This is a genomic window from Vineibacter terrae, from assembly GCF_008039615.1.
GTDB classification, from domain to species: Bacteria; Pseudomonadota; Alphaproteobacteria; order Reyranellales; family Reyranellaceae; genus Vineibacter; species Vineibacter terrae.
The window spans coordinates 1-109190 of the sequence record NZ_VDUZ01000022.1; the positions used below are offsets into that span (position 1 = coordinate 1).

112 protein-coding genes and 1 pseudogene (1 of these 113 running past the window's edge) are annotated in these 109190 nt (G+C 68.9%); 44 read left to right on the forward strand and 69 right to left on the reverse strand.

Annotated elements, in window-relative coordinates; translation table 11 throughout:
* Window positions 1-146 precede the first annotated feature (146 nt).
* Window positions 147-449 (reverse strand): DUF1127 domain-containing protein, encoded by a 303-nt coding sequence (locus tag FHP25_RS19140; protein ID WP_218578452.1) that lies wholly within the window; start codon window positions 447-449, stop codon window positions 147-149.
* A 171-nt stretch (window positions 450-620) separates the two neighbouring features.
* Here FHP25_RS19140 and FHP25_RS19145 point away from each other — a divergent pair, with 171 nt between their 5' ends.
* Entirely contained in the window at window positions 621-1385 is a 765-nt protein-coding gene (locus FHP25_RS19145) for an SDR family NAD(P)-dependent oxidoreductase (RefSeq protein WP_147848562.1), read from the forward strand.
* 62 nt (window positions 1386-1447) lie between these two features.
* On the opposite strand, the gene gloA is transcribed toward FHP25_RS19145, so the two are convergent.
* From gloA to FHP25_RS19165, 4 genes are all read right to left on the reverse strand, one after another.
* Complete coding sequence (gene gloA, locus FHP25_RS19150) at window positions 1448-1837, reverse strand: lactoylglutathione lyase (RefSeq protein WP_147848563.1); 390 nt, start codon at window positions 1835-1837, stop codon at window positions 1448-1450.
* A gap of 125 nt (window positions 1838-1962) precedes the next feature.
* Window positions 1963-2355: a ComEA family DNA-binding protein gene (locus FHP25_RS19155; protein ID WP_147848564.1), complete on the reverse strand. Its 393-nt coding sequence runs from the start codon at window positions 2353-2355 to the stop codon at window positions 1963-1965.
* A gap of 135 nt (window positions 2356-2490) precedes the next feature.
* Window positions 2491-2757, reverse strand: a complete 267-nt coding sequence (locus FHP25_RS19160) for a hypothetical protein (protein WP_147848565.1) — start codon at window positions 2755-2757, stop codon at window positions 2491-2493.
* A 140-nt stretch (window positions 2758-2897) separates the two neighbouring features.
* Window positions 2898-3269 carry a hypothetical protein gene (locus FHP25_RS19165; protein ID WP_147848566.1) on the reverse strand — a complete coding sequence of 124 codons (372 nt, stop codon included), beginning with the start codon at window positions 3267-3269 and terminating at the stop codon, window positions 2898-2900.
* 139 nt (window positions 3270-3408) lie between these two features.
* On the opposite strand from FHP25_RS19165, the gene FHP25_RS19170 reads away from it, so the two are divergent.
* Window positions 3409-4509 carry a TIGR03617 family F420-dependent LLM class oxidoreductase gene (locus tag FHP25_RS19170; protein ID WP_147848567.1) on the forward strand — a complete coding sequence of 367 codons (1101 nt, stop codon included), beginning with the start codon at window positions 3409-3411 and terminating at the stop codon, window positions 4507-4509.
* Here FHP25_RS19170 and FHP25_RS19175 read toward each other — a convergent pair whose 3' ends face one another.
* Window positions 4510-5283 carry a 5'-methylthioadenosine/adenosylhomocysteine nucleosidase gene (locus tag FHP25_RS19175; protein WP_147848568.1) on the reverse strand — a complete coding sequence of 258 codons (774 nt, stop codon included), beginning with the start codon at window positions 5281-5283 and terminating at the stop codon, window positions 4510-4512.
* 139 nt (window positions 5284-5422) lie between these two features.
* On the opposite strand from FHP25_RS19175, the gene cysQ reads away from it, so the two are divergent.
* Entirely contained in the window at window positions 5423-6184 is a 762-nt protein-coding gene (gene cysQ / locus FHP25_RS19180) for a 3'(2'),5'-bisphosphate nucleotidase CysQ (RefSeq protein ID WP_408068535.1), read from the forward strand.
* A gap of 124 nt (window positions 6185-6308) precedes the next feature.
* Window positions 6309-7295 (forward strand): L-threonylcarbamoyladenylate synthase, encoded by a 987-nt coding sequence (locus tag FHP25_RS19185; RefSeq protein ID WP_231712400.1) that lies wholly within the window; start codon window positions 6309-6311, stop codon window positions 7293-7295.
* Here the strand turns inward: FHP25_RS19185 and vapC are convergent.
* The 3 genes from vapC to FHP25_RS19200 form a co-directional block, all read right to left on the reverse strand.
* Entirely contained in the window at window positions 7282-7743 is a 462-nt protein-coding gene (gene vapC / locus FHP25_RS19190) for a type II toxin-antitoxin system VapC family toxin (protein WP_178133636.1), read from the reverse strand. The two genes, FHP25_RS19185 and vapC, sit on opposite strands and share 14 nt — an antisense overlap.
* On the reverse strand, window positions 7740-7940 hold the full coding sequence (locus FHP25_RS19195; RefSeq protein ID WP_147848571.1) for a type II toxin-antitoxin system VapB family antitoxin: 201 nt from the start codon (window positions 7938-7940) through the stop codon (window positions 7740-7742). The genes vapC and FHP25_RS19195 overlap by 4 nt, the downstream gene beginning before the upstream one ends.
* A 78-nt stretch (window positions 7941-8018) precedes the next feature.
* Window positions 8019-8618 (reverse strand): 2-hydroxychromene-2-carboxylate isomerase, encoded by a 600-nt coding sequence (locus FHP25_RS19200; protein ID WP_147848572.1) that lies wholly within the window; start codon window positions 8616-8618, stop codon window positions 8019-8021.
* A 134-nt stretch (window positions 8619-8752) separates the two neighbouring features.
* Between FHP25_RS19200 and FHP25_RS19205 the strand changes: the two genes are divergently transcribed.
* On the forward strand, window positions 8753-10249 hold the full coding sequence (locus tag FHP25_RS19205; protein ID WP_147848573.1) for an FAD-binding oxidoreductase: 1497 nt from the start codon (window positions 8753-8755) through the stop codon (window positions 10247-10249).
* Window positions 10250-10510: 261 nt separating this feature from the next.
* Window positions 10511-10690 (forward strand): hypothetical protein, encoded by a 180-nt coding sequence (locus FHP25_RS19210; RefSeq protein WP_147848574.1) that lies wholly within the window; start codon window positions 10511-10513, stop codon window positions 10688-10690.
* A 67-nt stretch (window positions 10691-10757) separates the two neighbouring features.
* Here FHP25_RS19210 and FHP25_RS19215 read toward each other — a convergent pair whose 3' ends face one another.
* Window positions 10758-11750 carry a TIGR01620 family protein gene (locus FHP25_RS19215; RefSeq protein ID WP_147848575.1) on the reverse strand — a complete coding sequence of 331 codons (993 nt, stop codon included), beginning with the start codon at window positions 11748-11750 and terminating at the stop codon, window positions 10758-10760.
* Window positions 11747-13162, reverse strand: a complete 1416-nt coding sequence (locus FHP25_RS19220) for a YcjX family protein (RefSeq protein ID WP_178133637.1) — start codon at window positions 13160-13162, stop codon at window positions 11747-11749. The genes FHP25_RS19215 and FHP25_RS19220 overlap by 4 nt, the downstream gene beginning before the upstream one ends.
* Window positions 13163-13447: 285 nt before the next feature.
* Here FHP25_RS19220 and FHP25_RS19225 point away from each other — a divergent pair, with 285 nt between their 5' ends.
* Window positions 13448-14908 carry an FAD-binding oxidoreductase gene (locus FHP25_RS19225; protein WP_147848577.1) on the forward strand — a complete coding sequence of 487 codons (1461 nt, stop codon included), beginning with the start codon at window positions 13448-13450 and terminating at the stop codon, window positions 14906-14908.
* A 206-nt stretch (window positions 14909-15114) separates the two neighbouring features.
* Here FHP25_RS19225 and FHP25_RS19230 read toward each other — a convergent pair whose 3' ends face one another.
* Together FHP25_RS19230 and FHP25_RS19235 are read right to left on the reverse strand one after the other, a co-directional pair.
* Window positions 15115-16443, reverse strand: coding sequence for an FAD-dependent oxidoreductase (locus FHP25_RS19230; protein ID WP_231712396.1), 1329 nt, complete (start codon window positions 16441-16443; stop codon window positions 15115-15117).
* A gap of 1 nt (window position 16444) precedes the next feature.
* Entirely contained in the window at window positions 16445-17470 is a 1026-nt protein-coding gene (locus tag FHP25_RS19235; protein ID WP_218578453.1) for a Bug family tripartite tricarboxylate transporter substrate binding protein, read from the reverse strand.
* A 177-nt stretch (window positions 17471-17647) separates the two neighbouring features.
* Between FHP25_RS19235 and FHP25_RS19240 the strand changes: the two genes are divergently transcribed.
* The 3 genes from FHP25_RS19240 to FHP25_RS19250 all read left to right on the forward strand — a co-directional run bounded on the left by FHP25_RS19240 (window position 17648) and on the right by FHP25_RS19250 (window position 19930).
* Window positions 17648-18577, forward strand: coding sequence for a LysR family transcriptional regulator (locus FHP25_RS19240; protein WP_147848578.1), 930 nt, complete (start codon window positions 17648-17650; stop codon window positions 18575-18577).
* 283 nt (window positions 18578-18860) lie between these two features.
* Entirely contained in the window at window positions 18861-19163 is a 303-nt protein-coding gene (gene rpmB, locus FHP25_RS19245) for a 50S ribosomal protein L28 (protein ID WP_147848579.1), read from the forward strand.
* Window positions 19164-19285: 122 nt separating this feature from the next.
* Window positions 19286-19930, forward strand: a complete 645-nt coding sequence (locus FHP25_RS19250) for an NUDIX hydrolase (RefSeq protein ID WP_147848580.1) — start codon at window positions 19286-19288, stop codon at window positions 19928-19930.
* A 94-nt stretch (window positions 19931-20024) separates the two neighbouring features.
* On the opposite strand, the gene FHP25_RS19255 is transcribed toward FHP25_RS19250, so the two are convergent.
* Together FHP25_RS19255 and FHP25_RS19260 are read right to left on the reverse strand one after the other, a co-directional pair.
* Window positions 20025-22049, reverse strand: a complete 2025-nt coding sequence (locus FHP25_RS19255) for a spermidine synthase (protein WP_147848581.1) — start codon at window positions 22047-22049, stop codon at window positions 20025-20027.
* A 123-nt stretch (window positions 22050-22172) separates the two neighbouring features.
* Window positions 22173-23210, reverse strand: coding sequence for an esterase-like activity of phytase family protein (locus FHP25_RS19260; RefSeq protein ID WP_178133638.1), 1038 nt, complete (start codon window positions 23208-23210; stop codon window positions 22173-22175).
* Between the two features lie 79 nt (window positions 23211-23289).
* On the opposite strand from FHP25_RS19260, the gene FHP25_RS19265 reads away from it, so the two are divergent.
* Entirely contained in the window at window positions 23290-24057 is a 768-nt protein-coding gene (locus FHP25_RS19265; RefSeq protein WP_178133639.1) for a dienelactone hydrolase family protein, read from the forward strand.
* Here FHP25_RS19265 and FHP25_RS19270 read toward each other — a convergent pair.
* On the reverse strand, window positions 24029-25294 hold the full coding sequence (locus FHP25_RS19270) for an MFS transporter (RefSeq protein WP_218578454.1): 1266 nt from the start codon (window positions 25292-25294) through the stop codon (window positions 24029-24031). The two genes, FHP25_RS19265 and FHP25_RS19270, sit on opposite strands and share 29 nt — an antisense overlap.
* A gap of 21 nt (window positions 25295-25315) precedes the next feature.
* Between FHP25_RS19270 and FHP25_RS19275 the strand changes: the two genes are divergently transcribed.
* A complete protein-coding gene (locus FHP25_RS19275) occupies window positions 25316-25759 on the forward strand; it encodes a hypothetical protein (RefSeq protein WP_147848584.1) in 444 nt (147 codons plus the stop codon).
* Window positions 25760-25798: 39 nt separating this feature from the next.
* Here FHP25_RS19275 and FHP25_RS19280 read toward each other — a convergent pair whose 3' ends face one another.
* The 4 genes from FHP25_RS19280 to FHP25_RS19295 all read right to left on the reverse strand — a co-directional run bounded on the left by FHP25_RS19280 (window position 25799) and on the right by FHP25_RS19295 (window position 28611).
* Complete coding sequence (locus FHP25_RS19280) at window positions 25799-26053, reverse strand: hypothetical protein (protein WP_147848585.1); 255 nt, start codon at window positions 26051-26053, stop codon at window positions 25799-25801.
* A gap of 68 nt (window positions 26054-26121) precedes the next feature.
* Entirely contained in the window at window positions 26122-26985 is an 864-nt protein-coding gene (locus FHP25_RS19285; RefSeq protein WP_147848586.1) for a carbon-nitrogen hydrolase family protein, read from the reverse strand.
* A 190-nt stretch (window positions 26986-27175) separates the two neighbouring features.
* Window positions 27176-27433 (reverse strand): glutaredoxin 3, encoded by a 258-nt coding sequence (grxC, locus tag FHP25_RS19290; RefSeq protein WP_147848587.1) that lies wholly within the window; start codon window positions 27431-27433, stop codon window positions 27176-27178.
* Between the two features lie 68 nt (window positions 27434-27501).
* Window positions 27502-28611, reverse strand: a complete 1110-nt coding sequence (locus FHP25_RS19295; protein ID WP_218578455.1) for an NAD(P)/FAD-dependent oxidoreductase — start codon at window positions 28609-28611, stop codon at window positions 27502-27504.
* 218 nt (window positions 28612-28829) lie between these two features.
* On the opposite strand from FHP25_RS19295, the gene FHP25_RS19300 reads away from it, so the two are divergent.
* The 7 genes from FHP25_RS19300 (at window position 28830) to FHP25_RS19330 (ending at window position 36398) form a co-directional block, all read left to right on the forward strand.
* Entirely contained in the window at window positions 28830-29567 is a 738-nt protein-coding gene (locus tag FHP25_RS19300) for a phosphoadenylyl-sulfate reductase (protein WP_178133640.1), read from the forward strand.
* A complete protein-coding gene (cysD, locus tag FHP25_RS19305; protein WP_231712397.1) occupies window positions 29519-30361 on the forward strand; it encodes a sulfate adenylyltransferase subunit CysD in 843 nt (280 codons plus the stop codon). Before FHP25_RS19300 ends, cysD begins: the two co-directional genes overlap by 49 nt.
* The gene (cysC, locus tag FHP25_RS19310) at window positions 30361-32265 is read left to right on the forward strand and encodes an adenylyl-sulfate kinase (RefSeq protein ID WP_147848590.1); all 1905 of its coding nucleotides are present in this window, start codon (window positions 30361-30363) and stop codon (window positions 32263-32265) included. The genes cysD and cysC overlap by 1 nt, the downstream gene beginning before the upstream one ends.
* A 128-nt stretch (window positions 32266-32393) precedes the next feature.
* A complete protein-coding gene (locus FHP25_RS19315; RefSeq protein ID WP_218578465.1) occupies window positions 32394-33398 on the forward strand; it encodes a sulfate ABC transporter substrate-binding protein in 1005 nt (334 codons plus the stop codon).
* Window positions 33399-33614: 216 nt separating this feature from the next.
* On the forward strand, window positions 33615-34421 hold the full coding sequence (gene cysT / locus FHP25_RS19320; protein WP_231712401.1) for a sulfate ABC transporter permease subunit CysT: 807 nt from the start codon (window positions 33615-33617) through the stop codon (window positions 34419-34421).
* Window positions 34422-34423: 2 nt separating this feature from the next.
* Window positions 34424-35281, forward strand: coding sequence for a sulfate ABC transporter permease subunit CysW (gene cysW / locus FHP25_RS19325; protein WP_147848593.1), 858 nt, complete (start codon window positions 34424-34426; stop codon window positions 35279-35281).
* Between the two features lies 1 nt (window position 35282).
* The gene (locus FHP25_RS19330) at window positions 35283-36398 is read left to right on the forward strand and encodes a sulfate/molybdate ABC transporter ATP-binding protein (protein ID WP_147848594.1); all 1116 of its coding nucleotides are present in this window, start codon (window positions 35283-35285) and stop codon (window positions 36396-36398) included.
* A gap of 114 nt (window positions 36399-36512) precedes the next feature.
* On the opposite strand, the gene FHP25_RS19335 is transcribed toward FHP25_RS19330, so the two are convergent.
* Window positions 36513-37283 (reverse strand): ComF family protein, encoded by a 771-nt coding sequence (locus FHP25_RS19335; protein ID WP_231712398.1) that lies wholly within the window; start codon window positions 37281-37283, stop codon window positions 36513-36515.
* A 209-nt stretch (window positions 37284-37492) separates the two neighbouring features.
* Window positions 37493-38134 (reverse strand): 3-oxo-tetronate 4-phosphate decarboxylase, encoded by a 642-nt coding sequence (otnC, locus tag FHP25_RS19340; RefSeq protein ID WP_147848595.1) that lies wholly within the window; start codon window positions 38132-38134, stop codon window positions 37493-37495.
* A gap of 78 nt (window positions 38135-38212) precedes the next feature.
* Here otnC and FHP25_RS19345 point away from each other — a divergent pair, with 78 nt between their 5' ends.
* Both FHP25_RS19345 and FHP25_RS19350 read left to right on the forward strand, forming a co-directional pair.
* Window positions 38213-39145 carry a methyltransferase domain-containing protein gene (locus FHP25_RS19345; RefSeq protein WP_147848596.1) on the forward strand — a complete coding sequence of 311 codons (933 nt, stop codon included), beginning with the start codon at window positions 38213-38215 and terminating at the stop codon, window positions 39143-39145.
* Window positions 39146-39212: 67 nt separating this feature from the next.
* Window positions 39213-40025, forward strand: a complete 813-nt coding sequence (locus tag FHP25_RS19350; protein ID WP_147848597.1) for a hypothetical protein — start codon at window positions 39213-39215, stop codon at window positions 40023-40025.
* Window positions 40026-40050: 25 nt separating this feature from the next.
* Here FHP25_RS19350 and mutT read toward each other — a convergent pair whose 3' ends face one another.
* From mutT to FHP25_RS19385, 7 genes are all read right to left on the reverse strand, one after another.
* Window positions 40051-40509 carry an 8-oxo-dGTP diphosphatase MutT gene (gene mutT, locus FHP25_RS19355; RefSeq protein ID WP_147848598.1) on the reverse strand — a complete coding sequence of 153 codons (459 nt, stop codon included), beginning with the start codon at window positions 40507-40509 and terminating at the stop codon, window positions 40051-40053.
* Window positions 40509-41747, reverse strand: a complete 1239-nt coding sequence (gene argJ, locus FHP25_RS19360) for a bifunctional glutamate N-acetyltransferase/amino-acid acetyltransferase ArgJ (protein ID WP_147848599.1) — start codon at window positions 41745-41747, stop codon at window positions 40509-40511. The genes mutT and argJ overlap by 1 nt, the downstream gene beginning before the upstream one ends.
* 399 nt (window positions 41748-42146) lie before the next feature.
* The gene (locus FHP25_RS19365; protein WP_147848600.1) at window positions 42147-43070 is read right to left on the reverse strand and encodes a peptidylprolyl isomerase; all 924 of its coding nucleotides are present in this window, start codon (window positions 43068-43070) and stop codon (window positions 42147-42149) included.
* Window positions 43071-43264: 194 nt separating this feature from the next.
* The gene (locus FHP25_RS19370) at window positions 43265-44245 is read right to left on the reverse strand and encodes a DUF1839 family protein (RefSeq protein ID WP_147848601.1); all 981 of its coding nucleotides are present in this window, start codon (window positions 44243-44245) and stop codon (window positions 43265-43267) included.
* 5 nt (window positions 44246-44250) lie between these two features.
* A complete protein-coding gene (locus FHP25_RS19375) occupies window positions 44251-45177 on the reverse strand; it encodes an amino acid--[acyl-carrier-protein] ligase (protein ID WP_147848602.1) in 927 nt (308 codons plus the stop codon).
* Window positions 45174-46334 (reverse strand): acyl-CoA dehydrogenase family protein, encoded by a 1161-nt coding sequence (locus FHP25_RS19380; RefSeq protein ID WP_147848603.1) that lies wholly within the window; start codon window positions 46332-46334, stop codon window positions 45174-45176. The genes FHP25_RS19375 and FHP25_RS19380 overlap by 4 nt, the downstream gene beginning before the upstream one ends.
* Window positions 46331-46573 (reverse strand): acyl carrier protein, encoded by a 243-nt coding sequence (locus FHP25_RS19385; RefSeq protein ID WP_147848604.1) that lies wholly within the window; start codon window positions 46571-46573, stop codon window positions 46331-46333. Before FHP25_RS19385 ends, FHP25_RS19380 begins: the two co-directional genes overlap by 4 nt.
* Window positions 46574-46866: 293 nt before the next feature.
* On the opposite strand from FHP25_RS19385, the gene FHP25_RS19390 reads away from it, so the two are divergent.
* Complete coding sequence (locus tag FHP25_RS19390) at window positions 46867-47946, forward strand: zinc-binding dehydrogenase (protein WP_147848605.1); 1080 nt, start codon at window positions 46867-46869, stop codon at window positions 47944-47946.
* 63 nt (window positions 47947-48009) lie between these two features.
* On the opposite strand, the gene FHP25_RS19395 is transcribed toward FHP25_RS19390, so the two are convergent.
* The gene (locus FHP25_RS19395) at window positions 48010-48525 is read right to left on the reverse strand and encodes a Dps family protein (protein ID WP_147848606.1); all 516 of its coding nucleotides are present in this window, start codon (window positions 48523-48525) and stop codon (window positions 48010-48012) included.
* 28 nt (window positions 48526-48553) lie between these two features.
* Window positions 48554-49087 (reverse strand): cupin domain-containing protein, encoded by a 534-nt coding sequence (locus FHP25_RS19400; protein WP_147848607.1) that lies wholly within the window; start codon window positions 49085-49087, stop codon window positions 48554-48556.
* 94 nt (window positions 49088-49181) lie between these two features.
* On the opposite strand from FHP25_RS19400, the gene FHP25_RS19405 reads away from it, so the two are divergent.
* Complete coding sequence (locus tag FHP25_RS19405) at window positions 49182-49856, forward strand: HAD family hydrolase (protein WP_147848608.1); 675 nt, start codon at window positions 49182-49184, stop codon at window positions 49854-49856.
* Window positions 49857-49860: 4 nt separating this feature from the next.
* Here FHP25_RS19405 and FHP25_RS19410 read toward each other — a convergent pair whose 3' ends face one another.
* The 3 genes from FHP25_RS19410 to FHP25_RS19420 all read right to left on the reverse strand — a co-directional run bounded on the left by FHP25_RS19410 (window position 49861) and on the right by FHP25_RS19420 (window position 52756).
* Entirely contained in the window at window positions 49861-51285 is a 1425-nt protein-coding gene (locus FHP25_RS19410) for an amidase (protein WP_147848609.1), read from the reverse strand.
* Between the two features lie 270 nt (window positions 51286-51555).
* A complete protein-coding gene (greB, locus tag FHP25_RS19415) occupies window positions 51556-52113 on the reverse strand; it encodes a transcription elongation factor GreB (protein ID WP_147848610.1) in 558 nt (185 codons plus the stop codon).
* Window positions 52114-52123: 10 nt separating this feature from the next.
* Window positions 52124-52756, reverse strand: a complete 633-nt coding sequence (locus FHP25_RS19420; protein ID WP_147848611.1) for a 2-hydroxychromene-2-carboxylate isomerase — start codon at window positions 52754-52756, stop codon at window positions 52124-52126.
* 49 nt (window positions 52757-52805) lie between these two features.
* Between FHP25_RS19420 and FHP25_RS19425 the strand changes: the two genes are divergently transcribed.
* A complete protein-coding gene (locus tag FHP25_RS19425; protein ID WP_147848612.1) occupies window positions 52806-54311 on the forward strand; it encodes an NAD(P)-binding domain-containing protein in 1506 nt (501 codons plus the stop codon).
* 78 nt (window positions 54312-54389) lie between these two features.
* Window positions 54390-55295 carry a phytanoyl-CoA dioxygenase family protein gene (locus FHP25_RS19430; RefSeq protein WP_147848613.1) on the forward strand — a complete coding sequence of 302 codons (906 nt, stop codon included), beginning with the start codon at window positions 54390-54392 and terminating at the stop codon, window positions 55293-55295.
* Window positions 55296-55345: 50 nt separating this feature from the next.
* Here FHP25_RS19430 and FHP25_RS19435 read toward each other — a convergent pair whose 3' ends face one another.
* From FHP25_RS19435 to FHP25_RS19465, 7 genes are all read right to left on the reverse strand, one after another.
* On the reverse strand, window positions 55346-56326 hold the full coding sequence (locus tag FHP25_RS19435) for a Bug family tripartite tricarboxylate transporter substrate binding protein (protein ID WP_147848614.1): 981 nt from the start codon (window positions 56324-56326) through the stop codon (window positions 55346-55348).
* Window positions 56327-56426: 100 nt separating this feature from the next.
* Window positions 56427-57608: a patatin-like phospholipase family protein gene (locus FHP25_RS19440; RefSeq protein ID WP_218578457.1), complete on the reverse strand. Its 1182-nt coding sequence runs from the start codon at window positions 57606-57608 to the stop codon at window positions 56427-56429.
* 237 nt (window positions 57609-57845) lie between these two features.
* The gene (locus FHP25_RS19445) at window positions 57846-58646 is read right to left on the reverse strand and encodes an SDR family NAD(P)-dependent oxidoreductase (RefSeq protein ID WP_147848616.1); all 801 of its coding nucleotides are present in this window, start codon (window positions 58644-58646) and stop codon (window positions 57846-57848) included.
* A gap of 16 nt (window positions 58647-58662) precedes the next feature.
* Complete coding sequence (locus tag FHP25_RS19450) at window positions 58663-59214, reverse strand: carboxymuconolactone decarboxylase family protein (RefSeq protein WP_147848617.1); 552 nt, start codon at window positions 59212-59214, stop codon at window positions 58663-58665.
* 9 nt (window positions 59215-59223) lie between these two features.
* Entirely contained in the window at window positions 59224-60048 is an 825-nt protein-coding gene (locus FHP25_RS19455; protein ID WP_218578458.1) for an SDR family NAD(P)-dependent oxidoreductase, read from the reverse strand.
* A gap of 10 nt (window positions 60049-60058) precedes the next feature.
* Entirely contained in the window at window positions 60059-60904 is an 846-nt protein-coding gene (locus FHP25_RS19460) for an SMP-30/gluconolactonase/LRE family protein (protein ID WP_147848618.1), read from the reverse strand.
* A gap of 144 nt (window positions 60905-61048) precedes the next feature.
* Window positions 61049-61930, reverse strand: coding sequence for an MBL fold metallo-hydrolase (locus FHP25_RS19465; RefSeq protein WP_147848619.1), 882 nt, complete (start codon window positions 61928-61930; stop codon window positions 61049-61051).
* Window positions 61931-62301: 371 nt separating this feature from the next.
* Between FHP25_RS19465 and FHP25_RS19470 the strand changes: the two genes are divergently transcribed.
* On the forward strand, window positions 62302-62601 hold the full coding sequence (locus tag FHP25_RS19470; RefSeq protein ID WP_147848620.1) for an HU family DNA-binding protein: 300 nt from the start codon (window positions 62302-62304) through the stop codon (window positions 62599-62601).
* A 194-nt stretch (window positions 62602-62795) separates the two neighbouring features.
* Here FHP25_RS19470 and FHP25_RS19475 read toward each other — a convergent pair whose 3' ends face one another.
* The 3 genes from FHP25_RS19475 to FHP25_RS19485 form a co-directional block, all read right to left on the reverse strand.
* A complete protein-coding gene (locus FHP25_RS19475; protein ID WP_147848621.1) occupies window positions 62796-63662 on the reverse strand; it encodes a TauD/TfdA dioxygenase family protein in 867 nt (288 codons plus the stop codon).
* Between the two features lie 73 nt (window positions 63663-63735).
* Window positions 63736-64647 (reverse strand): LLM class flavin-dependent oxidoreductase, encoded by a 912-nt coding sequence (locus FHP25_RS19480; protein ID WP_147848622.1) that lies wholly within the window; start codon window positions 64645-64647, stop codon window positions 63736-63738.
* Between the two features lie 44 nt (window positions 64648-64691).
* Complete coding sequence (locus tag FHP25_RS19485) at window positions 64692-65801, reverse strand: enolase C-terminal domain-like protein (RefSeq protein WP_147848623.1); 1110 nt, start codon at window positions 65799-65801, stop codon at window positions 64692-64694.
* 164 nt (window positions 65802-65965) lie between these two features.
* Between FHP25_RS19485 and FHP25_RS19490 the strand changes: the two genes are divergently transcribed.
* Genes FHP25_RS19490 through FHP25_RS19505 form a run of 4 tightly spaced genes read left to right on the forward strand, consistent with a single transcriptional unit; the run spans window position 65966 to window position 69342 of the window.
* Window positions 65966-67132, forward strand: a complete 1167-nt coding sequence (locus FHP25_RS19490) for a mandelate racemase/muconate lactonizing enzyme family protein (protein WP_147848624.1) — start codon at window positions 65966-65968, stop codon at window positions 67130-67132.
* A 21-nt stretch (window positions 67133-67153) separates the two neighbouring features.
* Window positions 67154-67561, forward strand: a complete 408-nt coding sequence (locus tag FHP25_RS19495; protein WP_147848625.1) for a bleomycin resistance protein — start codon at window positions 67154-67156, stop codon at window positions 67559-67561.
* Between the two features lies 1 nt (window position 67562).
* Window positions 67563-68528 carry a Bug family tripartite tricarboxylate transporter substrate binding protein gene (locus FHP25_RS19500; RefSeq protein WP_147848626.1) on the forward strand — a complete coding sequence of 322 codons (966 nt, stop codon included), beginning with the start codon at window positions 67563-67565 and terminating at the stop codon, window positions 68526-68528.
* Window positions 68529-68544: 16 nt separating this feature from the next.
* Entirely contained in the window at window positions 68545-69342 is a 798-nt protein-coding gene (locus FHP25_RS19505; protein WP_147848627.1) for an enoyl-CoA hydratase, read from the forward strand.
* 192 nt (window positions 69343-69534) lie between these two features.
* Here FHP25_RS19505 and FHP25_RS19510 read toward each other — a convergent pair whose 3' ends face one another.
* A complete protein-coding gene (locus FHP25_RS19510; RefSeq protein WP_218578459.1) occupies window positions 69535-69801 on the reverse strand; it encodes a PIN domain-containing protein in 267 nt (88 codons plus the stop codon).
* 221 nt (window positions 69802-70022) lie between these two features.
* Here FHP25_RS19510 and FHP25_RS19515 point away from each other — a divergent pair, with 221 nt between their 5' ends.
* The gene (locus tag FHP25_RS19515; protein WP_178133641.1) at window positions 70023-70403 is read left to right on the forward strand and encodes a response regulator; all 381 of its coding nucleotides are present in this window, start codon (window positions 70023-70025) and stop codon (window positions 70401-70403) included.
* A 62-nt stretch (window positions 70404-70465) separates the two neighbouring features.
* On the opposite strand, the gene FHP25_RS19520 is transcribed toward FHP25_RS19515, so the two are convergent.
* A complete protein-coding gene (locus FHP25_RS19520) occupies window positions 70466-71662 on the reverse strand; it encodes an acyl-CoA dehydrogenase family protein (RefSeq protein ID WP_147848629.1) in 1197 nt (398 codons plus the stop codon).
* A gap of 161 nt (window positions 71663-71823) precedes the next feature.
* On the reverse strand, window positions 71824-72099 hold the full coding sequence (locus FHP25_RS19525; protein WP_147848630.1) for a hypothetical protein: 276 nt from the start codon (window positions 72097-72099) through the stop codon (window positions 71824-71826).
* A 339-nt stretch (window positions 72100-72438) separates the two neighbouring features.
* Between FHP25_RS19525 and FHP25_RS19530 the strand changes: the two genes are divergently transcribed.
* A complete protein-coding gene (locus FHP25_RS19530; RefSeq protein ID WP_147848631.1) occupies window positions 72439-73611 on the forward strand; it encodes a thiolase domain-containing protein in 1173 nt (390 codons plus the stop codon).
* A 3-nt stretch (window positions 73612-73614) separates the two neighbouring features.
* Entirely contained in the window at window positions 73615-74019 is a 405-nt protein-coding gene (locus FHP25_RS19535) for a Zn-ribbon domain-containing OB-fold protein (protein WP_147848632.1), read from the forward strand.
* Between the two features lie 66 nt (window positions 74020-74085).
* Here the strand turns inward: FHP25_RS19535 and FHP25_RS19540 are convergent, their stop codons facing one another.
* From FHP25_RS19540 to FHP25_RS19560, 5 genes and pseudogenes are all read right to left on the reverse strand, one after another.
* Window positions 74086-74463: a rhodanese-like domain-containing protein gene (locus tag FHP25_RS19540; protein WP_147848633.1), complete on the reverse strand. Its 378-nt coding sequence runs from the start codon at window positions 74461-74463 to the stop codon at window positions 74086-74088.
* A gap of 114 nt (window positions 74464-74577) precedes the next feature.
* A complete protein-coding gene (locus FHP25_RS19545) occupies window positions 74578-75360 on the reverse strand; it encodes a 3-hydroxybutyrate dehydrogenase (protein WP_147848634.1) in 783 nt (260 codons plus the stop codon).
* Window positions 75361-75406: 46 nt separating this feature from the next.
* Window positions 75407-75535 (reverse strand): annotated as a pseudogene (locus FHP25_RS19550) (acetoacetate decarboxylase family protein); the annotation flags it as partial.
* Window positions 75536-75708: 173 nt separating this feature from the next.
* Window positions 75709-76620: an alpha/beta fold hydrolase gene (locus FHP25_RS19555; RefSeq protein ID WP_147848635.1), complete on the reverse strand. Its 912-nt coding sequence runs from the start codon at window positions 76618-76620 to the stop codon at window positions 75709-75711.
* Between the two features lie 111 nt (window positions 76621-76731).
* Window positions 76732-77862, reverse strand: a complete 1131-nt coding sequence (locus tag FHP25_RS19560; RefSeq protein ID WP_178133642.1) for an LLM class flavin-dependent oxidoreductase — start codon at window positions 77860-77862, stop codon at window positions 76732-76734.
* A gap of 227 nt (window positions 77863-78089) precedes the next feature.
* Here FHP25_RS19560 and FHP25_RS19565 point away from each other — a divergent pair, with 227 nt between their 5' ends.
* Window positions 78090-79076, forward strand: a complete 987-nt coding sequence (locus FHP25_RS19565) for a ketopantoate reductase family protein (RefSeq protein ID WP_147848637.1) — start codon at window positions 78090-78092, stop codon at window positions 79074-79076.
* A 116-nt stretch (window positions 79077-79192) separates the two neighbouring features.
* On the opposite strand, the gene FHP25_RS19570 is transcribed toward FHP25_RS19565, so the two are convergent.
* The 3 genes from FHP25_RS19570 to FHP25_RS19580 all read right to left on the reverse strand — a co-directional run bounded on the left by FHP25_RS19570 (window position 79193) and on the right by FHP25_RS19580 (window position 82762).
* Window positions 79193-80140 (reverse strand): ABC transporter substrate-binding protein, encoded by a 948-nt coding sequence (locus FHP25_RS19570; RefSeq protein ID WP_147848638.1) that lies wholly within the window; start codon window positions 80138-80140, stop codon window positions 79193-79195.
* Between the two features lie 73 nt (window positions 80141-80213).
* Window positions 80214-81212, reverse strand: coding sequence for an ABC transporter permease (locus FHP25_RS19575; RefSeq protein WP_147848639.1), 999 nt, complete (start codon window positions 81210-81212; stop codon window positions 80214-80216).
* On the reverse strand, window positions 81209-82762 hold the full coding sequence (locus FHP25_RS19580) for a sugar ABC transporter ATP-binding protein (protein ID WP_147848640.1): 1554 nt from the start codon (window positions 82760-82762) through the stop codon (window positions 81209-81211). The genes FHP25_RS19575 and FHP25_RS19580 overlap by 4 nt, the downstream gene beginning before the upstream one ends.
* Window positions 82763-82981: 219 nt before the next feature.
* Here FHP25_RS19580 and FHP25_RS19585 point away from each other — a divergent pair, with 219 nt between their 5' ends.
* The 3 genes from FHP25_RS19585 to FHP25_RS19595 all read left to right on the forward strand — a co-directional run bounded on the left by FHP25_RS19585 (window position 82982) and on the right by FHP25_RS19595 (window position 86043).
* A complete protein-coding gene (locus FHP25_RS19585) occupies window positions 82982-83950 on the forward strand; it encodes a Bug family tripartite tricarboxylate transporter substrate binding protein (RefSeq protein ID WP_147848641.1) in 969 nt (322 codons plus the stop codon).
* Between the two features lie 123 nt (window positions 83951-84073).
* Window positions 84074-85501 (forward strand): NADP-dependent phosphogluconate dehydrogenase, encoded by a 1428-nt coding sequence (gene gndA / locus FHP25_RS19590; protein ID WP_147848642.1) that lies wholly within the window; start codon window positions 84074-84076, stop codon window positions 85499-85501.
* A gap of 2 nt (window positions 85502-85503) precedes the next feature.
* A complete protein-coding gene (locus tag FHP25_RS19595; RefSeq protein WP_147848643.1) occupies window positions 85504-86043 on the forward strand; it encodes a gluconokinase in 540 nt (179 codons plus the stop codon).
* Window positions 86044-86294: 251 nt separating this feature from the next.
* Here FHP25_RS19595 and FHP25_RS19600 read toward each other — a convergent pair whose 3' ends face one another.
* On the reverse strand, window positions 86295-87038 hold the full coding sequence (locus FHP25_RS19600) for an enoyl-CoA hydratase/isomerase family protein (RefSeq protein WP_147848644.1): 744 nt from the start codon (window positions 87036-87038) through the stop codon (window positions 86295-86297).
* A 29-nt stretch (window positions 87039-87067) separates the two neighbouring features.
* Window positions 87068-88033: a Bug family tripartite tricarboxylate transporter substrate binding protein gene (locus tag FHP25_RS19605; RefSeq protein ID WP_147848645.1), complete on the reverse strand. Its 966-nt coding sequence runs from the start codon at window positions 88031-88033 to the stop codon at window positions 87068-87070.
* Window positions 88034-88117: 84 nt separating this feature from the next.
* Here FHP25_RS19605 and FHP25_RS19610 point away from each other — a divergent pair, with 84 nt between their 5' ends.
* From FHP25_RS19610 to FHP25_RS19620, 3 genes are all read left to right on the forward strand, one after another.
* On the forward strand, window positions 88118-88804 hold the full coding sequence (locus tag FHP25_RS19610) for an RraA family protein (protein ID WP_147848646.1): 687 nt from the start codon (window positions 88118-88120) through the stop codon (window positions 88802-88804).
* Between the two features lie 263 nt (window positions 88805-89067).
* Window positions 89068-89379, forward strand: a complete 312-nt coding sequence (locus FHP25_RS19615) for a hypothetical protein (RefSeq protein ID WP_147848647.1) — start codon at window positions 89068-89070, stop codon at window positions 89377-89379.
* A gap of 221 nt (window positions 89380-89600) precedes the next feature.
* On the forward strand, window positions 89601-91409 hold the full coding sequence (locus tag FHP25_RS19620) for a DUF3987 domain-containing protein (RefSeq protein ID WP_147848648.1): 1809 nt from the start codon (window positions 89601-89603) through the stop codon (window positions 91407-91409).
* A gap of 245 nt (window positions 91410-91654) precedes the next feature.
* Here the strand turns inward: FHP25_RS19620 and FHP25_RS19625 are convergent, their stop codons facing one another.
* The 3 genes from FHP25_RS19625 to FHP25_RS19635 all read right to left on the reverse strand — a co-directional run bounded on the left by FHP25_RS19625 (window position 91655) and on the right by FHP25_RS19635 (window position 95983).
* A complete protein-coding gene (locus tag FHP25_RS19625; protein WP_147848649.1) occupies window positions 91655-93277 on the reverse strand; it encodes an acyl-CoA synthetase in 1623 nt (540 codons plus the stop codon).
* A gap of 11 nt (window positions 93278-93288) precedes the next feature.
* A complete protein-coding gene (locus tag FHP25_RS19630; RefSeq protein WP_178133643.1) occupies window positions 93289-94464 on the reverse strand; it encodes an acyl-CoA dehydrogenase family protein in 1176 nt (391 codons plus the stop codon).
* 103 nt (window positions 94465-94567) lie between these two features.
* Window positions 94568-95983: a DUF6880 family protein gene (locus FHP25_RS19635; RefSeq protein ID WP_147848650.1), complete on the reverse strand. Its 1416-nt coding sequence runs from the start codon at window positions 95981-95983 to the stop codon at window positions 94568-94570.
* Between the two features lie 153 nt (window positions 95984-96136).
* On the opposite strand from FHP25_RS19635, the gene xdhA reads away from it, so the two are divergent.
* Complete coding sequence (gene xdhA / locus FHP25_RS19640) at window positions 96137-97582, forward strand: xanthine dehydrogenase small subunit (protein ID WP_147848651.1); 1446 nt, start codon at window positions 96137-96139, stop codon at window positions 97580-97582.
* A complete protein-coding gene (xdhB, locus tag FHP25_RS19645; RefSeq protein WP_147848652.1) occupies window positions 97579-99930 on the forward strand; it encodes a xanthine dehydrogenase molybdopterin binding subunit in 2352 nt (783 codons plus the stop codon). The genes xdhA and xdhB overlap by 4 nt, the downstream gene beginning before the upstream one ends.
* A 6-nt stretch (window positions 99931-99936) precedes the next feature.
* On the opposite strand, the gene FHP25_RS19650 is transcribed toward xdhB, so the two are convergent.
* Window positions 99937-100545, reverse strand: coding sequence for a TetR/AcrR family transcriptional regulator (locus tag FHP25_RS19650; protein ID WP_147848653.1), 609 nt, complete (start codon window positions 100543-100545; stop codon window positions 99937-99939).
* A 76-nt stretch (window positions 100546-100621) separates the two neighbouring features.
* Here FHP25_RS19650 and FHP25_RS19655 point away from each other — a divergent pair, with 76 nt between their 5' ends.
* A complete protein-coding gene (locus FHP25_RS19655) occupies window positions 100622-101032 on the forward strand; it encodes a GFA family protein (RefSeq protein ID WP_147848654.1) in 411 nt (136 codons plus the stop codon).
* Window positions 101033-101042: 10 nt separating this feature from the next.
* Here FHP25_RS19655 and FHP25_RS19660 read toward each other — a convergent pair whose 3' ends face one another.
* Both FHP25_RS19660 and FHP25_RS19665 read right to left on the reverse strand, forming a co-directional pair.
* On the reverse strand, window positions 101043-101249 hold the full coding sequence (locus tag FHP25_RS19660) for a hypothetical protein (protein ID WP_147848655.1): 207 nt from the start codon (window positions 101247-101249) through the stop codon (window positions 101043-101045).
* Between the two features lie 170 nt (window positions 101250-101419).
* Window positions 101420-102205, reverse strand: a complete 786-nt coding sequence (locus FHP25_RS19665; protein ID WP_178133644.1) for a helix-turn-helix domain-containing protein — start codon at window positions 102203-102205, stop codon at window positions 101420-101422.
* Between the two features lie 85 nt (window positions 102206-102290).
* Here FHP25_RS19665 and FHP25_RS19670 point away from each other — a divergent pair, with 85 nt between their 5' ends.
* Window positions 102291-103121, forward strand: coding sequence for a TauD/TfdA dioxygenase family protein (locus tag FHP25_RS19670; protein ID WP_147848657.1), 831 nt, complete (start codon window positions 102291-102293; stop codon window positions 103119-103121).
* A gap of 42 nt (window positions 103122-103163) precedes the next feature.
* On the opposite strand, the gene FHP25_RS19675 is transcribed toward FHP25_RS19670, so the two are convergent.
* The 6 genes from FHP25_RS19675 to FHP25_RS19700 form a co-directional block, all read right to left on the reverse strand.
* Window positions 103164-104330, reverse strand: a complete 1167-nt coding sequence (locus tag FHP25_RS19675) for an acetyl-CoA acetyltransferase (protein WP_147848658.1) — start codon at window positions 104328-104330, stop codon at window positions 103164-103166.
* Window positions 104331-104445: 115 nt separating this feature from the next.
* A complete protein-coding gene (locus FHP25_RS19680; RefSeq protein WP_218578466.1) occupies window positions 104446-105309 on the reverse strand; it encodes an ABC transporter permease in 864 nt (287 codons plus the stop codon).
* Window positions 105310-105335: 26 nt separating this feature from the next.
* Window positions 105336-106277 (reverse strand): ABC transporter permease, encoded by a 942-nt coding sequence (locus FHP25_RS19685; protein WP_147848659.1) that lies wholly within the window; start codon window positions 106275-106277, stop codon window positions 105336-105338.
* Between the two features lie 11 nt (window positions 106278-106288).
* Window positions 106289-107809 carry an ABC transporter substrate-binding protein gene (locus tag FHP25_RS19690; protein ID WP_147848660.1) on the reverse strand — a complete coding sequence of 507 codons (1521 nt, stop codon included), beginning with the start codon at window positions 107807-107809 and terminating at the stop codon, window positions 106289-106291.
* A gap of 25 nt (window positions 107810-107834) precedes the next feature.
* Complete coding sequence (locus FHP25_RS19695) at window positions 107835-108893, reverse strand: ABC transporter ATP-binding protein (protein WP_147848661.1); 1059 nt, start codon at window positions 108891-108893, stop codon at window positions 107835-107837.
* A protein-coding gene (locus tag FHP25_RS19700) for an ABC transporter ATP-binding protein (protein WP_147848662.1) crosses the window boundary here: on the reverse strand, window positions 108890-109190 show its 3' portion. Its footprint extends 686 nt past the window's final position; the window shows 301 of its 987 coding nt (coding positions 687-987); its start codon lies beyond the right edge, outside the window; it ends in the stop codon at window positions 108890-108892. The genes FHP25_RS19695 and FHP25_RS19700 overlap by 4 nt, the downstream gene beginning before the upstream one ends.

Genomic DNA, 109190 nt, shown 5'->3' on the forward strand with positions numbered 1-109190 from the left:
AAGCGGATGTTCACCCTCGCACACGCCTGACGGGGAAAGTACCACCAAAAATCGCGACCCATGACCTCGGTGCTTTCAAAATCACTCAATCAACTACCCAATAACCTCAGTCCGACAGGCTGCTAGCGCAGGCGGCGCGCCGATTCCTATCGCCCGGATCGCCAGTCGCGCGTCGGGCGCCAGAAGGGGCGACGCAGCTCGTAGTCGACGAGCGTCGGCGACAGGCCGAGCTCACGCAGCGTGCGCTCGTCGACCTGCGCCAGCTCCAGCCGCTCCCGGCGGCGCGCCTGCCAGGTGCGCAGCACGGCAGCGATGCGCTGCAGCGCCGAGGCCGGCGTGCCGGCCTCGGCCGCCGCATCCGGCGCCGGCATCGAAGGCGCCGCCGGTGCCTGGGCGATGCTCTGGAACAGATGATCGCCGGCGTGGTGCGGGGAGCGGATGTATGACATGGCTTCGTCCTCCTGTGGTCTTGAGCCTGTCGCCCTTCACGTAGGCCGTGGCGGTGACGTCAGCAATTACGCGACGCGTAATGCTCGAGGCGCACGCGCGGCTTGCGTCGGCGGCGCCGCTCCGCTCTGCTGCCGTCATCGGTCATCACACAACCATCCGGAGCTTCGGCGATGTCTCAGTTGTTCTCGCTGCAAGGGCGCGTCGCCGTCGTCACCGGCGCCTCGCGCGGCCTGGGCCTGGATTTCGCGCGCACGCTGGCCGAGGCCGGCGCCACGGTGGTGTGCGTGGCGCGCACCACGGCGGCCCTGGAGGCGGCGGTCGAAGGCCTGCGCGCCGCCGGCGGCGCCGCGGCGGCCGTCACGCTCGACATCACCGACGAGGCGGCGATCGCAGCGGCGGTGCCGGACATCATCGCGCGGCATGGCCGCATCGACGTGCTGGTCAACAATGCCGGCGTCATCTACCGCGCGCCGGTTCTCGACACGGCCAGCGACGACTGGCGCCGCGTGCTCGACACCGACCTCACCGCGCCGTTCCTGCTGGCGCGCGCCGTCGGACGCCACATGCTGTCGCGCCGCTACGGGCGCATCGTCAACATCGCCTCGGTGATGGGCGTGGTGGGGCGCGCCACCGTCGGCGGCTATGTCGCTGCCAAGCACGGCCTGATCGGGCTCACCCGCACGCTGGCCGCCGAGCTCGGCCCCGACGTGACGGTGAACTGCCTGTCGCCGGGCTACATCCGCACCGAGCTCAACGTCGCGCTGCAGCAGGACCGCGCCTTCAACACGATGCTCGAGACACGCACGGCGTCGGGGCGCTGGGGCACGCCGGCCGACCTGCGCGGCGCGCTGCTGCTGCTGGCGTCCGATGCCGGCGCCTATATCACCGGCCAGTCGCTGGTGGTCGACGGCGGCCTGACCAGCATCCTGGCCTGAGGTGGCCTACGGCTTGAAGCCCGGCGCCCGGCGCGCCGCATGCGCGGTGGCGATCGTCGCCGCTAGGCTGCCTTGCGCTCGATCAGCTCGATCTTGTAGCCGTCGGGATCCTCGACGAAGGCGATCACGGTGGCGCCGCCTTTCACCGGGCCGGCCTCGCGCGTGACCTTGCCGCCGGACGTGCGGATGCGTTCGCAGGCGGCGGCGGCATCGGGCACCTCGATGGCGATGTGGCCATAGCCGCCGCCCAAATCGTACTTGTCGACGCCGTAATTGTAGGTGAGCTCGATCACGGCGTGCTCGCTCTCGGCGCCGTAGCCGACGAAGGCGAGCGAATATTTCTGCTCCGGCCGGTCGGTCGTGCGCAGCAGCCGCATGTCCATGACCTTGGTGTAGAAATCGACCGAGCGCTGCATGTCGCCGACGCGCAGCATGGTGTGAAGCAGGCGCATGAATCCCCTCCGCCGGATTGTCCGAATGGCGTCGGGCACCGTAGGCCGCCCACGGCCGGCGTCAAGCGGCGCCGGCCGTGGTGGCCGGAAGGGCGGCCGGGCGGAGCGTGGCCCGGCGGACGCCGCTACTTCTTGGTTGCCGGCGGCGTGGCCGGTGTCGCGGGCGCCGCCACCTGGTGGGCGATGATGTGGTCCTTGATGTCGTTGTAGACGGCTTGCGGGACGATCTTCTTGTCGACCAGCTCGTTCTTGGCGCGGTAGGGCCGGCCCTTGATGATGGCGTCGCTGCGGGCCTCGCCGATGCCCTTGAGCGTCATCAGCTGCTCCTTGGTCGCGGCGTTGATGTCGATCAGCTCGGCGGCCGGCTTGGGTGCGGGCGTCGTCGTCGAGGGCTTGGGGGCTGGGGCGGGAGCCGGGGCCGTGGTCGACGGCTTCGGCGTCTGCGCGAAGAGGGATCCCGGCGTGGCGGCGAGCGCACCCATCAGGATGGCCGCGAGCAGTCGAGAGCGTGCAGACATGCGCTTACCTCTTTCGTAGGCGCCGCCGGCGATGGCGACGCCGGCGCAGTCGAGCATGCAACCTGGGCGCCGGCAAGGCGCCGCGCGATGCCGATTCTGTCAGGATTTGATCAGCTTCAATGGATTGTATTGGCGCTAGTAGTACAACCGGCGCCGGCGCTTGCGGCGCATGGCGAGCATCACCAGCATCCGGCCGATGACCACGGCGGCGACGCCCATCAGCAGCAGCAGGGCGGCGCCGGGCTGGACGCTGCGCGCGAAGTTCGCCTTCATCAGCACCCAGGCGGCGATCGCCAGGCAGGACACGCCGACCGCCTGGCCCAGCCACCACGCCGCCAGGGCGGCGCGCTGGTACCAGCGCAAATGCTCGCTCCACAGGATATGGGGTCGAAAGAACTCCATACCGCCACTCCCGGCACAACGGCGTAAGCTGCGATCAATGGCGCGTCCCACGGCGGACCGTGCAACCAACAGGCCATCGGAAAACGGCGGGAGGATGACCAAAGCAGGGCGATCCGCCGGCCGGCCGGCGGTCGCGCCGGTCAGATCTTCTTCAGCTTGGCGTCGAACTTGCAATAGCCGTCGAGCACGACGCCGGCGGTCGAGGCGTTGATCGTGCCCTTGACGTCCATGACGCCGCCGTCGCCGACCTGGGCCTTTGTCCTGAAGGCGCCGTTGGCGTCGGCGGTGGCCTCGAAATGGCGCTGCGGCCGGCCCTGCTGCTGGAACAGTCCCTTGACGGCGGTGCCGCTCACCGTGACGTCGATCTTCATCTTGTAGCTGCTGCAATTGGTGCTGCCGCCGACGCCACCGCCGCTGCCATATCCCGTCCAGGTGTAGCTGCCGGTGGTTTGGGCCAGGGCCGGCAGGCTCAGGGCTGCGGCAGTCGCGACCAACGCCAGGGCAAAGCGCATGCAAGCCTCCCATTGTCGGAGGCGCGATCATGAACCGGACGATGCCGCGATGCCAGTCACCGGCGCGCGATCACGGCGCGACGCGCTGTCCCGGCCGCAGTAAGCTCGTGCAAGGCGATCACGGCGATGGAGCGCGACGGTGCGGCTCGAGACACTGCTTCCCTTGGGCAAGGTGGACCCTGGCCTGCGCGCGCCGGAGACACCGCTGGACCTCCACGCCGTCGGCGCCGACGCCCGGCTGCTCGAGGATATCGGCTACGACGGGCTGGTGGTCGAGGAGACCAAGGACGATCCGTTCGTGATCATGGCCCTGGCGGCGCAGGCCACGCGCCGGCTGCGGCTGGGCACGTCGGTGGCGATCGCCTTCCCGCGCAGCCCGACCGTCACCGCGCTCAGCGCCTGGACGATCCAGAAGCTGTCCGGCGGCCGCTTCACGCTGGGCCTGGGCACGCAGGTGAAGGCCCATATCGAGCGCCGCTACGGCATGGCCTGGTCGCCGGCGGGGCCGTGGATGCGCGAATACGTGCGCGCCGTGCGCGCGGTGTGGGATTGCTGGCAGAACGGCACGCCGCTCGACATCGCAGGGCCGCACTACACCATCAACCTGATGGTGCCGCTGTTCAATCCCGGGCCGATCGCGCATCCGGCGATCCCGATCCACATCGCCGCCGTCAACGCGCTGATGTGCCAGGTGGCGGGCGAGGTGGGCGACGGGATCCGGCCGCACCCCGTCTGCACGCCGTCCTACATCGAGACCGTGATGCTGCCGGCGGTGCGCGCCGGCGCCGCCAAGGGCGGCCGTACGCTGGACGATTTCAGGGTCTGCATGAAGCCGCTGGTGGCCGCCGCCGCCACCGAGGCCGAGCTGGTGCCCAAGGTGCGCGATGCGCGGGCGCGCATCGCCTTCTACGCCTCGACGCCGCAATACCGCGCTGCGTTCGACCATCTCGGACTGGGTGACCTCGCCGACCGGCTGAAGCTGCTGTCGCGCGCTCAGCGCTGGGAGGAGATGCCGCAGCACATCAGTGACGACATCCTCGAGCAGTTCGTCACGATCGCGACCTACGACGACATCGCCGCCAGGCTGTGCGCGCGCTACGGCCATGTCGTCACCGACTGCGAGTTCTCGATCGCCGTCAGGAGCGAGGCCGATCGCGAGATCCTGCGCGGCCTGGCCCGGACGATCCAGGCCGAGGGCGAGGCGCGCGCGCGGCGCACGATCCTGGGCGCGGCGGCGTAGCTACAGCGCTGCCGCGGCGTGGCGTGTCACGGTCGCGGCCAAGTGTGCCGCCGCCGGCAGGAACGTCCTGAAGTCGAGATGGCTGGAAGCGCCGGCCAGGTCGCTGAGGCAGCGTACGTTCACGAACGGCACGTCGCCGAAGCGGCGGCAGACCTGCGCCACGGCCCCGCCTTCCATCTCGACCGCGGCGGCATCGAACGTAGCGTGCAGGCGCTGGCGCGTGGCATCGCAGTTCAGGAACGTGTCGCCCGACAGGATCGTGCCCAGCACGACGCGCGGCACGCGCCCGGCGGCGCCGGTCACGGCGGCCGGCAGCGGCGGCAGCGCCAGCGCCTCGGCGGCGGTGCCCAGGCGCGCCAGCAGGTCCGGCGGCAGGTCGTAGCCGGGTGTGCGGTCACGGCCCGACAGCCACGGCACGCCGGGCTGGTAGGTGCGGATCTCGCCGGCGACCAGGGTGCCGTAGTCGTGCTGCAGATTGCGCGCGCCGATCACGACGTCGCCGACGCCATAGGCGGGATCGAGCCCGCCGGCGACGCCGCAGAACAGCAGCGCGCGGCAGTCGAAGCGGGTCAGCAGCAGGGTGGCGGCGATGGCGGCGTTGACCTTGCCGATGCCGCATTCGACGAACACGGCGCTGCGGCCGGCGATGGCGCCGCGCGTGAAGGCCAGCTCGCCGATCCGGTGCGTGTCGCCGGCGGCCTCGTCGAGCTGCGCCAGCTCCTCGGGGATGGCGGAGAGGACGCCCAGCGGGGCGGTGGTCGACGGCGGGGTCATGGCATCGATGCGGGCGATGGGGTGGTGTCACGGACCGCCTAGGCTATAACGGGCGCGCCTTGCGACCCTAGTGAAAGTCCCGCGTGTGACTCAGTCCGTGTCCGAGCCGTCGTCCCGCGTCCTTGAGGCGCCGGCCGTCCTGCTGCCGCCGCTCAGCGATCTGGCGCGCGACGCCGGTGCCGCCATCATGGAGATCTACGCCCGGGCCGATCTCGGCGAGCGCGCCAAGCCCGACCAGTCGCCGGTGACCGACGCCGATCACGCCGCCGAGGCCGTGATCCTGGCCGGCCTGCAGCGCCTGACGCCCGACGTGCCTGTCGTGGCCGAGGAGGAGGTGGCGGCGGGCCGCGTGCCGGTGGTCGCCGGGCGGCCGTTCTGGCTGGTCGATCCGCTCGACGGCACCAAGGAATTCCTGCGGCGCAACGGCGAGTTCACCGTGAACATCGCCCTGGTCGAGCACGGCCGGCTGCTGGCCGGCGTGGTGCTGGCGCCGGCCAGCGGCCGCCTGTGGCGCGGCGGCGGCGGCATCGCCGAGGAGGTCGCGGCCGACGGTGCGGCGCGGCGCATCCAGGTGCGGCCGGTGCCGGCGGCGGGGGCCACGGTCTACACCAGCCGCACCCACGGCAAGTACAGCGACCTCGACATCTGGCTGCAGCGCCAGCAGGTCAAGGTGGGCGAGCGCAAGATCGCCGGCTCGTCGCTGAAGTTCTGCCTGATCGCGGCCGGCGAGGCCGATCTCTATCCCCGCTTCGGACCCACCAGCGAGTGGGACACCGCGGCCGGCCAGGCCGTGCTCGAGGCGGCCGGCGGCAGCGTGCGGCGCGAGGACGGCACGGTGCTGGACTACGGCAAGCCCGGCTTCAAGAACCCGTGGTTCATCGCCCGCGGCGGCATGTCATGAGAGCCGCCCGCGATGCTCTCGGCCGGGCCGCGCCGCTCCAGCGGCGCTCGTCGCTGTGGTGTCCCCGATGGCGATGGGGAACACGATCGCAAGAGCGCCGCTGGAGCGGCGCGGCCCGACCGGCATGACGCCGGAGATCGTCCTGCCGACGGCCGACAACATCGCGCGGGCGGCGGCGCTGATCCAGGCCGGGGCGCTGGTCGCGTTTCCTACCGAGACGGTCTACGGCCTGGGCGGCGACGCCACCAGTGACCGGGCCGTCGCCGGCATCTTCGCGGCCAAGGGCCGGCCGCAGTTCAATCCCCTGATCGCGCATGTGCCCGACGCCGCGGCGGCGCGCGCGCACGTGGCCTGGAGCGAGACAGCCGAGCTTCTGGCGCAGCGCTTCTGGCCCGGGCCCTTGACGCTGGTGCTGCCGCGCCGGGCCGGCTGCGCCGTGTCGCTGCTGTGCAGCGCCGGCCTCGATACGCTGGCGGTGCGCGCGCCGTCGCATCCGGTGGCGCAGGCGCTGCTGCGCGCCACCGGCCGGCCGGTGGCGGCGCCCAGCGCCAACCGCTCCGGCGCGGTGAGCCCGACCACGGCGGCGCATGTCGCGGCCACGCTCGGGCCTGACGTGGCGCTGGTGCTCGACGGCGGGCCATGCGCGGTCGGAGTCGAATCCACGGTGGTCGACCTCACGGCCGGGCGACCCACCCTGCTGCGTCCCGGCGGCGCCACGCGCGAGGCGATCGAGGCGGTGATCGGCGCGCTGGCGCTGGGGCCTGCGATCGGCGCGCCCGGCGCCCTGCATGCCCCCGGCCAGCTCGAGAGCCACTACGCGCCGTCGCGGCCGGTGCGCCTGGATGCCGAACGGGCCGGCAGCGACGAAGGCCTGCTGGCCTTCGGCCCGGCCGTGCCCGGCGGCGCGGCGGTGACCTTGAACCTCAGCCCGCAGGGCGACCTCGCCGAAGCCGCCGCCAACCTGTTCGCGATGCTGCGCGCGCTCGACCGCCCGGACATCGCGCGCATCGCCGTGATGGCGATCCCCGACCACGGGCTGGGCCTGGCGATCAACGACCGCCTGCGCCGCGCCGCCGCGCCGCGCCCGCCCGGCATGCTTAAGTTGGGTTAGGCCACGCGCGAACGGCGATTCTCTCCGTTGAGGCTACGCTGGCAGTCGCATGCCACAGCTTCAACGGAGCCACCTTCGCTACGCCCGCAAAGTCCCGGTCCGTTGTCAGAAGTGTCAACGAATGGCGCACGCAAAGCTGTGCGATCAACGCGTCGATCGTCCCAACTTGCAGTCCGCTGCGCCGGCACTGGTTGCGCAACTCGGCGGCGGTGATGTGGTCGTCCCGGTCTGGAACAAGAAAGGGCAGGGACGAGAAATGCTCCAGGATTGCCTGACGCGACTTGGGCCCTGAAAACCCTTGCAGCAGTTCCTGTAGCACCAAGCCCGTCGTGATGATGGGATCGCCGCTTTCAAGGGCGCGTATGAGGGCAGCAACCTCGGCGCCGTCTTGCGGCGAATCTCGCCGCAGCGCCAGCGACCAGACGCTGGTGTCGACGAACAGGCTCACTGCCGGGATCGCTCGGCCTTGTAGTCAAAGGACGTATCCCATTCGAGTTTTCCCATCAGCTCAAGCAGCCGCTTCTGGCGGCGACGGGCAATGAATTCTTCGAGTGCTTTCGTCACAGCGGCCTTCTTCGTGCGCTCACCGCTGACTTCCAGGGCGCGCTCGATGAGCTTGGGATCGATCGAAAGATTGGTGGCCATGTGTAAGTCTCCACACAGAAGTTTACACAACGACCAAGGTGTCGGCAATATCGGCGACGGCACCTTGCATGGCCGCGGTCAGAGCCACGGCTGTTGCGCCCAGGCGATCGCAAGCTCCAGGCGGTCGTTGCCCCAGAACAGTTCCGGGCCGATCAGGAAGCTCGGGGCGCCGAAGATGCCGTGCGCGATCGCCGCGTCGACATCGGCGACCAGCCCGCGTTTGTTCGCATCGGTCAGTGCCGCGGCAAGCAGCGCGTCGGCGTCCAGACCCTGGGCCGCCACGACGTCGCGGATCACCGTTGCGTCGGAGATCTCGCGGTCGTCGACGAAGTTGGCGCGGTAGATCGCGCGCGACAATGCCGGGCGAATGTCGGGCGATGCGGCCCGCGCCAGGCGGGCGCCCAGCAGGCCGTTGCGCGGATAGCTCGTCGGCCAGCGCAGGGGCAGGCCGTATCTCGCGCATAGCCTCTCGACATCGCGGCGGCGATAGGCGCGCTGGGCCGGCGGTGCGTTCTGCAGCGGCGAGGGATTGTCGGGCCGCAGGCGCAGGATCGGCCCGATGATGAACGGACGCCAGCGCACGGCAAGCCCGGCCGCGGCGGCGAGGCCGTCGATCCTTTCCGCCGCCATCCACGAGTAGGGACTAGCGAAATCGTACCAGAATTCCAACGTTGGCATGGGTGGCTCTCGGCCAGAGGATGCTTGCATGCTGCGCGAAGCGTCGGTCCGACGCTACATGCATCCCACCTATTTCGCAGGGCCGTTTCGCGCCGGCACGTCTGCCGCTAGACTTCAGGCCACGGAGGAACCCGATGCCCGACACGCTGATCACGACGCCTTCATCCGCCTTTCTCGGCAAGCTGCGCACCATCGTCGGCGACAAGGGCATGGTCGAGGACGCGCAGGCGCGCGCCTTCCACGAGACCGACTGGCGCGGCTTCACGATGGGCCGGGCGGCGGCGGTGGTGAAGCCGGCTTCGGTCGAGGAGGTGTCGGCGGTCGTGGCGCTGTGCAGCGAGCACGGCGTCAAGATCGTGCCGCAGGGCGGCGTCACCGGCCTGGTGGGCGCCGGCGTGCCGGTGCGCGACGGCGACGAGATCGTGCTGTCGTTGGCGCGCCTGAACCGCATCCTGGACGTCAACCCGACCGCCTACACGATGACGGTCGAGGCCGGCGTGGTGCTGCAGACCATCCAGGAGACGGCGGCGGCGCATGACCGCTATTTCCCGATCAGCCTGGGCGCGCAGGGCTCGTGCATGATCGGCGGCAACCTCTCGACCAATGCCGGCGGCGCCACGGTGCTGCACTACGGCAACACCCGCGCCATGGTGCTGGGGCTGGAAGTCGTGCTGCCCGACGGCCGCGTCTGGGACGGCCTGCGAGCGCTGAAGAAGGACAACACCGGCTACGACCTGAAGGACCTGTTCGTGGGCGCCGAGGGCACGCTGGGCGTCATCACCAAGGCGGTGCTGAAGATCTTCCCCAGGCCCAAGGACGTGGCCACCGCCTGGCTGGCGGTGCCCGCTCCCAAGGCGGCGCTGGAGCTGCTGGCCGGGGCCCGCATCGCCGCCGACGACAACGTCACCTCCTGCGAGCTGGTCCATGAGCTGGGGCTGGAGGGCATCATCAAGCACATCCCCGGCACGCAGCGGCCGCTGCAGGGGCGCCACACCTGGCAGATCCTGATGGAATGGTCCTCGACCCGGCCGATCCCGGAGGACGGCGAAAGCGGCATGCGGGCGCGCATGGAAGCCTATCTCGCCGGGTGCATGGAGAAGGGCCTGGTGGACGACGCGGTGATCGCCCAGAACGAGGCTCAGGCCAGGGCGTTCTGGCATATCCGCGAAAGCCATGCCGAGGCCGGCCGGCACAGCGATCCCGCCTGCTCGTTCGACATCTCGGTGGCGGTCGAGAAGATCCCGGCCTTCATCGAGGCCTGCAACGCGGCGGCCGAGACGGCCGTGCCCGGCATCCGGCCGCGGCCCATGGGCCACATGGGTGACGGCAACCTGCACTACAATTTCTCGGCGCCGGTCGGGGTCAAGGCGCGGGCCGAGTTCGCGCCCACCGTGAAGGTCCTGGACCGCATCGTGCACGACATGGTGGCCAGGTTCGACGGCTCGATCTCGGCCGAGCACGGCATCGGCTCGATCAAGCTGCTCGAGCTGGAGCACTATCGCTCGCAGACCGAGCTCGACGTGATGCGCGCCATCAAGAAGGCGCTCGACCCCAAGGGCACCATGAATCCCGGCAAGGTGATCCGCGTCGACCCCAGCGAGGCGGTGCGCGAAGGGACGCTGATGCGGTAGAGCAATTCTCTACTTGATCGAAGCGATCTTGTCGTCCCGAGCGAAGCGAAGGACCTTGCGGTGGGTCATTCAGGCAATAGCGGTGCTGATGCTCACCAGCACCTGCAGTGCCTATGATCAACACCGCAAGATCCTTCGCTTCGCTCAGGATGACAGCCGGGAGAACCTCGCTTCTACCTAAACGTGATAAGCTCTGGCGCGGTAGCGCCGCCTGAGACACCGCGCCTGGCCCGGCGCCAGCGGCCAAATGGAGCTGTTGTCATGCGGCGCGTGACGATGCTGTGCACACTCGCGATCCTGGCGGCGGGCTGCTCGAACGATACCGGCGTGCAGCAGCTGGCGCCCGAGCCGCAGCCGCAACCGACCGCGCCGGCACCGATCGACTACGGCAAGTATTGGCAAGACCAAATGCTGTACAACATCGGTTCTTACGGGCCGTGAGCCTGGGTCGAGCCTTCGGGCACGAGGTCTGCCGGACCTCGGCTGCCGACGGGCGGAAGCTTGCGGCTCAGCCCTCCAGCAGCGTGCGCAGCAGGCCCTTGCGCTCCTCGGGCGCGAAGGGCAGCGGGCGGCAGATCTCGATGGCGCGCAGGCCCAGGCGCGCCAGGCGCAGGCCGCTCACGGAGCCTTCCGCGGCCTTGCCGGCCACCTTGTCGATCAGCCCGCCGCCCAGGGCGTCGGCCAGCATCTCGCCGGCCGGATCCGCGACCATCGCCGTGGCGGCGCTGACCACGGCCATGCGCGCCAGCCGCAATGACGCCAGCCCGCTGGGCCGCAGGCCGTAGATCTCGGCGATGCGCCGCACCATCGCGACGCTGCGCCAGACGACGATCGCGACATCGAGCGTGGGGTGCGGGCTGACCGCGACCGCGCCCAGGGTGGCCAGGGCCTCGCGCCGCACGGCGCGGCGCGCCTCCTGGTCCAGCGGCGCCAGCACGGCGGCGTTGAACTGGCGCACCATGGCGGCGACATCGCTCTGGCCGTCAATGCGGTGGTGCAGGGCGCGCGCCAGCTCGGGACGGCGTTCCGCCACCATGGCCAGCACCGGCGCCATCGCGGCCGCCAGGGCTGACGGCGAGTCCTGCCGTTGCGCCGCCTCGATGGCGGCGCGGAAGCGAGCGGCGTCGCGCAGCCGGCGCAGCGCGCGCAGCTCGCCTGCTGTGGCCACCGCCAGCGCCGCGAGGAAGGCCAGCGACAGCAGGCTCAGCACGGCGCCGCCGATGCTGTCGCGCTGCCACAGCCCGATCAGCGAGTCGGCCAGGCCGTAGATGCCGAAGGCGGCGACCACGAGCGCCAGCAGGCCGAACACCCAGCCCCAGCGCGAGGACGGCGGGCGCATGGGCGGCCCCGAAGCGGCGTCGCCGTCGATCGGCTCGATCGCGGCCGTGACCTCGCCCGGCGCGATCGCAACCGGCGGCGGCGCGGCAGCCGGCTCGGCGGGGACGACCACGGCGGGATCGACCTGGCCGGGCTCGGCCACGATGCGTGTCGGGCTGCTCATGTCAGGTGATCGCCCAGCAGGTAGTTCAGCGCCTCGGGCACGCCGATATTGGGGAAGCCACTGTAGCGCCACGCGGAGTCGGCGCGCGGCTGGAAATCCCAGAAGCGGTACTTGAACGAGTCCCAGGGCGGCGGGAAGTCGAGCGGGATGGCGCCCGGATCCAGCGGCGTGTCGGCGGCGTCGCCCTGCCGCCGGCCGAGCAGGATCTCGCGCCCGGTGTCGCTGCGCCGCATGTCGTCGGTGCAACGCACCGAAGCGATCGCCTCGACCTTCACGCCGGCAGCGGCCTTGATGCGGTTGCTTTCGTCGAGCACGTGCAGCATGCGCTGCGTCAGGTGCTCGAGATGGATGCGATCACCACGCACGACATGGTCGGCCTTGGTGGCCGCGAACAGCACGCGGTCGATGCCGCGGCCGGTCAGCCATTGCAGCAGGCCGTTGCGGCCATGATCGAAGCTTTGCAGGATCGCAGCCAGGGCCGCGCTCATGTCGTCGAAAACCTCGGCGCCTGCGTTGAGCGCCGTCAGCACGTCGACCAGCACGATCTGCCGGCTGATGCCGGCGAAATGGCGCTGGTAGAAGGCGCGGATCACGCTCTCCTGGTAGTCGCGGTACTTGGCGGCGAAGGCGGCATGGAGGCTGTCGCGCTTCGCGGCGCCATCGGGCGCCGGCAGCGGGCAGAAGCGCAGCACCGGCGCCCCTTTCAGCTCGGCCGGTGTCAGCAGCCGGCCGGGCTGCAGGTACCGCAGCCCGGCGGCAGCGCAGCGGCGCAGGTACTCGGTGTAGAGCGCGGCGGCCCGCGCCGCCCATTCCTCATCGTGCGGCTGGCCGCTGCCGCGCTCGCCGATGCAGGCTAGCCAATCGCGCGCCAGCGCGGCGCGAGCGCCCTGCCGGGCCTGACGCAGCATTGCGGCGGACCATGCTTCGAAGTCCTGGCCCAGCATCGGCAGGTCGACCAGCCATTCGCCGGGATAGTCGACGATGTCGAGCTGCAGCACCGCCTCGTCCAGGCCGAGCCAGCGCGCCGCGGTGCCGATCAGGCTGTCGCCGCGGCGATACCGGATGTCCAGGCGGATGCGCGAGATGCCTTCGGTGCGCGCCGGCCAGTGCGGCTGCTGGCCGGTCAATGCCGCGACGGCCTGGGTGTAGGGGAATTGCGGGACGGTGGCGTTGGTGTCGTGGCGCAAGGTCGCAGCCACCAGCCGGCCCTGGTCGAAGACATCGAAGTTGCGCAGCGGGCTGCGCTGGGCCGCCTGGTCGGCGCGCAGCAGGTTGTGCACCAGCGAGGTGATGAAGACGGTCTTGCCCGCCTGTTGCAGGCCGGTCACGCCCAGGTTGATGCGCTGCGCGAAGAGGTCTTCCAGGCGATCGATCATCGCCGCCAATGTGGCCACCCATTGTGGCGGTGACAAGATGTGCCCTCGCCCGCGTGCGGGCTACGGGAGTCACACATCCAGTCTCAGAGAGTTCGCGCCCTGAAAATAGGACTGTCATCCCGAGCGCCAGCGAGGGATCTCCTGCGAATGGCGCACCCTGCGTCCTTCGCGGGAGATCCCTCGCTGGCGCTCGGGATGACAGTGCAGATGTGTGAATACCGTGGCCCGCTCGCGGGAGAGGTTATCAAACAATCGGGACAAGACCGTGCTCCCGCGGCACCGCGGGCGCCGCTACTGTGCGGGGCAACCGAGACCAGGCCGATGCCCGATACCTATACGTCCGTCCCCAACGCCGTCCCCACCGCCGTGCTGGATGCGATTCACCGTGCCGTGGGCGACAAGGGCTTCGTCGTCGATGAGCGCGAGATGGAGCCGCATGTCGTGGAGTGGCGCGACAACTATCGCGGCCGCGCCGCGGCGGTCGTGCGGCCGGCCTCGACGGAGGAGGTCGCGGCGGTTGTCAGGATCTGCGCCGAGGCAGGCGTGCCGATCGTGCCGCAAGGCGGCATGACCGGGCTGGTGGGCGCCGGCATCCCGCATGAGCATGGCGGCGAGATCGTGCTGTCGCTGCGGCGCATGAACCGCATCCTGGAGGTCAACCCCACCGCCTACACCATGACCGTGGAAGCCGGCGCGGTGCTGAAGACGATCCAGGACGAGGCTGCCGCGCATGACCGCCTGTTCCCGCTGAGCCTGGCAGCCGAGGGCTCGTGCACCATCGGCGGCAACCTCTCGACCAACGCCGGCGGCGTGCAGGTGCTGCACTACGGCAACGCCCGCAGCCTGGTGCTGGGGCTGGAGGCGGTGCTGCCCGACGGGCGGGTGTGGAACGGCTTGCGGGCGCTGAAGAAGGACAACACCGGCTACGACCTGAAGCACCTGTTCATGGGCGCCGAGGGCACCCTGGGCGTGATCACCAAGGCCGTGCTCAAGCTGTTCCCGCGGCCCAAGGACGTGGCGACCGCGTGGCTGGCGGTGCGCAATCCTGCTGCCGCCGTCGAGCTGCTGTCGCGCGCCCATGCCGCCAGCGAGGACAACGTCACTTCCTGCGAGCTGATGGGGCGGCTGGGAATCGACCTGGTGCTCAGCCACATCCCCGGCAGCGTCGATCCCCTGGCCGAGCGCCATGATTGGTATGTGCTGCTCGAATGGTCCTCGACACGGCCGGCGCCGGCGCATGGCGGCGGCATGCTGGCCAAGATGGAGGCATTCCTGGGCGACGCCATGGAAGCGGGCCTGGTGTTCGATGCCGTGCTGGCCCAGTCGTCGGCCCAGGCGCAGGCGTTCTGGAAGATCCGCGAGAGCCACTCCGAGGCGCAGAAGCTGGAAGGCCCCTCGATCAAGCACGACATCTCCGTGCCGGTGCACCGCATTCCCGAGTTCGTCGACCAGGGCATCGCCGCCATGAAGGCCGTCATGCCCGACCTGCGGCCGGTGCCGTTCGGCCATGTCGGCGACGGCAACCTGCACTTCAACGCCCAGTCGCCGACCGGCATGGACAAGGCCGCCTTCTATGCCCGCCGCGACGACATCAACCACGCCGTGCACGACCTGGTGCGCAGCTTCGGCGGCTCGATCTCGGCCGAGCATGGCATCGGCCGCTTCAAGCTCGAGGAGCTGGAGCGCTATCGCGGCCCGGTCGAGCTCGACGCCATGCGTGCCATCAAGCGGGCGCTCGACCCCAGGAACATCATGAACCCCGGCAAGGTCGTGCGGGTGTGATGCCTGCGCGGCCTCGTTCCATAAGGGTTTAACCGACATCCCAAGCACCTGACCGTCATTCCGGGCGCCAACCGTCATCCCGAGCGAAGCGAGGGATCTCCTGCGAAAGACGCACAGCGTGCAATTCGCAGGAGATCCCTCGCTCCGCTCGGGATGACGGTCAGATGCTCGGGACGGCGGTGCGCTGCGTTCGCGATGACAAAGCGTCAGCGCAGGCAGGCGCCATCGCTCTCGAGCTGGCGGCGCAGCGCGGCGATCGGCACGGCACGGACATCGGCCGGACCGTCGTCGTTGCTGCCCGGGCGCCGTCGCGTTGCCAGCGCCGCCGCCGTGCCCGCCGCCTGGCCGACCGCCATTGAAATGGTCATGACACGAATGGCCGCCAGCGCCGCATGCGTGGCCGAGACGCCGCGGCCGACGGCGAGGGCGTTGTCGAAGGCGGTGGGGATCAGGCTGCGGTAGGGGATCTGGTAGGCGTGGTCGTCGCCCAGCGACTGGTAGTGCAGCCCGCCGCCGCGCGCGGCGTGGATGTCGATGGGGTAGGCGCCGGCGGCGATGGCGTCCTCGAACTGCGCCGGCGCCAGCAGCTCCTGCGCCGTCAGCACGTGGTCGCCTTCGATGCGCCGGGTTTCGCGCACGCCCACCTGCGTGCCGAAGGCGCGCAGCTGGCCCTGCGCGCATCCCGGCACGCTTGCCTTCAGGTAGGACGCGGCACGCCAAGCCTGGCGGCGGCCTTCGATCTCGGCGCGGCCCAGCGCCATCGGGTCGGTGGCGTCGACAGCCAGCCGGCTGATGTTGAACCAGGCATCCGCCGAGAAGGGATCGCGGGCGCAATGCAGCGCAGCGCGCGCCAGCTGACCCTGCTCGAAGCCTTGCCGGGCGAGCGCCGCCATCTCGTCGGGCGGCACGGCGTCGAAACGGCCGAAGTCGATCGGACCGAAGCGGAACATCATCGTGGCGGGCTGCAGCTCCTCGCCGTCCTCCAGCTCCAGGAAGCGCGCGCCGGCCCGCTTCAGCGCGTCGATGTCGCCCGTGGCGTCGATCAGCACGCGCGGCCGGACCGACACGATGCCGCCCTTGGTGAGCACGCGCACGGCCTCGATCTGTCGGCCGGCGCACGACACGTCCAGCAGCGTGGCGTGCAGCAGCGGCTGCACGCCGGCGTCGATGACCATGTCGTCGAGCACCAGCTTGAGCGTCTCGGGCGCGTACTCGACGCGGTCCATCTTGTGGCCCGTGGACATCACGAATGTCTGGTGCGCGCCCGCCGCGCCGAGCTGCGTCAGCCGTGCCACCACCTCGTCGGCGAGGCCGGCGACGACACGCCGGCCGCCGGCAGTCTGCCAGCTGTTGAACTGCGCCACCGCGCCAGCCGTGGCATTGCCGCCAAGAAACCCGTAGCGCTCGACCAGCAGGACGGCGGCGCCATAGCGTGCCGCGGCGATCGCGGCCATCGTGCCGGCGACACCGCCGCCGCACACCAGCACGTCGGCTTGCAGCGGCGCGGCAGGCGGGGGCAGCGGCCGGGGCGACACGTCAGTCGACCTTGATGTTGCGCGCCTTGATCACCGCGGCGTAGCGCGCCGCCTCGTCCTTGAGGAACTGCCCGGTGGCCTGGCGACCCAGCGGCGTCGGCATGACGCCCAGGGCGGCGAAGCGCTTCTGCACCGGCTCGGAGGCCAGCGCCGCGGCCAGCAGGCGCTCAAGCCGGCCCAGCCCTTCCGCGGCGATCGTGTCCTTGGGCGCCAGCATCGCCGCCCAGCCCTGCACCTCCAGGCCAGGATAGTTGAGCGCGCGGAAGGTCGGCACGCCCGGCAGGTCGGGCACGGGCTGCGGCGAGGACACCGCCAGCGCCCGCAAACGCCCCGACCGGACATGCGCGATGACGCTGGGGAGGTTGAGAAAGCCGGCCGACACGAGGCCGCCGATCAGGTCTGGCATCAGCGCGCTCTCGCCCTTGTAGGGCACGGGGGTGAGCGTGGTGCCCGTCTGCGCGGCGAAGAGCTCCGATGTCAGGTGCGCCAGCGTGCCATAGCCGCTGTTGCCGGTGCTGAGCTGTCCGGGCTTGGCCTTGGCCTCCGCCAGCAGGCCGTCCAGCGACTGGATGGAAGAGGAGGCCGGCACCACCAGCACCAGCGGCTGAGCCGAGACCATGCCCACGGCATCGAAGTCGCGCTCGACGTCGTAGCCGATCGCCGGCTGCAGCGCCGGATTGATGACCATGCTGTTGCTGCCCATCAGCAGCGTGTGGCCATCCCGGCTCTGTGCCGCCGCGGTCACGCCGATGGCGCTCCCGGCGCCGGGGCGATTCTCGACGATCACGTTCTGCCCGAGCTGTGGCCCCATCACCTCGGCCAGCACGCGGGCCGAGCCGTCGGCACCGCCGCCGGGCGGGAAAGGGACAATGATCCGCAGCGGCCGGCTGGGCCAGGTGTCGGCGGCAGCCGCGCCCGCAGTCGCCATGCCTGCAGCGCACAGCGCGCCGCCCCATATGGCCCGGCGCCGCGATATCACAAGGGCTGCGGTGCGCGCGGGCGCGCTGGCCATGCTGGACCGGGTCACGCCGATATCCTCCCTGAAAGCGCCGCGCGGTGGCGCGCTGTCGCTGCGCGGATCGTAGGGCGCGCGCGGCACGCCTCGGAAATACCAAGGCTGCGAACGGGCATAACCTGATGTTATTGAAAGGCAGGACTGCCACAGGAGCGGCAGCAGGCGCGCCATGGACGAGGGACGAGACCGTTGAACCTGCGCCAGATCGAGGTCTTCCGCGCCGTCATGCTGGCGGGCTCGGTGACGGGCGCGGCACGATTGCTGCGCGTATCGCAGCCGGGCATCAGCCGCATGCTCTCGCATGTCGAGCTGCAGCTGGGTGTGCGCTTGTTCGAGCGCGGCAAGGGGCGGCTCAGGCCGACGCCCGAGGCCCGCGCCCTGCACCGCGAGGTCGAGCAGGTGTATCGCGGCGTCCAGCGGATCGACGCGTGCGCCGGGGCGCTGAGGGACGGCGCACACCTGTCGCTGCGGGTGCTGGCGAGCCCGAGCACGGCGCTGGAGGTTGTCCCGCGCGCGGTATCACAGCTGGCGCTGCAGTTTCCTCAAGCACGCATCTACATGGAAACGGCCCTGGTGCGTGACATGGTCAGCCAGCTCGTCAACAACGAAGCCGATATCGCGGTATCCACCCTGGCGATCGAGCATGCCATGCTGGTGTCACAGCCGGTCGGCAGGTGGTCGCTGACCTGCGTCTTTCCTGCCGGCCATGCCCTGGCGGCGCGGCGCAGCGTGAGCCCACGTGACATCGCAGGCGAGCGGCTGATCTCCTTCAGCAGCGACACGCCGCAGGGCCGGCTGATCAGCGACTGGCGACGCCAGCACGCCGCGTTGCCGTCGTCCCAGATCGAGGTGCGGGCGGGCCAGGTGGCATGCTCGCTGGCGGCATGCGGCGCGGGCGTCGCCATCGTCGACGACCTGACCGCGCGCGCCTGGCCCACGGACAGGCTCGGTTTCCGGCCGATTGCCGGCAGCCCCACGTTCGAGATCTTCGCCGTGCGCAACGAGGGCGCCCCGTCGTCGTTCCTGGCGGCCGCTTTCGTCGAAAAGGTCGCGGCAGGCTTCAGGGAGCTGGCGCGCCCCGCCGGCGGACGCGCTCGCCGGCCGGCGGCGCGGCCATGACAGGCTGCCTGGCATCGCCTCGGAGATTGGCGGGCTGGGGCATTTCGTCGTGGCGCGGCCTGTCGCCGGCCTCTTCAGTCGTCTTAAGATATTGAATCTAAATGAAATTAAGGGGATCTTTGCGATCCGGCGCCAGCCTTCTGCGAACCATTCGCGGGGGACTTCAGCAACTTGACTGTGGGCGGCGCTGCCCTTACAAGAACGCCGCTTTCCGGTCCAATCGGGCCGGATACTGTTTTTATGGGCGCGGCGCTGGCCGCGCCACCCGATCGAGGACTGGACCATGACGCGTCGTTGCGAGCTCTCCGGCAAGACGGTGCAGGTTGGCAACAACGTCAGCCACGCCAACAACAAGACCAAGCGCCGTTTCCTGCCCAACCTGCAGGTCACGTCGGTGCTCTCGGATGCGCTGGGCCTGCCGGTGCGCCTGCGGCTGACGCCGCGCGCCATCCGCACGATCGAGCACAATGGCGGCATCGATTCCTATCTGCTCGAAACCAACGACAGCCAGCTGTCGCCCGAGATGAAGACGCTGAAGAAGCGGGTGCGGATCGCCAAGGCCAAGCGCGAGAAGCAGGCCGCCTGAGCCTCGCCGCTTCACGTCCTTGCACAAGGGCCCGCGCTTGCGCGGGCCCTTCGCTTTTCCGGCGTCATCCCTCGCTGCGCTCGGGATGACAGTGAAGATGTGTGAATGAAAAGGGCGAGCCCATGACGAGGGATGATGCGCCGCTGCGCTGGCTGACATGGGCGCGGCAGCTCCAGGCCATAGCGCAGACCGGCCTGGCGTTCTCGCGGGATGTCTATGACCGCGAGCGCTACGAGGCGATCCGCGCGCTTGCCGCGCAGATCATGACCGAGCACTCCGACGCCGATCTGCGCCACGTCGAAGGGTTGTTCGCCGGCCAGGTCGGCTACGCGACGCCGAAGGTCGACGTGCGCGCCGCGGTATTCCGGGACGACGGCCGGATCCTGCTGGTGCGCGAGACCGCCGACGGCGGCCGCTGGACGCTGCCGGGCGGCTGGGCCGACGTCAATCAGTCGCCGCGCGAATCGGTCGTGCGCGAGGTGCGGGAAGAGGCCGGCGTCGAGGTCAGCGTGCGCAAGCTGGCGGCAGTCTACGATCGCGAGCGCCACCCCCACAGGCCGCCCTATCCGTTCCATATCTACAAGCTCTTCTTCGTCTGCGACCTGATCGGCGGCGATCCGCGGCCCGGCGTCGAGACCAGCGAGGCGGCCTTCTTCGCCGACCGCGACGTGCCGGCCGACCTGTCGCTCTCGCGCGTGCTGCCGCAGCAGATCAGCCGCATGTTCGAGCACGCCGCCGCCCCCGACCTGCCGACCGATTTCGACTGAGCTTGCGGGTCGGGCCGCGCCGCTCCAGCGGCGCTCTTCGCGCACGGGTGAAAGAGCGCCGCTGGAGCGGCGTGGCCCGACCAGGCAGATCGCCTCACTTCTTCAGCACGCGCAGCAGGTCGACGTGGTCGTCGGTCCAGGGCCGCCAGTCGGGCCGGGTGACGATGGGCACGATGATCGGCTTGATCAGCGGCCGGTCGAGCAGCGCCGGGTGGCGGGCCAGCAGCACCCAGTCGCTCTGGATGGTGCCTTCGTCGTCGAGATCGCGTGCCATGACGATCGCCAGGCCGCGCGCCTGCGCCGCCCGCTCGATCACCGGCGGCAGGTTCAGGAACTTGTTGCTGACATGCACGGCCAGCACGCCGCTGGGCGCCAGGTGCTCGAGGTAGAGGTCGATGGCTTCCAGCGTGATCAGGTGCAGCGGGATCGCGTCGCCTGAAAAAGCATCGACGGCCAGCACGTCGTAGCCCTGCCGCTTCTCGCGCTCCAGGCTCAGGCGCGCGTCGCCCAGCACCACGTCGATGGTGGCCGGCGAGTCGGACAGGAACGTGAAGTACTTGCCGGCCACGGCGACGACCGCGGGATCGATGTCGTAGAAGCGGTAGGTGTCGCCGGCGCGGCTATGGGCCGCCAGCCCGCCGGTGCCCAGGCCGATGACGCCCACCTTGCGCGGCCCCTCGGGCAGCGAGCGGATGAGGCGTCCGATCCCCGATTCGTTGCGGTAGTAGCCCACGGCCCAGCGGCGCTTGTCCGGCGCCATCATCTGGGTGCCGTGGATGATGGTGCCGTGGGTGAGCTGGCGGTAGTAGTCGGGCGTGTCCTCCTTGTCGTCCATCACCCGCAGCGTGCCGTAGAAGTTGCGCAGGATGGCGACGTCGTAGCGGGTGTTGTCATAGCGCTTCCAGCCGGCCCACCCGGCGAAGGCCATGGCGACGCTCGCCACGGCGCAGGCGCCGATCACCAGCGCCGTGTGGCCCAGGGCGACGGCGCGCAGCGCCAGCACGGCGGCGGCCACGCCCAGCACGATCTCGAGGTCGAAGGCATTGGGCAGCACGGAAGGGAACAGCAGGCCGATCACACCGCCGCCGATCGCGCCGCCGACGGCGATGCAGAGATAGTAGCCGCCCAGCCGCGACGGCGGCGGCCGCAGCGCCACTAGCTCGCCGTGGCAGAACAGCGTCACCAGAAACAGGCCGCTGCAATACACCATCAGGCTCGGCACCAGCCGGTAGGTCAGCGACGACGTCATCATGGCCATCGCCATCGCCATGATCGCCAGCGCCGCCGTCGCCAGCCACATGGGACGGTAGTAGGGCAGGTTGCCGTCGAACCAGATCACGAAGGTCGCGAGATAGAGGACGAGCGGCGGAATCCACAGCAGCGGCATCGGCGCCACGTCGCGCGTCAGGTACTCCGTCACGGCGATCAGCAGCGCCGACGGCACCGCTGCCAGCACGATCCACAGCCATGGCCGGCCTTCGGCCTCGCCGGCAGGCGCAGCGGCTTGCATCGCCGGCGCTGTCGCCGGAAGCGAAGCGGCCGCGCCGTCGCGCCACTGCCGCCATGCCAGCAGTCCGACCAGGGCGGCATAGGCCACATAGGCGACCGACCAGACCCAGCGCTGGCTGGTGAGGCCGAGCCAGGGCTCGACCAGGAAGGGGTAGGCCAGCAATGCCGCCAGCGATGCCAGGTTGGAGAGTGCAAACAGGCGCCACGGCACCTTCCCGCGCCGTGCCAGCCAGGCCTGCAGCAGGGGCCCGCCGGCCGCCAGCAGCACATAGGTCGGGCCGATGGTGGTGGCGAGCAGGGCCAGGATGCGTGGTGCTGGCATCGCGCTTCCGGTCGGCTTCCAGGACGGATCGGGCGATAGCGGTATCGTGATCAGGCTGGCAGCCAGCAGCGCCAGGTGCAGGCCGGCCTGGGCGCGCGGCGAGAGGCGGCGGGTGACGAAAGCGGCGTAGCCATAGCCGGCCAGCAGCGCCGTCTGGAAGAACACCAGCGACGCCGTCCAGACCGGCGCGCCGCCGCCGAACCAGGGCACGATGATGCGGCCGATCAGCGGCTGCACGAGGAACAGCAGGAAGGCGCCCAGGAACACCGCGATCGCGACCACAACCATGTTCGCTGCCGCTCCTCTCACTTTATCCGTCATCACGGGCACAGCGTGGAATCCTTGGCGGCACGCATTGTGCGTCGCCTCTGAAAGATCCCTTGCTTCGCTCGGGATGACGGGCTGCGACCATCAATCTGCCAGCGCGAAGTGCAATAGCATCGTCTGCTGCAGAAAACTGAAATTGTCGTCCGCGATCAGCCACAGCAAGGTTTCCCCGTTGCGGCCGCGGCGGGCGGCGATGCCTTCGAGGTTTTCCGTCACCCAGGGGGTTGCCAGCCGGGCCAGCTCCTCGGCCTGCACCACGGCATCGGGGGCCAGCGCCGCCGCCCTGAGGCGCATCACGCGCACGCGCCAGCCGCCGGGCAGCCCGGCCGTCCGCTCCAGCAGGACGATGTCGCCGTCCGGCAGGGATGCCGCTGCCGTCGGCCGGAAGCCTTCGACCAGGGTGTAGTGGAACGGACTCCAGCTCGGCACGCCGTCACGCAGCGTGCCGATCCAGCCGGTCGTCGTGCCCGGCTTCAGCTGAAGCGCCTCGGCGAGCAGAAGCAGGCGACCGTCCGGCAGCACGGCCATTGCTTCCAGGCCGGTGTTGGCCGGGGTTCCGGCCAGCGCCGCCGGGGTCGGAAACGGCCTTGGCGTGCCGGCCAGGCCACCGCCTTGCGCCTCGTCGCCGGCAGGATAGCGCAGCACGCGATGCCGACGCTCGAAGCCGACCAGCAGCGAGCCGTCCGGCAGCGTGGCCAGGCTCTCGGCATCAGCCCAGGCCTTGCTGACGAGCCAGGTGCCGTCGGGCGCCTTCAGGCGGCCCAGCTGCGCGTTGTCAAATCCCACCAGCCGTCCGGCCGGATCATAGCGCAGCTGTCCCACCAGCCACGCGCCGGCGTCGGAGACGGCCCGCACGCGGCTGCCATCGGCGCCGACTTCCAGGTCGGACCAGCCGCCGAACGCGGCATGATCGGCGCTCAGCGTTATGCCGCCGCGCCAGATCAGCCTGCCGACCCGCGTCGCGGCCGGATCCTCGAGGTTGAAGGTCGCCGGCTTGACGCGCAGCGCCAGCGCGCTGGCCTGGGTATCGGGCTGCACGCTGCGGAACGGCGCGCAGGCGATCAGCGCCACGAGAAAGACGGCGAGCGCCACGCCGCGCGCCGAACGGGCCGGGGTGCTCATCAGGCTGTGGTCGGACAGCGACGCGTCACAGTCATTGTGGCATGGTAGGTCAAAGCTTCCATGCGCTGAAAGGCCTTCCATGACCCGGATGATCAGGCGTCGTGACGCACTGGCCGGCCTGCTCGCCGTGCCGGCGGTACGCACCGCATCGGCCCAGGCCACGGGTGCGCCGGGGCAGCGTGTCTCGATCACGCTGCCGGGCAGCCGTGTCCTTGCCGGGCGCATCTTCCTGCCGGAGAAGAAGCCGGCGCCCGGTGCCGTGGTGGTGCATGACGGCTTCGGGGCCATCGCGGCTTTCGACCAGATTGCCGAGCTGCTGGCCTTCGATGGCTTCGCCGCCCTGGTCGTCGACCTGCTCGACGGCAGGACGGCGCGTGACGACGCCGAGGCCGCCGCCCTGGCGGGCGGGCTGGACCTCGCCATGGCGCGCGATGCGCTGGGCCAGTGGTTCGACTGGCTGCGTTCGCGGGACTTCTGCAATCAGAGGCTGGCCAGCGTCGGCTTCGGCATCGGTGCCGCCCTTTCCGTCACCGTCAGCTCGGGCGCGCGCGTATCGGCAACCGGCATCTATTACGGCCGCATCGAGGATCCGGTCGACCGTCTGCATGACATCGACGGCAAGATCATCGGCCATTTCGCCGAGCGCGACACCTGGGCGACGCCGATATCGCGGATCGACCTGGAGCTGCGGCTGAAGCGCACGCAGCGTGATTTCCAGTTCCACGTCTATCCCGGCGCCGGCGGCTTCGCCAATCCGCTGTCGCGCAACTATGACCGCGGCGATGCGGCGCTGGCCTGGAACCGGACCGTGGCGATGTTCAAGCCTGCCTGCGGGCTGGCCCCCTGACCCCGGCGAGCAGGGCCGCCGCGATCAGCCCCAGCGCCCCGGCGCACAGCATGGCAACGTGGAAGCCGCCGGCCAGGGCGTGGGCGAGCAGGGCTTCGAGCCCGTCCGCGCCCATGCCGGCGCCGATACCGGCCGTCATGTCGTGCCGTGTCACAGCCGCTGCCGCAGCTTCCGGCGCCGCGTCGATGCCCGCCCGGGCAAGGGCGTTACCGAGCAGTGTCGTCGCACGGCTACTCATCAGCGTTCCCAGCAACGCGATCCCGAGCGTCATGCCGGCCTGGCGCAGGGCGTTCATGGTCGCTGACGCCATGCCCGACCGTTCCCGCGGCGCCAAGGTCAAGATGGCCGCGCTGGTCGCGGGCACAGCCTGCCCCATGCCGACCCCGAGCACGGCGAACACCGCCGCGATGGCAAGGTAGGAGGTGTCGGGGTCGACCAGGCTCATCGCCAGCAGCGCCGCGCCCGTGGCGCCGTAGCCGGCGACCATCAGCGTCCTGGTGTCATGGCGGGCGGCGAGGCGGCCGAAGGCGGCGGCCGTCACCGTCATGGCCGCGAATTGCGGCGCCATGCACCAGCCGGTCGCGCTCGCCGACCAGTCCTGCGCGCGCTGCAGGAAAAGCGAGAAGAAGAACAGGCTGCTGTAGCCCGAGAAGCCGAGCACAAAGGACGCCAGGTTGGTGACCGCGAAGCCGGCGTGGCCGAACAAGGCCAGCGGCAGCAATGGCCGCGGGGCGCGGCTTTCGACGATGACGAAGAGCGCCAGCGCCGCGGCCGCAACGGCGAGCGCCGCCATCGTGACGTACGCATCCCAGCCCTGCTGCCCGGCCGCGATCAGGCCATAGGTCAGCGCGCCCAGCCACAGCACGCTCAGCGCCTGGCCGGCGGGATCGAGCGCCGCCTGATCCGGGTTCGCCGTCTCGTCGATGCCCCACGACCCGAGGCCGATCGTGAGCAGGCAGATCGGGATGTTGATCAGGAAGATGCTGGGCCATCCCGCCGAATCGACCAGCACGCCGCCCAGCACGGGACCGACGATCAACGACAGGGCCGTGAACGAGGACCAGCCGCCGATCACATGGGCGCGCTGCGCCGGATCGGGGAAGGCCTGCGTCAGGATCGACAATGCGCCCGGGATCAGGAACGCGCCGGCAATGCCCTGGACGGCGCAGCCGGCGATCAGCACCGCCAGCGTCGGCGCCGCCGCAGCGCCGACGTCGCCAAGGGGACTTTCTATCACTACTTCGCGGCCAAGACGGACGTGATCGCGGCGTTGCGGGACCGCTTCGCGCAGGGCTTCGTCGCGCGGGTGCAGGCGGCGGTCGACGCCTGTCCGGCGGGGGACGCCGTCGGCCGGCTATGCGCCTGGACGGCTGCCGCGGTCGGCGCGTATCTCGACCAGTTCCAGCTGCACGACATCGTCTTCCACGATTTCGGGCACGACCGGCGCCAGTCGGCCGAGCACGATGCGGTCATCGACCAGCTCATGACGATCCTGGCGGCAGGCATCCAGAAGGGCACGTGGTTGATCGAGTCGCCGCGATCCACCGCCATCGTGATCTTCCATGGCATGCACGGTGTCGTGGACGACGCCATCGCGGCGGGAAGTCCCGACCGGGCACAGATCATCGACACGCTGTCGGCCCTGTTCCGGCGCATGCTCGGCGACGGCACCTCGCGTCGCGCCGAGAGGGACTCGGCTTGATACTGCGGTTGAGGCTGACCGTCCTACGCTGCCCAGCCGTCAGGCTGACGGCTCATCCAGCAATCCCAGACGCCGTTCGATGCGCTCGATGCGTTCGCCGAAGCGGTCCAATCGGGCCTCGACATGTGCAACGCTTTCAGCATCGCCAACCTGGTCGCGCCGCAGGCCGACGATCTGCCGAGCCATCTCGTTCTGCCGGTGCTTGATCTCCCTGACGTCATCGCGCACGACAGCCAAATCCGCGCGGATGACACGCAGATGTTCGAGCATCAGGTTGATCGGCTCGTCAGTCATTTGACTATCATAGCACAAGTCATGAGGGTCAGCACGAGGCCGGACCGTGCATGACGTTCACGCTGCGGCTATTCCGCTGCTTTCGCCGTGGCTGTGCCCACCGTAACCGGCGGCTCGTAGCGGCGATCGTGGGTCAACGACGGCACGGCAGCGCGTGCTTCGGCGACCTTGGCCATGTCGATCTCGGCCGTCACGAAGCCGGGCTGCGCGTCGCCGGCGTCGGCCAGCACCTCGCCCCACGGCGCCACGACCAGCGAATGGCCGTAGGTCTTGCGGTTGGCGGCGTGGGTGCCGACCTGCGCCGGCGCGAATACGAAGCAGCTGGTCTCGATGGCCCGCGCCCGCATCAGCACGTGCCAGTGGGCGCGGCCGGTAGGCACCGTGAACGACGAGGGGATCGAGAGCATCTCGGCGCCGGCATGCGCCAGGTCGCGATAGAGGTAGGGGAAGCGCAAATCGTAGCAGATCGTCATGCCCAGCTTGCCCCATGGCGTCTGCGCGATGACGGTCTTGTCGCCGGGCCTGAACGTCGACGATTCGCGATAGGTCTCGCCCGACGCGAGCTGCACGTCGAACATGTGGATCTTGTCGTAGCTGGCCACGATCTCTCCCGTGGGAGCGATCAGGTAGGAGCGGTTGGCGTTGCGCTCCGGCTCGACCTTGACGTGGATCGAGCCCAGCAGGAACCAGATGCCGCATTGGCGCGCCAGCGCCTGCATCGCCTGCAGCGATTCGTGGCTCTTCTCGGGCTGCGCCTTGGCCAGGGTGTCGGCGCGGTTGGCGCCGATCAGGGTCGAGTTCTCCGGTGTCATCACGAACTGCGCGCCGGCATCGCGCGCCAGGCGCGTCTGCTCCTCGATGAAGCGGATGTTGGGCGCCATCTCGTTGGTGGCCGTCACCTGGATCAGGCCGACGGTGAACTTCGCAGCCATGCGTCGCTCCATTGGTTCCTTCCCCCGGAGGGGGAAGGTGCCCCGAATTGACGTTTCGACGCTTCGCGTCGAAACGTCAGAGGCGGAAGGGGGATGTTCGAACGGAGTCAGCACATCGAATTGACACCGAATGCGTTGAAACATCCCCCTTCCGGCGCTTCGCGCCACCCTTTCGGGGGAAGGAAAATGGCTATCCCGTCGCCAGCAGCGGGTCGAGCTTGCCGGCGGCGTCGAGCGCGGCAAGCTCGTCGCTGCCGCCGATATGCCGGCCGTCGATGAAGATCTGCGGCACTGTCGTGCGGTTGCTGCGGGCGCGCATCTCGGCGCGTGCATCGGCGTCCATCATCACGTCGCGTTCGTCATAGGCGGCACCCTTGCTGTCGAGCAGCGCCTTGGCGCGCGCGCAGTAGCCACAGAAGGGTGTCGTATAGATCTCGATCCTGGCCACAATGCCTCTCCGGCGCGTTTGTCGCGACTATAGGTGCGACGCCATTCCTTGGCCAGGGTTGCGCCCCCTCAATCGCGCGCCTCCAGCCATGCGGCCAATGCCTTGTCGTCACCGCTTTCGACCGCGTCGGCGACGCGCCGGCCGATGGCGGCGCCGAACTTGTAGCCATGGCCCGAGCAGGCCGACACCACCCAGGCGGCGCCGCGCCGCGTGCTGAAGAAACGATCGTCATGGGTGAAGGTGTAGACGCATTTGCGCACGCGCTTGACCTGGTAGTCCGCCAGGCGCCGGAACAGCGGCCCGAACATGTCGCGCAGCTGCACGCCGGCGTCGGGCGGCAGCTCGAACGGCGTATCGGCGATCCATTCGGTGCGCGTGGCGCCGGCGCCGAATTTCAGGTCGGTGCCGGCGACCGGCGGCAGGATGTAGCCACCGATATCGCCGCCGATGCCCGGGATCGCCGGGGTGCCGGCCCAGGCGGCGCGGAACTCGGCCGGCGGGTCGAGGTAGACGACATAGGTACGCCGGCTGGCGAGCCGGTCGGCCAGGTCGGGCAACAGGCCCGTGACCCAGGCGCCGGCGGTCACTACCACCGCGTCGGCCGATAGCCGCTCGCCGCCGGCCAGGGTCACCGATGGCGCGGCGGCGTCGATGCCGGTCACGACCGCCTGCTCGCGGATCGTGACGCCCCGGGCGCGCAGCCAGGCCACCATGTCGGCGGCGATGCGCAGGCACAGCAGCACGCCACCTTCGGGCGACAGGAAGATGTCGGTGAAGCCCTGCGGGTCGAGATAGGGGAAGCGCGCCAGCGCGGCGTCCTTCGCCAGGGTCTCGAACGGATAGCCGCCGCGCGCCAGGCCATCGCGGTATTGGTCGGCATTGTCGCCCGGCGCGCGCACGATGCCCATGAAGCCGGCGCGCACGATGTGCTCGGCGCCGAGATCGGCCCAGAGTTCGTCCCAGGCCGCGAAAGCCTCGGTCATGCGATCGGTGTAGCCTTGGAGATCAGCGCTGTAGGCACGCCGGATGATGCGATGGTGGTCGCCCGAGGCCCCCAACGGGTTGGGGATCACGTCGCGCTCGATCAGGCTGACACGGTGCCCGCGCTTGGCCAGCGCCCAGGCGGTGCCCAAACCGGAAATGCCGGCACCGACGACAATGACATGCATGGCGGCCATGGCGCTCCCTGCTGGAAAGACAGCCCACCTAAGCAGGATTCTGCAGGCCCAACAGCATCGTGTTTCATTTCTAATTATGCGTATTTATAATGTAAAATAGATTAATTTCACAATGATATAAGATAAAATTTATTGATTAGACACTTTTGGATTGTTTATCTGATCGCAGCGCCATTGCCAGCCGCGATGGCCGTTGAACCCGGGAAATGGGGGCGAGCATGGCTTTCGACATCGCGTCGACCCAGGCATGGCCGGCAGCCGTCGCCGAGCCGGCGCGGCGGGCGCGGCACGCCTCGACCCGCGAGTTCCTGCAGGCGGCCATCACCGACACCTATCGCGGGCGCATCGCGCTGGTGTCGTCGTTCGGCACCGAGGCGGCGGTGCTGCTGCACCTCGTGGCGTCGATCGACCGCGCGACGCCGGTGCTGTTCATCGATACGCTGAAGCTGTTCCCCGAGACGCTGCGCTATCGCGACCTGCTGACGGCGCGGCTGGGGCTCAGCGATGTGCGGACCATACATCCCGATGCCGCGCGCCTGGCGCAGGACGACCCCGACGGCGACCTCTGGCGCCGCGATCCCGACCATTGCTGCGCCATCCGCAAGGTCGAGCCGCTGACGCGGGCGCTGGCCGGCTTCGATGCCTGGATCAACGGCCGCAAGCGCTTCCAGGGCGGCGCACGCGCGGCGCTGTCGCCGGTCGAGCGCGCCGACGGCCGCATCAAGCTCAACCCGCTGGCCGACTGGAGCGTCGAGGATATCGACGGCTACTTCGCCGTCCACAACCTGCCGCGCCACCTGCTGGAAGCCGACGGCTTCACCTCGATCGGCTGCATGACCTGCTCCGCCCCCACCCTGCCGGGCGAGGACCGCCGCGCCGGGCGCTGGCGCGGCCAGGGCAAGACCGAATGCGGCATTCATCTGGCGCTGACGCCGCCGCCGCGTGGAGAAGAGTGATGGACGACCTGGACTGGCTCGAGGCGGAGAGCATCTACATCCTGCGCGAGGCCTACGGCCGCATCGACCACATCGCCATGCTGTGGTCGCTGGGCAAGGACTCCAACGTCATGATCTGGCTGGCCAAGAAGGCGTTCCTCGGGCGCGTGCCGTTCCCCGTGATGCATCTCGACACCGGCCTGGAGTTCCCCGAGACCTACGCCTTCCGCGACCGCTATGTGCGCGAATGGGGGCTCGAGCTGATCAACGACGCCTGCCCGCCGATCGAGGAGATCGATCCGTCGCTGCCGCCCAACTCGCGGCTGGCGGCGCGCAAGACGGCGGGCCTGAAGCAGGCGCTGGCGAAGTACGGCTTCAACGGCATCATCGCCGGCATCCGCCGCGACGAGCAGGCCACCCGCGCCAAGGAGCGCGTCTTCAGCCCGCGCCGCAACCAGGGCGAATGGGATTTCCGCGACCAGCCGCCGGAGTTCTGGGACCTGTACAACGCCGAGTTCCCGCCCGGCACGCATGTGCGCGTCCATCCGCTGCTGCATTGGACCGAGGTCGACATCTGGCGCTACATCAGGCGCGAGGGCATCCCGGTGGTGCCGCTCTATTTCGCGCAGGGCGGCAAGCGCTACCGCTCGCTGGGCGAGATCGGCATCACCTTCCCGATCGACAGCGACGCCGGCGACATCGACGCCATCGTCGCCGAGCTCGAGACCATCCGCACGCCCGAGCGCGCCGGCCGTGCCATGGATCACGATTCGGAGGATGCCTTCGAACGCCTGCGCGTCGCGGGGTACATGTGATGGGCGCCTATTCCACACGCGATGCGCGGTCCGCGAACGCGCGGGCCTTCCCGATCGTGATCGTCGGCCATGTCGACCACGGCAAGTCGACGCTGGTCGGCCGCCTGCTGCACGACACCGACTCGCTGCCCGACGGCAAGCTCGACCAGCTGCGCTCGGTGTCGGAGAAGCGCGGCCTGGAGTTCGAATGGTCGTTCCTGCTCGATGCGCTGCAGGTCGAGCGCGACCAGGGCATCACCGTCGACGTCACCCAGATCTGGTTCCACACGGCGCAGCGCCGCTACGTGATCATCGACGCGCCCGGCCACAAGGAATTCCTCAAGAACATGGTGACCGGCGCCTCGCGCGCCCATGGCGCGGTGCTGGTGGTCGACGCCAAGCTCGGCGTTTCCGAGCAGACGCGCCGCCACGCCTACCTGCTGCACCTGCTGGGTGTGGCGCAGGTCGCGGTGGCGGTCAACAAGATGGACCTGGTTGACCACGACCAGGGGCGCTTCGTCGACGTCGAGCGCGAGATCACCGCCTATCTCGGCGAGATCGGCATCCGGCCGCGCGCCGTCGTGCCCGTGTCGGCGCGTCACGGCGACAACATCGACCGGCGCAGCGGGGTCATGGACTGGTATCGCGGGCCGACCATCACCCAGGCGCTCGACGGCTTCGCGCGGCGGCCCTCGCCGATCGATGCGGCGCTGCGCCTGCCGGTGCAGGACGTCTATCGCCTCGACGACCGGCGCGTGATCGTGGGCCGTATCGAGAGCGGCCGCGTGTCGGTGGGTGACACGGTGCGGCTCAGCCCGACCGGCCGCCGCGCCCAGGTGGCCGGCATCGAGGACTGGAACCGCAACCAGCCGCGCCAGACCGCGGGCGCCGGCGAGAGCGTGGCGTTGACGCTCGACGAGGACGTCTTCGCGGTGCGCGGGCACCTGCTGACGGCGCCCGAGGCGGCGCCGGCCGAAAGCCGCGCGGTCGCGGTGCGGGTGTTCTGGTTCGACGAGGAGCCGCTGCGCGCCGGCCGGCGCATGCGGGCGCGCTACGGCACGGCCGATGTCGATGTCACCGTGGCCGCGATCGAGCGCGTGATCGATGTCGAGACCCTGGCCTCGGGTCCGGCCACGCAGGTCGACCGTAACGCCGTGGCGGAGATCGTGTTGCGCTCGACCCAGCCGCTCTATCTCGACAAGTTCGCCGACAATCCGCGCGCCGGCCGCGGCGTGCTGACGAGCGACTACCGCGTGGTGGGCGGCTTCATCGTCGAGCGGCCGCTGCACGGTGCCGGCCGCAACCTCACGGCCGTGCGCACCAGCGTCGTGCGGGCCGAGCGCGAGGCGCGCAACGGCCATCGCGGCGCCGTCTTCTGGCTCACGGGCCTGTCGGGATCGGGCAAGTCGACCATCGCCAACGGCACCCTGCGCCGCTTGTTCGACAATGGCTGGCAGGTCCAGATGCTGGACGGCGACAATTTGCGCGACGGGCTCAACGCCGATCTCGGCTTCGCGCGCGAGGACAGGGCCGAGAATCTGCGGCGCACGGCGCATGTCGCGCGCCTGCTGGCGGAAAGCGGCGTGATCGTCCTGGCGGCGCTGATCTCGCCCTATGCCCGCGACCGCGCCGAGGCGCGCCGCATCGTCGGCGACGGCTTCTACGAAGTGCATGTGCACGCCGATGTCGAGGTCTGCCGCGAGCGCGATCCCAAGGGCCTCTACAGCCTGGCCGCCAGCGGCCAGGTGGCCTCGTTCACCGGAGTGTCGGCGCCCTACGAGATCCCGGTGCAGGCCGACCTGGTGCTCGACACGACCGGTGCGGCGCCGGAGCGCTCGATCGAGGCGCTGGTGGGCTATGTCGGCGCCAAGTGCGGCAAGGTCACGGCCGACTGCCACGGCGGCTGGGGCGCGGTGCTGACCTGAACATCCCATCATCCCGAGCGCAGCGCTGGATCCGAACGGTTTCCCGCGACGGCCCCGTGCCCGGATGACAGGGCGGGGGTTGCGATGCGCGGCGGCGTCACGATATCGATTCGCGGAGGTGAGGCATGATGCAGCGCAGGACGATCTTGCTATCGGGTGCCGCCGCTGTGGCGCTGCCGCGCGCCGCCGCCGCGCAGCAGGTGCGGTTGCTCAACGTATCGTATGACCCCACGCGCGAGCTCTACCAGGACGTGAACGCGGCCTTCGCCAAGAGCTGGAGCGCGCAGAGCAAGGGCAGCATCACCATCCAGCAGTCGCATGGCGGATCGGGCCGCCAGGCGCGGTCGGTCATCGACGGGCTGGAGGCCGATGTCGTGACCCTGGCGCTGGCCTACGACATCGACGCCATCGCCGAGCGCGGGCTGATCGCCACGGACTGGCAGAAGCGCCTGCCTTCCAACAGCGCGCCCTACACCTCCACCATCGTGTTCCTGGTGCGCCGCGGCAATCCCAAGAAGATCAAGGACTGGAGTGACCTGGCGCGGTCCGACATCAAGGTGATTACGCCCAACCCCAAGACCTCGGGCGGCGCGCGCTGGAACTATCTTGCGGCCTGGGGCTACGCGTTGCGGACCGAGGGCGGCGATGCCGCCAAGGCCGAGAAGTTCGTCGGCGAGATCTTCGCCAACGCGCCGGTGCTCGACACCGGCGCGCGCGGTTCGACTGTCACCTTCGTGCAACGCGGCATCGGCGACGTGCTGCTGGCGTGGGAGAACGAGGCGTTCCTCGCCATCAACGAGCTGGGCAAGGACAAGCTCGAGATCGTGGTGCCCAGCGTCAGCATCCTGGCCGAGCCGCCGGTCGCGGTCGTCGACAAGGTCGTGGATCGCCGGGGCACGCGCGCGGCGGCGCAGGCCTATCTCGAGTTCCTGTACACGCCCGCCGGGCAGGAGATCGCCGCCAAGCACTACTACCGGCCGCGCGATTCGCAGGCAGGTGCAAAATACACCGCCGCTTTCCCGAAGATCGACCTCTTCACCATCGACCAGGTCTTCAGCGGCTGGCAGACCGCCCAGAAGACGCACTTCGCCGACGGCGGCATCTTCGACCGCCTCTACAAGCGCAAGCGCTGAGCGGGCGCGCAAGTCCTTGCCACCAACACCGGCGTCATGAGCTCATCGGCCCTTCTGGACCGCCCGGCCGGGCGCGGTCATGATCAGCAGCGGCGCGCCGCCGCGCGCGTGGAGACGCTCGACCTGACCCAGGCCTCGCCCCCGACGAGCGCTGACGCCTCGCCGCCATGTCTGGCGGACGCGCGGCCGAAAGCGGCGTGGCGGCCCCGCAGCATCATCCCCGGATTCGGATTGACGCTGGGGCTGACGCTGGCGTGGCTGGGGCTGATCGTGATGCTGCCGCTGGTGGCGCTGTTCGCGCGCGCCGCCAGCGTTGATCCCGGCCGCTTCATCGAGACCGTGACGTCGGAACGCGTGCTGGCGGCCCTGCAGCTGAGCTTCGGCGCGGCGCTGGCGGCCGCCCTGGCCAACGCCGTGTTCGGCACGCTGCTGGCCTGGGTGCTGGTGCGCTACCGGTTCCCCGGCAGGCGGCTGGTCGATTCCCTGGTCGATGTGCCGTTCGCGCTGCCGACCGCGGTGGCCGGCATCTCGCTGACGGCGCTCTATGCCGAGAACGGCTGGCTGGGCGCGCCGCTGGCCGAGCTGGGCATCAAGGTCGCGTTCACGCCGCTGGGCGTGTTCGTGGCGCTGGTGTTCGTCAGCCTGCCGTTCGTGGTGCGCTCGATCGAGCCCGTGCTGCAGGATCTCAGCCCGGAGATCGAGGAGGCGGCGGCCTGCCTTGGCGCCAGCCGGTGGCAGACGATCTGGCGTGTGATCGTGCCGACCCTGTTCCCGGCCCTGGCGACCGGCTTCGCCCTGGCCTTCGCGCGCGCCGTGGGCGAATACGGCTCGGTGATCTTCATCGCCGGCAACCTGCCCGGCATATCGGAGATCGCGCCGCTGCTGATCGTCATCAAGCTGGAGGAGTATGCTTACGGCGAGGCCACGGCGGTGGCAGCGGTGATGCTGCTGCTCTCCTTCGTGCTGCTGCTGGCCATCAACCTGCTGCAGCGCTGGTCGCGCAGCCACCTGGAGCGGCGCTAGCCATGGCCACCCGGCCGCGATCGGCAGTCGACGCCCGCACCGAGCCGAGCCCGGTGCGCTGGCTGCTGATCACCGTGGCGCTGCTGTTCGTCGCGATCTTCATCGTGCTGCCGCTGGTGAGCGTGTTCACGGAGGCGCTGCGCCAGGGCTTCGGGGCCTATTTCGGCGCGCTGGCCGACGCCGACGCGCGCGCCGCGATCGGCCTGACATTGACCGTGGCGGCGATCGCCGTGCCGCTGAACCTGGTGTTCGGCGTGGTCGCGGCCTGGGCCATCGCCAAGTTCGACTTCCGCGGCAAGAGCCTGCTGATCACGTTCATCGATCTGCCGTTCTCGGTCTCGCCCGTGATCTCGGGCCTGATCTACGTCCTGCTGTTCGGCCTGCAGGGATGGCTGGGGCCGTTCCTGTCGGAGCAGGGCTTCAAGATCATCTTCGCGGTGCCGGGCATCGTGCTGGCCACCATCTTCGTCACCTTCCCGTTCGTGGCGCGCGAGCTGATCCCGCTGATGCAGGAGCAGGGCACCGATGAGGAGGAGGCGGCGCTGGTGCTGGGCGCGTCGGGCTGGCAGACCTTCCGGCGCGTGACCCTGCCCAACATCCGCTGGGGCCTGCTCTACGGCGTGCTGCTGTGCAACGCGCGCGCCATGGGCGAGTTCGGCGCCGTGTCGGTGGTGTCCGGCCATATCCGCGGCCTGACCAACACCATGCCGCTGCATGTCGAGATCCTCTACAACGAGTATAATTTCGTGGCCTCGTTCGCCGTCGCCTCGCTGCTGGCCCTGCTGGCCCTGGTCACGCTGGCGGCCAAGAGCGGCATCGAGTGGAAGATCGGGCGCGGCCTGACCGGGCGGGGGCATTGACATGGCGCAGTCGTCCGCAATCCACGTGAAGGGCATCGGCAAGCGCTTCGGCAGCTTCGTCGCGCTCAGCCAGGTCGACCTCGACATCCGCGCCGGCGAGCTGGTGGCGCTGCTGGGGCCGTCGGGCTCGGGCAAGACGACGCTGCTGCGCATCATCGCCGGGCTGGAATGGCCGGACCAGGGCGAGCTGCTGCTCAACAGCGACAACGCGCTGCGCCGCGGCGTGCGCGAGCGCCAGATCGGCTTCGTGTTCCAGCACTACGCGCTGTTCCGCCACATGTCGGTGCTGGAGAACGTCGCCTTCGGCCTGCGCGTCATGCCGCGCCGCCGCCGGCCCGGCGATGCCGAGATCCGCAGCCGCGTGCAGCGGCTGCTGGAGCTGGTGCAGATCGGCCATCTCGGCGACCGCTATCCCAGCCAGCTTTCCGGCGGCGAGCGCCAGCGCGTGGCGCTGGCACGGGCGCTGGCGATCGAGCCGGCGGTGCTGCTGCTCGACGAGCCGTTCGGCGCGCTCGACGCCAAGGTGCGCAAGGACCTGCGGCGCTGGCTGCGGCAGCTGCACGACCGCCTGTGCATGACGACGGTGTTCGTCACCCACGACCAGGAGGAGGCGCTCGAGCTGGCCGACCGCGTCGTGGTGCTGGGCCATGGCCGGATCGAGCAGGTGGGCACGCCCGAGGAGGTCTACGGCGCGCCGCGCAACCCGTTCGTCTTCGATTTCCTGGGCCAGGTGAACCGCGTGCGCTGCCAGGTGCGCGGCGGCCGGCCGCTGGTGCCCTACGCCCATATCGAGCAGATGAACGGCGATGGCGCGCAGGACGGGCCCGGCACGCTCTACGTGCGCCCGCACGACGTGGTGCTGCAGCGCGACCCGGCGGGGCCGGCCACCGTGCGCTTCGTCGGCGTGGTCGGTCCGGTGGTGCGCCTGGAGGTCGAGGTCATCATGGGCGCGCCGGTGCTGGAAGCGGAGATGCCGCATCACGTCTATGCCGGTTACCGCTTCACCGCCGGCGATAGGGTGTCGGTGCGCTTCCGCGCGGCGACGCTGTTCTCCGACGTCGCCGGCGAGCAGCTCCTGTCGCCGGCCGACCTGTCCCTGACATCGGCGGCGCTGTAGCTTCGGCTTTGGACCGCGGGCGTCCACGCCCGCGATCGGCGCACAGCGCCGACAGTCTTTCGCTCTTCGCTTTGCTGCGAGCGAATGCGGGCGTGGACGCCCGCGGTCCGAATTCTACAACCGTAATTGCGGACGCACGACGCGGGCCAATGTCAGCACGTCGACGGCGGCGGCGCCGGCGAGCAGCAGGGCGCGGGCGCAGGCCTCGACGGTGGCGCCTGTCGTGAGCACGTCGTCGATCAGCAGCACGGTCTTGTCGCGCACCGCGTCCCGGTGGTGGGAATGGACACGGAAGGCGCCGGCGACATTGCGGCGCCGCTCGCGGGCATTCAGCGCCACCTGCGAGGGGGTGCGCCGATGCCGCACCAGCAGGTCCGGCACCACGCGCGCAGGGCCGTGTCCCGCCAGTGCGCGTGCCAGCTCGGCCGACTGGTTGTAGCGCCGCCACAGCAGGCGCCAGCGATGCAGCGGCACCGGCGCGATCAGGTCGGCGTCGGCCAGCAGCACTGCGCCGGCCTGCGCCAGCCAGCGTCCGAAGGTCGGCGCCGGATCGAGCCGGTCGGCATGCTTGAACATCAGCACCAGCCGGCGCGATTCGTCGGTGTAGGCGAAGGCGGCGCGGGCGCGGCGGTAGCGCGGCCTCTTGGCCATGCAGGCGGCGCACAGCGTGTCCGGGCCGGCGTCGACCTCGAACGGGATGCCGCAGCAGGCGCATAGCGGCGGCGTGATGAACGCGATCCTGGACCAGCAGGCCGCGCACAGCATGCCCGGCATGTCGACCGCGGCGCTGCACGACAGGCATTGCGGCGGCAGCAGCACGTCGAGCGCCGCGCGCCCGTAGCGCTGCATCGCCGCCCGCACCGGGTTGAGATCCATATGGGCCATGCCACCGGCCGATTCGGGCGAATTCGTGGCGGTAGGGCTCTCGCACATGGCACAAGGCCGCGCTGAGACACCTGCTGTCATCCCGAGCGCAGCGAGGGATCTCCCGCGAATTGCGCACGGTGCGTCTTTCCGCAGGAGATCCCTCGCTGCGCTCGGGATGACAGAAAGGCCATATGCGATTGCCTTAGCCTTCGCGGGGAGAAGGGATATCAGTAGTCGACCTTGAACGTGCGGCGGATGTCGTCGATCTGGGCCTCGCTCAGCGGTGGCGGCGGCGCGTCGCGCAGCATCAGCCACAGCTTGGCCGTCTCCTCCAGCTCCTCCAGCGCGAAGCAGGCGGCGGACACGGTGTCGTGCCAGACCAGCGGCCCCAGCCGCTCCAGCAGCACGGCGCGCACGCGCGCCGCCTGCGCCAGCACCAGGTCGGCGACCTCGGGGTCGCCGGGACGCCGGTAGGGGATCAGCGGCACATGGCCGACCTTCATCACGAAATAGGGCGTGATCGGTGGCAGCACGTCGTTGCGGTTCACGTCGGGCCGCAGGCTGAGCGCTACCAGGCTGGTCGAATGCGTGTGCACGATGCCGCCGGTGCCGGGCCGCGCATCGTAGACGGCGCGGTGCAGCAGGATGGTCTTGGAGGCGCGCGCGCCCGACACCTGGCGGCCCTGGGCATCGAGCTTGGCCAGGGCGGCTGGGTCGAGGAAGCCCAGACAGGCATCGGTCGGCGTGATCAGGAAGCCGTCGTCGAGCCGGGCGCTGATGTTGCCGGCCGAGCCGACCGTGTAGCCGCGGCGGTACAGGCTCTCGCCGATGCGGCAGATTTCTTCACGGGCGCGGCTTTCAGGCGACATGGGCTTGTCCTCGACGGCGGGGCGGCCAGATGTAGCATGCGGCTTGGCCAGGCGCGCGCATGCGCCTAGAACAGCGGCATGGCCGCCCCGGATCCGATGCTGGTGTTCGACCGCGACGTCGTGCGGCGGCGACGCGAGCGCGCCGCCGCGTCGTGGGACGGCGCTGCCTTCCTCAAGCGCGAGGTGGCGCAGCGCCTGGTCGAGCGCCTCGACGATGTGCGCCGCCGCTTCCCGCTGACGCTCGATATCGGCTGTCATGGCGGCGAGGTCGCAGCAGCCCTGCGCCTTGCCGACGGCACGATGCGCGGCGGCGTCGAGACGCTGGTGTCGAGCGATCTGGCGCTCGGCTTCGCGCGCCGGGCCGCCGCGCACGGGCCGGCCCTGGTGGCGGACGAGGAGGCCTTGCCGCTGCGGCCGGCCAGTGTCGATCTCGTGCTCAGCGCGCTGGCGCTGCACTGGGTCAACGACCTGCCCGGCGCGCTGGTCCAGGTCGGCCGGACGCTCAAGCCCGACGGGCTGTTCCTGGCAGCGCTGCTGGGCGGCGAGACCCTGTGGCAGCTGCGCCGGGCGCTGGCCCAGGCCGAGAGCGACGTGGAGGGCGGGCTCAGCCCGCGCGTGTCGCCGTTCGCCGATCTGCGCGATGCCGCCGGCCTGCTGCAGCGCGCCGGCTTCGCCATGCCGGTCGCCGATGCCGAGACCATCGACGTGCGCTATCCCGACGCCCTGGCCCTGATGCGCGACCTGCGGGCCATGGCCGAGAGCAACGCCGTGCGCGGCCGCCGCTCCAGCCTCGCCCGGCGCGAGACCCTGGCACGCGCGGCGGCGATCTACGCCCAGCAGCACGGCGGCGGCGATGGCCGTGTCGCCGCCACATTCGAGGTGCTCTACCTGCATGGCTGGGCGCCGCATGCAGGGCAGCCGCAGCCGCTGCGGCCGGGCACGGCGGCGGCGCGGCTCGCCGATGCCCTGGGCACGACCGAGCGGCCGGCGGGCGAGAAGGCCGGGCGCTGAGCGTCGCCGCCGGGTGCGACCCAGTCAGGGCTGGCGCGAGCCCCGGTCGCATCCCTATGTTGTCGCCATGCAACCGCCACGCCTCATCTTCGCCGACCTGATTGCCGATGCCTTCCGTCACGTCACCAGCAACGGGCGTCTGCTGCTCGATATCGCCCTGGTGCCGACGATCATCAGCGTGGGGCTGCAGCTCGCCGGCCGGCTGCTGAGCGGCGAGCGGATGGAGCCGCTCGAGGCGATGGCGGTCAAGCTGTTCGACTTCGTCCCGACGGCGATGTTCGCGGTGGCCTGGCATCGGCTGGTGCTGCTGGGACCGGGCGCGCTTGGCGGCACGCCGGGCTTCGGCTGGACGGCGCGCGAGCGCGGCTACCTGCGGCAGCTCCTGCTGATCGCGGCCGTGCCCATCATCCTGCATGCGCTGTTCTGGATGGTGATGCCGTGGCCGATGGAGATGCCGAGCGCCGGGCCGCTGCCGCCCGACGTCGAGACGGCGATGCCGCTGGGCCTGGCGTTCACCGTGACCGCGATCATCGCGTTGCGGCTGAGCTTCGGCCTGGTGGCGCCGTCGCTGGACCTGGCGTGGACGCCGCATCTGTCGTGGCGCTACGGCAAGGGCAACGGGCCCATCGTGCTCTTCGCGCTGCTGCTGATGATGGTGATCGGCCTGATCGTGAAGGCTGTGGCCACGGCGATCCTGCTGACGATCGCGCTGGGCCTGTTCGGCGGCCCGCTGAGCCTGGGGCCGTGGCTTCTGGTGCAGGTCATCGCCGAGACCATCGCCTATGTCTCGATCGCGCCGCTGGTCACCGTGCAGGCGCTGATCTTCCGTGCCCTCACCGGCTGGTCGCCCGGCAACCCGCTGCGCCAGCCGCCGGCGTGATGCGCGCGCGCCGGCGCGCCCGGCATCACAGCAGATCGCGCAGCTGGGCGATCAGCGGCAGGTCGGCCGGCGGCATGGGATAGTCGCGCAGGGCATGCACGGCCACCCATTTCAAGGTCTGGCCTTCACGCGGCTGCGGCAGGCCGCGCCACTGGCGGCAGGCATAGAGCGGCATCAGCAGGTGGAACGCCTCGTAGCCGTGCGAGGCAAAGGCGATCGGCGCCAGGCAGCTGCCGCGCGTCTCGATGCCGAGCTCCTCGTGCAGCTCGCGCACCAGCGCTTCCTCCGGCGTCTCGCCGGCATCGACCTTGCCGCCGGGGAACTCCCACAGGCCGGCCATCGACTTGCCGGCCGGGCGCTGCGCGATCAGCACGCGGCCGTCGGCGTCGATCAGCGCCACGGCGGCGACCAGCACCAAGCGCCGATCGCCCAGCGGCGGCGGGCCGCCAGGGCACGACTCGAAGGGATCCGATGGCGCGGCCATCAGCTCCGGTAGCTGCCGTTGATGTCGATGTAGCGGTGCGTCAGATCGCAGGTCCACACCGTGCACTTGCCGCGACCCAGGCCCAGCTCGATATCGATCACCACGTCCTGGCCCTTGATGTGCCTGACCACGGGCGTCTCGTCGTATTTCGGCACGACCTGGCCGCCATCGGTGATGCGCACGCCGCCGATGGAGATGCGCAGCTTGTCGCGGTCGGCCTTCTCGCCGGCCTTGCCGACCGCCATCACGATGCGGCCCCAGTTGGCGTCCTCGCCGGCGATCGCGGTCTTGACCAGCGGCGAGTTGGCGACCGCCAGGCCGATCTTGCGCGCCGCACCATTGCTGGTGGCGCCGGTCACGTTGATGGTGATGAACTTCGAGGCGCCTTCGCCGTCGCGCGCCACCAGCTGCGCCAGCTCGATCATCAGGTCGTCGAGCGCACGCTTGAACTCGACCAGCATCGGATCATCGGCTTCGTCGATGCGCGGGTGCTTGGCGCCGCCGGTAGCGGCCAGCAGCAGCGTGTCGCTGGTCGAGGTGTCGCCGTCGACGGTGATGCAGTTGAACGACTTGTCGGTGGCGTCCGACAGCAGCTTCTGCAGCACTGCCGGGGGCAGCTTCGCATCGGTGAAGGCGAAGGCCAGCATGGTGGCCATGTCGGGCGCGATCATGCCCGAGCCCTTGGCGAAGCCGTTCAGCGTCACCGTCGCGTCGCCGATGCGGCAGGTGCGGGTCGCCAGCTTGGGGAACGTGTCGGTGGTCATGATCGCGGCCGAGGCGTCGGCCCAGCCGTCCTCGCGCGCCGCCTTGATCAGCGCCGGCATGTGCTTGGCGAACGGGGCCGGATCGAGCGGCTGGCCGATCACGCCGGTCGAGGCCATGAACACCTCGTTGCGGGCGCAGCCCAGCGCCTGCGCCACGGCGCGCGTGGCCTCCTCGACCGACTTGTCGCCGGCCTTGCCGGTGAAGGCGTTGGCGTTGCCGGCGTTGGCCAGGATGGCGCGCACCTTGCCGCGCGCCAGGTTCTTGCGGCACCACTCGACCGGCGCCGAAGCGGTCTTCGACTTGGTGAGGACGCCGGCGATCACGGCGCCCGCGGGCAAGAGAGCCAGCATCACGTCCGTGCGGCCCTTGTAGCGGATGCCGGCTTCGACCGCGCCGAGCGTGATCCCGGCGATGCGGGGCAATGTCGGCGTCGTCTTGGGCGCCAGCGGCGATACGGTGTGCGAGGCGTTCATCGTCGCTTCGAGGCCTTTTTCGGTAGGTGCTCTGATTGCGTGCGGACGGGGGACCCCAAAACGGCGGCGCGCCCCGCAGGACGCGCCGCAACCGCAGGCCAGCCTACACCAAGTGACGATGAAAAGTCGCGTAGGATTCCGCCGGCCGTCTCCCCCACCCCGGCCGGCTACGGCATTCACACATCGCGCCCGCCGTCTGAAACGCTGCCCTTCCCCCGGAGAGGGAAGGTGGCGCGCAGCGCCGGAAGGGGGATGTTGCAATCGCTTCGATGCTGCTGAACAGCCGCCGAATCTGTTCCAACATCCCCCTTCCGCCCCTTGCGGGGCACCTTTCCCCTCCGGGGGAAGGGACGCTTAAGGTGTGTGAGTCCGGTAGCCCCGGCCGGGGAGACCGCGTTGTCACTTCTTCCCGGGCGCGCTCGGCGGCGCCGCCGGCGGGGCGGCCGGCGCCTCGGGGATCTTCGAGCCGTCCATGTTGAACTTCTCGATTTTGGCAGTCTTGCGCAGGCCTTCCATCATCTGGCCGTAGACCTCGCGCGACAGCTCGGCACGCAGCTCGTCCTCCATGTCCTCCATCGAGGGCGGCTGGGCGGCGCGGCGATCGTCGAGACGGATGACGTGGAAGCCGAACTGGCTCTTGACCGGCGCCGGCGTCGTCTCGCCCTTCTTGAGCATGAAGGCGGCCTCGGCGAATTCCTTCACCATGTCGCCCTTCTTGAACCAGCCGAGGTCGCCGCCCTGGGCGCCCGATGCCTTGTCCGTCGACTTGTCCTTGGCGATCTTGTCGAAATCGCCGCCCTTCTGCAGCTCGTCGATGATGGCCTTGGCGGCGGCTTCGTCGACGACCAGGATATGGCGGGCCTTGACCTCTTCCTCCGGCGGCAGGTCGCGCACCTTCTTGTCATAGAGCGCCTTGATCGCCTGCGGCGTGACGCGCTTGTCGATCTCCTGCGTCAGGAACTGCTCCTGCAGCAGGCGATCCTCCAGGCCGGCGAGGCGCTTCTTGAACGCCTCGGTGTCCTGCACGTTGGTCTTGCGGGCCTCCGCGACCTGCAGCCTGGCGTCGATGATCTGCTCGAGCAGCGCCGGGAAGATGCGTTCCAGGGGCAGCCCGCGATACTGCTGCGGCAGGTTGGCCTGCGCCGCCTGAACATCGGTCAGACGGATCGACTGGCCGTTGACGGTTGCCACAACCGGGTCGGCCGGCGGCTTGGCGGAAGGCGCAGGCGTGGGCGCGGGTGCCGGCGCCTGGGCGAAGGATGGCGCGGCCACGGCCATTGTCAGCAGCAAGGCCGCGCACACGCCGCGCGTGAAGGACGTCATTGGAGGGGGCTCCCGATATGCACGCGCCGGTCCGGAAGCGGTCCGGGGCGGAATCTCGGAGCATTAGCCCAGGCCCCGGCATCGGACAAGTGACGGAAATCGGACGTCCGATCACGTCCTTGCGGGGATGTGCAGGTAGGCTGCAAGCGGTCCGCGGCCAACGGCCGCAGGCCCTGTCGCCGCCACGGCCGCCGTCAGCCGTAGCGCCGCGCCAGCGTGCCGAGCGCAAGGTCGTGGGCGCGTTCCAGCCCGTCCAGCGACTCGGTGTAGTCGCCGAACTTCTTGCGGTTCACGGCCCGGGCCAGCTGGAACTGCAGCGCCTTGGCGCCTTCGGCAACCTGGTGGCAGGCGGCGGCGACACCATCCAGCCCGGCTTCACCCTGGCCGGCGAGCCACTGCACGTGGCTGCCCAGCAGCTCGAAATTGGCGCCGAGCTGGCGCATGATGTTGAACGCGTAGAGATGGAAATAGGCCATCGGCCGCGCCGCCAGCATGTCCAGATGGCCGGGGAACGCGGCGCGGAACGCCGCGAAGGCGCCGGCCGGACGCCGGGCGAGGTGGTCCTTCATCAGCGCCAGCACCGCATCCAGCAGTGCCCGCCCGCTCAATGCGCGGCCGTCACGCTTGACGAACTCGGCATAGGGGAACAGCACGTCCGGCCGATCCTGCTGCATCGGCAGGCGACGGAAGAGGCCGTCGAAGTCCTCGCCCGTGACCAGGTGGTAGCTGGTGTTGTGGAAATAGCCCAGAGTGCGCGCATCGATGTCGATCGCATTGATGGCGATCGTCGATTTCACATGCCCCTGCCGGTAGGCGGTGCCGCGCGTGTCGGGCAGGTAGAAGCTGTCGACCTCGACCAGCGGCATGCGCCCGCGCCGGATCTGCTCGACGGCGTGCCCCTCGACCGTGTCGTAGATGGCCAGCTCCTGCACCGAGAGGCCGAACAGCGTGCGCAGGTCCTCGAGCGGGAACTTGAAGAAGGTGAAGTGATCGCCCTCGAAGTCCTGGCCGATGGTGAACGGCAGCGCCGCCAGCGGCTCGAGGCCGAAAGCGTGCAGCACCTCGATCCAGACATCGACATAGCAGTTGGTCTCGAGCCAGATGCGGTCAGGCGCATGCAAGGCATGCGCACGGTACGTCGCTGGATCGAGCGCCAGCAGCCGAACGCCACTCATGATCCTCAGGTCCAGAGCTGATCGCGTACGGCTTGCGGCCAGGCCTTCACGTCGAAGCCGTGGTGCTTGAACAGCGCCAGCGCAATGCGCTCGACGCCGAAGCCGACGCAGGCCGTGTGGGCCGTGCCGCCATCCTGGGTGCGGATGTCCCAGACATGGCCGAAATGGTCCTGGTGGTAGTTGAAGCTCAGGCAGGCCGTGGGCTTCTCGCGGCTGGTGATCGGGATCAGCAGCTCGAACTTCAGCGTCTGGTCGCGCTGGTTGGCGGCCAGCATCTTGCCGGCACGCCCGAAGAACGGGTCGTTGGCGACGTCGACCTCGAGCGGCACGCCCAGGGCCGACATGATGGCCGTGCCGCGATCGACCCAGAGCTGGCGGAACGCCATCACCTGATCGGCCGTGCCGATGCGCACATACTCGCGCTGGCGGAACAGCTGCATGCGCGCCGGGTCGATCGAGGGCTCGTGGCGGAAGCAGTAGGAATAGACGTCGACCAGCGCCCCGTCGGCGGGCAGCTTGCCGCGCGCCGCCAGCACCGGGTACAGCGGATAGCAGGCGGCCGGCGTCATCACGACCTGCGTCGCCTTCTGGCCCGCGGTCCAGTCTTCCTTCTTCAGCAGCGTCTCGATCAGCGCCTGATGGTCGCGATCATTGCCCATGAAGCTGTGAATGGTGCCGGCCAGCTGCGGGAAGCTCTTGAGGTAGCCGCTGTCCTCGAAATCGCGCCGGTTGATGGCCGGCGGGAAGCGCATCACCTCGGCGCCGTCATTGCCGCCATGGCGGGAGACCAGCAGATTGAAGCGCTCGATGACGTCCTCGAAGACACCGCTGCGGCCGTACAGCCCGTCGACCCCCATCGGGATCAGCAGGCGGTGCGCGATCAGCGCGTCGCGGAAGGCGGCCTGGGCCGCGCTCAGGGCATCGGCGGTCATGGGAACAGCCCCGGATCGTCCTTGAGGACGAGCAGCAGGTTGGCGGTGTTGGCCAGGATGCGGTCGTTGCTGACCATCAGCGCCGCCGAGTGGGCGTCACGCAGATGCCGGCCGACGCTGAACTCGCTGTCGTTGCGGTAGCCGGAAATGCCGCAGATCAGCAGGGCGTGGTTCACCACCTGCACCGCCATCTGCGACGTGCCGATCTTGAGGTTGTTCATCGCCACCGCGAACGACAGCGCGGTGAGCCGCTCGGCCGAGCCCAGCGCCGCCTCGTACTGCCGTGCTGCCGCCACCACGTTCGACTTCATGTGCTGCAGCAGGTTCATCGACTCGGCCAGCCGCAGGGCGCCCGGCGGGGTGCTGCCCGGCTTCTTGCGCGCCTCGGCGCGCACGAAGGTGCGCGCGCGCGCCACGGCGTCGGTAGCGATGCCCAGCCACAGGCTGCTCCAGGTCAGGTGCGACGTCGGCAGCATGGTCTGGGCCGAGATGTCGGCATAGGGCAGGGGCAGGATCTGGGCCACGTCGCCGGCCGCGTGCAGCCAGTAGCCGTTGCTGCAGGTGCCGCGCATGCCCAGCGTGTCCCACGACGAGGTCTGCTCCAGCCGGTAGTCGCCTTTCAGCACCGCGACGATCACCTGGTCGGAGGCCGGCGAGTCGGGCGTGCGCCGCGCCGTGACCAGGATGCCGTCGGCATCGGCGCCGTAGGAGATCACGGTCGCGTTCTTGCTGACCTTCAGGCGCTGGCCCTCGACCTCGACGGCGCAGACGCTGCTGCGCACGTCACCGCCGACGCCGGCCTCGGAGGTCGCCGAGGCCAGAAGCAGCTGCTCGCCAGCCAGCCGCTGCAGGAGCTGACGGTGCCAGGGGCTTTGCTGGCCATGGCGCACGATGCATGCCACCTGGATCTGGTGCATGGCATAGATCATCGCAGTCGAGGCGCAGTGCTGGCCCAGGGCATGGCACAGCGACAGGATCTCGGGGATCGAGGCGCCGGCGCCGCCGAACTCCGCCGGCACCATGACGCCCAGCAGCTTCTCCGCCTTCAGCGCCGCGAAGGATTCGCGCGGGAAGCGGGCATCGGCGTCGACGGCGCTGGCGTGCCTGGCAGCGACCTCGGCACCAACCCGCCGCGCCCGCTGCAGCAGATCGCTCATGCGGCGGCTTTTTGGTCCAGGAGCTCGCCGACGGCGGCCTTGATGGCGTCGATGCTCTCGAAGGTCCGTCGCCGCAGCAGGCGATCCGGGAACTCAACGTCGAACTTTTCCTCCAGGCTCAGCATCAGGTTGACCGTGGCATGGGATGTCAGGCCGGCGGTGTAGAGGTCGGCCGAATCGCTGAGCGTCGCGATATCGACAGGCAAGATGCTACCTTCGCGAAAGATGTCGCGAATCATGTCGGCTACGGTCGTCACGACGATGCGTCCCCCGAATGCGGAGTCTCAACAAGTGCTAAATATCTGAAACTAAACTATTATTTACTGCCTTTCGCTGCAATGCAAGATGCTTTTGCCCCAGCGGGGACCAAATAATCGAAAGAGCCCTCACTATCCCAGGGTCGGTATGGCAATGCGCTTGCGGCAACGCACTGTCAACAGCGCTTCTGCGGAGACTGGTCCGGCTATATTGGTTACCCTACCGGTGGTGCCCGCATGGCATCCCAGATGGCTATATGGTGGTGGAGGCAGTGATGCGGGCAGTAATTCTCAGGCAGGGCGATCTCGTGGTCGACACGGTGCCCGACCCGAAGCCCGGCGCCGGACAGGTGCTGGTGAAGACCCTGGCGTGCGGGATCTGCGGCTCGGACCTGCATGCCCACAAGCACGGCCACCGGATGGTCGACGTCAGCCGGCGGGTCGGCGGGCGCGAGCCGATGGATCTCGGGCGTGACGTCATCTTCGGCCATGAGTTCTGCGCCGAGGTGCTGGACCATGGCCCCGGCACGGCCCGCACCTTGAAGCCCGGAACGCGGGTCTGCTCGGTGCCCGTCGTCGTCACCGAGCAGGGACCGCGCACCGTCGGCTACTCGAACGACTTCCCTGGCGGGTTTGCCGAGCAGATGGTGCTGAGCGAGCCGCTGCTGATCGAAGTACCCAACGGCCTGTCGGCCGAGCACGCGGCCCTGACCGAGCCGCTCGCCGTCGGCATCCACGCCGTGGAGAAGGCGGCGGTGAAGGGTGACGAGGTGCCCCTGGTGATCGGTTGCGGCCCGGTCGGCCTGGCGGTGATCGCGGCCCTCAAGCTGAAGAAGCTGCACCCGATCATCGCGGCGGATTTCTCGCCGGCACGGCGCAAGCTGGCCGAGCAGCTGGGTGCCGACATCGTCGTCGACCCTGCCCGGACCTCGCCCTACACGACCTGGATGGACAAGGCCGCGCTCGGCGGCCCGGCGCCGGCGGTGGGTGGCCCGGTGTGGACCCCGCCGCAATACAAGCCGGCCCTGGTCTTCGAATGCGTCGGCGTGCCCGGCGTGCTGCAGAAGATCTTCGAGGGCGTGCCGCGCGGCGCCCGGGTTGTGGTCGTGGGCGTCTGCATGGAGGTCGACCAGGTCGAGCCCATGTTCGGCATCACCAAGGAGCTGAACCTGCAGTTCGTGCTGGGCTACACCCCCGAGGAGTTTGCCCGTGCGCTGCGGCTGATCGCCGAGGGCGCCGTCGATGCCGCCTCCCTGATCACGGGCAAGGTCGGCGTCGACGGCGTCAAGGCCGCCTTCGAGCAGCTCGGCAACCCCGAGCGCCATACGAAGATCCTGGTCGAGCCTTGGCGCTGAGCCGCTGAACCGCGACAGTCACCCCGGCGCTCGCGATGATGCGGGCGCGGCGAGGGGGACGGCCTACCCCTGCCGGCCGGCCTCGTACAGGAACCAGACGCGGCCTTCGGCCTCGTCGATCCAGGGCTCCAGCAAGCTGGCGGTGGCGACGTCGCCGTGTTCGTTGCACAGGCCGTGCGTCTCGCGCATGCGCGCCGCGAGCTGGCTGTTGTCCTCGCGCAGCTCGGCCAGCATGTCGGACGGTGTGACGTAGTCGGCTTCGTTGTCCAGGACGCGTTGCAGGCGTGTGACATGGCCGGCTGAACGCAGGGTCATGCCCCCGAGCTTGCGCACACGTTCGGCGATCGGGTCTGCCGTCGCCAGGATCTGCGTCGCCTGCTCGTCCAGCAGCAGATGGTAGTCACGGAAGTGCGGGCCGGAGACGTGCCAGTGAAAGTTCTTCGTCTTGAAGTACAGGGCGAACATGTCCGCGAGCAGGGCGTTGAGCGCGGCGGCGAGGTCGGCCCTGGCGTTGGATGCGAGGTCGTTCGGTGTCTGAAGCGGTGCCGTGCGCCGCTTCTGTGCATCCTTGGCCGTCATGACATGTCTCCTGGTAGCATTGACGATTTCAGCCCATGGACCAGAGCGCCACGAGCGGCCCGCCCGGACCGGTCACGGGATCTGAGGCGGGGAAGGACACCTGCGCGATCTGTGCGATTGCTGCCGGCGTCGGCGCGGCCCGGCAGAGGTCCGGGCCCTGTCCCGGCGGATAGGCCCCGACCACGAGAAAATCGGCGCTGGCGTCCAATCGGCAATGGCCGGTGCCCGCCGGCAGCACGGCGACATCGCCGGCCCTGACCTCGACCTCCTGGCCGCCCGGACCGCCCAGCATCAGCCGGGCCTTGCCGCGCGCGATGCCCAGCACCTCATGCGCCGCGGTATGGTAGTGATGGTAGTCATAGACGCCGTCACGCCATTGCGCCGGCCAGCCGGTGTGCTCGAACAAGGCCTCGAAGGCTGCCGCCGGGTCGCTGCCGGACGTGTCGACGGCGCTGCGATAGAGGAGCACCGGCAGCCGTGGGTTGTTGGGCATCCAGCCATTGGCGTCCAAACGCAGAATCTCGGGTGTCGGCGCGTCACTGCGCCGTGCTTGTGCCGGCATGGGTATCCTCCCGCGAGTCCAAGCCAGGGAAGTATGGCACTGAACGTCGCAGGCCGTCAGGCGTTTCGTGCCACACGAAGCCAGGAGAAGCACCATGCGCATCGAACCCGTCTTCCTGTTCGACCTCGACGGCACGCTGGTGGACAGCGTGTACCAGCACGTGCTGGCCTGGAAGGAGGCGCTCGATGCCGAGGGTATCGAGCTGGCGGTCTGGCGCATCCACCGCAAGATCGGCATGAGCGGCGGGCTGTTCACCAACCAGCTCCTGCGCGAGACCGGTCTTGAGATCAGCACCGAACGGGTCGAGCGATTGCGTCGCGGCCACGCCGAGGCCTATCAGCGGCAATCGGCGCAGATCCGGCCGTTGCCGGGCGCGCCCGAGCTGCTGGCATGGCTGTCGCAGGCCGGTGTTCCCTGGGCGATCGCCACGAGCGGCCGCATGGAGACCGCGGCCGTCAACCTTGCCGCGCTGGGCGTCGATCCCGACCGCACGCCGGTGGTGACGCGCGACCAGGTCAAGTACGCCAAGCCGGATCCCGACCTGTTCGTCGCCGCCGCCGAGCGGTTGGGTGCGCCGATCGAAACGGCCGTGGTCGTCGGCGACAGCATCTGGGACATGCTGGCGGCAGTGCGCTGCCGCGCATTGGGGGTGGGCCTGCTGAGCGGTGGCTACGGTCCGGACGAGCTGCGGCAATCCGGCGCCTACCGCGTGTACGAGGACCCCGCCGACCTGCTGCGGCATGTCGACGAGGTCGGCGGCCGGCGCTGACGCATCACAGCGCCGGCCGCCGGTCAGCCCAGGGGCATGCCTGCTCGAACAGCGCCGCGACGCGCAGCACGTCGGCATCGGCCCACCAGCGGCCAACGATCTGCAGCGCCGTGGGCAGGCCGTCGCGTGCCCAGCCGGACGGCACCGAGATCGCAGGGTGGCCGGTGAGGTTGAACGGGTACTGGTAGGCGGTCCAGCTTTGGCGGGTGAGGCCGCAAGGCTGGTTGTTGATGATCACCTGCTGCGCGGCGTCGAAGGTGGCGTCCAGGGCGGTCCGTGCCGTCGTCGGCGATACCAGGAAATCGAAGCGCTTGAACAGCCGCTGCATGGCCTGGAACAGATTGGTGCGCGCATACTCCGCGTTGCGCACGTCGGTCATGCTGAAGCCGCTACCCCATTCGGCGAAGGCGATCAGTGACTTGTCCATCTTGTCGCGCCATTGCGGGAAGCGCGGCAGCATCTTGGCCGCGATCGCCGACTGGTAGAGCACGCGCCCTTCATATTCGATCCAGTCGATGGCCTCGCTGACCGGCTCGATCTCGGCGCCCAGCGCTGCCAGCGCCGCCAGGGCGGCCTCGGTATTGGTCCGCACCTCGTCGTCGACCTGCGTGTTGGCCATCTTCTCGATGTAGCCGATGCGGATGCCGGCCAGGCGCTGACCCGCCAGCAGCGGCGTGATCGGCCGCAGGCCGGGATTGGCCAGCGACCAGGGATCGCGCTCGTCCGGTCCCACCATGGCCGACAGCATCAGGGCGGCGTCGGCCACGGTGCGGGTCATCGGCCCGGCATAGGCGTTGTTGGCGAAGACGTCGCTGGCGGTCTCCATCGGCACCGCGCCCAGCGTCGGCTTCAGCCCGACGATGCCGCACGATGCGGCCGGTCCGCGGATCGAGCCGGCGCCGTCGGTGCCGACGGCCAGCGGCCCAAGGCCGGCGGCGACGGCGGCTGCCGCGCCGCCGCTCGATCCGCCGGGCGTGCGGTCCGGCGCCCAGGGATTGCGGGTGACGCCCTGCAGCGGGCTGTCCGTGAGGCCCTTGTGGCCGAACTCGGGTGTCGTGGTCTTGCCGATGATGATGGCGCCGGCCGCCTTCAGCCGCGCCGGCGTGACGCCGTCCGCCGCCGCCACGTGGTCGGCGAAGATGTGCGAGCCGTGGGTGGTGCGCACGCCCGCGACGTCGATCAGGTCCTTGATGCTCACCGGCACGCCATGCAGCGGGCCGAGCGCGGCGCCGGCGGCGACGGCCGCTTCGGCGGCGCGGGCAGCCGCGCGCGCCGGCTCCGCCATCACCGTGACGAAGGCATTGAGCGTGGGCTGCGTGCGCGCGATGGCGGCCAGGACGGCATCGGTGTACTCGACCGGCGACAGCTTGCGGCGGCGTATCAGGCTGGCGGCATCGATGGCCGACAGGAAGAGAAGATCATCGTTCATGGATGGAGCGCACTCGCTTTCGTGCTTTCGATTCGACGGGCACGTGCTTCCGAGCGCAAGGAGGAAACTTCCCGCGAACAGGAGATGTTCGCTGCGCTCGATATGACATAGCGTTGTTGGCTACCTGGAATCGCTGGTCGCTGATACACCTGTCATCCCGAGCGCAGCGAGGGATCTCCTGCGGCAAGGCGCACGGTGCGCCATTCGCGGGAGATCCCTCGCTGCGCTCGGGATGACAGTCATGACTCACCTTTTGCCAATAGCCGGTTACTAGCTCGCATCCGGGTAGCGGATCGCGATCACCTCGATGCTGTCCGGGCCGGCCGGGGTGCGCACCTCCACGGAGTCGCCCTCCTGGGCTTTCAGCAGCGCACGCGCCACGGGCGAGATCCAGCTCACATGGCCGCGGTCGAGGTCGACCTCGTCGACGCCGACGATCGTGATGGTGTGCTCCTCGTCACGGCCGTTCACGTAGGTGACGGTGGCGCCGAAGAACACCTGATCGCGGTTCGGCTGCCTGGCCGGGTCGACGACCTGGGCGGCCGACAGCCGCTTGCTCAGGAAGCGGATGCGGCGGTCGATCTCGCGCAGCCGCTTCTTGCCGTAGAGATAGTCGCCGTTCTCCGAGCGGTCGCCGTTGGCGGCAGCCCATGACACGACCTTCACCACCTCGGGCCGTTCGACATCCATCAGGTTCATCAGCTCGGCGCGCAGGCGCGCGAAGCCCGACGGCGTGATGTAGTTCTTGACGCCGGTCGGCAGCGACGACGCATCGGGCGGATCGTCGTCGATGTCGCCGTCGGTCTCCTTGGTGAAAGCCTTGCTCATGACAGTCGTTCTACCATCCTTGACGGGCACGCAGCGAATCCAGCGCCCGGTCGACGAAGTCAAGCCGGTCCTGGCCCCAGAAACGTTCACCCTCGATGACGAAGGTCGGTGCGCCGAACACGCCCAGCGCCTCGGCCTCGTCGCTGTACTGCTTGTACAACGCCTGTACTGCCGGGCTGGTTTCAGCCTGCACCAGGGCAGCGCCGTCGAAGCCATTCTCGTCGCCGATCTGGCGCCGCACGTCGGGGGCGGCAGTGTCGCGCTCCTCGGCCCAGAGCGCGCGCAGCAGCGCGTGCGACAAGCGGAAAGCGTCGAGGCCGGCATTCTGGGCTGCGATCACCATCCATCCCGGCCGCTTGTTCCAATCGGGATCGGTGACCACCTGCGGATAATGCCGCGGCTCCAGGTTCAGGGGCATGCTGAGATGACGGCGCCAGCGGTCGAGCTCCAGGGCGTGGTAGGTGCGGCGCGGCTGCGGGCGGGTGCGCAGCGGCACGCCGCCGGTCCGGGGCACGACGGCTTGGAAATCATAGGGCTTCAGCACCAGCTTGACGCGGTGCCGGCGCACGATGTCCTGCAGCCGCGGCCCGGCGAAGTAGGCCCACGGCGAGGACAGGCTGTAGAAGCATGGCAGTTCGATCATCACGTCGGACTCTGCTAAGAGGGCGCTGTCGCAGGGCAGGGGCGCTCGGATGGACAAGATCCTCGACACGGTCGAGGCCCGCAAGGGTGGTGGCGCGGCGGCGCCGAAGGGCCTGGCGGCGCTGGAGCGCGCGGCCCGGCATGACCTCGACCGGCTCAACTATCCGGCGGCGGACTGGGTGCTGCCCGCCATCGGCCCCGACGGCGGCCCGGCGCTGGACGTGCTGGTCGTCGGCGGTGGCATGTGCGGCCAGACGGCAGCCTTCGCCCTGCGCCGCGAAGGCGTGCGCAATATCCGCGTCGTCGACCGCAATCCGCAGGGCCGCGAGGGTCCGTGGGGGACGTTCGCGCGCATGGAAACGCTGCGCTCGCCCAAGCAGCTCACCGGCCCCGACCTGGGCGTGGCGACGCTCACCTATCGCGCCTGGTACGAGGCGCATCACGGCATCGACGGCTGGCAGGCCTTGCACAAGGCGCCGCGGCTGGACTGGCTCGACTACCTGCTGTGGGTGCGCCGCGTCGCCGAGCTGCCGATCGAGAACGATACGGCCATGACATCGCTGGACGCCGACGGCGCGTTCCTGCGGGTGAGCCTGCAGGGGCCGCGCGGCCGCGAGGTCATCTTCGCGCGCAAGGTCGTGCTGGCGCTGGGCCGCGACGGCAGCGGCGCGCCGCGCTGGCCGGCCTTCGCGTCGTTCGATCCCGCCGGCGCCGCCGCGCGCGGCCGCGTGTTTCATTCGTCCGATTCCATTGATTTCGCGGCGCTGGCCGGGCGTCGTGTCGGCGTGCTGGGCGCCGGCGCCTCGGCATTCGACAATGCCGGCGCCGCCCTGGAGGCGGGTGCCCGCGGGGTGATCATGTTCACGCGCCGGCGCTTCCTGCCGCAGGTCAACAAGTCCAAGGGTGCGTCCTTCCCTGGCTTCCAGCGCGGCTTCGCAGCGCTCGACGACGACCGGCGCTGGCGGTTCATGACCTACATCTTCGACGAGCAGGCGCCGCCGCCGCATGAATCGGTGCTGCGCTGCGATCGTCATGCCGGCTTTGCGATCCGTTTCAGCGAGCCGTGGATGGACCTCGCCGTCGACGCCGATGGTGTTGCGGTGACGACGCGCACCGGCCGGCATCGCTTCGATGCCGTCATCATCGCGACCGGTTTCGATGTCGACCTCACCGAGCGCCCCGAGCTGGCATCGCTGCGCGACGAGGTCCTGCTGTGGGCCGATCGCCGCGCACCGGCGGAGATCGCCGCCGAGCCGGAGGCGGCGCGCTTTCCCTATCTCGGTGACGGCTTCCAGCTTTGTCCGCGCGACGCCGGCGCGACACCGCGGCTGGCCGATATCCACGTCTTCAATTGGGGCTGCACCATGAGCCACGGACCGCTGGCGGGCGATATCCCGGGACTGGGGATCGGTGCTGCGCGGCTGGCGCAGGCGATCGTGCGCGATCTGTTCGTAGCCGATGCCGATCGCCATTTCGAAGCCCTGGTCGCCCACGAGGAGCCGGAACTGGCGCCGACCCGATATTTCGTGCCGCGCGAGCAGCGCGGCATCGAATAGCTGCTGCGCGCCGCAGGCCATGCCCGGCGGCCGCAGAACCTTGCACGCTTGCGAAAGCCGTTTCGGGAGGTCGCCGCCATGAAAGCCCATGATGTGCTCAAGCACCCGCTCAACGTGCTGACCCGCGAGCAGCGCGACCTCTTCCTCCAGAACGGCTTCCTCGTGCTGCCGGACTATGTGCCGCAGGCCTGGCTGACGCGCTTGCGGGATGCGATGTCGACGCTCCTGGACCGCAGCCGCGCCGTGCGCGAGTCCGATGCGATCTATGTGCTGGAGGAGGGGCACTCGCCGCAGACGCCACGGCTGCACCGCATCAGCAGCCCGCAGGACCAGCATCCGGTGTTCTGGGATTTCATGACCGACCCGGTCATGACCGACCTGGCGGCCGACGTCGTGGGTCCCGATGTGAAATTCCATCATGCCAAGCTCAATGTGAAGTCGGGCAAGGGCAGCCAGGGCTTCGGCTGGCACCAGGACATTCCCGCATGGCCCCACACGGATTTCAGCCCGGTGACCATCGGCGTCTATATCGACGGCTGCCGTGATGACCAGGGGCCGCTGACCGTCGCCCGCGGCAGCCATGAGGGCCCGCTGTTCTCGATGTATGACGGCGAAGGCAACTTTGTCGTCAAGATCCGGCCGCAGGACCTGGGCTGGCTCAAGGACGACATGATCGACAGCCTGACCGGCGGACCGGGAACCACGGTGCTGCTCAACTGCCGCATCGTCCACGGCTCGGCGCCCAACCGTGCGCCGGAGGCACGTCCGCTGCTGCTGCCGGTGTACTCGTCGGCTGATTCGTTTGCCTACACGCCCAGCCCCATCCCCAGCCCGCACCAGGGTGACATCGTGCGCGGCAAGGCCGCACGGTTCGCCAGCTTCGACACCCGTCCCGTCGAAATGCCGCCCGATTGGCGCGGCGGCTACAAGCCGGTATGGGCGCACAAGAAGCCGGACGCGACGGAGCGCGCGGTCGGCTATTAGGGAGGCACATACACGTCCTCCCCCAACGCAGTTGGGGGAGGAAAAGACCGTCAATCGATCGTAGCCCCCACGGCCTTCACGACCTCGGCCCATTTGGCGCGGTTGGCCTTCACGGTAGCGCGGAACTGCTCGACCGTCTCAATGCGCGGCGCCGTGCCGGTCTCGAGGAACTTGTGGCGCAGCGCCGGCATTTCCAGGGTCGTGCGCACGGCCGTGTTGATCCGGGCGGTGATCTTGGGGTCGAGGTCCTTGGACCCGAACAGGCCGAACCACGTGTAGCTCTCGTAGCCTGGCACGCCTGCTTCATCAATGGTGGGGATGTCGGCCACCGCGGCCACACGTGTCTTCGTCGTCACGCCCAGCAGGCGCACGTTGCCGGCGCGCCACTGGGCCAGCACGGTCTGCACCTGATTGAAGATGCAGCAGACGTCGCCCTTGAGAACACCCTGAAGCGCTTCGGGACCGCCCTTGTAGGGCACATGCACCATGTCGAGGCCAGCCCGGGCGACGAACTCGGCGAAGGCGAGATGCGTGCCGGTGCCGTTGCCCGTCGAGGCGTAGTTGTACTTTCCGGGGCTCGCTTTCACCGTTTCGATGAAAGCCTTCACCGACGTCACGTCGATGATGTCGGGGTTGATCGTCAGCACGTTCGACACGTCGACAAGCGGCGCGATCGGCGTGAAGTCAGCCTCGACATCGAACGGCAGGCGCTTGTAGAGCGCGGCGTTGACGCCGTGCGTCGCGGCGGTGCCCAGCAGGAGCGTGTAGCCGTCTGCCCGGGCGTGGGCCACGGCCTCGGATGCGACATTGCCGCCGGCGCCGGGCCGGTAGTCGATCACGAGCTTGGCGCCGAGCGCCTTCTCCAGAGGCTCTTGCAGGGTGCGGGCCACGACATCGGTGCCGGAGCCGGCGGGGAAGCCCATCAGGATCGTGATCGGCCTGGCCGTCGGCCATTCCTGCGCCTGGGCCTGGGCAGCCAGCGCCGCGACGGCGAGGCCGATCAGCGTCGCTCGTGCAAGGATCGACAGCATCGACACCACCTCGGTGGTTCCAGGGACCGCGCCAGCATACGCGAATCGCCGGCAGGCGGGCATCAATGTAGCCCGCCGAGAGGGGCAGCGCGCAACCCGCCTAAGCCACCATGCCAGGCGGCAGCTTCTTCCAATGATAGCCCTGCTGTGCCTGATTGTAGCCGTACTGGTAGAGGGATCCCATGTAGCCCGAGTTGAACGGCCCGACATAGGGCGTGGTGAAATCCTGGTCGATATAGGCGAGGTTGAAATCGACGCCGTCACGCTTGGTCGTGGTGTAGATCCGGTACATGTCGCCGACGCCGTTGCTGGCCAGCAGCATGGAGATCGCGCGGCCGGCGATCGTCAGGGTTTGCCGCGACACGTCTTCCCATGGTGCGCCCAGCTTCGAGTTGCGGATGATGTAGGCGGTGCGCTTGCGCTGGATGCCGGACGCCTTGACCGAGAGGCTCGGCGGATAGAGGAACACCTGGGCCACGGCGCCGCCATCGACATGCATCTCCTGGTACTTCTTGCCGTTGACCTCGACGTCGAGCATCACTGGCGGGAAGGCGCCCGGCACCGATGCCGAGGCGATCAGGATGCGGCGGATCACCTCGAGCGCCTCCGGCGAATCGGTCTTGGCGATGGCGCCGATGTTCCAGATGACCGGCTTCGCCGCATCGAACTGGGTCGTGGAGATCAACAGCAAGCGACCCTTGTCGTACTCGGCACCGATCTTGCGCATCATGTCCATCGTCAGGTACTTGGACATGGTCGTGTAAAGCGGCGCCGTGTCGCTGAGCGCGTCGCTGGTGATCGCCGCCATGAACGAGCGCTTGGTGAAGATCTTGTCGGCGGATGTCCTGGTATACACCTCGGTCAGCGCATCGTCGTAGTCAGGGCCCAGGAAGGCGAACGGCGCCGTGAGGGCACCGGTGCTGATGCCGGTCACCAGCTTGAACTCCGGGCGATTGCCTCGCTTGGTCCAGCCGGTCAGCAGGCCGGCACCGAACGCGCCGTCGTCGCCGCCACCGGAGATGGCGAGGAAATAGGCCGGGGGCAGCGGGCCGGTGTGGCCCTGGCTTCGCCACAATGCGAGCTCGCGCGCATAGGCGGCCTCGCCCTCCGCGGTCAGACCGGCAGTACCCGTGTCGATGTAGAAGCGGCCGTTGGTGATGCCGGCCACCTTGACCTGATCCAGCGCTTCGACGGGCACCGTGTTGACCCGCTCGAGCGGGCCGCACGCGGTTGTCGTCAGGCCGGCGGCCAGTCCGCCATGAATCAGCAACCGTCGCCGCATGTTCGCAACCATGCTCTCCCCCAAAGTCACGACTACGCCTGTGCGTAATATTTGCCCGCCGGGAATGCCAAGTCATCGGCTGTCGGCGATGGCGCGGCAAATAAATCTTCCATGCCGCGCGCGCGAAGTTCGTCTTTCGGCTAGTCGTGGCTCGCGAATCGTGCCCGCTGCCGCGCACGTACCGCGCGTGACCCTGCGCAGCTCCGTGCTCGCGGGGCGGGAAGACGTGGCCGTGCCTCAGCCGACGCGCACGCTCGAGCCGCCGTCCACCGGCAGGGCGACGCCGGTGATGAAGTTGGCTTCATCGGAGGCCAGGAACAGCGCCGCGTTGGCGACATCCCATGCCGTGCCCATCTTGCGCCGCAGCGGCACCTTGGCATCGCGCTCGGCAGCCACATCGGCGCGGCTGCGGTTGCCGGTGCGGGCGCGCGTGTCGACGGCCATGGGCGTGTCCATCAGGCCGGGCAGGATGACATTGGCGCGCACGCCGTACGGGGCGTTCTGGATCGCGAGCTGCTCTGTGAAGGCGATCATCGCCGACTTCGTGGCCTTGTAGGCGACGAAGGGATAATCGGTCCACGCCGCCATGGACGAGATGTTGATGATCACGCCGGCCTGCTGCTGGCGCATGATCGGCAGGACGTGCTTGCACGCCATCACGGTGCCGCGAAGGTTGATGGCCACCACCCGGTCGAAGGCTTCCTCGGTGATCTCGGTGGGCGGCGCGTCGCCGCCTGATATGCTGACGCCGACATTGTTGTGCAGGATGTCGATGCGGCCCCAGCGGCGCTGCGCGTCGGCCACCATCGCTGCCAGCATCGCTTCCTTGGTCACGTCGGCCTCGAAGGCGGCCGCCGTGCCGCCCGCCTTGGCGATCATGTCGGCGGTTTCCTGCGCCGAGGCAAGGCTGCGGTCGACCGACAGCACCTTGGCGCCTTCCTGGGCAAAGCGCAGCGCGGTGGCGCGGCCATTGCCCATGCCTTCGCCGGGTCCCTGGCCGGCACCGACGACGATCGCGATCTTGTTGGCCAAACGCATGACGGTCCTCTTTCCTTCAGGCCGCGGGCAGTGGGAACTGGTCGAGATACTTCCGGTACTCGGGCTCGAGGTCGATCTGCATCGTGGCGAGCAGCCGCACGACCCCGTTGTAGAAGCTGATGGTCATCACGAGGTCCAGCAGATGCTCCTCGCTCAGATGCCGGCGCAGCTCGGCGAAGGTGGCGTCCGACATCGCCAGATCCGTGGTCATCTCGCGTGCGCCACGCAGCACGGCCTGGGCCAGCGGCTCCAGCGACGAGGCCTGTCCGTCGGACTCGGCGATCAGGCCTCTTATGTCGTCGGGGGAGACACCGAAGTCGAAGCCGATCTTGATGTGATGCGCATACTCGTAGGCCGAGCGCGTCAGGTAGCCGACCTGCAGGATCGCCAGCTCGCGCAGCCGCGCGTCGAGCTTGCTGCCGAAGCGGATATAACCGCCCAGCCCCGTGAAAGCGCGCGAGCCGCCGGGGCTGTAGGCAAGGATCTGAAACAGCGGCAGGTCGCGCGCCAGCAGATCCTGGTTCTCGGGCGCCAGGTCGGCCTTGGTGAGATACTTCAGACGCGCCATCGCTGCTCCTCAATGCTCGGGCTGGGAGTCACGGGACGGCCCGACCAGGGTCGTGCCGCCGTCGACCACCAGGGTCTGGCCAGTGATGTAGCGGGCGTGGTCGGACAACAGGAAGCGCACGGCGTGGCCGATGTCCCAGCCCGTGCCTTCGCGGCGCAGCACCGAGGCCTGCTGGCGCTGCCGGCGCGCCTGGTCGGTCATGCCGCCAGCATAGACCATGGGCGTGTAGACCGGCCCCGGCGCCACGCAGTTGACGCGGATGCCGTCCGGCCCATGGTCGACCGCCATGGCGCGCGTCAGCGCGATCACGGCGCCCTTGGAGGTGCTGTAGGCCGTGAGGCCGCGCGGCCGCAGGGCCGAGATCGACGAGACGTTGATGATGGCGCCGCCGCCTGCGGTGCGCATCATGGCGGGGATCGCATGGCGTGCGGCCAGGTACATGGTGTCGACATTGACCTGCATGACCCGGCGCCAGACTTCCGGCTTCTCGTCGACGACGCTGCCGCGGCTGCCGATGCCGACGTTGTTGTCGAGGAAGTCCAGCCGGCCGAAGCGAGACACGGCCTCGGCAACCATCGCGGCGCATTGCGCATCGTCGGCGACGTCGGCGGCGAACGCCGCCGCGGTGCCGCCGTCGCCCGCGATCATCTCGACCGTGCGCTGGGCGAGGTCGTGCTGGCGGTCGACCACCAGCACGCGTGTGCCGGCGCGCGCCAGAAGGATCGCGGCGGCACGGCCGTTGCCGATGCCGTCGCCTGCCGCGCCGCCGCCGGTGACGATGGCGACCTTGCCGTCCAGGCCGGCGTCGCTCTGGCGCAGGATGTCCTTGGCCATATCGGTCACCTCAGGGCCAGCCGGCGCCGGGAACGTCCACCCGCAGGGTTTCGATGCGGCCGTCGCGCTTGTCGGCGATCGACGGTCCGCTGCCGGAGTTGGTGCACACGAAGAGCGTGCGCCGGTCATCGCCGCCCAGCATGCAGGCATAGGCGCCGCGCGGCGCCAGCGGGATCTCGCGCGCGATGCGGCCGCCTTCGAACACGCGCAGCAGCCGGTGCCCGAAGGGGTCGGACACCCAGATCGCGCCTTCGGCATCCAGGCAGATGCCGTCCGGGTAGCAGCCCTCGACCCGCGCCCACAGGCGCGGGTTCGACAGCGTGCCGTCGGCAGCGACGTCGAATGCCGTCAGCCGGTGCGCGAAGGTCTCGCCCACGATCAGGGTCTTGCCGTCCGGCGTGATCACGGTGCCGTTGGGAAACAGCAGGTCATCGGCGGCCTTGGTGACGGTTCCGTCCGGATCGACGCGCACGATGCAGGTCGTGCGCTGCGCCTCGCCCTTGTGCCGGTCGAAGCCGAAATTGCCGACATAGGCGCGGCCCTGGCTGTCGACCACCATGTCGTTGCACGGACCGCTCGCCAGCGCCGAGAGGTCCGCCACGGGCGTCAGCGTCGTGCCGTCCAGCCCCAGCAGCTTGCGGTCGAGCATCGACACGATCAGCAACCTGCCGTCGCGCGTCCAGCCCAGGCCCGAGGGTCGCTGCGGCACCTCGACGATGGTTTCGAGCTTGCCGCCGGCATCGACGGCCAGCACGCTATACGAGTAGAAATCCGAGAACCACAATCGTCCGTCGTGCCAGCGCGGCCCTTCGGGAAAGGTCAGGCCATCGACCAGGACATCGAGTGCATCAGGCATCTCACGCTCCTTGTTTTTCCTTCCCCGCTTGCGGGGAAGGTGGCCGAAGGCCGGATGGGGAGCCGACGTGGTCTTCGTGACTGAGACCATGTCAGGTCCCCTCCGCCCCTTCGGGGCACCTCCCCACTTCGTGGGGAGGACGATTCACCGCCGATCCCATTCGATGCGGAAGGCGTCGCGCTCGCGATGGATGTAGCCGGCGTTGGCGCCAGGGAAATGCGCCGGGCACAGCAGGCTGCGGTGCTCGGCGCAGTGCTCCAGCACCTGGCGCCGCGAGCGTGCGGACATGTCCTGGTCCCAGCAGAACTGGCTCGACCACTCGGGGTAATAGACCTGTATCGGATGATGCATGATGTCGCCGCTGAACACGGCCTCCTGGCCGCCGTCGGCAAGATGGATGGTGATCGAGCCTGGCGTGTGCCCGGGGGCGTCACGGATCGTCAGCAGCGAATCGGGCTGGTGGTCGATGTCGACGAAGACGGCCTGCCTGGCCTCGACGACCGGCAGCACGCTGTCGTCGAACGAGCCGCCATTGACCTCCTCGCCCGTCTTGTGTCGCCGCTCGTCCTCCCAATGGGCATACTCCTTGCGCGCGAACAGATAGCGCGCGTTGGGGAAGGTCGGTACCCAGCGGCCGTTCTCCAGCTTCGTGTTCCAGCCGACATGGTCGACGTGCAGATGGGTGCACATGACCATGTCGACGCTTTCGGGCGGCACGCCGGCAGCCCGCAGCCGCTCCAGGAAAGGAGTGTCGAGATTGTTCCAGGCCGGCGCGCTGCGCGTCTTGTGATTGCCCAGGCAGGTGTCGATCAGGATCGTGTGCCGCGGCGTGCGCACGATCCAGGTGTGGAGGCTGCCCACCAGCCGATCGCTGCCGGCCTCGACATGCTCGGGCACCATCCAGTGCTTGTGGGCGTCGAAAGCCTCCTGGTTGAACCGCGGGAACATGCGGTTGGGCTTGAACCCTGCGGCGCAGAGCTCCTCCACCTTGGCGATCGACGCCTGGCCGATGGTGCGTGCCGTCATATCCGTCTTCCTCCCCGATATCCGTCCGTAGTCGTGGTGGCGCAGTCTATAGCGGGCACGCCGGCCGGGAACCCGCGCCGCGCGAAGGGGAGCGTTGACGAAACCGGGCGAGGTGCACGGTCCCGGAAACCCCGCCAATTCGGCCATTTTGTTCGTACACCGTCCATCCAAGCGCGGAAAAACGGGCTTTTCCGCGCTTGCCGGCGTCTGAATCCCCAGAAAACGGCCTAAATCCGGTGTTTTTGGCCTCCGAAACCCACCATATCCATTGCGCAACGGATGATTCTTCGTATTCTAGGTTCGCTTCGCCGGTCGTGTCTTTAAGGGGGTGCGGCCGGGCGGAGGCCCCCCTGAAGAGAAGGAAAAAACCCATGGCTGCTGCGAAGGCTTCTGTCACCACCGTTCCGCTGTCGAAGCTCCTCGCCGAGCTGGCGGAAAAGCATGAAATGTCGAAAAAGTCGGTCGGTGCCCTGTTCGACGACTTCGTCGGCCTGACAGTCAAGAATCTCAAGAAGGGCAACAAGGTCCGCATCACCGGCCTGGGGATCATGCAGGTCCGCAGCCGGCCGGCGCGCATGGGCCGCAACCCGGCCACCGGTGAGCCGATCAAGATCAAGGCCTCGAAGAAGGTTGCCTTCCGGGTCGCCAAGGATCTCAAGGAAGCCATCTGATCCGGCACGAGCCGCATCGACACGAAAGCGCCCGGTTGAGCAGACCGGGCGTTTTTCGTTTCTCCTCGGACATTCCATGTCATCCCGAGCGTAGCGAGGGATCTCCCGCGAATGGCGCATGGTGCGTCTTTCGCTGAAGATCCCTCGCTGCGCTCGGGATGATGGTGGTGCTCGCGGATGGTGATGATAACACGCTACGCGGCGTAAGCCACCGGCCTGGCGCTGCCCTTGATCTGCGTGCGATGCATCACGCGCCTGGCGGTGGAGTCGAAGGGATCACGCCGGTGCATGGTGGTGCGGTTGTCCCACAGCACCAGGTCACCGACCCGCCAGCGATGGGCGTAGGTGAACTGCGGCTGGGTGGCGTGCGCCCATAGCGCATCGAGCAGCGCTTCGGACTCCGCGGGCGTGCAGCCCTCGACATAGGAGTTGCGGCGGCGGCCGAGATACAGGGCCGGCGCCCCGGTGGCCGGGTGCACGCACACCGCCGGATGCCAGGCGCCGGGCGCCTGGTGCGGATCATCGGTGGGTGTCACGCCCTGACGCAGATAGCCGCCGGAATTGTAGGTGCCGTCGTGCTTGATGCGCCGGCCGCGGATCCTCGCCTTGAGCGTCTCGGGCATGGCCGCGAAGGCGGCCTGCATGCCGCAGAACCAGGTGTCACCCCCGCTGGGCGGCAGCTCCAGCGCATAGAGCATCGAGGCGTCGGGCGGCGCTTCCAGGTAGCTCATGTCGGTGTGCCACACGGCCTCGCCGGCGCCCAGCGCGCCGATCGGCTGGCCCTTGTCGTCGAGCACATTGGAGACGACGTAGATGTCGGGATAGCCGGGCGGGCTCATGCGCCCGTTCTCCTGGTTGGGCGGCGGATCGAGCTCGCCCAGCCGGCGGCTGAAGGCCAGCAGGTCGTCGTCGCAGAGCGTCTGGTTGCGGAACAGCACGAAAGCGCCGCGGTGCCAGGCCTGCTCGACGGCGGCGAAATCCGCGTCGCTCAGCCGCGCCACATCAACGCCCGAGATCTCGGCGCCGACGGCCGGCGTGACGGGGGTGACCACAAGCGCCATGGCGTGCTCCTGTTGACGTCGGGAGCGCCGGCTTCCAGCCGGCGTTCCCTGCAGCATTTTGCAGCAGCGCGTCTCAGCCTGCCAGCGTCGCGAACACTTCCTCGATGGCCTGGCGCTGCCGGCCCGTGGCGGAGGAGGCCACGATGATGGGCGTGCGCACGCCCGCGGCGTACCATGCCGCCAGCTCCTCGCGCACCCGGGCGGGCGGCCCGAACAGGGTGACGTCGGCCAGCCATTTGTCGCTCATCAGCCTGGGCAGGTCCTGGATGCGCTGCTCGGCGATGGCGCGCTCGACGGCGGCCATCTCCTCGACATAGCCGCACTCCTTCCAGTAGTTGCGATAGTTCGGCAGCTGCAGGTAGCCGGTGAGGGTGCGCCGGTTCACCGTCTTGGCCGCCTCGATGTCATCGGAGATGCAGGTCGGGATCATGTTGCCGATGAAGAACCCGGCGCCGTCACGCTTGGCCGCCGGCAGGTGCGACAACGATGCGCCCATGGCCGAGCGGCAGGCGTTGGCGAACACCACGCCATCGCCGATCGCGCCCGCCAGCGTCACCATCTTCTGGCGCAGGGCAGCGATCACGATCGGCGGCAGCGGCCCCTGTCCGTCCTGCGACCGGTACTTCTCGACGAAGGCGCGCGTGTCGGCCAGCGGCTTGCCGGCCTTGGCCTCCATGCGGGCATGGCCCGGCGCGTGCGCCACGCCGATGCCGAAGCGGAAGCGGCCGCCGGAGATCTCGTGGATGAACGCCGTCGCCTCGGCGAAGTCCGAGACGCTGCGGGCGTAGATCGGCGCGATGGCGGTGCCGAAGGTGATGCGTTCGGTGTTCCAGGCCAGCGCCTCGCAGACCGACATGTTGCTGAAGCGGCTGGGGACATAGATGCCCTGGAAGCCGCGCCGCTCGGCCTCGCGCGCGGTGTCGATCATGGCGCGCCGGTTGCCGGGCGTGGCGATGACGCAAAGGGCTGGAAGCTGCAATGGCACGATGTCTTCTCCAAGGATGTGGTTGGGGCTGCGATGATCGCGTCCTAGGTGAGCACCGCGACTGTCTTGCGCTTGATCAGGTCGAAGTCGATGGCGGCGCCCAGGCCGGGGCCGTTGGGCATGTGCACCAGGCCGTCGCGGCCGACCACGATGTCCTGCTGCAGCCCATACTTCTGCGCGCCGTCGGGCAGCAGCACCTCGAAGAACTCGGTGTTGCGGATCGCCGCGATGACATGCAGGTTGGCGACGTTGTTGAGCGAGTTGCCGCCGTGGTGGACCTCGAAGTTCATGCGGAACGCCTCGGCCAGGTGCGCCGCCTTCACCAGGGTGGTGATGCCGCCCTTCACCGCCACGTCGCCGCGCAGGAAGTCGGTGGCCTGCAGCATGATCCAGGGGGCGTAGCTGTCGTAGCCGGTGATCGGGTATTCGGTGGCAAGGATCGGGATGCTGAGCTTCTGCTTCAGCTTGACGTAGTTGTAGATGTCCTGATCGGACAGCGGATCCTCGTACCAATGGAAGCCGAGGTCCTGCGCAGCCTGCCCGACCCGCACCGCGGTCGGGAAATCGTAGCTCCAGGTCGAGTCCAGCATCACGGTGTAATCGTCGCCGACCGCCTTGCGCACGGCCTCGCAGACCTTGATGTCCTCGCGCCAACGGGTCGGCGGGTGGATCTTGTAGGCTGCCCAGCCGGCGTCGCGGTGGCGCTGCGCCTCCTCGGCGTAGGCCTGCGGCGTCGCCAGCACGGCCGAGCTGGCATAGGCCGGGATGCTCTCGCGGTAGGTGCCCAGCAGCCGGTGGATCGGCTGGCCGATCGCCTTGCCGGCCAGATCCCACAGCGCCACGTCGACGGCGCCGATCGGACGCACGCCCGACGCGCGCTGGCGGCGCCAGATGTCCTGGTTCAGCCGCTCGCGCTCCAGCGGGTCGCGGCCCATCAGCACCGGCTTGAGATGCGTGATCAGGCCCTGGCCGTCGGTGGTGGCGGGGTTCATCGCCGAGCCGAGGAAGGCGTGGCCCTCCAGGCCCTGGTCGGTGATCAGGCGCAGCAGGCCCAGCTGGCTCTTGCCGCCGAAGCGGCCGGTATGGCTGCCGTAGGTCGTGGCCGGGATATCGTCCCACGCGAACAGCGTGAGCGTGACGTCCGTGATCTTCATGGCGCTCCTCCCGCGTTTGCCGGGACTGTAGCGGATGTGCGTCGATGCCGGCATGCCCGTCGCGCATGGTTGCTGCGCAGCCTGCCGCATTTGCTGCTGCGATGCGTCACGTGGCAAGCTCGTGCGCAAGAAATCGCGGACGCATCGCACCGGAGGATCGCCGCATGAAAATCGCGCGTATCGACGCCACCTGGGCGCATGTGCCGATCCCGCCCGCGGGCCAGCACGTCAGCAATTTCGGCCTGGTGGCGTCGTTCGATTCGGTGATTGTGCGGGTCGAAACCGATGCCGGCCTGGTGGGCTGGGGCGAGGCCAAGGCCGGTGTCGGCTCGGCGGCCTCCTGCGCCGGCCTGGCGGCGATCATCCGCGACGATCTTGCGCCGCTGCTGCTGGGCGAGGATCCGCGCGACATCGCGCGGCTGTGGGACGTGATGTACAACGCCCCGCGCCACGGCCATGCCATCGCGCGCGGGCACGGCATGCCGCAGCTCGGCCGCCGCGGCCTGACGCTGTCTGCCATCGGCGGCATCGACATCGCCTTGTGGGACATCCTCGGCAAGTCCTTGAACGCGCCGGTGTGGCGGCTGCTGGGCGGCCGGCGCGCCGCGCGCATGCCGGCCTATGCCTCGGGCGGCTGGGCCGATGCCAGGAACATCGGCGCCCAGCTGAAAGGCTATGTCGCCAAAGGCGGCTTCAAGGCGGTGAAGATGCGGGTCGGCGTCATGGACGGCACGCCGGCGCGCTCGGCGGAGCGGGTCAAGGCGGCGCGCGCCGCGCTGGGTCCCGATATCGGGCTGGCATGCGACGCGCATGGCACCTTCACCGTGGCCGAGGCCAAGGCCTTCGCCCGCATGGTCGAGGATTGCGACCTGATGTGGTTCGAGGAGCCGGTGTCCGGCGACGACAAGGCCGGCATGGCCGAAGTGCGCCGCTCATGCGCGGTGCCGATCAGCGCCGGCGAGAGCGAGTTCACGCGTCACGATTTCCGCGACCTGGCGGAGCTGCGCGCTGCCGACATCCTGCAGCCTGATCTCGCGATTGCCGGCGGCATCACGGAGGCGCTGCGCATCTCGGCCATCGCTTCGGCCTTCAACCTGCGGCTGGCGCCGCATCTGTGGTCGGGCGCGCCGGGCTTCGCGGCCGGGCTGGCGGTCGCGGCCAACGCGGCGGCCGGCTTCATCCTCGAATACTCGCTGGGCAGCAACCCGCTGCTGCAGGATCTGGCGCGGGAAGGATTCCCGGTCGAGGACGGCATGGTCGAGATCCCCGACCGGCCGGGCCTGGGCATCACCGTGGACGAAGCATTCCTGAAGAGGCACGCGCGCGCCTGACGCGCGCCAAGGAGGCTGCGCATGGAGCCGACCACGCCGGCGCCGAAGATGGTGGGTGCTGCCACCGTGCTCGCGGTGCGCGATGTCGCCGCCAGCACGGCCTACTACCGCGATGCGCTGGGCTTCGCCGTCACCTTCCAATACGGCCAGATGACCTACTATGTCTGCCTCTGCCGCGACGACGTGCTGCTGCATCTGCTGGCGGTCGGCGGCGATGTGCGCTTGCCGGGGCAGGGCGGCCTGTGCGTCTTCGTGAGCGACGTCGACGCCATGCATGGCGAGCTCAAGGCGCGCGGCGCCAGGGTGATCAAGGCGCCGGCGGACTACGCCTACGGCATGCGCGATTTCGACGTGACGGACCTCGACGGCAACCGCATCACCTTCGGCATGGCGAGCCAGGACGCCGGGCAACAGGCGACGGAGGGCTGACATGCGCAGAAGGGCGCTTATCGGCGGCGCCGCGGCTGCCGGCCTGATCGGGCCAGCCATGGCCCAGACGCCGCTGAAGCAGGAGGTGCGGCTGTTCTGCGGCTTCCCGCCCGGCGGCACCGCCGACCTGCTCGCCCGCCTGCTGGCCGATGCCCTCACGCCGGTGGTCGGCCAGAAGGTGATCGTCGAGACCAGGACGGGCGCCAGCGGCTTCATCGCCAACGAGGCGGTGGCGCGGTCGGCGCCGGACGGGCATGCGATCCTGCTGGCGGGCATGGCGGCGTTCTGCGTCTCGCCCGTGATGCCGGGCCAGAAGCTGCCGATCGATGTCGACAAGGACCTGACGCCGATCGCCAATGTCGCCGGCGTCTACAACATGCTGGTGGTCGGCCGGCCGGCGCCGTTCCGCCTCGTGCCGGAGATCATCGACCAGGCCAGGAACGCGCCGGGCAAGCTGACCTATGCCTCGACCGGCAACGGCACCTCGCAGCACCTCGCCGGCGAGCTGTTCAAGAAGCTGGCCGGCGTCGACCTGCTGCATGTGCCCTATCGCGGCGGCGCGCCGGCGATCCAGGACATGGTGGCCGGCAACGTCAACATGATGTTCGGCAACATGCCGGAATTCCTGGGCCAGATCGCCGGCGGCAACCTGATCCCCGTCGCCTTCGGCGCGCCGCGCGCCTCGCCGCTGTTCCCCGGCCTGCCGCTGATCTCGATGTGGCTGCCGGACTTCAAGGTCGTGAACTGGTTCGCCGTGTTCGGCCCTGCCGGCCTGCCGGCGCCACTCGTGCAGTTCTGGAACAAGGCGCTGCGCGCCGTGGTGGCCCAGGAGGCATTCCAGAAGCGCATGGTGGACAACGGCATGGAGAACCTGATCGGCTCGCACGACGCGCTGAAGGCCACGATCGCCGCCGACCGCGCCAAATGGGCCGAAATCATCAAGTCCGCCGGCATGCGCGCGGATTGAACCCGGGAGCTGACATATGACCACCGACCATCTGCTCGAGGCCAACGAGGACGGCGTCGCCGTGCTCACCCTGAACCGCCCGGACGTGCTGAACGCGATGTCGCGGCCGATGCTGGAAGCGCTGCTGTCGGCCATGCGTCGCCTCGCCGGCGACGATGCCGTCGGCTGCATCGTGCTGACCGGCACCGGACGCGGCTTCTGCTCGGGCGGCGATGTGCGCGCCATGGCGGAGCGCACCGAGACGGCAGCCGGCACCCTGGAGAGCAAGGCCGCCGACCTGCGCGAGCGCATGGAGATTTCGCGCCTGCTGCACGAGTCGCCCAAGCCCACCATCGCCATGGTCAACGGTGCGGCGGCCGGCGCCGGCCTGAGCCTGGCGCTGGCCTGCGACCTGCGCTTCATGGCGGCGGGCGCACGCCTGTCGACGGCCTTCGCCAATGTCGGCTACTCCGGCGATTTCGGCGGCAGCTACTTCCTGACCCAGCTCGTGGGGCCCGCCAAGGCGCGCGAGCTCTACCTGCTGGCCGAGCGGGTCGATGCGGCCGAGGCGCTGCGGCTGGGCATCGTCAACCGCGTCTGCCCGGACGACAAGCTGCGCGAGGAGACGATGGCGGTGGCGCGCCGCATCGCTCACGGCCCGCGTGTCGCCTATCGCTACATGAAGCGCAACCTGAACGCCGCCGAAAGCGGCTCGCTGAAGGACGTCTTCGACCTGGAGGCCTGGGGGCACACCCGCAGCGGCGAGACCGAGGATCACAAGGAAGCCTCGAAGGCCTTCGTCGAGAAACGCCAGCCGGTGTTCAAGGGGCGTTGAGGGCGGCTGTCGCCGGCGATGTGCTTGAGCCGCTCATCGCAAGGTGCGCGGCTTACCGGAAAGGGTTGACGATCATCACGCCGGCGACAATGCGACCGTGCGAGAGATCCTCCGAGTAAAGCTCGCCGCAACCGCCGGCGCGGGCCGCGGCGATGATCGCGCTGTCCCAGAACGAAAAGCCGTGCGCAGCTTCTATCTCCAACCTTGGAGCACCGCAACGGTCGTGTCCTGGATCCGAAAGCGCAGCCATGTGCGGATCAAGCCCGCCGCAACCTCCTGCGATAGCCGGTCCGGGCGGGAGGCACGGGTCGCCTGCACGTAGAACTCCTGCAGGACCTGCACGGAAAGGATGCAGTCGTCCCGATCGAGCAGCGTGAGCGCCTTGTCGCGCTTGCCGCTTTCGTCCGCGGCCGTGCTGATCGAGTAGATCAGGATATTCGTGTCGAGAAAGACGGGCACGCGTCAGCCGCCCCGTCCATGGACATCATCGCGGGAGAGCCGGTTGGCGCCGCGGAAATCGGTGATCGATGGTGGACACGTCAACGAAAGCAGGCGGATGTCGGCTTGATCTCGCATACTGCAGTGGAGCGGAACGATCCGCGCCGGACCCGTTGCGAATGGCTTGCATCGCCATTGTCCCTATGGTGGTCCGATGCGGGAATGGGCGTGAGGTCGGGATCGTGGCACGCGGCGGGGATAATGGCTGCCTTCTGGTCGTGGACGATGACCCGGAGATCTCGACCGCCATTGCCGATTATTTCCAGCGCCATGGCTACGACGTCGACACGGCCTGGCGGTTCTCCGACGCCAGGGCCTTCCTGTCGACGAACGGCTACGACGCGCTGATCACCGACATCAACCTGCCGGACGGCAGCGGGTTCGACCTGCTGCCGCTCTGCACGCGATGGACCGGTTGCCGCGCCATCGTCATCTCGGGGCAGATGGACGGAGACATGGCCGCGCGGGCGTTCGAGATGGGGGCATGCGCTGCGCTCTCCAAGCCCCTGAGCCTGCGCGCGTTGAGGGAGGCCCTGCAGCCGCAGCCCAGCCCGACACCGTAGGCGGCTTCTCTACAAAAGCCGCGTGCGCTGGCGATCGCCGCGGTCGGCGCGCTATGCGCGCCTCACAGCCCCAGCACCATCTTGGCCATGATGTTCTTCTGCACCTCGGTCGAGCCGCCGTAGATCGAGGCCTTGCGCCAGTTGTGATAGGTCGGCGCGGCGGTGGCGGCGTATTCCGGGCCGATCGGCGGCTCGTTCCAGCCCTCGACCAGCGCCTTTTCGACGTAGGGGATGGCGTAGTAGCCGACCGCTTCGTTGACCAGCTCGGTGATCACCTGCTGCACGTCGGTGCCCTTCACCTTCAGCATCGAGGCGCCGGTGCCCGGTCCCTTGCCGGTGCTCTCGCGCGACAGCACGTCGAGCTCGATGTACTCCAGCGCCGTAAGGTCGATCTCGACCTGCGCGATCTTCTCGGCGAAGAAGCGCTGCTCGATCAGCGGCCGCGTGTCCTGCGTCTCGGACCGCGCGATCTCCTTCAGGCGGCGCAGCGCGTTCTTGGAGCGGCCCACGGCGGCGATCCCGGCTCGCTCGTGGCCGAGCAGGAACTTGGCGTAGGTCCAGCCCTTGTTCTCCTCGCCCACCAGATCGTGCGTCGGCACCTTCACATCGGTGAGGAACACCGAGTTGACGTCGGCGGTGCCGTCGACGGTCACGATCGGCTGCACCTCGACGCCGGGCTGGCGCATGTCGATCAGCAGGAAGGAGATGCCATCCTGCGGCTTGGCGTCGGCATTGGTGCGCGCCAGGCAGAACATGTGGTCGGCATAGTGCGCGAAGCTGGTCCAGGTCTTCTGGCCGTTCACGACATAGGTGTCGCCGTCACGCACCGCGCGGGTGCGCAGGCTGGCGAGGTCGGAGCCGGCGCCGGGCTCGGAATAGCCCTGGCACCACCAGTCCTCGCCCGACAGGATGCGCGGCAGGTATTTGGCCTTCTGCTCGGCGCTGCCGAAGGTGTAGATCACCGGCCCCACCATCTGGATGCCGAACGGCATCACGCGCGGCGTGTTGGCGTAGGCCAGCTCCTCGTTGAAGATGTAGCGCTGCGTCAGGCTCCAGCCGGTGCCGCCATATTCAACCGGCCAGGCCGGTGCGATCCAGCCCTTGCGGTAGAGGACGCGGTGCAGCGTCAGGTAGTCATCGCGATCGAGCTGCAAGCCACGGCGCACCTTCTCGGTCAGCTCGACCGGCAGGTTCTCCTTCAGGAAGGTGCGCACCTCGTCGCGGAAGGCGAGGTCGGCCTTGCTGAAATTCAGGTCCATGGTGTGCTCCGTCGCTGGCAGGAACGCCTCCCTCTAGCGCACCGCCGCGCCGGGATCGACTCCTGCGCCAAGGCAGCGCCCGCACTGCGAAGTGGCCGCCGGGGATGACGGAGGGGGAAGCGCGCAGCGGGAGTGGATCCCCGCTGCGCGCGGATGACGCACTACCGGCAGTCGCGCAGGGCTTGCACCTTCGCCTCGCCGCTCAGCAGCCGGGCCTGATCGGCGCAGCGCTGCGTCACATCGGTCGAGACACGGGTCGGCGCGACCTGACCCGACGTGCAGCTGGCCATGAAGCTCACCAAGGCCTCACCGCTCAGGACCTGCCGATGCGCTTCGGTATAGCAGGCCTGGGCCGTTGCGTTCGTCGACGTTTGGGCCAGCGCCGCGTTGGCAACGAGCGCGCCGGCGACGCCGATCACTGCAGCGATCATCCGCATGGAAAACTCCTGACGTTGTGTGTGAAAGAAACAATGTAGAGGGATGTGAAACACAGGATTGCCTGCGTTCCGCCCCAATATGGTGACGGTCTGGCGTTTGACCAGCGTGTCGCGATCTGTTGATCGTTCAGACCGGCCTTGCATTGCTGGGTTCTGCAACGCGAGACAGCGAGCCGCGCTGTCAGAAACCGCTGGTGATGAAGCCTGCAGCGCTCAAGAAGGTATCCGAATTTTTCCGCACAGCGAGGGTGCGGCAGCACGTGTCCGCATCGTCGGCTCGACCGTCATCGCGAAATGCACCACCATGGCGTGGCAACCAAAGCGGGAGAACGGCTGCCCATGAGTCTCAAAGGCAAGGCCTACATCGCCGGCATCTACGAGCACCCCACGCGGCTGGCGACCGATCTGTCGCTGGCCATGATCCATGCCGAGGTGGCCAAGGGCGCGCTTGAGGATGCGGGCCTCACCAACGCCGATGTCGACGGCTACTTCTGCGCCGGCGACGCGCCCGGCCTGGGCCCGATGTCGATGGTCGAGTACATGGGCCTGAAGCCGCGGCACATCGACTCGACCGATATCGGCGGCTCATCCTACGTGGCGCATGTCGGTCACGCGGTGGAAGCGATCGCGGCGGGCAAGTGCAAGGTGGCGCTGATCACCCTGGCCGGACGGCCTCGCGCCGAGGGCATGGCGACGGGCACGGTGCCGCGCTCCCGCGGCGGCACGCCGACACCGGACGAGCCGTTCGAGTTTCCGTACGGGCCGACGGTGGTGAACATGTACGCCATGTGCGCCATGCGCCACATGCACCAGTACGGCACCACCAGCGAGCAGCTCGCCTGGATCAAGGTCGCGGCCTCGCATCACGCGCAGCACAACCCGCATGCGCTGCTGCGCGACGTGGTCACGGTCGAGGATGTCGTGGGCTCGCCGATGATCGCCGATCCGCTGCATCGCCTTGACTGCTGCGTCATCACCGACGGCGGCGGCGCCATTGTCGTGGTCGCGCCCGAGATCGCAAAGAGCCTCAAGCGGCCCAAGGTCAAGGTGCTGGGCGCCGCCGAGGCGTTGAAGACGCAGATGGGCGGCAAGGTCGACCTCACCTACAGCGGTGCCGCGTACACCGGCCCGCCGGCCTTCGCCGAGGCCGGGGTCAAGCCGTCCGATGTCAAGTACGTCTCGATCTACGACAGCTTCACCATCACCGTGCTGATGCAGCTCGAGGATCTGGGCTTCGCCGAGAAGGGCAAGGGCGGCCAGCTCGTGGCCGACGGCAACCTGATCTCGGGTGTCGGCAAGCTGCCGTTCAACACCGACGGCGGCGGCTTGTGCAGCAACCATCCCGGCAACCGCGGCGGCCTCACCAAGGTGCTGGAGGCGGTGCGCCAGGTGCGCGGCGAAGCCCATCCCAAGGTGCAGGTGGAGAACTGCGACCTGGCCCTGGCGCACGGCACCGGCGGCTCGCTGGGCTCGCGCCACGGCAGCGCCACCGTCATTCTGGAGAGGGAGTAGGACATGGCCGCGCAAGCACAAGCCAAGGAGCGCAAGCTGCCGGCGCCGGCGGTCAGCCCCGAGACCAAGGACTACTGGGATGCCGCCGCCCAGGGCAGGCTGCTGGTGCGCAAATGCACGGCATGCGGCGAGGCGCATCACTACCCGCGCACGATCTGCCCGTTCTGCTTCAGCGACAAGACCGAATGGATCACGGCGTCGGGCAAGGGCACGATCTATTCCTACAGCGTGATGCGCCGCGCCCCGGTGCCCTACGTGATGGCCTATGTGACCCTGGCCGAGGGCCCGTCGATGATGACCAATATCGTCGACTGCGACTTCGACAGGCTGCGCATCGGCCAGGAAGTGACCGTGGTGTTCAAGCCCACCGATGGCGGCGCGCCGCTGCCGATGTTCACGCCGGCCTGACGGACCGGCCGCACCATCGTCGTTCCGTGCGCCGCGCGGGATGACGATGGTTTGGCTTCTTGAAGGCTACCGCTCGACCTCGCCGCCAGCGTCGGCCCATTCCTTGAAGCCGCCGAGGTTGTAGACTTCCTGGTAGCCCATGTCCTTCAGCACCTTGCCGCTCAGCGCCGAGCGGCCGCCCGAGGCGCAGTACAGGATGACGGGCTTGTCCTTGGTCAGCGTCTTGTCGTGCGACGGCAGCTCCGGATCGGCGCGGAACTCCAGCATGCCGCGTGAGATATGGACGGCACCCTTGACCTTGCCGCTGGCCAGGATCTCCGGCGCGTCGCGGACGTCAAGGACGACCACGTTGCCCTTCGCCATCATGTCGCGGGCCTGATCGGGCGTGATCTTCGGCACGGCGGCGTTGGCCGCCGCCAGCATCTCCTTCACGGAAGTGGGCATGGCAATAGGCTCCTTCTGGCGGGTAAGGGGTATGATCCGCAGCATGCCCGTCGCGACCGCGCCTGACCACTCCCATTTGGGAGTGGCGCGGCGGCCCCGTTCGTGGGGAGCGACCTACTGCATGAACCAGCCGTGGCTGACCACGATCGACTGGCCGGTCAGCGCGTTGCTCCTGGCGCCGGCAAAGAACAGCACGGCATCGGCGACGTCGTCGGTAGTGGTGAACTCGCCGTCCACGGTCTCCTTCAGCATCACGTTCTTGACGACCTCGGCTTCGCTGATGCCCAGCTCCTTGGCCTGCTCGGGAATCTGCTTGTCCACCAGCGGCGTGCGCACGAAGCCGGGGCAGACCACGTTGGCGCGCACGTTGAACTCCGCGCCCTCCTTGGCCACCACCTTGCACAGGCCGATCAGGCCGTGCTTGGCCGTGACGTAGGGCGCCTTCAGCTTGGACGCTTCCTTGGAGTGCACCGACCCCATGTAGACGATGCTGCCGGATCTGGCGGCATACATGTGCTTCAGGCAGGCCTTGGTCGTGAGGAAGGCGCCATCGAGGTGGATGGCCAGCAGCTTCTTCCAGTCGGCAAAAGCGAAATCCACCACCGGCTTCACGATCTGGATGCCGGCATTGCTCACCAGCACGTCGATGCGGCCGTACGTCGCCATCACGTCGGCGACGCCCTTGTTGACCGCATCCTCGTCGACCACGTTCATGGCCACGGCCAGCGCATCGCTGCCCTTGGCCTTGATCCCGGCCGCGGTCGCCGCGGCGGCGTCGAGATTGAGGTCGGCGATCACCGGAATGCCGCCTTCGGCCGCGAAACGCAGGGCGATCTCCTTGCCGATGCCGCTGGCTGCACCGGTGACGATGGCGACCTTTCCATCAAAACGGGACATGGACATTCCTTTCGGGCTGCAAGGTGAAGATTGTGAGCGCGCAGGGTCAGGTCCGGGCGAGGTAGTCGAACACCACCGTGCCGAGGCCCAGGGTCAGGTCGGTGACGAAATGGCTGGCCGAGACGACCTCGCGCACCGGCAGGCGGGCGACGTCGCACCAGGCATGGTCGAAGAGCAGACATCGGCGAGCTTCATCGCGGCGCGTCTCCTGACAGATGCCTGACCCCGAGCTTACGGGCGGCACCTGACAGGTAGCTGGTCGCAGATCCGCGCGCGTCCATCTGCCGCGCATTGCCTTTGCAGAGACGCCACAGGCGTTCTCTTGCAGGGCCTTTGCTGATGGTTGGCCTAGCCTGCGGCCAATTGCGGCATCGCGCTCTTGCCTGCCCGCTCCTCCAGGGCGCGTTCCAATCGTGCCCGCGCCACATGCGGAACTTCCATGGGCAGGAAGTGGCTGGTGCCCGAAACCGTCTCGATATGAAGATCCCGTTTCAATGCCTGCAGATGCTCGGCGCTGACCTGGACGGCCGAGCCGCGGCCGGCCTTCAGGATCTCGACCGGACACGTGATTGCTTTCAAGGCTGCGGCGACGCCGCCGCGCAGGCTGGCGAACGTGGCCGCCTCCCAGCGCGGCGCGCATGACAGCCGGACGTCGCCGGCCGCGGTGTCGGCGAAGCCGCCTTCGACGTAGTCGCTCAGGAAGGCAGGCTGCCAGGTGGCGAAGGCGCCGCGTCCGCGGTAGCTGTCGAGCGCCGCGGCGCGCGACGGAAACCGATCGCGCCGGCGCTGCGCACCGGCAGCTATGGGCATGCGCGCGATCCGCTGCTGTTGCGGCAGGAGCCGCAGCAGCCGCAGGCGAAGACCCTCCGCCGGCATGACCGGGTCGAACACGACGAGCCGATCCGCCACGCCGGGGCGCTGCGCCGTCGCCATCAAGGCGACGGCACCGCCCATCGAATGTCCGGCGATGACCGGCGGTGGCGCGCTGCCCCAGAGCGGCGCCGCCACAGTCAGAAAGTCGCGCACATAGTCGTTCCAGCTGCGCAAGGCCGCGGGCCGCGCCACGAGCGGGCAGCTTCCATGGCCGCGCTGGTCCAGGGCGATGACGCGGAACCGCTGCCCCAGCGGCTCGAGGAGGGTGCGATAGGTCAAGGCATTGAACCCGTTGGCGTGCAGGAACACCAGGTCGGGCGGTCCTTCGGCGCCAAAGGCGATCGCGGTGGTATTTCCTTCAGCAAAGGCAACGGTCGATCTGCGCATCCACGTCTCCGGCGTCCTTTCGCCGCGCGGCGTCGGGCCAGACAGTAGAGCGTATATCAGGCGCGGCGGCTGCGGTGTTCGCGCCGCTGAGCCGCAAAGCGATGCGGGCCGTCAGCTCGCGAAGCGCGGCATCACCTTCGTCGCCATCAGCTCGAGCGAGGTCATGATCTGGTCGCGGTCGTGGATGCCCTGCGGGATCAGCAGCACCACCTCCTCGACCGGAATCTGCCTGTGCACCTCCTCGAGCCGGCGCGAGATCGTGTCCGGCGAGCCGACCAGCAGCTCGGGCACGCCGTTGCCGAACGGGATCGACCACTGGTTCCAGAACCACAGCATGTCCTTCAGCCATTCCTGCGCCTGCGCATCGGTGGGGGCGCAGATGAAGATGCCGCCCCAGCCGGCCTCGTGGCCGCGCGCCACGCTGCGGCCGTGCTTGGCCGCCTCGGCCTGATAGGCATCGCACAGCTTCACGAAGAACGGGATGTTGTCGGTCAGCACCAGCGGCTTGCCGCCGTAGCGGGCCCAGAACGTGGCCGTGCGCATCGAGTTGGCGAAACCGCCGTAGAGGGGCGGATGCGGCGTCTGCAGCGGCCGCGGGGCGATACCGATCTGCTTGATCTTCATGTCGGCGTCGACGCCGCGGCCGAAATTCACGTAGACCGGGTGCGGGTGGGGGTTCGTGAAATCCTTCGGCGGGAAGTTCCAGTACGTGCCGGCATGGCTGAACGTGTCGTTGGACAGCGCCTTGACCACGATGTCGACGAACTCGGCGAAGTAGGCGCGGTTGGCGGTGTCGGCCGGTGAATCCTTGTTCCATGGGCCGACGGCGTTGAGGTCGTCGCGGATCTTGAAGTTCTCGACCCAGCGCGCCTGGTAGCCGCGCACCAGGCCGACGCCGAAGCGCCCGCCCAGCATGTTGTCCATGGTGGCGATGTCCTCGGCGACACGCAGCGGGTTGTGCGTGGTCGACACGAAGCCGCAGGTGATGACGCGCAGCTTCCGGGTGTGCTTGCCCAGCCACATGCCCATCAGCCGCGGGTCGTTTGAGATCTCGAAGCCCTCGATCTGCAGATGGTGCTCGGGGTGGCCAAAGCCGAAATAGCCGGCATCGTCGGCGAAGCGCGCGTAGGTCGCGATCTCGTCCAGCATGCGCTGATAGAGCTCCGGCCGCCGGCCGGCCATGCCGCCTTCGAGCTCCGCCTTGCGGCCTACCGTGCAGTACATGAACAGGCTGAACTTCATCGCTTCCTCCGGGCGGCATCGCCGCGCGCCATTGCCATGCTTCCGGGCCACGCTCCTGGCCTCATGCCGGGCAGGCAGCCAGCGCGGTGATGATCGCGACAAGCGTAGCCTCGATCGGTGGCCGGGTGTAGCGTCCCGGCGCATGGCGGCGTCCCAACAGGATCGGAGGACCGGCACATGGCGCTCTACAGGAAGACGGTGGCGGCGCGTGACCTGCCGCAAAGTCCATGAGCACAGCGAAGATCTGCATCGTCGGGGCCGGCGCGGTCGGTGGCCTGCTGGCGGTCAAGATGGGGCAGGGTGTGGCATCCGTGAGCGTGCTGGCGCGCGGTGATCATCTCGACCGGATCGCCGCGGACGGGTTGACCCTGATCGACGGCGAGCAGCGGTCGGTCGCCCGCCTGGCCGCATCAGACGATGCCGGCAAGCTGGGACGTCAGGACATCGTGATCGTGGCCCTGAAGGCGCAGGGGCTGGTGGCAGCCGCGCCGTCGCTGGCGCCGCTGGTCGGGCCCGACACGATCATCGTGCCGATGATGAACGGCGTGCCCTGGTGGTTCTTCAACGGCTTCGGCGGCCGCCTGTCAGGCGGCACGCTGCAGACCGTAGATCCTGGCGGGGTGATCTCGCGGGTCCTGCCGCCGGCGCAGGTGGTGGGCGCCGTGGTGCACCTGTCGTCGGCCGTCGCCGGTCCGGGCATCATCCGGCGCGGACGCGGCAACCTGCTGCTGCTGGGCGATCCTTCCGGGACCGAGACCCCGCGCCTGCGCCGGGTCGAGGACCTGCTGGCGGGTGCCGGCTTCGAGGCGCGTGCGACCGGCGAGATCCAGCGCGAGGTCTGGCTGAAGCTGTGGGGCAACATGAACATGAACCCGATCAGCGCGCTCACGCATTCGACGGCCGACGTGATCATGGATGATGCGCTGACCGCCGAGCTGGTGCGGCGCATGATGGAGGAAGCGGCCGAGGTCGGGCAGGCCATGGGCATCACCATGAACATGACCATCGACCAGCGCTTCGCCGTGACCCGCGAGCTGGGCGCGTTCAAGACCTCGATGCTGCAGGACCTGGAAGCCTGCCGCGGGCTCGAGATCGACGCCATCCTCGCGGCGCCGATCGAGATCGGCGACCGGCTGGGCATCGCCATGCCGTACTCGAAGGCCGTGCTGGGCCTCGTGCGCCAGCGCGCGCGCAACGCCGGGCTCTACGGCTGACCGTCTTTGTCGCTGTCATCCCGAGCGCAGCAGGGTCTTCTGAGAATCGCGACGACATCCGCAAAAGGTATCCCTCGCTGCGATCGGGACGGCTGATGCTTCCGGAAGGAAAGCCCTCAATCGTAAAGCACGGCCTTGATGTCGGGCTGGTCGATGTTCGTCTTGTCGTAATAGTAGAAGCCGGTGTCGATGACCTTCTCGACCGGCTGGCCCTTGATCGCCTTCAATGCCGCCTCGACCGTCTTGTAGCCGATGCCGATCGGGTTCTGGGTGATGGCGCCGGCCATGCGCCCGTCGCGGATCGCCTGCTTCTGCGGCGCCCCCGAGTCGTAGCCGATCACCACCAGCTTGCGATTGAGCTCCTTGACGGCGTTGATGACGCCGATCGCCGATCCCTCGTTGGCGCCGAACATGCCCTTGAGATCCTGGTGCGCCTGCAGGATCGCCTTGGCGATCTCGGTCGATTTGAGGTGGTCGCCGCCGCCATACTCGGTGGCCACGATCCGGATCTTGGGATGGCTGCTCTTGATGCGATTGACGAAGCCGTCGCGCCGGTCGATGCCGGTTCGGCTGGTCTGGTCGTGCACCAGCAGCGCCACCTTGCCCTCGCCGCCGACGAGGCCGGCCATCTTGTCGGCCGCCAGCGCCGCGGCGGCCAGGTTGTTGGTCGCGGCCGTGGCCACGGGAATGTCGCTGTCGACACCGGAGTCGAAGGCGATGACCGGAATCCTGGCCTGCTGTGCCTGGCGCAGCAGCGGAATGGCCGCCTGGCTGTCCAGCGCCGCAAAGCCGATCGCGGCCGGCTTCTTGGCCAGGGCTGCGGCGAGCATGTCGATCTGGCGATCGACCTGCGATTCCGAATCCGGTCCCTCGAACGTGACCCGCACGCTGAGCTCGGCCGCGGCCTTGTCGGCGCCGGCCTTGACGGCTTGCCAGAACTGATGCTGGAAGCCCTTGGAGATCAGCGCGACGTAGGGCTTGTCCTGGGCGCTGGCGATCATCGCGCCCGGTCCCGACACGGCAGCGACGCTCAGGCCGCCCAGGATGATGCGTCTGGTGAGCATGTTACCTCCATCGGATCGTTGCCTGCCGGAGCGCTGGCGCGCTCTTCTTGGTCTTGGCGCGGCGGCACCAGGACTACGCTTTGCCGCGGCGCAGGATATCGATGTACACCGCCAGGATGATGATCGAGCCGGTGACCACGAACTGCCACTCCTGCGGCACCGACAACAGGCGCAGGCCGAAGGCCAGCACGCTCATGATGAGGGCGCCGATCAGGGTGCCGACGATCGTGCCGCGGCCGCCGCTCAGCGACGTGCCGCCGATCACCACGGCAGCGATGGCGTCCAGCTCGTAGCCCTGGCCCAGCGCCGGCTGCGCCGAGTTCAATCGCGAGGCGATCAGCAGGCCGGCGATGCCGCAGATGCCGCCGGCCAGCGCATAGACCGCCATCTTCCAGCGATCGGTGTTGACGCCGGACAGGCGCACCGCTTCCTCGTTGGAGCCGAGCGCGAAGGTGTAGCGGCCCAGGACGGTGCGCTGCAGGATGAAGCTGGCCATGATGGCCACCAGGAACAGGATCAGCACGCCATTGGGGATCGGCAGAGCCGGAAGCACCAAGCCGACCAGCGATCCCTGCGCGATCTCGGTGAAGCCCGGCGTGTTGTTGAAATAGATCGGGCGCGTGCCGGAGATCACCAGCGCCAGGCCCTTGAGCGCGAGCATCATGCCCAGGGTCGCGATGAAGGGCGGGATCCTCAGCTTGGCGACGCAGGTGCCCGAGGTCAGCCCTGCCAGGCTGCCGGCCGCGATCGCGGCCAGCACGCCCAGGCCCAGCGGCAGGCCCCAGTATGTCAGGACTACGCCGGCGATCACGGCGCAGAACGTCATCAGCGTTCCGACCGACAAGTCGATGCCGCCGGTTATGATCACCAGCGTTGCCGCGATCGCCAGCACGCCGTTGACCGAGGTCGACTGCAGGATGGCGATCACGTTGCCGGCGCTCAGGAAGTCCGGTGCGGCAAGGCTGAAGATGACGATCAGCGCGATCAGGCTGGAGAACGCCAGCAGGCGATGCCGTGCGCCCGACAATCGACTGCCCGCCAAAAGGACCTGCTTGGGCATCGCCATTGTCATGCCGTTGCCTCGGCCATGGGTCTTGCGCCCGCTCCGGCATCACCTTGCACGCCGTTGGCATCGCGCTGCGTGGCCAGCCGCATGATCTCCTCCTGGGATGCGCCGCCGGGCAGGATGCCGGTCAGCCGGCCCTCGCACATGACGGCGATCCGGTGGCTCAGGCGCAGGATCTCCGGCAGCTCGGATGAGATCATGATGATGGCGCGTCCCTCCTGGGCGAGGTCGGCCAGGAGCCGGTAGATCTCGCTCTTGGCGCCGACATCGATGCCGCGAGTCGGCTCGTCGAAGATCAGGACCTGGCAATCGCGCAGCAGCCACTTGGCGATCACCAATTTTTGCTGGTTGCCACCGGAAAGCAGGCGCGCTTCCTGCCGGTCCGATGGTGTCCTGATGCCGAGCTGACCGATGTAGCGCACTGCGGCATCGCGCATGGCGCCTTCCTTCAGCAGTCCGCCGAAGCCGGTGAAGCGGCCGAGGCAGGCCAGGGCGACGTTGTTGCGCACGTCCATGCCGGTGGCCAACCCGAACTGCTTGCGGTCTTCGGACAGGTAGCCGATGCCGGCGCGCACTGCGTCCTGCGGCCTGCGGATGGCAAGCCGGCGGCCGTTCAGCGTGATCTCGCCACGCTCCACGGGGTCGGCCCCGAAGATCGCCCGCGCGACCTCGGTGCGGCCGGCGCCCATCAGTCCGGCAAATCCCAGGATCTCGCCGCGATGCAGCGTGAAGCTCACGTCGCGTATGGCGGTCCCGCGGCGAAGGCCGCTGACCTGCAGGACGGCTGGGGCGCTGGCGACCGGCGCGGGGCCGGGATGGTCGCCGGCCAGGGACCGGCCGACCATCATCGTGATGATGGTGTCGATCGACGTGGTCGCCGCCGGCACGGTGTCGACATAGGCGCCATCGCGCATGACCGTCACACGGTCGGCGATGCGCTGGAGCTCGTCCATCTTGTGCGAGATGTAGATGACGCCGACACCGTCAGCCTTGAGCCTGGCGATGATGGCAAAGAGCTCGTTGACCTCGGCTGCGTTCAAAGCCGCGGTCGGCTCGTCCATGATCAGCACGCGCGAGCGGTGCGAGAGGGCCTTGGTGATCTCCACCATCTGCTGGCGCGCGATGGTCAGGCTCCGAACCGGCGTGCCTGGGTCGAGCGCAAGATGCAGGCCGGCGAAGATTTCGGCGGCCTGGGCGTTGAGCCGCGCCTCGTCAAGCAGCAGGCCGAACCCCTTGCGCGGCTCGCGGCCGATGAAGATGTTCTGGGCCGCCGTCAGGTCGGGCATCAGGCTCAGCTCCTGGTGGATCATGCTGATGCCCAACGCCAGGGCCTGCGCCGGCGAGGCGATCTCGACCGGTTGTCCCTGCACCAGGATGGTGCCGCGGTCGCGCGCGTGGATGCCCGACAGGATCTTCATCAAGGTCGACTTGCCGGCACCGTTCTCGCCCATCAGGGCGTGCACCTCGCCGGCCCGCAGCTCGAACCGGGCGCCGTGCAGCGCCCGCACGCCGGGGAACGACTTGCCGATATCGCTCATCTCGACCAGGACATTCATCCTGGGCACCCCTCATCGAGGCCGCGGGAACGAACGGGCTCGCTGCGCCGGCTCACGATTTCATCGATCGACCGCCGAGGCCAGTGTTTTGTCGGGCGAAGCGGGGATGCTGCTGATCGCCCGCACCTGAGGTGTTGACGTCAACACCGAAAGGTCCTTCGCTTTGCCAACACCTCTCCCCGCTCTCGCGGGGAGAGGTGATAGCCTTCGGGAGGGACCATGCAACGCAGGAGAGTCCTCGCTTCCCTGACGGCCATGGCGGTCGCACCATCGGCATCGGTGCGCGCCCAGGCATGGCCCAGCAGGCCGATCACGATGTACGTCCCGTTTCCGGCCGGTGGTCCGGCCGACATGTTCGGCCGGATCCTGGCGCGCGGCATGTCGGTGCAGCTGGCGCAGCAGGTCGTGATCGAGAACAAGAGCGGGTTGGGCGGCGTCACCGGCGTCGACGCGATCGCGAAGGCAGCCCCCGACGGCTACACCATCGGCATGAACAGCGCCGGCCCGTCCTCGATCGCGCCGTTCATCCTGCCCCGCATGCCGTTCCAGGACCGCGAGCTGGTGCTGCTCACGCCGATCGCCCTGGTGCAGGAGGTGATCGCGGTCACGGCGAAGCTGCCGATGACGACGCTGCCTGACCTGATCGCGCATGCCAAGGCGAATCCCGGCAAGGTGAACTACGGCTCGTCCGGCACCGGCAGCATCACTCATCTGGCGGGTGAGCTGTTCAAGACTGCAGCCGGTATCGATATCGTTCATGTGCCGTATCGGGGTGCCGCGCCGGCAGTGCAGGACCTGCTGGCAGGCCAGGTGCAGATGACGGTGCTCGACGTCTCGGTGCTGCTGCCGCATATCCGCACGGGCGCCGTGCGGGCGCTGGCCGTGACCAGCAAGATCCGCTCGTCGCTGCTGCCCGACGTGCCGACCACGGCGGAAGTTGGCCTGCCCGGCGTGCTGTCGGACAACTGGTACGGACTTGCCGCGCCTGCCGGTGTGCCCAAGGACATCCTCGACCGCATCCATGCCGCGGCCGTGGCCGTGCTCAAGACCAAGGAGGTTGTCGCGCCGATGACGGAGCAGGGTGCCGTGATCCGTCCCATGACTCCCTCTGAATACACAGCCTTTGTCCAGATCGAGCGCGAGAAATGGGCACCCGTGGTGAAGGCCAGCGGCGCCAGGATCGAATAGCGGCCGTGCCCATGGCGTCGTCACTTGTGGTACGTGTTCGGGACGACGGATTCATGGCCCGGATTGCCGGGTCGCCAGGAGGATCAGCAACATGTCAGTCGGCTCGATGCATATGAGGCTGTCGTGACCGCGCTCGGCCTGATGGGGCTGGGCGTGATGGGCGCCAACCTGGCGCGCAACCTTGCCGACCATGGCGTGCAGCTGGCGCTGTACGATCCGGCGGCGGGCGTTGCGCAGCACCTGGCGCAGGATCTCGGCAGCGCCGGCACGGCCTGCGCCACGCCTGAAGCGCTGGTGGCGGCGTTGGCGGCGCCGCGCACCATCTTCCTGCTGGTGCCGGCCGGCGCCGCGACCGACGCCGCGATCGAGTCGCTGCTGCCGCATCTGGCCGCCGGCGACGTGATCATCGATGGCGGTAACGCCTTCTATCGTGACACGGCACGGCGTCAGGCCGCCTGCGGGGCATCGGGCGTCCATTTCCTGGGATTCGGCGTTTCGGGCGGAGCCGAGGGCGCCCGCCACGGACCCGCGATCATGGCCGGCGGCGATCGCACGGTGCTCGAGCGCCTGGCGCCGACCTTTGCCGCTATCGCCGCCAAGGCGCCGGACGGCACGCCGTGCTTCGCGCGTGTCGGCGATGGCGCGGCCGGGCATTTCGTGAAGACCGTGCACAACGGCATCGAATATGCCCACATGCAGCTCATCGCCGAGGCGTGGCAGCTGCTGCGCCGGCTGCTGCGCCTGCCGCACGAGGAGGTCCGCGACCTGTTCGCGCGCTGGGCCCGCGGCGCGCTGTCGTCCTTCCTGATGGAGTGTGCCGTGCGGGCGCTCGACACCATGGACAAGGACGGCACGCCGCTGATCGAGCACATCGTCGACACCGCCGAGCAGAAAGGCACGGGCCAGTGGACCGCCAACGCGGCACTGGAATACGGCGTCGCCGCGCCGAGCCTGGCCGAGGCGGTGCATGCGCGCTGCCTCTCGGCCTTGAAGGACATGCGGCTGGCGATGGAGGCGTCGGTCGGGGCGCCGACGATGGCATTTGCCGGCGATGTCAAGGCGCTGGTGGCGGCCCTGGAACGGGCGCTGCTGTCAGCCAACATCACCGTGCTGGCCCAGGGCTTCGCGTTGATCCGCGCCGTCGATGCCGAGCATGGCTGGGGCGTCGACCCGGCGACCGTGGCGCGCACCTGGCGCGGCGGTTGCATCATCCGCTCGACGCTGCTGGAACCGATCGCCGAGGCCTATGCTGCCGCGCCGGATCTCGACAACCTGCTGCGTGACCGCGTGCTGTGGCGCCGCGTCACCGCCGGCGATGCCGAATGGCGCCAAGTGGTGGTGACGGCAGTCGCGCACGGCGTGCCGGTGCCGGTCTTCTCGGCGTCGCTGGCCTATGTCGACGGCCTGCGCACCGGCCGGCTGTGGGCCGACATGATCGCCGCCCAGCGCGACATCTTCGGCCAGCACGGCTTCGCGCGCTTCGGCTCACCTGGCCGGCACCATGCCGACTGGGCGACGCTCGACCTGACGTCGCCGGCCGGCGGAAGCTGAGCATGCTGGTCGTGGTGGTGATGGGCGTCTCGGGCTGCGGCAAGAGCACCGTCGGCCCGCGGCTCGCGACCACCCTGGATGGCGACTATGCCGAGGGCGACACGTTCCATCCGCCCGCCAACGTGACCAAGATGAAGAGCGGCCAGGCGCTCGACGACACGGACCGCAAGCCATGGCTCGAGGCCATGGCGGCCGCCATCGCCGATTGGTCGCGTGGGCCGCGGCCGATCGTGCTGAGCTGCTCGGCGCTGAAGCGGCGCTACCGCGACATCCTGCGCACCGGCTCGCCCGGGCTGCGGTTCGTCTACCTGGCCGGCGACAAGGCCCTGATCGCGGCGCGCTTGGCGGCGCGCAAGGGCCATTTCATGCCGGCGACCCTGCTGGACAGCCAGCTCGCAGCGCTCGAGCCGCCGGACGCCGACGAGGCCGTCACGGTGTCGATCGACCAGCCGCCCGACGCAATCGTCGCCCAGGCCGTGGCGAAGCTGAACGCAATGACATCGTCGTCATCCCGAGCGCAGCGAGGGATCTCCCGCGAATAGCGCACCGTGCGTTTCCTCGCGGGAGATCCTCGCTGCGCCCGGAGTGTGTGACTTGATCCTTCCCCCGGAGGGGGAAGGTGCCCCGAGGGGGCGGATGGGGGATGCTCGAACGGATTCGTTGTTCATCGGCGACATCGAATCCGTTGCAGCATCCCCCTTCCGGCGCTTCGCGCCACCTTCCCCCTCCGGGGGAAGATTAAGATCATAAACTCCCGAGATGACACGTGGGATTCAGGCTGACCCGATCCGCCTCAACGTCCCTTGAACTTCGGTGTGCGCTTTTCCTTGAAGGCGCGGGCGCCTTCCTGGCCGTCCTCGCTGTCGCGCACGCGCTGCAGGTCGACCATGGCCCGCGCCATCAGCTCCGACGGGCCGCGCGGCAGCACCTGCTGGGTGACGAAGCGCTTGATGGTCTTGAGCACCAGGGGAGCGAAGCCGGCGAGCTCATGACCCCAGGCCACGGCTTCCTCGACATGCTTGCCGGCGGGCACGACCTTGTTGACGAGGCCGACTTCGTAGGCGCGCTGCGCCTCCATCGGCCGGCACATCATGATGATCTCCATCGCGATCTTGTGCGGGATGCGCGCCGGCAGGCCGGAGATGATGCCACCGGTGAAGCCGAGCTTGGCCTCGGGATAGGAGAACCTGGTGGTCTCGCTGGCGATGGCGAGGTCGGCCATCATGACCACGACCATGGCGCCGCCGACGCACCAGCCCGAAGTGGCGGCGATCACCGGCTTCTCGGTCTGCACGCCCAGCGTCGGCACGCAGCGCCACAGCTCGGGCAGGTCGGTGACGTCGGCGCCGACCGAGAACGCCTTCTCGCCGGCCCCCGTGATCACGGCTACAAGCTGGCTGTCGTCGGCATCGAACTCGGCAAAACGCTCCTGCAGGTCCAGCGCCACCTGGCGGCTGATCGCGTTGCCCTTCTCCGGCCGGTTGATCGTGAAGATCGAGACCGCGCCATCCCTCGTCACTGTCACCACATCGGCCATCGTGCTGGACTCCTTTCCGCGTCACGCTGCTACTCGGTCTTGATATTGCCTCGTCGGATGATATCGCCGAACATCCTTGCCTCGGCCGTGATCGTGGCGCGGAACGCCGCCGGGTCGAGCCAGGTCGGGCGCAGCCCTGCATTGTCGAGCCTGGCCTGTATGTCGGGGGCCGCGATCGCCTCCGCCATCGCCTTGGCCATCCTGCCGATGGCGGGCTGCGGTGTGCCGGCCGGCGCCACGATGCCGAACCAGCTTTCGCCGTCGCTCTTCTCGTAGCCCTGCTCCTTGAGGGTCGGCAGGTCGGGGAGCTGGCCCCAGCGCGCGTCGCCCAGCATGGCCAGGGCCCGCAAGGTGCCGGCCTTGACGTGCGGCAGGACCGTCGAGTCGAACTGCACCTGCACCTGGTTGGCGAGCAGCGCCTGCGTGGCGGGCGCGCTGCCCTTGTAGGGCACGTGCACCATGTCGATGCCGGTCTCGAGCTTCAGCATCTCGCCGATCAGATGGGTGATGGTGGCCAGCCCCGACGAGCCGAAGTTGATCTTGCCCGGGTTGGCCTTGGCATAGGCCACGAACTCACGGACATTCTTGACCGGCAGCGACGGGTGGACGGCCATCGCGCCCCAGGATGTCGCCATGCGGCCGACGGTCACGAAATCCTTCTCGGGATCGAACGGGATCGGCTGCAGGTGGCGCGTGATGCACACCATCGCCGTCGTCACCATCAGGAAGGTGTAGCCGTCGGGCGGCACCGACTTGGCCGCCTCGGCACCGATCATGCCGCTGGCGCCACCCTTGTTGTCGATCACGATCGGCTGGCCCAGAAGGGACGACACCCGTTCCATCACGATCCGTGTACTGGAATCGCTGGGGCCGCCCGGCGGGTAGGGCACGATCACCCGCAGGGGACGGGTCGGCCAGCTTGTCTGGGCCATCGCCAGGGCCGGGGCCATCAAGGCCGCCGCGGCGAACAGCGCTGCAAGCGCCCGTCTGTTCATGCCATCCTCCCGCGTCCTTGCCCGGACTATGGCACTCACACCGCCAGCGGGAAAGCCGCGCACTTTTCAAGAGGGATACTGCCAATGCTCGACGATCCGCCCATCCTGACCATCCGCGAGGCATTTACGCGCCCTGCCGCCGACAAGGTCGCGGCGCTGGCCGGCGCGCAGACCGGGCACCTGGTCGACAGCATGGACGGCCGTGGCGCGCTCGACTGGCGCATCAAGCCGCTCGATCCGGCTAACGCCGCATTCTGCGGCGTGGCGATCACCGCCTTCGCCTATCCGGCCGACAATCTGGGCGTGTTCGGCGCCTTGGAGCAGGCGCAGGCAGGCGATGTGATCATCGTCGCCAACGACGGCTATACCGGCACGGCGCTGGTCGGCGATCTCGTCTGCGGCATGATGAAGAACAAGGGCGTCGCCGCCTTCGTCACCGATGGCCTGGCGCGCGATCGTGCCGGCATCCTGGCCACGGGCCTGCCGGTGTTCTGCGCCGGGGTCTCGCCCAACTCGCCGGCCCGCACCGGGCCCGGCACCACCAACCTGCCGATCCAGATCGCCGGCGTGACGGTATCGCCCGGCGACGTCATCGTCGGTGACGCCGATGGCGTCGTGGTCGTGCCGCAGGCCATGCTCGACGGGGTGATCGAGCGCCTGAAGGCCATCCGCACCGCCGAGGCCGCGGCCGAAGCCAAGGTGAAGGGCGGCGCCACGATGAACGCCGCCGCCGGGCGCATCCTGAAATCGGATCGCGTGAAGCGGATCTGAGGCACGACGCAACACTTCTTGGCACTGAAGAAGAGTCGTTCATCGCCTGGGCGAGCAGACTTCGAATTCGGAAGACCAAGCGGCGCCGGTGGCGACCGAACCGAGCGCGACGAGCTGATGGAGGCTGCGGCGCCGGGACAGCCACCGCCAAGTTACGCCTGAGGCACAATATTATCGCTCCCGATGGGAAATTTCCCATCGGTCTATGTTGAACCGCGGGGGGACGTGTGCGTTGTCCGGATTTTGGGGACGACACGCAGGAGATGACACTGACCAAGACCCGGAAGGCGCCGGCGTCGACGGTTACGGTAGATTACAGAATTGTCGACGGCTGGCACGTCTTCACGTCCGACCAGGTGAAGGGCCTTTATGTAGCGCACGAGGACTGTCGTACCGCCTATGATGCGGTAGCGCCTGCGATAGAGGCGCTTCTCACTGAGAACGAGAAGGTGGAAGTAAAGGTTCAACCGGGAACTACGGTTGATCGGTTTCTTGCTTACTTGAAAACCCGTGTGTTAAATCTGCCGTTGCGACCCGGGCGCCGCGACTTTGTTGTGATTGCCGCCCACAAATGAGAACCGGTGGCGCGTTACACGCGGGAAACGCTTAGGGCATCTCAGGTCGCTCCGTGCCAGCAAGATATATTTCGCTCGCCTGTTTTCGTTCCGTTGTGGCCCGCCGGGACGTCGCATATATACGCCGCAGTTCGCGTTCCCGTCGTCGTGCCGCAAGACGGGCGTTGCCGCCGGTTGCTGTCGACAAGCAACACCATCCTCACCAGCATCGGGTTCGCCTCATGGCCATGTCAGCCGCTGTGTGCAACCATGACGTGCCTGCCGTTCTGCCGGGAGCGCGCCACTCCAATGGCGCACCGGCCCGAAGGGCCGGCTCTTCTCCTTCCGTCATTCATGATCCGGCCCTTCGACAGGCTCAGGGCAGGCTGCTGCGCGCCGGTGCGCCACTGGAGCTTACCACCGGCGATCCGCCGTCCTTCCCCAGCGACATCCTGCCGCCGAAGTGGCGCGACTGGTGCCGGCACGCTGCGCGCGCTGCGACTGCGCCCGTCGACTATGTGGCGTTGTCGCTGCTGACCGTGGCCGCCGGCCTGATCGGCGGCGCGCGCCACGTCACGCCCGTGCCGACATGGCGCGAACCCTGCGTGTTGTGGACGGCCCTGGTCGGCGCGCCGGGCTCGGGCCGGACGCGGGGCCTGGATGCGGCGCTGCAACTGGTGCGCGCGCTGGAGCAGCACCTGGGGAGCACCGGCGACGCCGCCCGACGCCGTCACGCCGGCGCGCGCGAGGCGGCGCGGGTGCACGCGCGGCTCTGGCGCCAGGACGTGCGCAACCTGGTGTTGAACGGGGCGGCGCCCGATCCGCTGCCGCCGGAAGCCGAGGACCCTCTGCCGCCACGCCGGCTTGTCATCGATGATCCCCGCATTCAGCCGATCGCCGATGCCGCGCGCGGCCATCCGTCCGGCATTCTGCTGGCGCCTGACGCGCTCGAGGCCTGGCTCGCCGCGCGCCGCAGAGCCGGCCTGGACGGGCGCTGCTGGCTGAAAGCCTGGTCGGCACAGCCGTGGACCGTCACGCGCCGTGGCGAACCGGTGGGCGAGGTCACATGTGCCGTGTCGATCCTGGGCACGCTGCGGCCCGAGGCGATACCGCCAGAGCGCCGCGGCGGCAGCGACGACGTGCTCGGGCGCTTGCTGTTCATCTGCCCGCCACGAGCGGTGCTGCAGCCGTTGTTGCCAGACGCGGACGGCTTTCGCGCGGATGCGCTCGGAGCGCTGGTGCGGTTGCGCGACATGCCTCCGGCGGCTCGCGACGTGCCGCTGACCCCGGCGGCGCTCGCCGTGTTCGAAGCGTTCCGGCGCGTGCACGACCAGGACGCCATCGCGTTGGCGGGACGGGAGGCGGCGTGGTGGAGCAACGGCCCGGCAATGGTGCTGCGCCTGGCCGGCGTGATGTGCTTCCTCGACTGGGCGGCGCAGGCCGCGGCGACGCCGGAACCGGCGCAGGTGTCAGCCGAGCACATCGGCGCGGCTGTCGACCTGTGGTGGCATTGTCTGTGGCCCCAGGCGCGCGCCGTGTTCGATGCCGCGGGCCGGCGCGACGTGGAGCGCGTGCGGCGCTGGCTGGCGGTGCAGCGCCCGGACGCGGTGTCCCGCGAGCAGATCCGCCGCGAGGCGCTGTCGCAGGCGGTCACCGCGGCCGAGGCCGACGCGGTCGCCGAGGCGCTGGTCGCGGCCGGCTGGCTGCGGCCGATGGACCACGCCGCCACCGGCCCCGGCCGGCCGCCCCGCCGCTGGCAGGTCAACCCCGCGCTGTGGGCGGAGAATCCTTGCCACACAGCCTGGGAGGAGGACGATGCCGAAATTTCCGCTACCTCTTTCGACTCGAACACGCGCGACGACGCCAAGACGAAAAGTGGCGCAGCGATACAGCCTGTCACCCCAAGCGCCGCGAGGGATCCAGGTGCCATCGCTGGATCCCTCGCAGCGCTCGGGGTGACAGCAAGCAAGCTGCGAGAGCCGTGCCATTCGAGGGAGCGGCAGGTCTACGCAATTTCCGCTACCCCATGTGAGCAGGGCGATCGCATATGATGTTGTTGCACGCTTTCTGTCATCCTGAGAGCAGCGAAGGATCTATTGGACCGTCGCCTGGCACGGACCATCGGATGGCGCACCTGCGCCATCTCCCAGGCCCGTGGGTGTCGGCTGCTCAATAGATCCTTCGCTGCGCTCAGGATGACAGAAAGCGATATGCGATCGCCTTGCCAATGCCCATTGCGTTGCCGCCATGCTTTCTCGCGGGCAGCCCTGTGCCCAGCCGGCGAGAGGGGTATGACTCACATCTTCCCGGCGCGGCGGTACTCCAGGTCGCGCAGCTCGCGGCGGCGGGTCTTGCCGGTCGGGGTCTTGGGCAGGTCGGCCACGAACTCGATGCGGCGCGGATACTTGTACGGCGCCGTCACCCGCTTGGCATGCTCCTGGATTTCGCTTGCCAGCGCGTCTGACGGCGCGACACCAGGCTTCAACACGATGAACGCCTTCACCACCTCGCCGCGCGCGTCGTCCGGGCTGGCGACGGCGGCGCACTCGGCGATGGCGTCATGCTGCATCAGGGCGTTCTCGACCTCGGCCGGCCCGATGCGGTAGCCGGCCGAGCCGATGATGTCATCGTCGCGTCCCTGGTAGAAGATGTAGCCGTCGGCATCCATGGTCACGAGATCGCCGGTGAGATGCCAGTCGACGCCGTCGATAGTCACGCGATCGGCGGCGGTACGCTGCGGATCGCGCCAGTAGCCCAGCATGTGCATGGGTTGCGGCTGGCGGATCGCCAGCACGCCCACCTCGTCGGAGCCCAGAAGCCGGGTGCGATCGACCGACACCACCGCCGCATCGAGGCCGGGATAGGGCTTGCCCATCGAGGCAGCGCGCGGCGGCAGCAAGGCATGGTTGGTGACCAGCATCAGCCCCTCGGTCTGGCCATAAGCCTCCAGCAGGCGGCAGCCCGTCATCGCCTCCCAGCGCGTGACGATCTCCGGGTTGACGCTTTCGCCGCCCGACAGCGATGCCCGCAGCGAGGACAGGTCGAACGCGGACACGTCCTCCAGCACCAAGCGCCGCAGCTCGGTGTTGGGAGCGCAGAACACGCTTACCCGGTAGCGCTGGATGAGCTCGAAGCGGCGGCGGGCGTCGAACGGCCCGTCATGGAACACCACGGCCGCGCCGCAGGACCAGGGGCCGATCAGCACGCTGGTGCCGGCCTTGGCCCAGCCGGTGTCGGCCGTGCACCACATGACGTCACGCTCGGTGAGGTCGGGCCAGAACCACATGGCGTTGCGCCACGCGAAGAGGGCACGGGCAGCATGCAGCACACCCTTGGGCTTGCCGGTCGAGCCCGAGGTGAAGAACAGCATCGCCGGGTCTTCGGCGCCGACCGTGGCGGCGGGGCAGCTGTCGCTTGCCGCCGCGATCGCCGAGTCGAAATCGATCCAGCCCTCGCTGCCGCCCACCGCGACCCGGACGACCACGCCCGGCAGCCCGGCGAACTTGCCGGTGTTGGCCGCTGTCGTCACTGCCGCCACGGCCTGCGACGCCTCGACGCGGTAGGCGATGTCGTCGGCCGTCAGCATCTCGATCGACGGTATCGGCACGGCGCCGAGACGCAGGCACGCCACCATGGCGATCTGCCAGGCCGGCAGGCGCGGCAGCATGACCACGACGCGATCGCCCTGGCGCACGCCCGCGCTGCGCAGCACGTTGGCGAGACGGCTTGAGAGGCTGGCGATCTCGGCGAAGGTGTAGCGACGCTCCTCGCCGGCAGCGTTGGACCACAGCAGCGCCGGCCGCGCCGGCTCACGCGCCCACGCGTCGACGACATCGGTGGCGAAGTTGAATGTCGCCGGTATCTCCCACCGGAATGCTGCGCGCAGCGCATCGAAGGTGTCGGCCTGAGGACGGCGCATGGTGGCCTCGCTCAGGCTTTGACGGCCAGGCCGCGCGCCAGGCTCCAGCGATGCACCTCGGAGGGGCCGTCGTAGATGCGGAAGGCGCGGATCTCGCGGAAGATGCGCTCGACCAGGGTGTCGCCGGTGACGCCCATGCCGCCCAGGACCTGCACGCAGCGATCGGCGATCCGGAACAACGCTTCCGATACCGCCACCTTGGCGATGCTCGACTCGGTGCGGGCGTCGCGGCCCTGGTCGAGAACCCAGGCGCAATGCCAGATGGCCAGCCGCGACAGGTGCAGGTCGATCAGGTTGTCGGCGAGCTGGAAGCCGACGCCCTCGTGCTCGATCAGCGTCTTGCCGAAGGCCTTGCGCCGGTTGGCGTAGTCGACGGCGATATCGTGCGCCCGGCGCGCCGCGCCCAGCCAGCGCATGCAGTGCGTCAGCCGCGCCGGCGCCAGCCGCACCTGGGCATAGCGGAAGCCGCGGCCGACCTCGCCCAGCACGTCGTCGCGATGCACGCGCAAATTCTCGAAGCGCACCACGCAGTGGCCGCCGGTCATGGATTCCTCGATGGTGTCGATGGTGCGGTCGACGACGATGCCCTTTGCGGGCAGGTCGCACATGAACATGGTGGCGCCGCGGTCCTGCCCGTCGATCATCGTGCGTGCCATGATGATCATCAGGCCGGCACCGTTGGCGCCGGTGATCAGCCACTTCTCGCCGTTGATGACGAAGTGGTCACCGTCGGCCACGGCTGTCGTGGTCATCGCCGACGGGTCCGAGCCGGCGCCGGGCGCCTGCTCGGTCATGGCGAAGCAGGAGCGGATGTCGCCCGCTGCCAGCGGCTTCAGCCAGCGCTGCTTGTGCGCCTCGCTCGCCACCGCTTCGAGCATGTGCATGTTGCCCTCGTCGGGCGCCATGCAGTGCAACGCGATCGGGCCCAGCAGGGAGTAGCCGGCCTCCTCGAACACGATGGCGCGCTCGCGATGCGACAGCCCCAGCCCGCCCCAGTGCGGATCGCATTGCGGCGCCAGCAGGCCGGCGCGCTGCGCCAGCGCATTGAGCTCGCGCCGCAGCGCGTCGCTGGGGCCGTGCGGACTCTGCCGCTTGTCCTTCTCGTAGGGCAGCACCACGTCGCGAATGAACGTGCGTGTGCGGTCCTGCAGATCCTGTTCGCGTGGCGTGAGGCTGAAATCGATCATGAGTCACTCGGTCTGGCGGCAGGGCTGCCGCATGGGGCGCGGAGAAAGGTAATAGGCGATCGCTTCGGGTCTAGCGGGCGGTCAGTGCCTTGGCAATGGCGGCTCAATGCGCGAGCGGATAGACCGCCTCCCAGAATTTCCATGGCCTGGGGTAGGCCTCGCGCAGCCGCTCGACGAAGGTGTCGTGCGCTTCCCAATCCGGCTCGGTGCCGGCGGGCGGCTCCAGCGCCGCGCATTCGGCCAGCGCCAGCGCCGCCTTCTCGATCAGGTGCGGCAGCCCGCGCCGCAGCACGCCCTGGATGGCCAGGCGCAGGGCGACCACCGCCGCAAGCGGATGGCGCAAGCGCAGCACCTCGCCGGCGCTGAACAGCATGTCGGGCGGCGTGGCGCCGAACTCGGTGCTGCGGCTGCGCACCAGACGCGCGACGCTGTCGATATCAGGCCAGGCGAGCAGGAAGGCCAGGGCGTCAGTGGCGGACTTGGCGTCCAGGACATGCGCCATCGCGCGCTGCTCGGCTTCGAAATCAGCAAAATCGGGCAGGTGCCTGAGGTAATCCTTCAGCATCTCCCTGTCGAGATGCCGCTCGAAATGCTGCCAGCGCAGGGCTTGTGCTTCCTCCCGCTGGCCCAGGGATTCCAGCGCCGCCAATCGCAGATCGAGCGTCGGGATCAGGCGGTTGTGGTAACGGCCGTCGTCGAGCCACGCCAGCGCCTCGGCGCCGCGGCCAGCCCGCACCAGCCGTTCGACAATGGCGCGCACGTTGACCTGGGCCCGCGGCTGCGCCTTCTCCAGCGCGATGTAGCCGTCGACGTCGCCCAGGAGGTCGGCGATCTCGCCTAGCTGGCGGCGCAAGCGCCAGGCATGCGTGCCCGACCGGTAGGCCGGCTTGCCGGCGGCGCCCCAGCGGCCGCCGGCAAGCTCGGCCGGCAGCTCCTTCAACGCCGCCTTCAGGCGTGCGCGCACCGTCTGCAGGCCGGCCGCGCCCAGCGCGGGCGCAAGGACCGTCAGCACGTTGGGAAAGGCGTCGTCCTCGCGGCCGGCGCAGTCGATCGCCAGCGCCACGAGCTCGTCCGGGTCGGGCGGCGCCGCGCGCCACAGGCGCACCAGGTCGGCCAGCACGGCGGCCAGCCAGGCGCTGACCTGCTCGCGTGGCGGCGGCGCGCGGCGCACGATGGCAGGACCGAGCGCAAGCATGTGCCGAAGCAGGCCGATCGCGGCGGCAGGATCGGTCGCCGCGATCGTGTCCTGGCGCAGCTGCTCCAGCTCACGGACCAGGGCTTTCGCGCCTTCCCGGTCGACCTCGCGTCCCTTGGCCAGCATCAGCAGGCGCCGGTCGATATAGTCGTGCAGCTCGCCTTCGCCCGATGCGGCCGCCAGCGTGCGGGTCAGGGTTTCTCGCAGGAGCCGGTCGTGGCGCGCCTGCTCGACCAGCAGCGCCGCCAGCCGCGATGCCCCCAGCTTTTCGAGGTTGGCCACAGTGATGCCGGTGGGGCTGCGCTTGATCGTCGTCTTCGGCAATCCGAACCCCCAGCTCCGCTTCGGCAAAGTCGGGTATTGCAGCGGGTCGGCGAGTCGCTGTCAAATCAGTGGCTCGGCCCGGATCTTGCGATGGTCCCGGGATGGGGATCCAGGGGGACGAAGGCTCCTGAATTGGAGGCATCGGAGCGCGGCATGTCCGATCGTATCGAGTTCATCCTCAACGGCCGGCCCGTGGTGGCCGCCGGCATATCGCCGGCGATGACCCTGCTCGATTGGCTGCGCGCAGAGGCGCGGCTGACCGGCACCAAGGAGGGCTGCGCCGAGGGCGACTGCGGCGCCTGCACGGTGGTGCTTGAGCAGGCGGCCGCGCCAGGGCGGATCACCTGCGCGCCGGCCAATGCCTGCCTGGTGATGATGGGCCAGGTGCATGGCCAGGCGGTGCGCACGGTCGAGGGGCTGCGCGGGCCGGGCGGTGCACCGCATCCGGTGCAGCAGGTGCTGTCCGAAGGCGACGGCACGCAATGCGGCTACTGCACGCCGGGCATCGTGATGAGCCTCTATGCCTTCGCCACCGGCGGCGAGCCGGCCGATCCGGCACTGATGCACGACGCCTTGGCCGGCAATCTCTGCCGCTGCACCGGCTACCGCCCGATCGTGGAGGCCATGACGGCCATGACGGCCGTGGCGCAGCAGCCTGTGGTGCCGGACGGCGGGCCGGCCTATGCGCATGCGGTCCTGGGGACGTCCCAGGCGACATTCGAGGGCGGCGCGACGCGCTTCGATGCGCCGGCGAGCCTGGATGCGCTGCTGGCCTTGCGTCGCGACTTTCCCGGCGCATGGCTGCTGGCGGGCGGAACCGATCTGGGGCTGCGAGTCAGCCACGACCGCGACGTGCCGGACCACGTGGTGCATGTGGTGCACGTGCCGGAGCTGCAGGTCGTGTCGCTCGAGCGCGGGCGCCTGCGGGTCGGTGCCGCGGTCACCTATGCGCGCCTGCTGCAGTATCTCGATCCGGCGCTGGCGCCGGTCAGCGCCATGATACGGCGGCTGGGCTCGCGCCAGATCCGCGCTTTGGGCACGCTCGGTGGCAATGTCGGCAATGCTTCACCGATCGGCGACACGCTGCCGGTGCTGCTGGCGTTGGACGCCGTGATCCATCTGCGCTCGGCGGCGCGGGGGCAGCGCATTGTCGGTGTCGATGATTTCTTCCTGGGATATCGCCGCACCGCGCTGGCGTCGGACGAGATCATCGAAGCCATCGACATGAAGATTCCGGATGCTGGCGATGTCTTCCATGTCGACAAGGTCTCCAAGCGGCGAGACCAGGATATCTCGGCGGTGCTGGGGGCATACTGGCTGCGGATCGAGAACGGCACGGTACGGACGGCGCGCCTGGCTTTCGGCGGCATGGCCGCGACCCCGGCACGGGCCCGCGGCGCCGAGGCGGCGCTGGTGGGGCAGCGCTGGACCGCGGCATCCGTCGAGCGCGCCGCGACGGCCCTGGCCGGCGACTTCCAGCCACTCGACGATTGGCGTGGCAGCGCCGCCTATCGCCTGTGCGTGGCCGGCAACCTGCTGCGCCGGCTTCATCTGCGGACAACGCAGCCCCATGCCGTGATCGAGGTCGACCAGCTATGACCACCGCCGATCCTGATCTGGCTGCCGGCACGGCCAAAGGCGGCGTTCACCGGGCGCAGCGCCATGACAGCGCGCTCAAGCACGCCACCGGCGAGGCGGTCTTCATCGACGACATGCCGGAGCCCGCCGGTCTGCTGCACGCGGCGCTGGTGCTGTCGCCGGTGGCGCATGGACGGCTGCGCGCGGTCGACCTGACGGCGGCGCGGGCCGCGGACGGCGTGGTTGCTGCGCTCACCGCGGCCGACGTGCCCGGCCGCAACGACATCGCCCCGGTCCGCGAGAACGAGCCGTTGTTCGCCGACGCGCTGGTGGAGCATGCCGGCCAGCCGATCGCCGCCATCGCCGCCACGTCGCTGGACGCTGCGCGGGCGGCAGCGAAGAAGGCCGTGCTCGACATCGAGGCGCTGCCGGCTGTCCTCACCATCGACCAGGCGGTGGCCCGGCAGTCATTGCTCTATCCGCCCGTGGTGATGGCGCGGGGCGATGCCGATGCGGCGCTCGGCAGCGCACCGCATCGGCTGTCCAACAGCTTCCGGGTCGGTGGGCAGGAGCACTTCTACCTGGAAGGCCAGGTGGCGCTGGCGCTTCCCGGCGAGGACGGCGATCTCATCATCCATTCCTCGACCCAGCATCCGACCGAGGTGCAGCACATCGTCGCCCGCGTCCTGGGGCTGGACTACAACCAGGTGACGGTGATGGTGCGCCGCATGGGCGGCGCCTTCGGCGGCAAGGAAAGCAACGCCTCGTGGGTCGCGGCGGCGGCGGCGCTGCTGGCGCGCGCGACCGGGCGGCCGGTCAAGCTGCGCCTGCCGCGTGCGCACGACATGGTGGCGACCGGCAAGCGCCACGGCTTTCTCTATCGCTACACGGTGGGCTTCGACGACGACGGCCGCGTGCTGGGGCTCGACGCCACGCTGGCCGCCAATGGCGGGCACAGCGTCGACCTCACGCCCGGCGTGCTGGCGCGCGCGCTCACGCATGTCGACAACGTCTACTGGGTGCCGCATATCCGCTGCACGGGACTGGCGTGCAAGACCAACACGGTTTCCAACACCGCCTTCCGCGGCTTCGGCGGCCCGCAGGGCGTCGTGGTGATGGAGGATGCCATCGGCCGCATCGCGCATGCGCTCGGCAAGACGGCCGAAGCGGTGCGTGCCGTCAACTTCTACGGCGAGGGCAAAGACGACGAGACGCCGTATGGACAGAAGGTCGAGGACAACCTGATCCGGCGCTGCGTGGCGCAGGTGGCGCGCGATTCAGACTGGGATCAGCGCCGGGCCGGGATCGACGCCTTCAACCGCGGCAGCGCGGTGATCAAGCGCGGGCTGGGACAGTTTCCGCTGAAGTTCGGCATCTCCTTCAACATCCCGAGCATGAACCAGGCCGGCGCCCTGGTGCACGTCTACAGCGACGGCTCGGTCCGCCTGAACCATGGCGGCACGGAGATGGGGCAGGGGCTGTTCGTGAAGGTGGCGCAGGTCGTCGCCGAGGTGTTCCAGGTCGACCTCGACCGCATCCGGGTGACCGCCACCTCGACCGGCGAGGTGCCCAATACGTCGCCGACGGCCGCGTCGACCGGGTCCGACCTCAACGGCTGGGCGGCCTTCGCCGCGGCCAACACGATCCGGCAGCGCATGGCCGCGTTCGCCGCCGGCCATTTCGACGTGCCCGAGGACACGATCGCATTTCGCGACAACCACGTGCATGTCACGCGTCCGGGCGACAACCGCGTGATGGCATTCGGCGAGCTGGCGCGGTTGTGCCACCAAGACCGCGTGTCGCTGTCGGCAACCGGCTTCTACAAGACCCCCAAGATCCACTGGGACGCGGAGAAGATGAACGGACGGCCGTTCTTCTACTTCTCCTACGGTGCTGCCGTCGCCGAGGTCGCGATCGACACGCTGACCGGCGAGATGCGCGTGCTGCGCGTCGACCTCGTGCAGGATTGTGGCCGATCGCTCAACCCTGCGGTCGATCGCGGCCAGATCGAAGGCGCTTTCGCGCAGGGCATGGGCTGGCTGACCTGCGAGGAGCTGTGGTGGGATCCCGAGGGCCGCCTGCGCACGGCCGGTCCGTCGACCTACAAGATCCCCGGCAGCCGCGACATGCCGCCGATCTTCAACGTCAGGATCCTGCAGGACGCGCCGGCGCGCGAAGCCACCATCTTCCGCTCCAAGGCGATCGGCGAGCCGCCGCTGATGCTGGCCACGGCGGTGTGGACCGCCTTGAAGGATGCCATCGCCAGCGTCGTGGACCACCAGGTGCCGGTGACCCTGGACGCGCCGGCAACGCCCGAGCGTGTCCTGATGACGGTGCAGGCCGTGCGGCAGGGGCGTCGCACGATCTGATGGTGCCTACCGGGCGCGCGTCCGCGCGAACAGGCGCTCGAACAGCAGCGGCAGCGTGCGGTCGATCTCGCGGCGGGCGGCCTTCTCATCCTTGGCTTCGTTGATCCATAGGACCGCCTCGTTGAGCGCCCCCGACAGCAGGTAGGTCATGATCTCAGGCGACAGCGCCGGATCGGGTTGCTCGGCCAGCATGGCCTCGACGCCGGCGCGCAGGGTGCGCATGGCGTGCCGGCCGTCGATCTCGCGCCAGCGGTGCCAGCCCAGCGCCGCCGGCGCGTCGATCAGGTAGATGCGCCGCGCCGGCGGCTCGAGGCAGGCGTCGAGGAAGGCGTGCGTGCCGCGCAGCAGGGCGTCGAAGGCGTCCTTGGCCGGCATCGACGCGGCATCGATCCGGTCGGCGATCCCACGCGCCACATCGTCGACCACGGCCTCGAACAGCGCCCGCTTGTCGCGGAAATGATAGTACAGCGCCCCGCGCGTGACCGCGGCGCGCCGGACGATGTCCTCGGTCGCGGCATCGGCATAGCCCGTCGCCGTGAACACGCGACGCGCCTCGCGCAGCAGCGCCGCGCGCGTGGCCGCGTGCTGCTCGGCCTTGGTCTTCGCTCTTGACATACATACAGCCTGTATTTATTTTCCATCACATACAGACTGTATGTAAAACCTGGACCTTGCAACGCGCGAGGCGATCATGACGGAGCAGACACGCGAGGGCGGCTGCCAGTGCGGCGCCATCCGGTATCGGATCACGGGCGAGGCGGCCTTCGCGGCCGTCTGCCATTGCGCGATGTGCCGTCGCGCGCACGCCGCACCGAGCGTCGCCTGGGCGATGTTCGAGGAGTCGCAGGTGCGGTTCGTGGCCGACCGTCCGAAAACCTATGCCTCCTCGGCGGAGGCGCAGCGCGGCTTCTGTCCGGCGTGCGGCACCCAGATCTGCTTCACGGCGTCGTTCATTCCCGGCCTGATCGACATCGCCATCGGCAGCCTGGACCAGCCCGAGACCCTGTCGCCCACGCTGCACTACTGGGACTCGCGGCGGCTGCCGTGGGTGCATATCGGCGATGATTGGCCGCGGTTCCCCGAGCTCCCACCGGTCGGATGAAGCGGCTGCCCTACGGCCGGCGCAAACCGGTGGGCGGGCGGTCCTGGTTCAGCTTCGTATACTCATGGTTGCCGACGCAGGCCGCTGGCTTGCCGTTGGGCGCGGCGTAGACCTCGACGCGCTCACCTTCTTCGACGATCAGCAGGATACCCGGTCCGTACCAGACACCACGGTTGAAAGCTTCGTATCCCGGCTCGACAAAGAACGTCTTGCTCATCGCCCCGCCACCCCTGGATCGACCACACGTCGGCACAACTTGACGCTGCGTGCGGCTGCTTATGTACATATTGCCGTTGCAACTGCAAGTATATATTGCCAGCCGGGATTTCGATCTACATATGGTGGATCGGTGCAGCGATTTACCCAAACATATGCGCCGGCAGATCGTCACCGAGCCGCCGTGCGGCCTTCGACGGCAACAGCGATGTCATTGGCGGTGTGCTGCAAGGCGCCGAGATAGCGATCCACCGTCTCGTCGACGGAGAGCGCGCGCTGGAAGAAGCGCAATGACAGGCAAGCTAGCACGGCGCCGTCCCGCAGGATGGGCACCGCCAGGCCGGTATACTTGCTGCGGTCGGGCGGTGTGATGGCGTAGCCCTGCCGCCGGATGTCACGCAGCGCCGCCAGCAGCTGGCGGCTGTCGCGCGCCGGCGCGTTCTCCCGCCGCCGCGACGCGGCCAGCGCGCGCAGGATCATGACGCGCTCGGCGTCGGGACAGAACGCAAGGTGAGCGCGGCCCAGCGCGCTGCTCAGGATAGGGAACGAACGGTAGGTGGCAGCCGGCTCAGTCGACAGCGGACTGTCACCGATCGTGCTGTGGCGGACCTGGATGACGCCGCCTTCGAGCATGCCGAGATACAGCGGCCAGCGATGCACCTGCGTGAAGCGCTGCATCGGCAGGATGGCCGCGTCGACGACCTGGTCGCGGAAGCGGAACCCGGCCGCCAGGCGCGCCACGCGGCCGGTCACGCGGTAGCCCAGCGTCGAGGACACCTGCTCGGCATAGCCGGCCGCGCGCAGCGCCTGCAGCAGGCGCACCAGTGTCGCTTTCGGCAGGCCGGTCTCGGCGTGCAGCAGATGCAGCGACGTGGTGGGCCGCCGATTCAGCGCCTCCAGGATGGCCAGGGCGCGCGAGATGGGACCGATCTCGCCAGGGGCAGGGGGGGTGGGCATGATTCCGTAATACGGAAACTGCCAAGATTCCTCTGCGCTGTCACCGCCAGCGGTGAGAGAGTCGGGCCGACAAACGGAGGGACGCATGGCCTACCAGACGATCGAGGTGCACAAGCTCAACCCGGTGATTGGCGCCGAGATCGCCGGCGTCGACCTGTCACGGCCGCTGGGCAACCAGCAGTTCCAGGAGATCCACGACGCGCTGGCGGAAAACCTGGTGATCTTCTTCCGTGACCAGAAGATCACGCCCGACCAGCACAAGGATTTCGGGCGCCGCTTCGGCAAGCTGCACATTCATCCGGCGTCCGGCCGGACGCTGGAGGGACATCCCGAACTCCTGGTGATCGCCGCCGACGAGAATTCCAAGCGCGTCGCCGGCGAGGACTGGCATTCGGACGTGTCGTTCGAGGCTGAGCCGCCGATGGGCAGCATCCTTTACCTGACCGAGGTGCCGCCGTCCGGCGGCGGCGATACCATGTTCGCCAGCATGTATGCTGCCTATGAAGCCTTGTCAGACCGCATGAAGGCGTATCTCGAGGGCCTTACGGCAATCCACGACAGCCGGCATGTGTTCGGCGGGGCCTACGGCGATCGCGCGGACAAGGTGCTGCCGCGCAACGAGCATCCGGTGATCCGCACCCATCCCGTCACCGGCCGCAAGGGGTTGTTCGTCAATCGTGGCTTCACCACCCGGATCGTGGGCCTGCCGCGTCCCGAGAGCGCGGCGCTGCTGGAGTTCCTGTATCGTCATGTCGAGACGCCGGAATTCCACTGCCGCTTCCGCTGGCGCGCCAATTCGATCGCCTTCTGGGACAACCGCTGCGCCCAGCACCATGCGCTGTTCGACTACCACCCGCACCGCCGCTACGGCCATCGCGTGACGGTCTGCGGCGACCGCCCGTTCTACAGGGCATGAGCTGGAGAGGGCGCGATCCTTCCGGAGCGCGCCCTCTCGCCATCACTTCACCGGCTCGAGGATGCTGACGTAGTTGGCGACGGCGGCGCCGCCCATGTTGAAGATGCCGGCCAGCTTCGGCGCTTGCAGCTGCATGCCGCCGGCCGTGCCCGAGAGCTGCAGGCAGCTCATCACATGCATCGACACGCCGGTGGCGCCGACCGGATGGCCCTTGGCCTTGAGCCCGCCTGAGACGTTGATCGGCAGCTTGCCGTCGCGCTCGACCCAACCCTCCAGGATCGCCCGCTCGCCCTGGCCGCGCGGGGTCAGGCCCATCGCCTCGTACTCGATCAGCTCGGCCGAGGTGAAGCAGTCGTGGGTCTCCACGAAGCTGAGGTCGAGCAGGTCCAGCCGCGCCGATTCCAGTGCCCGCTTCCAGGCCAGCGTCGGGCCGTCGAACTGGATGATGTCGCGCTTGGACATCGGCAGGAAGTCGTTGACGTGCTCGGCGGCGCGGAAGGCGATCGCCTGCTTCATGCCCAGGGCCGCGTCGGTATCGGCCAGGATCACGGCGGCGGCGCCGTCGGTGACCGGCGAGCAGTCGGTGCGCTTCAGCGGGCCGGCGACGAACGGGTTCTTGTCCGAGGGATTGCGGCAGAAGGCGTAGTCGAACTCCTTCTGGAAGTGGGCGAAGGGGTTCTTGACGCCGTTGCGGTGCGCCTTCACGGCGATGCGGGCCAGCGCATCGGACTTGTCGCCATAGCGCTGGAAGTAGGCCGAGGTGATCTTGCCGAAGATACCGGCGAAGCCGGCCTCTATATTGGCCTCCTCGGCGACATAGGACGCCTTGATCAGCACGTCGCCGGCCTGGGCGCTGTTGAGCTCGGTCATCTTCTCGACGCCGACCACCAGCACGAAGCGGGCCTTCTTCGCCGCCAGGCTGTTCAGCCCCATATGGATGGCGGCCGAGCCGGTGGCGCAGGCGTTCTCGACCCGGGTCGAAGGCTTGAAGCGCAGGTCCGGGTGGGTCTGCAGCGGCAGCGACGAATGGAACTCCTGCTTCACGAAGCCGCCGTTCATGTTGCCGACATAGATCACGTCGACGTCGCGCGGCTCGATGCCGGCATGGGCGATGGCCTCGCTCGCCACCTTCGTGATCAGCGACTCGCTGGTCTCGCCGTCGAGCTTGCCGAACTTGGAATGGGCCCAGCCCACGATGCAGGCGGTCATGAATGCCTCCTAGGCGAACGGTACATCACATTGAATGTAGGCCAGCCGTCCGCCGTGGTCGATGGTGCCTGTGGAATAGTGCATATGCACTAATTTCATCATGGGCCGCGCCGGATCATCGCTCCTTGGGGTCGAGCGCGTCGCGCAGGCCGTCGCCCAGCAGGTTGAAGGACAGCACGGCGAGGAAGATGGCGACGCCGGGCCAGATCGCCATCCAGGGGGCGTTGGTCAGGAAGCGCTGCGCCGAGTTGAGCATGCTGCCCCAGGAGGGGGCCGGGGGCTGCTGCCCCAGGCCCAGGAACGACAGCGCCGCCTCGGCGATGATCGCCGCGGCGAGCGCCAGGGTCGCCTGCACCAGCAGCGGCGGCAGGATGTTGGGCAGGATATGGAACAGGGCGATGCGCCATCGCGGGTTGCCGACGGCGCGGGCCGCCTCGATGTAGTCCTCGACCCGCACCGCCATCACCTGGCCGCGCGTCAGCCGGATGAAGATCGGCGTGGCGGTGATGCCGATCGCGATCATGGCATTGCCCAGGCTGGGGCCGAGAAAGGCCGCGAGCGCGATGGCCAGGATCAGGAAGGGCGTCGCCAGCATGGCATCGGTGATGCGGCTGATGAGGGCATCGATCCAGCCGCCGACATAGCCGGCCACGATGCCCAGCGGCACGCCGATGCACAGCGCGATGCCCACCGAGATGATGCCGGCGCTCAGCGAGGCGCGCGCGCCGTAGATGACACGGCTCATGAGGTCGCGGCCGACCTCGTCGGTGCCGAACCAGTGCGCCGCCGACGGCGCCTTGCGCACCAGCGACCAGCTCTGCTGCAGCGGGTCGTAGGGCGCAATCCACGGCGCGAGCAGCGCCAGCACGATGAAGACGGTGATGATGGCGAGGCCGACCATCGCGCCCTTGCGCCGCCGCAGGCGCCGCCAGGCGCGCCGGGCGGGGCTCTCGACCTGCAGCGCGTCGACGCTCGCCATGCCGTTCGCGGTGATGCTGGCCATGGTCAGCTCCGCAGCCGCGGGTTGGCCAGCATGTAGGCGATGTCGGCCAGCAGGTTGAGTGTGATGTAGGCGGTGGCGGTGACCAGCACGACGCCCTGCACCACGGCATAGTCGCGGTTGAAGACGGCGTCGACGATCAGCTTGCCGAAGCCGGGGACGGTGAAGATCTGCTCCGTCAGCACGGCGCCCGACAGCAGCGTGCCCAGCTCCAGCGCGCCCAGGGTGATCACCGGCGTGAGCGCATTGCGCATGGCATGCTTGAGCACGACCGAGCGCTCGAGCAGGCCCTTGGCGCGCGCGGTGCGGACATAGTCGCTCGACAGCACCTGCAGCATGGCGCCCCTCGTATGGCGCATCAGGACGGCGGCGATGGCATTGCCCAGCACGAAGGCCGGCATGATGGTGCTGGCGAGGCTCGCCCGCAGGTCCTCGCTCGGCCGCACGTAGCCGGACGCCGGCAGCCAGCCGAGCTGAACGGAGAACAGGAAGATCAGCAGGATGCCCAGCCAGAAGTTCGGCGTGCTGATGCCCCACAGCGCGAAGATGTTGGCGCCGTAGTCGAGCCATGTGTCCTTGTACACCGCAGAGACGATGCCGGCGCCGACGCCGATCACCAGCGCGATCAGGATCGCCATGCCGGCGAGCTGCGCCGTGACCGGCAGCTTCTCGAGCACGAGGTCGAGCACCGGCTTCTTGATGCGCATGGACTCGCCGAGATCGCCCGACAGCACGCCCTTCATCCAGTAGACGTATTGCACGGGAATCGGCTGATCGAGCCGGTACTGGGCACGGATCTGCGCGATGACCTCCGGATCGCGATCCTCGCCGGCCATGATCAGCGCCGGATCGCCGGGAAGAAGCTGCTGCAGCCCGAAGATGATCACCGACACGAAGAACAGCGTCGGGATGAGCTGCAGCAGGCGGCGGCCCAGGAACGGGAGCATGCTGCGGCCCGCTATTTCAGCCGCAGCCCCACGACGCGGACCAGGCCGTCTGGCATCGGCTTGTAGCCTTCCAGCCGCTCGGTATGCGCGATCAGCACCCGGCGGTGGTAGAGATAGATGATGTGGCCCTCGTTCTCCCCGACCATGCGCTTGGCAACGATCTCGTACATGTGCTTGCGGCCTTCGGGCTCGGACAGGGTGCGCGCCTTGTTCAGCGCCTCGTCGGTGCCGGGATCGCAATAGCCGGAAACGTTCTGGGGCGCCTTGCAGGCAGCGAAGGCGTAGATGTTGCCGTCGGGGTCGGTGCGGCCGGACCAGCCGATCAGGTAGGCCTGGTATTCGCCGAGCTCGGATTGCTTCAGCGAGGTCGCGAACTCCGTAACACGGATCTTCATGTCGAAGCCGACCTCCGCCACCATCGACTGGATCAGCTCGGCGACCTGGCGGGTCTCGGGGTTGTTGGGCACCATGAAGTCGATGGCGAGCGGACCGTTGACGCCGGCTTCCTTCAGCAGGGCTTTCGCCTTGGCCACGTCGCGCTTCGGGATCGGCACGCTCTGCTGGTAGTAGGGATGCTGCGGGCTGACCCACTGGTTGCCGGGCACGAACTCGCCGTTGAAGACGACCTGGTTCAGGGCATCGCGATCGAGCGCCAGCTCGAACGCCTTGCGCACCTTGGCGCTCTTGGCCAGCGGTGTATCGGCCTTGGGACCGTTGCTGAGGTTGATGGTCAGGCCCTGGTAGCCGATCTCCACGGCGCTCACCAGCTTGAGCTTGGGCGTGTCGCGGATGGTCTTGATGTCGGTGGCCAGCGGCCGCTCGATCAGGTCGAGGCCGCCGGAACGCAGGTTCGCCAGCCGCACCGTCGAATCGACGATCGGCAGGTAGGTGATCTTGTCGATATGGACGTTGGCCTTGTCCCAGTAGTCGGCGAACTTCTCGACCACGATGCGGTCCTGCTGCACGCGTTCGACGAACTTGTAGGGCCCGGCGCAGACCGGCTTGTTGCCGAACTTGTCGCCGGCTTCCTTGGCGGCCTTGGGCGACACCATCATGCCGGCGCGGTCGGTGAGCTGCGCCAGCAGCGGCGAGAACGGCGCCTTCAGCAGCAGGCGGATCGTCATCGGATCGACGACCTCGACCTTGTCGACCTGCCCCAGCTCCGGCTTGCGGAACGAGCCGGTCATGGTCATGTGGCGTTCGAGGCTGTACTTGGCCGCCTCGGCGTCGAACGGCTCGCCGTCGTGGAACTTCACGCCCGGCCGCAGCTTGATCGTGACGGTCTTGCCGTCGGCCGAGGCCTCGTGCGACAGCGCCAGCTGCGGCACGATGTTGAGCTTCTCGTCGATGTCGAACAGCTTGTCGCAGATCGACGCGAAGACGATGCGCCCGACATAGGTGCGGGCCAGGCTCGGATCCAGCACATCGGGATCCTCGGCCAGCCCGATGCGCAGATGCGTCTGGGCCTGCGCCGCGCCGGCCAGCGACAGGGCCAGCGCGGCGGCGATCGCGATACTCCTCCCAACTTTCATGTCTGCCTCCCTTGAATTCTGCGGCTCACTCGGCTGCCCTCACGAAGGCGGCCTGCAGCTTCTCCAGGACCGCGCTCGCGGTCCCCTCCCGCGGCACCAGCTGGCTTGCGTCCGGCAGCTCGCGCCAGCGATGGCAGGCCGTGGCATGGCCGGCCGGGTCGCCGACCAGGCCGGGCCGCTCGCTGCGGCAGCGGTCGATCGCATGCGGGCAGCGCGTGTGCAGATGGCAGCCCGGCGGCGGCGCGATCGGGCTGGGCACGTCGCCCTGCAGGATCTGCCGGTCACGATGCGCGCCCGGCGACGGCACGGGTATCGCCGACAGCAGGGCCCGCGTGTAGGGATGGCGCGGCGCGGCGAACAGCGCGTCGGCATTGGCCATTTCCACGATCCGGCCCAGGTACATCACCGCGATGCGGTCGGCGATGTGCTTCACGACCGCCAGATCGTGGGAGATGAAGATGTAGCTCAGGCCCAGCCGGCGCTGCAGCGCGCGCAGCAGGTTCAGCACCTGGGCGCGGATCGACACGTCGAGCGCCGAGACCGGCTCGTCGCACACGATCAGCTTGGGCTCGACGGCCAGCGCCCGGGCGATGCCGATGCGCTGGCGCTGGCCGCCGGAGAACTCGTGCGGGTAGCGGCGCGCATGCGCCGGGTCGAGGCCGACAGTGGCCAGCAGCGCGCCGACGCGCTCCTTGCGCCGGTCCGGCGGCACGACACGATGCAGCAGCAGCGGCTCCTCGAGGATCTGGCCCACGGTCATGCGCGGGTTCAGCGACGCGTACGGGTCCTGGAAGATCAGCTGCGCATGGCGGCGCCGGGCGCGCAGCTCGGCCTCGTTGTCGCCGAAGATATCGCGGCCCTCGAAACGCACCGCGCCGGCGGTCGGCTCGATCAGGCGCAGCACGAGGCGTCCGACGGTGGACTTGCCGCAACCCGACTCGCCGACCAGCGCCAGGGTCTCGCCGGCATTGAGGTCGAAGCTGATGCCGTCGACCGCCTTCACGGTGGCCGTCGGCCGCCCCAGTAGCGACCGGCGAGCCACAAAATGCTTCACGAGGCCGTCGACCTGGATCAGCGGAGTCATTGCACGAGGTGCTCCAGAGGCGCTCTCCAGCAGCGCGACATGTGCCCTGCGGCGACCTCGACCGGCGGCGGCGCCTCACGGCGGCAGCGCTCGTCGGCGAACGGGCAGCGTCGCGCGAAGCGGCAGCCGGGCGGCGGCGCCGTCATGTTGGGCACGGTCCCGTCGATGGCGGCCAGCCGGTCGCGTCGCTGGTCGAGCCGCGGGATCGAGCCCAGCAGGCCGACGGTGTAGGGATGCTGCGGCTGCGCGAACAGCGCTGCGACGGGCGCGCGCTCGACCACCTGGCCGGCATACATC

What these genes read in the sequence shown, in the direction of transcription:
- FHP25_RS19140 (WP_218578452.1), bottom strand. Translation starts at nt 449, where the DNA reads ATGTCATACATCCGCTCCCCGCACCACGCCGGCGATCATCTGTTCCAG.
- FHP25_RS19145 (WP_147848562.1), top strand. Translation starts at nt 621, where the DNA reads ATGTCTCAGTTGTTCTCGCTGCAAGGGCGCGTCGCCGTCGTCACCGGC.
- gloA (WP_147848563.1), bottom strand. Translation starts at nt 1,837, where the DNA reads ATGCGCCTGCTTCACACCATGCTGCGCGTCGGCGACATGCAGCGCTCG.
- FHP25_RS19155 (WP_147848564.1), bottom strand. Translation starts at nt 2,355, where the DNA reads ATGTCTGCACGCTCTCGACTGCTCGCGGCCATCCTGATGGGTGCGCTC.
- FHP25_RS19160 (WP_147848565.1), bottom strand. Translation starts at nt 2,757, where the DNA reads ATGGAGTTCTTTCGACCCCATATCCTGTGGAGCGAGCATTTGCGCTGG.
- FHP25_RS19165 (WP_147848566.1), bottom strand. Translation starts at nt 3,269, where the DNA reads ATGCGCTTTGCCCTGGCGTTGGTCGCGACTGCCGCAGCCCTGAGCCTG.
- FHP25_RS19175 (WP_147848568.1), bottom strand. Translation starts at nt 5,283, where the DNA reads ATGACCCCGCCGTCGACCACCGCCCCGCTGGGCGTCCTCTCCGCCATC.
- FHP25_RS19185 (WP_231712400.1), top strand. Translation starts at nt 6,309, where the DNA reads ATGACGCCGGAGATCGTCCTGCCGACGGCCGACAACATCGCGCGGGCG.
- FHP25_RS19195 (WP_147848571.1), bottom strand. Translation starts at nt 7,940, where the DNA reads ATGGCCACCAATCTTTCGATCGATCCCAAGCTCATCGAGCGCGCCCTG.
- FHP25_RS19200 (WP_147848572.1), bottom strand. Translation starts at nt 8,618, where the DNA reads ATGCCAACGTTGGAATTCTGGTACGATTTCGCTAGTCCCTACTCGTGG.
- FHP25_RS19205 (WP_147848573.1), top strand. Translation starts at nt 8,753, where the DNA reads ATGCCCGACACGCTGATCACGACGCCTTCATCCGCCTTTCTCGGCAAG.
- FHP25_RS19210 (WP_147848574.1), top strand. Translation starts at nt 10,511, where the DNA reads ATGCGGCGCGTGACGATGCTGTGCACACTCGCGATCCTGGCGGCGGGC.
- FHP25_RS19215 (WP_147848575.1), bottom strand. Translation starts at nt 11,750, where the DNA reads ATGAGCAGCCCGACACGCATCGTGGCCGAGCCCGGCCAGGTCGATCCC.
- FHP25_RS19225 (WP_147848577.1), top strand. Translation starts at nt 13,448, where the DNA reads ATGCCCGATACCTATACGTCCGTCCCCAACGCCGTCCCCACCGCCGTG.
- rpmB (WP_147848579.1), top strand. Translation starts at nt 18,861, where the DNA reads ATGACGCGTCGTTGCGAGCTCTCCGGCAAGACGGTGCAGGTTGGCAAC.
- FHP25_RS19250 (WP_147848580.1), top strand. Translation starts at nt 19,286, where the DNA reads ATGACGAGGGATGATGCGCCGCTGCGCTGGCTGACATGGGCGCGGCAG.
- FHP25_RS19255 (WP_147848581.1), bottom strand. Translation starts at nt 22,049, where the DNA reads ATGGTTGTGGTCGCGATCGCGGTGTTCCTGGGCGCCTTCCTGCTGTTC.
- FHP25_RS19260 (WP_178133638.1), bottom strand. Translation starts at nt 23,210, where the DNA reads ATGAGCACCCCGGCCCGTTCGGCGCGCGGCGTGGCGCTCGCCGTCTTT.
- FHP25_RS19265 (WP_178133639.1), top strand. Translation starts at nt 23,290, where the DNA reads ATGACCCGGATGATCAGGCGTCGTGACGCACTGGCCGGCCTGCTCGCC.
- FHP25_RS19280 (WP_147848585.1), bottom strand. Translation starts at nt 26,053, where the DNA reads ATGACTGACGAGCCGATCAACCTGATGCTCGAACATCTGCGTGTCATC.
- FHP25_RS19285 (WP_147848586.1), bottom strand. Translation starts at nt 26,985, where the DNA reads ATGGCTGCGAAGTTCACCGTCGGCCTGATCCAGGTGACGGCCACCAAC.
- FHP25_RS19295 (WP_218578455.1), bottom strand. Translation starts at nt 28,611, where the DNA reads ATGGCCGCCATGCATGTCATTGTCGTCGGTGCCGGCATTTCCGGTTTG.
- FHP25_RS19300 (WP_178133640.1), top strand. Translation starts at nt 28,830, where the DNA reads ATGGCTTTCGACATCGCGTCGACCCAGGCATGGCCGGCAGCCGTCGCC.
- cysD (WP_231712397.1), top strand. Translation starts at nt 29,519, where the DNA reads ATGCGGCATTCATCTGGCGCTGACGCCGCCGCCGCGTGGAGAAGAGTG.
- cysC (WP_147848590.1), top strand. Translation starts at nt 30,361, where the DNA reads ATGGGCGCCTATTCCACACGCGATGCGCGGTCCGCGAACGCGCGGGCC.
- FHP25_RS19315 (WP_218578465.1), top strand. Translation starts at nt 32,394, where the DNA reads ATGCAGCGCAGGACGATCTTGCTATCGGGTGCCGCCGCTGTGGCGCTG.
- cysW (WP_147848593.1), top strand. Translation starts at nt 34,424, where the DNA reads ATGGCCACCCGGCCGCGATCGGCAGTCGACGCCCGCACCGAGCCGAGC.
- FHP25_RS19330 (WP_147848594.1), top strand. Translation starts at nt 35,283, where the DNA reads ATGGCGCAGTCGTCCGCAATCCACGTGAAGGGCATCGGCAAGCGCTTC.
- FHP25_RS19335 (WP_231712398.1), bottom strand. Translation starts at nt 37,283, where the DNA reads ATGGCCCATATGGATCTCAACCCGGTGCGGGCGGCGATGCAGCGCTAC.
- otnC (WP_147848595.1), bottom strand. Translation starts at nt 38,134, where the DNA reads ATGTCGCCTGAAAGCCGCGCCCGTGAAGAAATCTGCCGCATCGGCGAG.
- FHP25_RS19345 (WP_147848596.1), top strand. Translation starts at nt 38,213, where the DNA reads ATGGCCGCCCCGGATCCGATGCTGGTGTTCGACCGCGACGTCGTGCGG.
- FHP25_RS19350 (WP_147848597.1), top strand. Translation starts at nt 39,213, where the DNA reads ATGCAACCGCCACGCCTCATCTTCGCCGACCTGATTGCCGATGCCTTC.
- mutT (WP_147848598.1), bottom strand. Translation starts at nt 40,509, where the DNA reads ATGGCCGCGCCATCGGATCCCTTCGAGTCGTGCCCTGGCGGCCCGCCG.
- argJ (WP_147848599.1), bottom strand. Translation starts at nt 41,747, where the DNA reads ATGAACGCCTCGCACACCGTATCGCCGCTGGCGCCCAAGACGACGCCG.
- FHP25_RS19365 (WP_147848600.1), bottom strand. Translation starts at nt 43,070, where the DNA reads ATGACGTCCTTCACGCGCGGCGTGTGCGCGGCCTTGCTGCTGACAATG.
- FHP25_RS19370 (WP_147848601.1), bottom strand. Translation starts at nt 44,245, where the DNA reads ATGAGTGGCGTTCGGCTGCTGGCGCTCGATCCAGCGACGTACCGTGCG.
- FHP25_RS19375 (WP_147848602.1), bottom strand. Translation starts at nt 45,177, where the DNA reads ATGACCGCCGATGCCCTGAGCGCGGCCCAGGCCGCCTTCCGCGACGCG.
- FHP25_RS19380 (WP_147848603.1), bottom strand. Translation starts at nt 46,334, where the DNA reads ATGAGCGATCTGCTGCAGCGGGCGCGGCGGGTTGGTGCCGAGGTCGCT.
- FHP25_RS19385 (WP_147848604.1), bottom strand. Translation starts at nt 46,573, where the DNA reads ATGATTCGCGACATCTTTCGCGAAGGTAGCATCTTGCCTGTCGATATC.
- FHP25_RS19390 (WP_147848605.1), top strand. Translation starts at nt 46,867, where the DNA reads ATGCGGGCAGTAATTCTCAGGCAGGGCGATCTCGTGGTCGACACGGTG.
- FHP25_RS19395 (WP_147848606.1), bottom strand. Translation starts at nt 48,525, where the DNA reads ATGACGGCCAAGGATGCACAGAAGCGGCGCACGGCACCGCTTCAGACA.
- FHP25_RS19400 (WP_147848607.1), bottom strand. Translation starts at nt 49,087, where the DNA reads ATGCCGGCACAAGCACGGCGCAGTGACGCGCCGACACCCGAGATTCTG.
- FHP25_RS19405 (WP_147848608.1), top strand. Translation starts at nt 49,182, where the DNA reads ATGCGCATCGAACCCGTCTTCCTGTTCGACCTCGACGGCACGCTGGTG.
- FHP25_RS19410 (WP_147848609.1), bottom strand. Translation starts at nt 51,285, where the DNA reads ATGAACGATGATCTTCTCTTCCTGTCGGCCATCGATGCCGCCAGCCTG.
- greB (WP_147848610.1), bottom strand. Translation starts at nt 52,113, where the DNA reads ATGAGCAAGGCTTTCACCAAGGAGACCGACGGCGACATCGACGACGAT.
- FHP25_RS19420 (WP_147848611.1), bottom strand. Translation starts at nt 52,756, where the DNA reads ATGATCGAACTGCCATGCTTCTACAGCCTGTCCTCGCCGTGGGCCTAC.
- FHP25_RS19425 (WP_147848612.1), top strand. Translation starts at nt 52,806, where the DNA reads ATGGACAAGATCCTCGACACGGTCGAGGCCCGCAAGGGTGGTGGCGCG.
- FHP25_RS19430 (WP_147848613.1), top strand. Translation starts at nt 54,390, where the DNA reads ATGAAAGCCCATGATGTGCTCAAGCACCCGCTCAACGTGCTGACCCGC.
- FHP25_RS19435 (WP_147848614.1), bottom strand. Translation starts at nt 56,326, where the DNA reads ATGCTGTCGATCCTTGCACGAGCGACGCTGATCGGCCTCGCCGTCGCG.
- FHP25_RS19440 (WP_218578457.1), bottom strand. Translation starts at nt 57,608, where the DNA reads ATGCGGCGACGGTTGCTGATTCATGGCGGACTGGCCGCCGGCCTGACG.
- FHP25_RS19445 (WP_147848616.1), bottom strand. Translation starts at nt 58,646, where the DNA reads ATGCGTTTGGCCAACAAGATCGCGATCGTCGTCGGTGCCGGCCAGGGA.
- FHP25_RS19450 (WP_147848617.1), bottom strand. Translation starts at nt 59,214, where the DNA reads ATGGCGCGTCTGAAGTATCTCACCAAGGCCGACCTGGCGCCCGAGAAC.
- FHP25_RS19455 (WP_218578458.1), bottom strand. Translation starts at nt 60,048, where the DNA reads ATGGCCAAGGACATCCTGCGCCAGAGCGACGCCGGCCTGGACGGCAAG.
- FHP25_RS19460 (WP_147848618.1), bottom strand. Translation starts at nt 60,904, where the DNA reads ATGCCTGATGCACTCGATGTCCTGGTCGATGGCCTGACCTTTCCCGAA.
- FHP25_RS19465 (WP_147848619.1), bottom strand. Translation starts at nt 61,930, where the DNA reads ATGACGGCACGCACCATCGGCCAGGCGTCGATCGCCAAGGTGGAGGAG.
- FHP25_RS19470 (WP_147848620.1), top strand. Translation starts at nt 62,302, where the DNA reads ATGGCTGCTGCGAAGGCTTCTGTCACCACCGTTCCGCTGTCGAAGCTC.
- FHP25_RS19475 (WP_147848621.1), bottom strand. Translation starts at nt 63,662, where the DNA reads ATGGCGCTTGTGGTCACCCCCGTCACGCCGGCCGTCGGCGCCGAGATC.
- FHP25_RS19485 (WP_147848623.1), bottom strand. Translation starts at nt 65,801, where the DNA reads ATGAAGATCACGGACGTCACGCTCACGCTGTTCGCGTGGGACGATATC.
- FHP25_RS19490 (WP_147848624.1), top strand. Translation starts at nt 65,966, where the DNA reads ATGAAAATCGCGCGTATCGACGCCACCTGGGCGCATGTGCCGATCCCG.
- FHP25_RS19495 (WP_147848625.1), top strand. Translation starts at nt 67,154, where the DNA reads ATGGAGCCGACCACGCCGGCGCCGAAGATGGTGGGTGCTGCCACCGTG.
- FHP25_RS19500 (WP_147848626.1), top strand. Translation starts at nt 67,563, where the DNA reads ATGCGCAGAAGGGCGCTTATCGGCGGCGCCGCGGCTGCCGGCCTGATC.
- FHP25_RS19505 (WP_147848627.1), top strand. Translation starts at nt 68,545, where the DNA reads ATGACCACCGACCATCTGCTCGAGGCCAACGAGGACGGCGTCGCCGTG.
- FHP25_RS19520 (WP_147848629.1), bottom strand. Translation starts at nt 71,662, where the DNA reads ATGGACCTGAATTTCAGCAAGGCCGACCTCGCCTTCCGCGACGAGGTG.
- FHP25_RS19525 (WP_147848630.1), bottom strand. Translation starts at nt 72,099, where the DNA reads ATGCGGATGATCGCTGCAGTGATCGGCGTCGCCGGCGCGCTCGTTGCC.
- FHP25_RS19530 (WP_147848631.1), top strand. Translation starts at nt 72,439, where the DNA reads ATGAGTCTCAAAGGCAAGGCCTACATCGCCGGCATCTACGAGCACCCC.
- FHP25_RS19535 (WP_147848632.1), top strand. Translation starts at nt 73,615, where the DNA reads ATGGCCGCGCAAGCACAAGCCAAGGAGCGCAAGCTGCCGGCGCCGGCG.
- FHP25_RS19540 (WP_147848633.1), bottom strand. Translation starts at nt 74,463, where the DNA reads ATGCCCACTTCCGTGAAGGAGATGCTGGCGGCGGCCAACGCCGCCGTG.
- FHP25_RS19545 (WP_147848634.1), bottom strand. Translation starts at nt 75,360, where the DNA reads ATGTCCCGTTTTGATGGAAAGGTCGCCATCGTCACCGGTGCAGCCAGC.
- FHP25_RS19555 (WP_147848635.1), bottom strand. Translation starts at nt 76,620, where the DNA reads ATGCGCAGATCGACCGTTGCCTTTGCTGAAGGAAATACCACCGCGATC.
- FHP25_RS19560 (WP_178133642.1), bottom strand. Translation starts at nt 77,862, where the DNA reads ATGAAGTTCAGCCTGTTCATGTACTGCACGGTAGGCCGCAAGGCGGAG.
- FHP25_RS19565 (WP_147848637.1), top strand. Translation starts at nt 78,090, where the DNA reads ATGAGCACAGCGAAGATCTGCATCGTCGGGGCCGGCGCGGTCGGTGGC.
- FHP25_RS19570 (WP_147848638.1), bottom strand. Translation starts at nt 80,140, where the DNA reads ATGCTCACCAGACGCATCATCCTGGGCGGCCTGAGCGTCGCTGCCGTG.
- FHP25_RS19575 (WP_147848639.1), bottom strand. Translation starts at nt 81,212, where the DNA reads ATGACAATGGCGATGCCCAAGCAGGTCCTTTTGGCGGGCAGTCGATTG.
- FHP25_RS19580 (WP_147848640.1), bottom strand. Translation starts at nt 82,762, where the DNA reads ATGAATGTCCTGGTCGAGATGAGCGATATCGGCAAGTCGTTCCCCGGC.
- FHP25_RS19585 (WP_147848641.1), top strand. Translation starts at nt 82,982, where the DNA reads ATGCAACGCAGGAGAGTCCTCGCTTCCCTGACGGCCATGGCGGTCGCA.
- FHP25_RS19595 (WP_147848643.1), top strand. Translation starts at nt 85,504, where the DNA reads ATGCTGGTCGTGGTGGTGATGGGCGTCTCGGGCTGCGGCAAGAGCACC.
- FHP25_RS19600 (WP_147848644.1), bottom strand. Translation starts at nt 87,038, where the DNA reads ATGGCCGATGTGGTGACAGTGACGAGGGATGGCGCGGTCTCGATCTTC.
- FHP25_RS19605 (WP_147848645.1), bottom strand. Translation starts at nt 88,033, where the DNA reads ATGAACAGACGGGCGCTTGCAGCGCTGTTCGCCGCGGCGGCCTTGATG.
- FHP25_RS19610 (WP_147848646.1), top strand. Translation starts at nt 88,118, where the DNA reads ATGCTCGACGATCCGCCCATCCTGACCATCCGCGAGGCATTTACGCGC.
- FHP25_RS19615 (WP_147848647.1), top strand. Translation starts at nt 89,068, where the DNA reads ATGACACTGACCAAGACCCGGAAGGCGCCGGCGTCGACGGTTACGGTA.
- FHP25_RS19620 (WP_147848648.1), top strand. Translation starts at nt 89,601, where the DNA reads ATGGCCATGTCAGCCGCTGTGTGCAACCATGACGTGCCTGCCGTTCTG.
- FHP25_RS19625 (WP_147848649.1), bottom strand. Translation starts at nt 93,277, where the DNA reads ATGCGCCGTCCTCAGGCCGACACCTTCGATGCGCTGCGCGCAGCATTC.
- FHP25_RS19630 (WP_178133643.1), bottom strand. Translation starts at nt 94,464, where the DNA reads ATGATCGATTTCAGCCTCACGCCACGCGAACAGGATCTGCAGGACCGC.
- xdhA (WP_147848651.1), top strand. Translation starts at nt 96,137, where the DNA reads ATGTCCGATCGTATCGAGTTCATCCTCAACGGCCGGCCCGTGGTGGCC.
- xdhB (WP_147848652.1), top strand. Translation starts at nt 97,579, where the DNA reads ATGACCACCGCCGATCCTGATCTGGCTGCCGGCACGGCCAAAGGCGGC.
- FHP25_RS19650 (WP_147848653.1), bottom strand. Translation starts at nt 100,545, where the DNA reads ATGTCAAGAGCGAAGACCAAGGCCGAGCAGCACGCGGCCACGCGCGCG.
- FHP25_RS19655 (WP_147848654.1), top strand. Translation starts at nt 100,622, where the DNA reads ATGACGGAGCAGACACGCGAGGGCGGCTGCCAGTGCGGCGCCATCCGG.
- FHP25_RS19660 (WP_147848655.1), bottom strand. Translation starts at nt 101,249, where the DNA reads ATGAGCAAGACGTTCTTTGTCGAGCCGGGATACGAAGCTTTCAACCGT.
- FHP25_RS19665 (WP_178133644.1), bottom strand. Translation starts at nt 102,205, where the DNA reads ATGCCCACCCCCCCTGCCCCTGGCGAGATCGGTCCCATCTCGCGCGCC.
- FHP25_RS19670 (WP_147848657.1), top strand. Translation starts at nt 102,291, where the DNA reads ATGGCCTACCAGACGATCGAGGTGCACAAGCTCAACCCGGTGATTGGC.
- FHP25_RS19675 (WP_147848658.1), bottom strand. Translation starts at nt 104,330, where the DNA reads ATGACCGCCTGCATCGTGGGCTGGGCCCATTCCAAGTTCGGCAAGCTC.
- FHP25_RS19680 (WP_218578466.1), bottom strand. Translation starts at nt 105,309, where the DNA reads ATGGCGAGCGTCGACGCGCTGCAGGTCGAGAGCCCCGCCCGGCGCGCC.
- FHP25_RS19685 (WP_147848659.1), bottom strand. Translation starts at nt 106,277, where the DNA reads ATGCTCCCGTTCCTGGGCCGCCGCCTGCTGCAGCTCATCCCGACGCTG.
- FHP25_RS19690 (WP_147848660.1), bottom strand. Translation starts at nt 107,809, where the DNA reads ATGAAAGTTGGGAGGAGTATCGCGATCGCCGCCGCGCTGGCCCTGTCG.
- FHP25_RS19695 (WP_147848661.1), bottom strand. Translation starts at nt 108,893, where the DNA reads ATGACTCCGCTGATCCAGGTCGACGGCCTCGTGAAGCATTTTGTGGCT.